This window comes from Ruegeria sp. O6 (assembly GCF_056535045.1).
The window spans coordinates 169570-283401 of the sequence record NZ_JBQERM010000004.1; the positions used below are offsets into that span (position 1 = coordinate 169570).

At 59.7% G+C, this 113832-nt stretch carries 108 protein-coding genes and 3 tRNA genes (2 of these 111 cut by a window edge); 47 read left to right on the plus strand and 64 right to left on the minus strand.

Annotated elements, in window-relative coordinates; all coding sequences use genetic code 11:
• Window positions 1–452, minus strand: the 5' portion of a protein-coding gene (locus tag ACR0DY_RS07630; RefSeq protein WP_480481812.1) for a TetR/AcrR family transcriptional regulator. Its footprint begins 127 nt before the window's first position; only the first 452 of its 579 coding nucleotides appear in the window; its start codon is at window positions 450–452; its stop codon lies off the left edge, out of view.
• A 98-nt stretch (window positions 453–550) separates the two neighbouring features.
• Here ACR0DY_RS07630 and ACR0DY_RS07635 point away from each other — a divergent pair, with 98 nt between their 5' ends.
• Together ACR0DY_RS07635 and ACR0DY_RS07640 are read left to right on the plus strand one after the other, a co-directional pair.
• Window positions 551–1015 (plus strand): (2Fe-2S)-binding protein, encoded by a 465-nt coding sequence (locus ACR0DY_RS07635; protein ID WP_480481813.1) that lies wholly within the window; start codon window positions 551–553, stop codon window positions 1013–1015.
• Between the two features lie 3 nt (window positions 1016–1018).
• The gene (locus tag ACR0DY_RS07640) at window positions 1019–3259 is read left to right on the plus strand and encodes a xanthine dehydrogenase family protein molybdopterin-binding subunit (RefSeq protein WP_480481815.1); all 2241 of its coding nucleotides are present in this window, start codon (window positions 1019–1021) and stop codon (window positions 3257–3259) included.
• 59 nt (window positions 3260–3318) lie between these two features.
• Here ACR0DY_RS07640 and ACR0DY_RS07645 read toward each other — a convergent pair whose 3' ends face one another.
• From ACR0DY_RS07645 to ACR0DY_RS07655, 3 genes are all read right to left on the minus strand, one after another.
• A complete protein-coding gene (locus ACR0DY_RS07645) occupies window positions 3319–4098 on the minus strand; it encodes a gamma-glutamyl-gamma-aminobutyrate hydrolase family protein (RefSeq protein WP_480476009.1) in 780 nt (259 codons plus the stop codon).
• 221 nt (window positions 4099–4319) lie between these two features.
• On the minus strand, window positions 4320–4745 hold the full coding sequence (locus tag ACR0DY_RS07650; protein ID WP_480481817.1) for a GlcG/HbpS family heme-binding protein: 426 nt from the start codon (window positions 4743–4745) through the stop codon (window positions 4320–4322).
• A gap of 57 nt (window positions 4746–4802) precedes the next feature.
• Complete coding sequence (locus ACR0DY_RS07655; RefSeq protein ID WP_480545735.1) at window positions 4803–6938, minus strand: malate synthase G; 2136 nt, start codon at window positions 6936–6938, stop codon at window positions 4803–4805.
• A gap of 207 nt (window positions 6939–7145) precedes the next feature.
• Between ACR0DY_RS07655 and pepN the strand changes: the two genes are divergently transcribed.
• The 7 genes from pepN to ACR0DY_RS07690 all read left to right on the plus strand — a co-directional run bounded on the left by pepN (window position 7146) and on the right by ACR0DY_RS07690 (window position 16259).
• Entirely contained in the window at window positions 7146–9698 is a 2553-nt protein-coding gene (gene pepN / locus ACR0DY_RS07660) for an aminopeptidase N (protein WP_480481821.1), read from the plus strand.
• The gene (locus tag ACR0DY_RS07665; protein ID WP_480545736.1) at window positions 9695–10123 is read left to right on the plus strand and encodes a hypothetical protein; all 429 of its coding nucleotides are present in this window, start codon (window positions 9695–9697) and stop codon (window positions 10121–10123) included. Before pepN ends, ACR0DY_RS07665 begins: the two co-directional genes overlap by 4 nt.
• A gap of 129 nt (window positions 10124–10252) precedes the next feature.
• On the plus strand, window positions 10253–11512 hold the full coding sequence (locus ACR0DY_RS07670) for a hypothetical protein (protein ID WP_480898038.1): 1260 nt from the start codon (window positions 10253–10255) through the stop codon (window positions 11510–11512).
• An 81-nt stretch (window positions 11513–11593) separates the two neighbouring features.
• On the plus strand, window positions 11594–13105 hold the full coding sequence (gene gatB, locus ACR0DY_RS07675; protein WP_480545737.1) for an Asp-tRNA(Asn)/Glu-tRNA(Gln) amidotransferase subunit GatB: 1512 nt from the start codon (window positions 11594–11596) through the stop codon (window positions 13103–13105).
• Between the two features lie 147 nt (window positions 13106–13252).
• Window positions 13253–14509 carry a peptidase T gene (gene pepT, locus ACR0DY_RS07680; RefSeq protein ID WP_480545738.1) on the plus strand — a complete coding sequence of 419 codons (1257 nt, stop codon included), beginning with the start codon at window positions 13253–13255 and terminating at the stop codon, window positions 14507–14509.
• Between the two features lie 80 nt (window positions 14510–14589).
• On the plus strand, window positions 14590–15021 hold the full coding sequence (locus ACR0DY_RS07685; protein ID WP_480898041.1) for a DUF4177 domain-containing protein: 432 nt from the start codon (window positions 14590–14592) through the stop codon (window positions 15019–15021).
• A 161-nt stretch (window positions 15022–15182) separates the two neighbouring features.
• The gene (locus ACR0DY_RS07690; RefSeq protein WP_480481827.1) at window positions 15183–16259 is read left to right on the plus strand and encodes a PLP-dependent cysteine synthase family protein; all 1077 of its coding nucleotides are present in this window, start codon (window positions 15183–15185) and stop codon (window positions 16257–16259) included.
• A 9-nt stretch (window positions 16260–16268) separates the two neighbouring features.
• Here ACR0DY_RS07690 and ACR0DY_RS07695 read toward each other — a convergent pair whose 3' ends face one another.
• The gene (locus tag ACR0DY_RS07695; RefSeq protein ID WP_209597754.1) at window positions 16269–16523 is read right to left on the minus strand and encodes a BolA family protein; all 255 of its coding nucleotides are present in this window, start codon (window positions 16521–16523) and stop codon (window positions 16269–16271) included.
• A gap of 106 nt (window positions 16524–16629) precedes the next feature.
• On the opposite strand from ACR0DY_RS07695, the gene ACR0DY_RS07700 reads away from it, so the two are divergent.
• From ACR0DY_RS07700 to ACR0DY_RS07710, 3 genes are all read left to right on the plus strand, one after another.
• Window positions 16630–17256, plus strand: coding sequence for a J domain-containing protein (locus ACR0DY_RS07700; RefSeq protein WP_480475989.1), 627 nt, complete (start codon window positions 16630–16632; stop codon window positions 17254–17256).
• 131 nt (window positions 17257–17387) lie between these two features.
• A complete protein-coding gene (locus tag ACR0DY_RS07705) occupies window positions 17388–17936 on the plus strand; it encodes an NYN domain-containing protein (RefSeq protein ID WP_480486270.1) in 549 nt (182 codons plus the stop codon).
• Window positions 17937–18037: 101 nt separating this feature from the next.
• Window positions 18038–18823, plus strand: coding sequence for a hypothetical protein (locus ACR0DY_RS07710; protein ID WP_480545740.1), 786 nt, complete (start codon window positions 18038–18040; stop codon window positions 18821–18823).
• A gap of 166 nt (window positions 18824–18989) precedes the next feature.
• Here the strand turns inward: ACR0DY_RS07710 and ACR0DY_RS07715 are convergent, their stop codons facing one another.
• Window positions 18990–19880, minus strand: a complete 891-nt coding sequence (locus ACR0DY_RS07715) for a Hint domain-containing protein (RefSeq protein ID WP_480545741.1) — start codon at window positions 19878–19880, stop codon at window positions 18990–18992.
• A 447-nt stretch (window positions 19881–20327) separates the two neighbouring features.
• Here ACR0DY_RS07715 and cobS point away from each other — a divergent pair, with 447 nt between their 5' ends.
• The 5 genes from cobS (at window position 20328) to ACR0DY_RS07740 (ending at window position 26149) form a co-directional block, all read left to right on the plus strand.
• Complete coding sequence (gene cobS / locus ACR0DY_RS07720; protein ID WP_209504507.1) at window positions 20328–21314, plus strand: cobaltochelatase subunit CobS; 987 nt, start codon at window positions 20328–20330, stop codon at window positions 21312–21314.
• 39 nt (window positions 21315–21353) lie between these two features.
• Window positions 21354–21836, plus strand: coding sequence for a hypothetical protein (locus ACR0DY_RS07725; protein WP_480826228.1), 483 nt, complete (start codon window positions 21354–21356; stop codon window positions 21834–21836).
• Between the two features lie 158 nt (window positions 21837–21994).
• A complete protein-coding gene (cobT, locus tag ACR0DY_RS07730) occupies window positions 21995–23872 on the plus strand; it encodes a cobaltochelatase subunit CobT (protein ID WP_480545744.1) in 1878 nt (625 codons plus the stop codon).
• Between the two features lie 81 nt (window positions 23873–23953).
• Complete coding sequence (locus ACR0DY_RS07735) at window positions 23954–25744, plus strand: aminopeptidase P family protein (protein ID WP_480898047.1); 1791 nt, start codon at window positions 23954–23956, stop codon at window positions 25742–25744.
• Window positions 25745–25807: 63 nt separating this feature from the next.
• Complete coding sequence (locus ACR0DY_RS07740; RefSeq protein ID WP_209504510.1) at window positions 25808–26149, plus strand: DUF427 domain-containing protein; 342 nt, start codon at window positions 25808–25810, stop codon at window positions 26147–26149.
• Window positions 26150–26208: 59 nt separating this feature from the next.
• Here the strand turns inward: ACR0DY_RS07740 and ACR0DY_RS07745 are convergent, their stop codons facing one another.
• From ACR0DY_RS07745 to ACR0DY_RS07835, 19 genes are all read right to left on the minus strand, one after another.
• Window positions 26209–27894, minus strand: coding sequence for a chloride channel protein (locus ACR0DY_RS07745; RefSeq protein WP_480898051.1), 1686 nt, complete (start codon window positions 27892–27894; stop codon window positions 26209–26211).
• Window positions 27895–27993: 99 nt separating this feature from the next.
• Window positions 27994–29643, minus strand: coding sequence for a DNA repair protein RecN (recN, locus tag ACR0DY_RS07750; protein ID WP_480898053.1), 1650 nt, complete (start codon window positions 29641–29643; stop codon window positions 27994–27996).
• Window positions 29644–29679: 36 nt separating this feature from the next.
• The gene (locus ACR0DY_RS07755; RefSeq protein ID WP_267363885.1) at window positions 29680–30543 is read right to left on the minus strand and encodes an outer membrane protein assembly factor BamD; all 864 of its coding nucleotides are present in this window, start codon (window positions 30541–30543) and stop codon (window positions 29680–29682) included.
• A 126-nt stretch (window positions 30544–30669) separates the two neighbouring features.
• Complete coding sequence (lpxC, locus tag ACR0DY_RS07760) at window positions 30670–31590, minus strand: UDP-3-O-acyl-N-acetylglucosamine deacetylase (RefSeq protein WP_267363883.1); 921 nt, start codon at window positions 31588–31590, stop codon at window positions 30670–30672.
• Between the two features lie 213 nt (window positions 31591–31803).
• Complete coding sequence (ftsZ, locus tag ACR0DY_RS07765; protein ID WP_480898056.1) at window positions 31804–33408, minus strand: cell division protein FtsZ; 1605 nt, start codon at window positions 33406–33408, stop codon at window positions 31804–31806.
• A 348-nt stretch (window positions 33409–33756) separates the two neighbouring features.
• Window positions 33757–34176 carry a hypothetical protein gene (locus ACR0DY_RS07770; RefSeq protein ID WP_209597776.1) on the minus strand — a complete coding sequence of 140 codons (420 nt, stop codon included), beginning with the start codon at window positions 34174–34176 and terminating at the stop codon, window positions 33757–33759.
• The gene (gene ftsA, locus ACR0DY_RS07775; protein WP_209504922.1) at window positions 34163–35497 is read right to left on the minus strand and encodes a cell division protein FtsA; all 1335 of its coding nucleotides are present in this window, start codon (window positions 35495–35497) and stop codon (window positions 34163–34165) included. Before ftsA ends, ACR0DY_RS07770 begins: the two co-directional genes overlap by 14 nt.
• A gap of 8 nt (window positions 35498–35505) precedes the next feature.
• Entirely contained in the window at window positions 35506–36513 is a 1008-nt protein-coding gene (locus tag ACR0DY_RS07780) for a cell division protein FtsQ/DivIB (protein WP_480898059.1), read from the minus strand.
• On the minus strand, window positions 36501–37418 hold the full coding sequence (locus tag ACR0DY_RS07785; RefSeq protein WP_245222549.1) for a D-alanine--D-alanine ligase: 918 nt from the start codon (window positions 37416–37418) through the stop codon (window positions 36501–36503). The genes ACR0DY_RS07780 and ACR0DY_RS07785 overlap by 13 nt, the downstream gene beginning before the upstream one ends.
• 108 nt (window positions 37419–37526) lie before the next feature.
• The gene (gene murB / locus ACR0DY_RS07790) at window positions 37527–38465 is read right to left on the minus strand and encodes a UDP-N-acetylmuramate dehydrogenase (protein WP_480481851.1); all 939 of its coding nucleotides are present in this window, start codon (window positions 38463–38465) and stop codon (window positions 37527–37529) included.
• The gene (locus ACR0DY_RS07795; protein ID WP_480481853.1) at window positions 38462–38755 is read right to left on the minus strand and encodes a hypothetical protein; all 294 of its coding nucleotides are present in this window, start codon (window positions 38753–38755) and stop codon (window positions 38462–38464) included. Before ACR0DY_RS07795 ends, murB begins: the two co-directional genes overlap by 4 nt.
• A gap of 24 nt (window positions 38756–38779) precedes the next feature.
• A complete protein-coding gene (locus ACR0DY_RS07800; protein ID WP_480481855.1) occupies window positions 38780–39046 on the minus strand; it encodes a DUF2484 family protein in 267 nt (88 codons plus the stop codon).
• Complete coding sequence (locus ACR0DY_RS07805) at window positions 39043–39291, minus strand: DUF2484 family protein (RefSeq protein WP_480545749.1); 249 nt, start codon at window positions 39289–39291, stop codon at window positions 39043–39045. The genes ACR0DY_RS07800 and ACR0DY_RS07805 overlap by 4 nt, the downstream gene beginning before the upstream one ends.
• Window positions 39292–39366: 75 nt before the next feature.
• Window positions 39367–40776, minus strand: a complete 1410-nt coding sequence (murC, locus tag ACR0DY_RS07810) for a UDP-N-acetylmuramate--L-alanine ligase (protein WP_480898062.1) — start codon at window positions 40774–40776, stop codon at window positions 39367–39369.
• Complete coding sequence (locus ACR0DY_RS07815; RefSeq protein ID WP_480545751.1) at window positions 40773–41870, minus strand: UDP-N-acetylglucosamine--N-acetylmuramyl-(pentapeptide) pyrophosphoryl-undecaprenol N-acetylglucosamine transferase; 1098 nt, start codon at window positions 41868–41870, stop codon at window positions 40773–40775. The genes murC and ACR0DY_RS07815 overlap by 4 nt, the downstream gene beginning before the upstream one ends.
• On the minus strand, window positions 41870–43033 hold the full coding sequence (gene ftsW, locus ACR0DY_RS07820; protein ID WP_209504524.1) for a putative lipid II flippase FtsW: 1164 nt from the start codon (window positions 43031–43033) through the stop codon (window positions 41870–41872). Before ftsW ends, ACR0DY_RS07815 begins: the two co-directional genes overlap by 1 nt.
• 189 nt (window positions 43034–43222) lie before the next feature.
• Entirely contained in the window at window positions 43223–44836 is a 1614-nt protein-coding gene (locus ACR0DY_RS07825; protein WP_480545752.1) for a S8 family serine peptidase, read from the minus strand.
• A 21-nt stretch (window positions 44837–44857) separates the two neighbouring features.
• Complete coding sequence (locus ACR0DY_RS07830; RefSeq protein WP_480545753.1) at window positions 44858–46015, minus strand: phosphatase PAP2 family protein; 1158 nt, start codon at window positions 46013–46015, stop codon at window positions 44858–44860.
• Window positions 46016–46043: 28 nt separating this feature from the next.
• Window positions 46044–47867 (minus strand): adenylate/guanylate cyclase domain-containing protein, encoded by a 1824-nt coding sequence (locus ACR0DY_RS07835; RefSeq protein WP_480537419.1) that lies wholly within the window; start codon window positions 47865–47867, stop codon window positions 46044–46046.
• 839 nt (window positions 47868–48706) lie between these two features.
• Between ACR0DY_RS07835 and ACR0DY_RS07840 the strand changes: the two genes are divergently transcribed.
• The gene (locus tag ACR0DY_RS07840; protein ID WP_480481869.1) at window positions 48707–49888 is read left to right on the plus strand and encodes a BaiN/RdsA family NAD(P)/FAD-dependent oxidoreductase; all 1182 of its coding nucleotides are present in this window, start codon (window positions 48707–48709) and stop codon (window positions 49886–49888) included.
• A gap of 24 nt (window positions 49889–49912) precedes the next feature.
• On the opposite strand, the gene ACR0DY_RS07845 is transcribed toward ACR0DY_RS07840, so the two are convergent.
• The 10 genes from ACR0DY_RS07845 to mraZ form a co-directional block, all read right to left on the minus strand.
• Window positions 49913–50287 carry a glycine zipper family protein gene (locus tag ACR0DY_RS07845; protein WP_480475937.1) on the minus strand — a complete coding sequence of 125 codons (375 nt, stop codon included), beginning with the start codon at window positions 50285–50287 and terminating at the stop codon, window positions 49913–49915.
• Window positions 50288–50396: 109 nt separating this feature from the next.
• Complete coding sequence (murD, locus tag ACR0DY_RS07850; RefSeq protein ID WP_480481871.1) at window positions 50397–51794, minus strand: UDP-N-acetylmuramoyl-L-alanine--D-glutamate ligase; 1398 nt, start codon at window positions 51792–51794, stop codon at window positions 50397–50399.
• Window positions 51791–52336, minus strand: a complete 546-nt coding sequence (locus tag ACR0DY_RS07855) for an AAA family ATPase (RefSeq protein WP_480481873.1) — start codon at window positions 52334–52336, stop codon at window positions 51791–51793. Before ACR0DY_RS07855 ends, murD begins: the two co-directional genes overlap by 4 nt.
• Entirely contained in the window at window positions 52333–53415 is a 1083-nt protein-coding gene (mraY, locus tag ACR0DY_RS07860) for a phospho-N-acetylmuramoyl-pentapeptide-transferase (RefSeq protein ID WP_267363338.1), read from the minus strand. Before mraY ends, ACR0DY_RS07855 begins: the two co-directional genes overlap by 4 nt.
• Window positions 53416–53451: 36 nt before the next feature.
• The gene (locus ACR0DY_RS07865) at window positions 53452–54846 is read right to left on the minus strand and encodes a UDP-N-acetylmuramoyl-tripeptide--D-alanyl-D-alanine ligase (RefSeq protein WP_480537416.1); all 1395 of its coding nucleotides are present in this window, start codon (window positions 54844–54846) and stop codon (window positions 53452–53454) included.
• The gene (locus ACR0DY_RS07870; RefSeq protein WP_480481877.1) at window positions 54843–56342 is read right to left on the minus strand and encodes a UDP-N-acetylmuramoyl-L-alanyl-D-glutamate--2,6-diaminopimelate ligase; all 1500 of its coding nucleotides are present in this window, start codon (window positions 56340–56342) and stop codon (window positions 54843–54845) included. The genes ACR0DY_RS07865 and ACR0DY_RS07870 overlap by 4 nt, the downstream gene beginning before the upstream one ends.
• 22 nt (window positions 56343–56364) lie before the next feature.
• Entirely contained in the window at window positions 56365–58152 is a 1788-nt protein-coding gene (locus ACR0DY_RS07875; protein WP_480486299.1) for a peptidoglycan D,D-transpeptidase FtsI family protein, read from the minus strand.
• Complete coding sequence (gene ftsL, locus ACR0DY_RS07880; protein WP_209504535.1) at window positions 58149–58517, minus strand: cell division protein FtsL; 369 nt, start codon at window positions 58515–58517, stop codon at window positions 58149–58151. The genes ACR0DY_RS07875 and ftsL overlap by 4 nt, the downstream gene beginning before the upstream one ends.
• The gene (rsmH, locus tag ACR0DY_RS07885) at window positions 58514–59506 is read right to left on the minus strand and encodes a 16S rRNA (cytosine(1402)-N(4))-methyltransferase RsmH (RefSeq protein WP_480486300.1); all 993 of its coding nucleotides are present in this window, start codon (window positions 59504–59506) and stop codon (window positions 58514–58516) included. Before rsmH ends, ftsL begins: the two co-directional genes overlap by 4 nt.
• Window positions 59507–59510: 4 nt before the next feature.
• Window positions 59511–60014 (minus strand): division/cell wall cluster transcriptional repressor MraZ, encoded by a 504-nt coding sequence (gene mraZ / locus ACR0DY_RS07890; protein ID WP_209504537.1) that lies wholly within the window; start codon window positions 60012–60014, stop codon window positions 59511–59513.
• Between the two features lie 889 nt (window positions 60015–60903).
• Here mraZ and ACR0DY_RS07895 point away from each other — a divergent pair.
• On the plus strand, window positions 60904–61128 hold the full coding sequence (locus ACR0DY_RS07895; RefSeq protein WP_480481881.1) for a DUF1127 domain-containing protein: 225 nt from the start codon (window positions 60904–60906) through the stop codon (window positions 61126–61128).
• Between the two features lie 441 nt (window positions 61129–61569).
• Window positions 61570–61788, plus strand: coding sequence for a DUF1330 domain-containing protein (locus tag ACR0DY_RS07900; RefSeq protein WP_480537411.1), 219 nt, complete (start codon window positions 61570–61572; stop codon window positions 61786–61788).
• A gap of 4 nt (window positions 61789–61792) precedes the next feature.
• Here the strand turns inward: ACR0DY_RS07900 and ACR0DY_RS07905 are convergent, their stop codons facing one another.
• Window positions 61793–64186, minus strand: a complete 2394-nt coding sequence (locus tag ACR0DY_RS07905) for an ATP-dependent helicase (RefSeq protein ID WP_480545754.1) — start codon at window positions 64184–64186, stop codon at window positions 61793–61795.
• A gap of 180 nt (window positions 64187–64366) precedes the next feature.
• Between ACR0DY_RS07905 and ACR0DY_RS07910 the strand changes: the two genes are divergently transcribed.
• The 4 genes from ACR0DY_RS07910 (at window position 64367) to ACR0DY_RS07925 (ending at window position 71363) form a co-directional block, all read left to right on the plus strand.
• On the plus strand, window positions 64367–66142 hold the full coding sequence (locus ACR0DY_RS07910) for a sensor domain-containing diguanylate cyclase (protein ID WP_480545755.1): 1776 nt from the start codon (window positions 64367–64369) through the stop codon (window positions 66140–66142).
• A gap of 39 nt (window positions 66143–66181) precedes the next feature.
• Entirely contained in the window at window positions 66182–67309 is a 1128-nt protein-coding gene (locus ACR0DY_RS07915; protein ID WP_480898069.1) for an alpha-hydroxy acid oxidase, read from the plus strand.
• Window positions 67310–67463: 154 nt separating this feature from the next.
• Window positions 67464–70901, plus strand: a complete 3438-nt coding sequence (locus ACR0DY_RS07920) for a pyruvate carboxylase (RefSeq protein WP_480898072.1) — start codon at window positions 67464–67466, stop codon at window positions 70899–70901.
• A 78-nt stretch (window positions 70902–70979) separates the two neighbouring features.
• Window positions 70980–71363: an MAPEG family protein gene (locus tag ACR0DY_RS07925; protein ID WP_480898075.1), complete on the plus strand. Its 384-nt coding sequence runs from the start codon at window positions 70980–70982 to the stop codon at window positions 71361–71363.
• Window positions 71364–71378: 15 nt separating this feature from the next.
• Here ACR0DY_RS07925 and ACR0DY_RS07930 read toward each other — a convergent pair whose 3' ends face one another.
• A complete protein-coding gene (locus ACR0DY_RS07930) occupies window positions 71379–71531 on the minus strand; it encodes a hypothetical protein (protein ID WP_267363306.1) in 153 nt (50 codons plus the stop codon).
• A gap of 150 nt (window positions 71532–71681) precedes the next feature.
• Here ACR0DY_RS07930 and ACR0DY_RS07935 point away from each other — a divergent pair.
• From ACR0DY_RS07935 to ACR0DY_RS07945, 3 genes are all read left to right on the plus strand, one after another.
• Window positions 71682–71756 (plus strand) — tRNA-Gly (locus tag ACR0DY_RS07935).
• Window positions 71757–71789: 33 nt separating this feature from the next.
• A tRNA-Gly gene (locus ACR0DY_RS07940) sits at window positions 71790–71864 on the plus strand.
• Window positions 71865–71945: 81 nt separating this feature from the next.
• Window positions 71946–72806: a GNAT family N-acetyltransferase gene (locus tag ACR0DY_RS07945; RefSeq protein ID WP_480506240.1), complete on the plus strand. Its 861-nt coding sequence runs from the start codon at window positions 71946–71948 to the stop codon at window positions 72804–72806.
• Here ACR0DY_RS07945 and ACR0DY_RS07950 read toward each other — a convergent pair.
• On the minus strand, window positions 72803–73042 hold the full coding sequence (locus ACR0DY_RS07950; RefSeq protein WP_209504547.1) for an Lrp/AsnC family transcriptional regulator: 240 nt from the start codon (window positions 73040–73042) through the stop codon (window positions 72803–72805). The genes ACR0DY_RS07945 and ACR0DY_RS07950 overlap by 4 nt on opposite strands.
• A 154-nt stretch (window positions 73043–73196) precedes the next feature.
• Here ACR0DY_RS07950 and hisB point away from each other — a divergent pair, with 154 nt between their 5' ends.
• Window positions 73197–73784 carry an imidazoleglycerol-phosphate dehydratase HisB gene (gene hisB, locus ACR0DY_RS07955; protein ID WP_480898079.1) on the plus strand — a complete coding sequence of 196 codons (588 nt, stop codon included), beginning with the start codon at window positions 73197–73199 and terminating at the stop codon, window positions 73782–73784.
• A complete protein-coding gene (hisH, locus tag ACR0DY_RS07960; protein WP_480537406.1) occupies window positions 73785–74423 on the plus strand; it encodes an imidazole glycerol phosphate synthase subunit HisH in 639 nt (212 codons plus the stop codon).
• Between the two features lie 3 nt (window positions 74424–74426).
• Here the strand turns inward: hisH and ACR0DY_RS07965 are convergent, their stop codons facing one another.
• Entirely contained in the window at window positions 74427–74828 is a 402-nt protein-coding gene (locus ACR0DY_RS07965; RefSeq protein ID WP_209504550.1) for a DUF2147 domain-containing protein, read from the minus strand.
• Window positions 74829–74962: 134 nt separating this feature from the next.
• Here ACR0DY_RS07965 and hisA point away from each other — a divergent pair, with 134 nt between their 5' ends.
• Window positions 74963–75682: a 1-(5-phosphoribosyl)-5-[(5-phosphoribosylamino)methylideneamino]imidazole-4-carboxamide isomerase gene (gene hisA / locus ACR0DY_RS07970; RefSeq protein ID WP_480898081.1), complete on the plus strand. Its 720-nt coding sequence runs from the start codon at window positions 74963–74965 to the stop codon at window positions 75680–75682.
• Window positions 75683–75686: 4 nt separating this feature from the next.
• On the opposite strand, the gene ACR0DY_RS07975 is transcribed toward hisA, so the two are convergent.
• Entirely contained in the window at window positions 75687–76133 is a 447-nt protein-coding gene (locus ACR0DY_RS07975) for a DUF302 domain-containing protein (protein ID WP_267363290.1), read from the minus strand.
• A 117-nt stretch (window positions 76134–76250) separates the two neighbouring features.
• On the opposite strand from ACR0DY_RS07975, the gene hisF reads away from it, so the two are divergent.
• The 3 genes from hisF (at window position 76251) to ACR0DY_RS07990 (ending at window position 77968) form a co-directional block, all read left to right on the plus strand.
• The gene (gene hisF, locus ACR0DY_RS07980) at window positions 76251–77012 is read left to right on the plus strand and encodes an imidazole glycerol phosphate synthase subunit HisF (protein ID WP_209504552.1); all 762 of its coding nucleotides are present in this window, start codon (window positions 76251–76253) and stop codon (window positions 77010–77012) included.
• Window positions 77009–77326, plus strand: a complete 318-nt coding sequence (locus ACR0DY_RS07985; RefSeq protein ID WP_480481906.1) for a phosphoribosyl-ATP diphosphatase — start codon at window positions 77009–77011, stop codon at window positions 77324–77326. The genes hisF and ACR0DY_RS07985 overlap by 4 nt, the downstream gene beginning before the upstream one ends.
• A 69-nt stretch (window positions 77327–77395) precedes the next feature.
• Window positions 77396–77968 carry a hypothetical protein gene (locus ACR0DY_RS07990; RefSeq protein ID WP_480481908.1) on the plus strand — a complete coding sequence of 191 codons (573 nt, stop codon included), beginning with the start codon at window positions 77396–77398 and terminating at the stop codon, window positions 77966–77968.
• Here the strand turns inward: ACR0DY_RS07990 and ACR0DY_RS07995 are convergent.
• The 4 genes from ACR0DY_RS07995 to rlmB all read right to left on the minus strand — a co-directional run bounded on the left by ACR0DY_RS07995 (window position 77965) and on the right by rlmB (window position 80256).
• Window positions 77965–78435, minus strand: coding sequence for a CoA-binding protein (locus ACR0DY_RS07995; RefSeq protein WP_480481910.1), 471 nt, complete (start codon window positions 78433–78435; stop codon window positions 77965–77967). The genes ACR0DY_RS07990 and ACR0DY_RS07995 overlap by 4 nt on opposite strands.
• Before the next feature lie 196 nt (window positions 78436–78631).
• A complete protein-coding gene (locus ACR0DY_RS08000) occupies window positions 78632–79063 on the minus strand; it encodes a YHS domain-containing (seleno)protein (RefSeq protein WP_480481912.1) in 432 nt (143 codons plus the stop codon).
• Between the two features lie 125 nt (window positions 79064–79188).
• On the minus strand, window positions 79189–79470 hold the full coding sequence (locus ACR0DY_RS08005) for a hypothetical protein (protein WP_480545817.1): 282 nt from the start codon (window positions 79468–79470) through the stop codon (window positions 79189–79191).
• Between the two features lie 15 nt (window positions 79471–79485).
• Window positions 79486–80256, minus strand: coding sequence for a 23S rRNA (guanosine(2251)-2'-O)-methyltransferase RlmB (rlmB, locus tag ACR0DY_RS08010; protein WP_480545759.1), 771 nt, complete (start codon window positions 80254–80256; stop codon window positions 79486–79488).
• A 116-nt stretch (window positions 80257–80372) separates the two neighbouring features.
• Here rlmB and ACR0DY_RS08015 point away from each other — a divergent pair.
• Window positions 80373–80456 (plus strand) — tRNA-Tyr (locus ACR0DY_RS08015).
• A 231-nt stretch (window positions 80457–80687) separates the two neighbouring features.
• On the opposite strand, the gene ACR0DY_RS08020 is transcribed toward ACR0DY_RS08015, so the two are convergent.
• The 5 genes from ACR0DY_RS08020 to ACR0DY_RS08040 form a co-directional block, all read right to left on the minus strand.
• Window positions 80688–81209 (minus strand): DUF2478 domain-containing protein, encoded by a 522-nt coding sequence (locus ACR0DY_RS08020; protein ID WP_480481916.1) that lies wholly within the window; start codon window positions 81207–81209, stop codon window positions 80688–80690.
• Window positions 81210–81279: 70 nt separating this feature from the next.
• A complete protein-coding gene (locus tag ACR0DY_RS08025) occupies window positions 81280–81945 on the minus strand; it encodes an NnrU family protein (protein ID WP_480481918.1) in 666 nt (221 codons plus the stop codon).
• Between the two features lie 105 nt (window positions 81946–82050).
• Entirely contained in the window at window positions 82051–84117 is a 2067-nt protein-coding gene (locus ACR0DY_RS08030) for an ABC transporter permease (protein ID WP_480545760.1), read from the minus strand.
• Window positions 84114–85148, minus strand: a complete 1035-nt coding sequence (locus ACR0DY_RS08035; RefSeq protein WP_480826212.1) for a quaternary amine ABC transporter ATP-binding protein — start codon at window positions 85146–85148, stop codon at window positions 84114–84116. Before ACR0DY_RS08035 ends, ACR0DY_RS08030 begins: the two co-directional genes overlap by 4 nt.
• A 25-nt stretch (window positions 85149–85173) precedes the next feature.
• On the minus strand, window positions 85174–86124 hold the full coding sequence (locus ACR0DY_RS08040; protein ID WP_209504562.1) for an ABC transporter substrate-binding protein: 951 nt from the start codon (window positions 86122–86124) through the stop codon (window positions 85174–85176).
• Between the two features lie 418 nt (window positions 86125–86542).
• Here ACR0DY_RS08040 and ACR0DY_RS08045 point away from each other — a divergent pair, with 418 nt between their 5' ends.
• The gene (locus tag ACR0DY_RS08045; RefSeq protein ID WP_480506232.1) at window positions 86543–87205 is read left to right on the plus strand and encodes a DNA-3-methyladenine glycosylase I; all 663 of its coding nucleotides are present in this window, start codon (window positions 86543–86545) and stop codon (window positions 87203–87205) included.
• 42 nt (window positions 87206–87247) lie between these two features.
• Window positions 87248–87934, plus strand: coding sequence for a hypothetical protein (locus tag ACR0DY_RS08050; protein WP_480486341.1), 687 nt, complete (start codon window positions 87248–87250; stop codon window positions 87932–87934).
• On the opposite strand, the gene ACR0DY_RS08055 is transcribed toward ACR0DY_RS08050, so the two are convergent.
• Window positions 87931–88344 carry a c-type cytochrome gene (locus ACR0DY_RS08055; RefSeq protein ID WP_480486343.1) on the minus strand — a complete coding sequence of 138 codons (414 nt, stop codon included), beginning with the start codon at window positions 88342–88344 and terminating at the stop codon, window positions 87931–87933. The two genes, ACR0DY_RS08050 and ACR0DY_RS08055, sit on opposite strands and share 4 nt — an antisense overlap.
• A gap of 97 nt (window positions 88345–88441) precedes the next feature.
• Between ACR0DY_RS08055 and ACR0DY_RS08060 the strand changes: the two genes are divergently transcribed.
• On the plus strand, window positions 88442–88879 hold the full coding sequence (locus tag ACR0DY_RS08060) for a DMT family transporter (RefSeq protein ID WP_480486344.1): 438 nt from the start codon (window positions 88442–88444) through the stop codon (window positions 88877–88879).
• On the opposite strand, the gene ACR0DY_RS08065 is transcribed toward ACR0DY_RS08060, so the two are convergent.
• On the minus strand, window positions 88863–89549 hold the full coding sequence (locus ACR0DY_RS08065; RefSeq protein WP_480486346.1) for an ABC transporter ATP-binding protein: 687 nt from the start codon (window positions 89547–89549) through the stop codon (window positions 88863–88865). The genes ACR0DY_RS08060 and ACR0DY_RS08065 overlap by 17 nt on opposite strands.
• On the minus strand, window positions 89542–90837 hold the full coding sequence (locus ACR0DY_RS08070; RefSeq protein ID WP_480545762.1) for a lipoprotein-releasing ABC transporter permease subunit: 1296 nt from the start codon (window positions 90835–90837) through the stop codon (window positions 89542–89544). The genes ACR0DY_RS08065 and ACR0DY_RS08070 overlap by 8 nt, the downstream gene beginning before the upstream one ends.
• A gap of 355 nt (window positions 90838–91192) precedes the next feature.
• Here ACR0DY_RS08070 and ACR0DY_RS08075 point away from each other — a divergent pair, with 355 nt between their 5' ends.
• A complete protein-coding gene (locus tag ACR0DY_RS08075; RefSeq protein WP_267366022.1) occupies window positions 91193–91552 on the plus strand; it encodes a hypothetical protein in 360 nt (119 codons plus the stop codon).
• A 128-nt stretch (window positions 91553–91680) separates the two neighbouring features.
• Here ACR0DY_RS08075 and proS read toward each other — a convergent pair whose 3' ends face one another.
• Window positions 91681–93021 (minus strand): proline--tRNA ligase, encoded by a 1341-nt coding sequence (proS, locus tag ACR0DY_RS08080; RefSeq protein ID WP_480545763.1) that lies wholly within the window; start codon window positions 93019–93021, stop codon window positions 91681–91683.
• A gap of 169 nt (window positions 93022–93190) precedes the next feature.
• Between proS and ACR0DY_RS08085 the strand changes: the two genes are divergently transcribed.
• The 5 genes from ACR0DY_RS08085 (at window position 93191) to ACR0DY_RS08105 (ending at window position 98976) form a co-directional block, all read left to right on the plus strand.
• Complete coding sequence (locus tag ACR0DY_RS08085; protein WP_480545764.1) at window positions 93191–94555, plus strand: FAD-dependent oxidoreductase; 1365 nt, start codon at window positions 93191–93193, stop codon at window positions 94553–94555.
• Window positions 94555–95529, plus strand: coding sequence for an isopenicillin N synthase family dioxygenase (locus ACR0DY_RS08090; protein WP_480481938.1), 975 nt, complete (start codon window positions 94555–94557; stop codon window positions 95527–95529). Before ACR0DY_RS08085 ends, ACR0DY_RS08090 begins: the two co-directional genes overlap by 1 nt.
• An 89-nt stretch (window positions 95530–95618) precedes the next feature.
• On the plus strand, window positions 95619–96692 hold the full coding sequence (locus ACR0DY_RS08095) for an AI-2E family transporter (RefSeq protein WP_480481940.1): 1074 nt from the start codon (window positions 95619–95621) through the stop codon (window positions 96690–96692).
• Entirely contained in the window at window positions 96693–97382 is a 690-nt protein-coding gene (locus ACR0DY_RS08100) for an HdaA/DnaA family protein (protein WP_480481942.1), read from the plus strand.
• Between the two features lie 49 nt (window positions 97383–97431).
• Window positions 97432–98976 (plus strand): Ppx/GppA family phosphatase, encoded by a 1545-nt coding sequence (locus ACR0DY_RS08105; RefSeq protein WP_480481944.1) that lies wholly within the window; start codon window positions 97432–97434, stop codon window positions 98974–98976.
• Window positions 98977–98988: 12 nt separating this feature from the next.
• On the opposite strand, the gene ACR0DY_RS08110 is transcribed toward ACR0DY_RS08105, so the two are convergent.
• The 6 genes from ACR0DY_RS08110 to scpA form a co-directional block, all read right to left on the minus strand.
• Window positions 98989–99363, minus strand: coding sequence for a hypothetical protein (locus ACR0DY_RS08110; protein WP_480481945.1), 375 nt, complete (start codon window positions 99361–99363; stop codon window positions 98989–98991).
• Between the two features lie 37 nt (window positions 99364–99400).
• The gene (locus tag ACR0DY_RS08115; protein WP_480545819.1) at window positions 99401–100402 is read right to left on the minus strand and encodes an endonuclease/exonuclease/phosphatase family protein; all 1002 of its coding nucleotides are present in this window, start codon (window positions 100400–100402) and stop codon (window positions 99401–99403) included.
• A 4-nt stretch (window positions 100403–100406) separates the two neighbouring features.
• Window positions 100407–101087, minus strand: a complete 681-nt coding sequence (locus ACR0DY_RS08120) for a molecular chaperone DjiA (RefSeq protein ID WP_267365678.1) — start codon at window positions 101085–101087, stop codon at window positions 100407–100409.
• A 45-nt stretch (window positions 101088–101132) separates the two neighbouring features.
• Entirely contained in the window at window positions 101133–101621 is a 489-nt protein-coding gene (locus tag ACR0DY_RS08125) for an N-acetyltransferase family protein (protein WP_480481948.1), read from the minus strand.
• Window positions 101618–102220, minus strand: coding sequence for a VOC family protein (locus ACR0DY_RS08130; protein WP_480481949.1), 603 nt, complete (start codon window positions 102218–102220; stop codon window positions 101618–101620). The genes ACR0DY_RS08125 and ACR0DY_RS08130 overlap by 4 nt, the downstream gene beginning before the upstream one ends.
• Window positions 102221–102323: 103 nt before the next feature.
• Complete coding sequence (gene scpA, locus ACR0DY_RS08135) at window positions 102324–104450, minus strand: methylmalonyl-CoA mutase (RefSeq protein WP_480545765.1); 2127 nt, start codon at window positions 104448–104450, stop codon at window positions 102324–102326.
• Between the two features lie 168 nt (window positions 104451–104618).
• On the opposite strand from scpA, the gene ACR0DY_RS08140 reads away from it, so the two are divergent.
• Complete coding sequence (locus ACR0DY_RS08140; protein ID WP_480475841.1) at window positions 104619–105065, plus strand: DUF4174 domain-containing protein; 447 nt, start codon at window positions 104619–104621, stop codon at window positions 105063–105065.
• Between the two features lie 76 nt (window positions 105066–105141).
• Here ACR0DY_RS08140 and ACR0DY_RS08145 read toward each other — a convergent pair whose 3' ends face one another.
• Complete coding sequence (locus ACR0DY_RS08145) at window positions 105142–107187, minus strand: ATP-binding protein (protein ID WP_480545766.1); 2046 nt, start codon at window positions 107185–107187, stop codon at window positions 105142–105144.
• A gap of 116 nt (window positions 107188–107303) precedes the next feature.
• Window positions 107304–107507 (minus strand): hypothetical protein, encoded by a 204-nt coding sequence (locus tag ACR0DY_RS08150; RefSeq protein WP_209504584.1) that lies wholly within the window; start codon window positions 107505–107507, stop codon window positions 107304–107306.
• Between the two features lie 650 nt (window positions 107508–108157).
• Here ACR0DY_RS08150 and ACR0DY_RS08155 point away from each other — a divergent pair.
• Complete coding sequence (locus tag ACR0DY_RS08155; protein WP_480545767.1) at window positions 108158–109309, plus strand: DcaP family trimeric outer membrane transporter; 1152 nt, start codon at window positions 108158–108160, stop codon at window positions 109307–109309.
• An 86-nt stretch (window positions 109310–109395) separates the two neighbouring features.
• Here the strand turns inward: ACR0DY_RS08155 and ACR0DY_RS08160 are convergent, their stop codons facing one another.
• The 3 genes from ACR0DY_RS08160 to ACR0DY_RS08170 all read right to left on the minus strand — a co-directional run bounded on the left by ACR0DY_RS08160 (window position 109396) and on the right by ACR0DY_RS08170 (window position 112014).
• Window positions 109396–109749 carry a hypothetical protein gene (locus tag ACR0DY_RS08160; protein ID WP_480545768.1) on the minus strand — a complete coding sequence of 118 codons (354 nt, stop codon included), beginning with the start codon at window positions 109747–109749 and terminating at the stop codon, window positions 109396–109398.
• A gap of 133 nt (window positions 109750–109882) precedes the next feature.
• The gene (locus ACR0DY_RS08165; protein WP_480506382.1) at window positions 109883–110215 is read right to left on the minus strand and encodes a DUF6497 family protein; all 333 of its coding nucleotides are present in this window, start codon (window positions 110213–110215) and stop codon (window positions 109883–109885) included.
• 266 nt (window positions 110216–110481) lie between these two features.
• Window positions 110482–112014 (minus strand): acyl-CoA carboxylase subunit beta, encoded by a 1533-nt coding sequence (locus ACR0DY_RS08170; RefSeq protein ID WP_209597857.1) that lies wholly within the window; start codon window positions 112012–112014, stop codon window positions 110482–110484.
• Between the two features lie 183 nt (window positions 112015–112197).
• Here ACR0DY_RS08170 and ACR0DY_RS08175 point away from each other — a divergent pair, with 183 nt between their 5' ends.
• Complete coding sequence (locus ACR0DY_RS08175; RefSeq protein WP_480481960.1) at window positions 112198–113403, plus strand: multidrug effflux MFS transporter; 1206 nt, start codon at window positions 112198–112200, stop codon at window positions 113401–113403.
• Between the two features lie 63 nt (window positions 113404–113466).
• A protein-coding gene (locus ACR0DY_RS08180) for a helix-turn-helix domain-containing protein (RefSeq protein WP_209504590.1) crosses the window boundary here: on the plus strand, window positions 113467–113832 show its start. It continues 1035 nt past the right edge of the window; 366 of the gene's 1401 nt are visible here — the first part of the coding sequence; its start codon is at window positions 113467–113469; its stop codon lies off the right edge, out of view.

Consider the following 113832-nt stretch of genomic DNA (forward strand, 5'->3'; position numbering starts at 1 on the left):
TCAGGCGTGTCGAACAGACGAACGCGGCCAGCACCCTGCTCTCGCCTCAGCCATTCGGCATAAAGCGCGGCAAGTTCCCCTTCGCCCCGTTCGACAATGTCGATGGCCATGGATTTGGTCGTGTCCAGCATCTCAAGCCCATGCGGCGACGCCAAAATCGCAGCCATGCCCTCGGTCTGGGCGTGGATCGCCTTTCTGGCAATGTCCGAAACCGAGCCTTCACCGTTCAGCGCCTCGGCCACCGCTGCGGTCTTTTCCTCGTAATGCCGTTCGGTCAGCTTGCGAACGATCGCTTCCTTGTTCCTGTAATACAGATAAACCGCTGGCCGTGACATCCCCGCACCGCGCGCAATGTCATCCATCGAGGTCTTGCGGAACCCGTATGCGGAAAAGGCCTGAAAAGCAGATGCTAGGATCGCTTTCTGCCGGGATTCGTCACTCGTATCTTTCATGCGCAAATCTCTGACATTTTTTGTTTAATTTGTCAATTGACAGACTGACACTTTGCAATCATTATGTCAGAACCTGCCACAGTTACAAAAGGTGCGCCATGGCGACGGCCCTGAAGATTAACGGAACCCCTCATCAGATCGACCTGCCGGATGATGTCCCCCTGCTTTGGGTTCTGAGGGATGAGGTTGGCCTGACCGGCACCAAGTTTGGCTGTGGCGTCGCCGCTTGCGGCGCCTGTACGGTTCATATCAATGGCGAGGCGGTACGTTCGTGCCAAGTGGCGCTGTCGGATGTCTGGGGTGACGTGACCACAATCGAAGGCGTTGGCACGCCAGAAGCACTGGCTACTATCCAGCAATCCTGGGCTGATCATCAGGTGGCGCAATGTGGCTATTGCCAGTCGGGCCAGATCATGCAGGCCGCTGCCCTGCTTGCGGAAAACCCTGCGCCCACGGACGCAGAGATCGATGAGGCGATGCAGGGAAACCTGTGCCGCTGTGGCACCTACCCCCGCATCCGGGCCGCGATCCACGACGCAGCATCGAAGTTGAAGGAGGCGTAAGAGATGGCTTCTGTTGGCAAAATTATCCGCCGCACGTTCCTGATCGGCTCGGCCGCGATCGTCGGTGGCGTCGCCTTTGGCGCGTATTATGTCACCCGCCCTGCCCCCAACCCGCTGAAACCGAAAGAAGGTGAAGCGGCCCTGAACCCCTTCGTGCTGATCGATCAGAATGGCATCACCCTGTTCGCGCCCCGTGCCGAGATGGGACAGGGCGTGAAAACCACGTGGGCCGCGCTGATCGCCGAAGAACTGGACGTCGATCTGGATCAGATCACCGTTCTGCACGGTCCAGCAGCCGCCGCCTATTACAACTCAGCCATGATGGGCGAGGGACTGCCAAACAAGGGCTACGACATCTCGGACTTCCAACACAACTTAGGTGAAGCTCTGGGGGTTCTTGGCAAGGCCCTTAGCCTGCAAGTCACAGGCGGCTCCACCTCGATGAAGGACGGGTTCGAGAGGATGCGGCAAGCCGGTGCTTCGGCCCGTGAAACGCTGAAACGCGCCGCCGCTGATCGGTTGGGTATCGACCCCTCGGATCTGAAAACAGCTTCAGGCCATGTCATCACGCCAAACGGTGACAAGATCGCTTATACCGATCTTGCAGTGGAAGCGGCCGGACTGGAACCCGTCGAGGTACCTTTGCGAGACCCGTCCGAATGGCGTTATCTGGGACGGACACAACCGCGACTGGACATGGTGGGCAAAGTGACAGGCACTGCCGAGTTTGGCATCGATGTTCGCCTGCCCGGTATGAAATTTGCTGCCGTGCGCATGAACCCCAAACTTGGCGGCGCGATGAACAGCTTTGACGACAGTGCTGCAATATCCATGCCCGGGGTCGAGAAGGTTGTTGATCTGGGCACAGGTGTTGCCGTGATCGCGAACAACACATGGCTGGCCAATCAGGCGGTTGAGGCTGTTGAGATCGACTGGGGCGATGCGCCATATCCACCTGATACCGATGGCATTTTCTCAAAGATTGCCGAGGCGTTTGACGAAGCGCCGAACTCGACCATGCGCGATGATGGCGATGTCAGCGTGACGCCGGATGGCGCAACCGAGGTCACTGCCGAATACCAAGTGCCCTATCTGGCGCACGCCACGATGGAGCCGATGAATGCCACCGCGCTCTATACCGGAAACGCTCTGGAACTGTGGTGCGGCAATCAGGCCCCGACGCTGATCCGTTTTCGCGCTGCGAATACCGCAAATCTGGACACTGAGGCTGTTCAGATTCACACCACCTATCTGGGGGGAGGGTTTGGCCGCCGGGGCGAACTGGATTTCGGAGAAATCGCCACCAAGGTCGCCATGGCCATGCCTGGCACACCGGTCCAAACAACCTGGAGCCGCGAAGAAGACATGCGTCACGACTACTTCCGCCCCGGCGCCATCGCCCGGATGCGCGGCGCTGTTCAGGACGGCAAGGCCGTTCTTATTGACGGCAAGGTTGCATCGCAGTCCTGCACGCAACAGGCGGTCGAGCGTTACACCGGCTTCCCCGGAGGCGGACCCGACAAAGTGCTGGTCGAAGGGTTCTTCAACCAGCCTTACGCCGTGCCAAACTACCGGATGAGCGGCCACGTCGCTGATCTGGCTGTCCCGGTGGGCTTCTGGCGTTCGGTCGGCAACAGCCACAACGGCTTTTTCCACGAGACCTTCATGGACGAATTGGCCCATGCCGCAGGGCGCGACCCGCTGGACTTCCGGCTAGAACTGATGAGAACCGAACATGCCCCATCTGCAGGATGTCTGGAGGCGGTCAGGGAAATGTCCAACTGGACCGGAAAAACACCTGACGGTGTAGGCCGTGGCGTGGCCTTCACCTACAGCTTCGGCACTCCGGTGGCTCAGGTTATCGAAGTGGTCGACGAAAACGGTGCCATCCGCATCCACAAGGCCTGGATCGCCTGCGACATGGGGCTGGCGCTGGACCCGGAAAACGTCAAGGCGCAGATGTTTGGCGGCATGATGTATGGCCTGTCAGCCGCGTGTTTCGGCGAGATTACCTTTGCCGACGGGGAAGTCGAGCAGTTCAATTTCCCCGACTATGACGCCCTTCGCATGCATTCCGCGCCACAAGTCGAGGTGCGCGTTCTGGAAACCAACCGCCATATGGGCGGCGCTGGTGAGCCCGGCACGCCCCCCTCGATGCCCGCACTGGGCAACGCCCTGTTTGATTTGACGGGAAACCGCGCGCGCAGCCTGCCGCTGGTCAATCAGTTCAACCTGCTGGTCTGATTGCCATTCACCTTCCCCTGCACCGGTCCGTCGCGCGCCCGCACGGTCCGGTGCCCAAGTCAGGCTGATTTCTGAACTGCCTGACAGGCAATCCCCGCCGCCCATCCCCGCACAGCCATGCCGAAGGCTTCGAACAAGGGGCGTGAAACCGGGTCGTTGATCGCATCCCATTCGGGATGCCATTGCACGGACAGCGTAAATCCGGGCGCGTCCTTGATGTAGATCGCCTCGGGCGTTCCGTCCGGCGCATGCCCATCGATCACCACACGCTGTCCGATGCACTTGATCCCCTGCCCGTGCAGCGTGTTTGTCATGACCTCCTGCGCACCAAACAAGTCGTGGAACACACCGTTTTCCGTCAGTTTCACCACGTGGCGCAGCGCAAATTTTTCCTCAAGTGTACCATCGGGCGGCATCCGGTGGTTCATCCGCCCCGGCAGATCACGAATTTCCGGATAGAGTGTTCCGCCCATGGCCACGTTGACCTCTTGAAATCCGCGGCAAATGCCCAGAAACGGCTGACCCCGTTCCACACAGGCCCGAACCAGCGGCAGGGTGATCGCGTCACGCGCGCGGTCAAACTCTCCATGCGCCTCGGTAGCCGGTTCACCATATTCTTCGGGATGCACATTGGGGCGACCGCCGGTCAGAAGAAAGCCGTCGCAAACCTCCAGCAACTCCTCAACCGACACATAACGGGGATCGGCGGGGATCAGCAGCGGCAAACATCCCGATACGTTCGCCACAGCGTCCGAATTCATCGTCCCCCCTGCATGGGTCGGGTATTGATCGTTCATGAGGTATGAGTTGCCGATAATACCAACAACGGGTCGAGACATTCCGCTTTCCTTGTTATACATCCCCTTGAAAAGGAAGCTAACCGCAGCTTCACAGTCGTGCAAGAATACACCTCCTGCGTGACAGCGCAGGGACGTGTTCAGGGGTGCACAAATACCCCCCGCGATCAGTCAAGTCACGGCTCGTTTTCCCCGCCTAAAACTTCAAGTCGGAAACATGCGCCAAGTCATTGCTTTGACGGAGCTGCTCTCAATGGTCGGACTTAAATCTCGCCGTCCAACCCGGCGGCCTCAATTCCCGCCATCGCAACGGCAGCATCGTTTTCTGACGTGTCGCCGGTTACCCCAACGGCACCGATCACGTCCCCTTTTCGACCCCGCAGCAAGACCCCGCCCGGAACTGGTACGACCTGCCCGCCATACACTCCGTTTACCGCCGCCATAAAGTAGGCTTGCGCCTCGGCCCGTTGCATCTGTGCCGTGCCCGCCATTCCCAGCATGACAGAGCCATATGCCTTGCCATGCGCAATCGCAAAGCGGCCCGGTGCTGCATCATCCTCACGCTCGAACGCGATGACGTGGCCGCCTGCGTCCAGAACAACCACCGAAAGTGGCTTAAGCTCCATCTCGCGGCCTTTCTCAAGCGCTTTGCGGATAATGGTGCGGGCTTTGCGAAGGGAAACTTCCATGTGCATTCCTGTGTCTGCATGTCGAAAGAAGAAAGGGGGCGGATCGCCCCCTTCGTTTTACGCTGTGGCCGCCTTCAATTCCAGACGGCGCGCGTGCAGGACCGGCTCGGTGTAGCCCGAGGGCTGCACACGACCTTTGAACACAAGGTCACAAGCCGCCTGAAAAGCGATTCCGTTAAAGCCCGGCGCCATCGGGACATAACCCGGATCACTTGCATTCTGGCGGTCCACAACAGCCGCCATTTTCTGCATCGCAGCCATCACCTGTGCTTCGTCGACAATGCCATGATGCAACCAGTTGGCCAGCGCCTGAGACGAAATCCGGCAGGTCGCACGGTCTTCCATCAACCCGATGTCGTTGATGTCGGGCACTTTGGAGCATCCCACGCCCTGATCGACCCAACGCACGACATAGCCCAGAATGCCTTGTGCATTATTCTCGACCTCGCGCGAGATTTCCTCGTCACCAAGGTTGCGGCCCCCCAGCAGGGGAATGGTCAGCAAATCGTCAAGCGTTCCTCGGGCACCCGCCGCTGCGATCTCGTCCTGACGGGCCAGTACGTTGACCTTGTGGTAATGCGTGGCGTGCAACGTCGCAGCAGTAGGCGACGGCACCCAGGCGCAGGTAGCACCGGCCAGCGGGTGACCGATTTTGGCCTCAAGCATATCGCCCATCCGGTCCGGCATCGCCCACATGCCTTTGCCGATCTGCGCCTTGCCCTTAAGGCCACAGGCCAAACCGATATCGACATTGCGGTCTTCATAAGACGCAATCCAGGGCGTATTCTTGATGTCGCCCTTGGGCAGCATCGGGCCAGCCTCCATTGAGGTATGAATCTCATCCCCCGTGCGATCCAGGAAACCGGTATTGATGAAGGCGACGCGCGATTTTGCGGCGCGGATACATTCTTTGAGGTTGACCGAGGTGCGGCGTTCCTCATCCATGATGCCCAGCTTCACGGTGTTGCGCGGCAGGTCAAGGATGTCTTCGACCATGTCGAAAATCTCAACCGCAAAGGCAACCTCTTCCGGCCCGTGCATCTTGGGCTTCACCACATAGACCGAGCCGGCGACCGAGTTGCCCCCATCCCGTTGCAGGTCATGCATTGCGATCAGAGTGGTGCAGAGCGCGTCCATCAGCCCCTCGCCAATCTCGCGCCCTTCGGCGTCCAGAACGGCCGGGTTCGTCATCAAGTGGCCGACATTTCGCACCAGCATCAGCGAACGGCCTTTCAGGGCCGCCTGCTCACCTGTCGGTGTGGTGAAGGTCAGATCTTCTGCCAGCTTGCGGGTAAACGTTGCGTCGCCCTTGGTGACGTCTTCAGTCAGATCACCCTTCATCAAGCCCAGCCAGTTGCCATAGGCCGCGACCTTATCTGCTGCATCAACACAAGCGACCGAGTCTTCGCAGTCCATAATCGTTGAAAGAGCGGATTCCAGCCGGACATCTGCGATACCTGCGCGATCAGTGGCACCGATAACGCCAGTCGGATCGATCATGATCTGAATATGCAGGCCATTGTTTTTCAGAAGCACAAAAGCCGGCTTGTCTGCCGCGCCACCGAAACCAACAAATTGATCGGGGTTTGCCAGTGCCGGGGAAAGAGCACCTTCTTCGACATGCAGTCCCGACACGTCGGCCCAAGACCCACCAGCCAGAGGTACAGCGTCATCCAGAAAGGCTTTCGCCCATGCAATCACCCGTGCACCGCGCGCCGCATCATACCCACCGCCTGTTGGCAGATCGCCTATCGCATCGGTGCCGTAAAGCGCATCATACAGGCTGCCCCATCGCGCATTCGCCGCGTTCAGCGCAAAGCGCGCGTTGGTGATCGGCACCACCAGCTGCGGACCCGGCGTCAGCGCAATCTCGGGGTCGACATGCGTCGTGTCGATCTGAAACCCGTCGCCTTCCTCGACCAGATAACCAATTTCCTTTAGAAAAGCCTGATAGTCAGTGGGATCATTGCTCTGACCCTTGCGCGCAATATGCCAGCCATCGATGCGCCCTTGTATCTCGGCCCGCTTGGCCAGAAGCGCGCGGTTTTTCGGCCCCAGTTCAGACACCAGTCGCGCCAGACCCGCCCAGAAATTCTGTGCCGACACACCCGTACCCGGCAATGCCTGCGTCTCGATAAACTCTGCCAGTATTGGATCGATCTGCAGCCCGCTCAGGGTTTGTCTGCCACTCATCTTCCTGCTCTCCTGCGATTGTGTGCCATTGTATGCGTAAGTGACTTAGGCCGAAAGTTTCCGATAGGCAACTTTCGACTTAGCGTTTGGGTTATTCGGATCGAACGGAAGCTGTTTCAAAAACATCAAGGGAATGGCGGGGGCCAGTTGCAGCTCTGGAACGATGCCCCTAACGTCGCGCCAGACACGAACCGATGCGAGGCCCCCATGCGCGACGCTGCCCCCACCACGATCTTCCTGAAAGACTACACTCCGTTTGGTTATCTGCTGGACAGCGTGCACCTGACCTTCGATCTGTCTGCACATGCCACACGGGTCACGTCGCGTATCGCGTTTCGTCCAAACCCCGACGCGACCGATCGCACCTTTTTTCTGCACGGCGAAGATCTGAACCTGATCCGCGCGTCCATCAACGGAACCGAAGTTTCGCCTGATGTCACGGACAAGGGCCTGACCGTCCATGTTCCCGACACCCCGTTCCTCTGGGAAGCCGAAGTTGAGATCGATCCGGGCAACAACACGGCGTTGGAGGGGCTTTATATGTCGAACGGCATGTATTGCACCCAGTGCGAGGCGGAAGGTTTCCGCAAGATCACATATTATCCGGATCGCCCCGATGTCATGTCCACCTTTACCGTGCGTATCAATGGCGACCTGCCGGTTCTTCTGTCGAACGGCAACCCCTCGGGCAAGGGCGAAGGATGGGCCGAATGGACCGACCCGTGGCCCAAGCCTGCCTATCTGTTTGCGCTTGTCGCTGGGGAACTTGTGGCCCATCCCGATCAGTTCACTACCAGATCAGGCCGGGATGTTGAGTTGAACCTGTGGGTGCGACCGGGGGATGAAGGCAAGTGCGCCTTCGGTATGGAGGCGCTGAAGAAGTCCATGAAATGGGACGAAGATGTCTATGGCCGGGAATACGATCTGGACGTCTTCAACATCGTCGCCGTCGATGACTTCAACATGGGCGCGATGGAAAACAAGGGGCTGAACATCTTTAACTCTTCGGCTGTTCTGGCCAGTCCTGAAACCTCGACCGATGCCAATTTCGAACGGATCGAGGCGATCATCGCGCATGAGTATTTCCACAACTGGACAGGCAACCGCATCACCTGCCGCGACTGGTTCCAGCTGTGTCTGAAAGAAGGTCTGACCGTCTTCCGCGATGCACAGTTCACATCCGACATGCGCTCGGGCCCTGTGAAACGCATACACGACGCCATCGACCTGCGCGCGCGGCAATTCCCCGAGGATAACGGCCCGCTCTCGCACCCGGTCCGGCCCGAAAGCTTTCAGGAGATCAACAATTTCTACACGGCCACGGTTTACGAAAAAGGTGCCGAAGTCATCGGCATGTTAAAGCGGCTGGTCGGGGATGAGGCCTATGCAAAGGCGCTGGACCTCTATTTTGACCGCCATGACGGGCAGGCCTGCACGATCGAGGATTGGCTGAAAGTGTTCGAAGACACTACAGGCCGCGACCTGACCCAGTTTAAACGCTGGTACAGCCAGTCGGGCACGCCGCGTTTGACCGTATTTGAAGATTGGGCCGACGGGACCTTTACCCTGACACTGAAACAGCGCACCGATCCCACACCGGGTCAGGCAGAGAAACTGCCGCAGGTGATCCCGGTCGCCGTTGGCCTGCTGGGACCAAACGGGGATGAGGTCCGCACGACCGAAGTGCTGGAACTGACAGAGGCCGAGCAGAGTTTTCAGTTCACGGGGCTTGCGACAAGGCCCACAGCTTCGATCCTGCGCGATTTTTCGGCACCGGTCATCCTGGAACACGATCATTCAAACGCCGAACGCGCGTTTCTGCTGGCGCATGACACAGATCCGTTCAACCGCTGGCAGGCTGGCAGATCGCTGGCGCAGGACACCTTGCTGCGGATGATCTTGGACGAAGCAACCCCGGACGCCGATTACCTTGACGGGCTGCTGGCCGTGCTGCGCGACGACACGCTGGACCCGGCCTATCGCGCCTTGATGCTTGGGCTGCCGACGCAATCCGAACTGGCTGCGGCGTTGCATGAACGCGGCCAGACGCCCGATCCGATGGCAATCTGGTCAGCGGTCGAAACGCTGCGGCAGTCCACGGCGCAGCATGTGCAGGATCTGCTGCCCCGCCTGCACAGCGAGGCGTTGGTTGATGGCCCCTACAGCCCGGATGCCGAGCAATCCGGCAAACGCGCCCTTGGCAGCGCGGCATTGGCGCTGACCTCTCGGCTGGACGGGGGGGCAATGGCGGCCAATGTGTATGCCAACGCGGATAACATGACCCTGCAACTGACAGCCCTGTCCTGCCTGCTGCGCGCCCGCAAGGGCGAAGCCCAGCTGACCGCCTTCTATGACCAATGGCAGCATGATCGGCTGGTCATGGACAAATGGTTTGGCTTGCAGGTGACCATGGCCGCACCCGAGGCGACACCGGAAACGGCAAAGGCATTGACCGGGCATCCCGATTTCAACTGGAAGAACCCGAACCGGTTCCGCGCTGTCATGGGGGCCTTGGCGATGAACCACGCAGGGTTCCACCAGCCGGATGGTGCCGGGTACAGCCTGCTGGCCGATTGGCTGATCCGCCTTGATCCTGTGAACCCGCAAACCACGGCACGGATGTGTTCAGCTTTTCAGACCTGGAAACGGTACGACACCGGGCGTCAGGGCCAGATGCGCACGCAGCTTTCTCGCATTGCAGAAACACCGAACCTGTCGCGCGACACGACGGAAATGGTATCCCGCATCCTCGGCGCATGACACCCTACAGCTTTACCCGCCGCAACCGGAACACACGAACACTGGTCATTCTGGCCAGTGTCTACGCGACCCTGCTGGCGCTGGTCATCCTGTTCGACGCGGCTTGGTGGGTTGTCGGCCTGCTGTCTCTTGCCACTCTCCCCGCAATCTGGGACGTGATCCAGAATACCAGCGCTGGCGTGCATCTGGACCGGGATGCGGTGCACTGGTTCACGGGCAATCGTAAGGGAGATATCCCGATGCGGGATATCGACCATTTCCGATTTGACACCCGGTGGGACTTTTCCGTTCGCGTATCCATCGTCCTGAAATCCGGGAAACGAATCCGGCTGCCAGATGAGTCTCTGCCGCCGCATCGGGATCTGGAAACCATTCTGAAACAGGCAGGTTTTCGCGTAAACCGTCATCATTTCACTGTTTTCTGAAACACTGCGTGATCTACGGGCTCATTGGACACAAAAAACAAAGTTTATTAAGCAAATTACTTGAATTGAACCCAAGACCTCGCCAGAATTCGGACTCAGTTAAGTGTTTTTACAGTTTTGAGTTTTACCATGTTTCGGTCGATAAGGGCGCTGTTTGCCCAGCCTTCATCCAATCCCACGGACGCCTCAGAAGATCTGTGCGCAACGAAATCTGCGCTGGCCGCTGCCCTGCCTGAACATGGGCAGCTCAACATTCCTGTTGCAACGTCGAATTGCGACAATCTGATTGGACATTCTACAATCGAACATGGGCGCTATCTGGCCAGACAGGATCGCTGGACCGAGTTGTCCGACGAAATGCGTGCAGCGGATCAGGATCGTGCTGCCGTGTCGGATGGTATGCCGATTGCCGATCTTTTGGCGTTCGGGGCCCGATCTGACGTGGTTCTGGCTGCGGAACATGCGCTGTCGGACGGCAAGGCCATATCTGACTACGATTTGCTGGGTGGTATTTCGGAACTGGAAGGCGAGTTGTCAGACAATCCCGGCGATCCGATGATCGCTGCTGTTGTGGCGCTGGCCCATATCGATCTGGCCTGGGCCTGGCGCGGGAACGCCACGGACACGGCCTTGCCGCCCTTGCACCGCTCGCGATGCGCCGCTCATTTCGACCGGGCCGCTGCGATCCTTCCCAAATGCAAGGCGGATGCACCGGACAGCCCTCTGATTGCGGCCGCCGGTTGTGCCCTGTTGGCCGGGCAGCGCAAGTCAAACGCCCGCGTTGCCGATGAGTACGAGCGCCTGATCATACTGGACCCGCGCAATCAGCGTCACATGCGCGCGATGGGCAGCCATCTTTTGCCCCGGTGGTTCGGCAGCTACGCAGAACTTGAATTGCAGGCCTTGCGCAATGCCGTCCGGACACAGGATATCTGGGGCGCTGGTGGATATACGTGGGTGCAATTCGATGCCATCGCTTTGGACGAAGAGGCCTGCGCACAGGTCGATGTCGAGTATTTCCTTGAAGGATTGCGCGATATCGTAGGTCTGCGCCCTGACCAGCAGATGATCAATATGTTGTCGGCCTATTGTGCAATCACCATTCAGAATGGTCACGGGCTGAACGAAAAGGCAGACAATGTCCGCGCTCAGATGCGCGACACCGCAAACTGGCTGATCCGCGATCACCTGACCGAGCTTCACCCCCTGATCTGGGCCCATGCCGCCAACGGGTTCAACAACTCGGTCCGCATCAACTCGCCCGAGCGGTTTGCTGCGCGCGGTCAGCGCGACGCGCTGCGCGCTATCTCGGATTTGTTCCGGGATGAACTGCGCAGCGGCAAGGATGTAACCTTTACATCGTCCGGTCTGCAGTTTTCCAAGAACTGAACGCGTCAGGATTCCCCCTTGCCCCTAGGCCCTGCCGGGCCTAATACGCAGGCTTAGACTTCTGCGGAAATGAGGCGCGCCATGCTCGACCTGACATACGATATGCCCAAACCCAAAACCATTGCCGGGGCCAAGCACGATTGGGAACTGGTAATCGGGATGGAGGTGCATGCGCAAGTCTCATCCAATGCCAAGCTGTTCTCGGGCGCGTCCACAAAATTCGGGGCCGAGCCGAACTCGAACGTGGCTTTCGTGGATGCGGCGATGCCGGGAATGCTGCCGGTGATCAACGAGTTCTGCGTGGAACAGGCAGTGCGCACCGGGCTGGGCCTGAAGGCGGATATCAATCTGAAATCGGCCTTTGACCGCAAGAACTATTTCTATCCTGACCTGCCGCAAGGTTACCAGATTTCCCAGCTTTATCATCCGATTGTGGGCGAAGGCGAGGTTCTGGTCGAGATGGGTGACGGCACTGCGCGCATGGTTCGCATTGAACGCATCCACATGGAGCAGGACGCCGGCAAATCGATCCACGACATGGACCCGCATATGTCCTTTGTCGACCTGAACCGGACCGGTGTTTGCCTGATGGAGATCGTCAGCCGCCCTGATATTCGCGGGCCGGAAGAGGCCGCTGCATACATTGCCAAGCTGCGCCAGATCATGCGCTATCTGGGCACCTGTGACGGCAACATGCAGAACGGCAACCTGCGGGCGGATGTCAACGTCTCGATCTGTTTGCCGGGCGCGTATGAGAAGTATGAGGAAACACAGGACTTTTCGCATCTAGGCACCCGTTGCGAGATCAAGAACATGAACTCGATGCGGTTCATCCAGCAGGCCATTGAGGTCGAAGCCCGCCGCCAGATCGCTATTGTCGAAGCCGGTGGCAAGGTCGAGCAGGAAACCCGCCTGTATGATCCGGACAAGGGCGAAACCCGGTCGATGCGGTCCAAGGAAGAAGCGCATGATTACCGCTATTTCCCCGATCCCGACCTGCTGCCGCTGGAGATCGAGCAGGCATGGGTGGACGATATCGCCGCCCATCTTCCAGAGCTGCCTGACGACAAAAAAGCGCGCTTTATCAGTGAGTTCGGCCTGACCGACTATGACGCCTCGGTACTGACTGCCGAAGTTGAATCGGCGGCCTATTTCGAAGAAGTCGCGCAGGGCCGCAATGGCAAACTGGCCGCGAACTGGGTGATCAACGAGCTGTTCGGACGTCTGAAAAAAGAAGACCACGACATCACGGATTCGCCGGTTTCTCCGGCGCAGCTGGGTGGGATTATCGACCTGATTTCCTCTGATGCCATCTCGGGCAAGATCGCCAAGGACTTGTTTGAAATCGTCTATACCGAAGGCGGTGACCCGGCGCAGATCGTCGAGGATCGCGGGATGAAACAAGTCACCGACACCGGCGCAATCGAGGCTGCACTGGACGAGATCATCGCGGCCAATCCGGCCCAGGTCGAAAAGGCCAAGGTAAACCCGAAACTGGCGGGGTGGTTCGTGGGTCAGGTGATGAAAGCGACCGGCGGCAAGGCCAACCCGAAGGCCGTTAACGATTTGGTCAGCAAGAAGCTGAGTTCCTGAACCTTACATTTTGTACAAGCCTGCCAGTGGCAATTGTCAGGTTTGTACAATCAGATTTCCACGATTTCTTAAGAAATGGGGTCAGCTCATCGGCTTGACTTCGCCCGTGATTGCACCCTTTCTTCCGCCCCAGAGAGGTGAGGTATCATGCAGAACAGATTTGATCAGGAACTCGAAGATCGGCTGGTGCGTTACGCGGCGATCGACAGTCAGAGCGACGAGACCTCGGCGACCACGCCGAGCACACAGATACAGTTCGACATGCTGAACCTGCTGAAGCAGGAACTGACCGAGATCGGCGCCAGCGATGTGACGCTGACAGGTGACAGCGTGGTCGTCGCGACCATCCCCGGCACCGCACCCGGCCCGACGGTAGGCTTTCTTGCGCATGTGGATACGGCCCCCCAGTTCAATGCAACGGGCGTCAAGCCGCGGGTGATCAAGGGGTATAACGGTGGCGACATTTCCTTTCCGGACGACCCGGATCTGGTGCTGTCTCCGGACGAGAACCCCTATCTGGCCGAAAAGATCGGACATGATCTGATCACGGCATCGGGCACCACCCTGCTGGGCGCGGATGACAAGGCCGGGGTGTCGATCCTAATGACTATGGCCCGGCATCTGATCGAAAACCCGGATATCCCGCACGGGCCTATCCGCATTGCCTTTACCCCGGATGAAGAAATCGGGCGCGGCGTTACCGAACAGCTGCCCAAGGATCTGGGGGCGGATTTCGCATATACTCTGGACGGTGCCGAAGTGGGCGAGATCGAATATGAAAGCTTCTCGGCCGACCGCGCCGTGATCCGGATCGAGGGGGTATCGATCCACCCCGGACTGGCCAAGGACAAGATGGTGAACGCGACCCATCTGGCGGCAAAGATCGTGCAGACCTTGCCGCAGGCCACCATGACACCCGAAACAACCGATGGCCGCGACGGGTTCATCCATGTCACCGACATGAGCGGCGGGTCGTCCGAGATGGAAATCAAGCTGATCCTGCGCGATTTCGAGATGGAGGGCCTTGAGGCGCAACGTGACATCGTACGGCAGGTCTGTGCCGCCGTGCAGGCCACGGAACCGCGCGCGACCATCACCTGCGACATCAGCCACCAATACCGGAACATGCGCTATTGGCTGGAAAACGACATGACGCCTGTTGAACTGGCGCGCGACGCCTGCCGCGAGCTGGGGATCAAGCCGCTGTCGGTGCCGATCCGCGGCGGCACCGACGGGTCGCGCCTGACCGAGTTCGGCACCCCCTGCCCCAACCTGTTCACCGGAATGCAGTGCATTCACGGGCCGCTTGAGTGGATATCGGTGCAGGACATGGCGGTGGCGACCGAGCTGTGCCTGTCGGTTGTGACCAAGGCGGCACAGGCTGGCGGCAATAATCAGGGCTGAAAACCGCCGGTCGGGCGGCGGCCCTTTCACCCGGGGGTCAGCGTGGTAAGTTGGCGTGAACAGGTATTTAGGAACACTTGATGCAGCTTTTTGAATACAAGGTCGTCCCCGCGCCGCAAAAGGGCGTGAAAGCCAAGGGCGTGAAAACGGCCGAGGGCCGCTTTGCGGTCTCGGTCGAACAGGTTCTGAACCAGATGGCGCAGGACGGCTGGGAATACCAGCGCGCCGAGCTGCTGCCCAGTGAGGAACGCTTGGGCCTGACCGGATCGACCACAAACTGGCGCAATGTGCTGGTGTTCCGGCGGGCCGTGGCCGAGGAAGTCGATGTGTCGGTGATCGGAGACGTACCCGAGTTTGACAACACCCCGTTGGCCCAACCGATCCCCGGCCCCGGTATGGTGGCCGCGCCGAAACCAATCTCGGAAGAAGCGCATGAGCCGCCTTTGTCGTTGAAAAGCCGGGACCAGGTTGGCCAGGACACTGACACCGAGGGCGACAAGAAAGACGCCTGAGACGGATCAGGGTTTGACGTGCGGTTACACCTGCAACACGGTGTGGACCGCAGGTTGAGCAGCCCGCCCGCGGGCGGGCTTGGCGCTGCGGGTGCGATATGTGCTTATCAACCCAGCGAAATCTGTGGCATGTTAACCGGACAACCGGGAGGGACTTTGAAATGGGTATTCGGCAGACGCAGGGGCGGGCACGCCTGTATGACAGCATCCTTGACACAGTCGGCGACACGCCCTGTATCCGGGTCAACCGGATCGCGCCGGAGCATGTGACCGTTTATGTCAAGTTCGAAGCGTTCAACCCGGCGGGGTCGGTCAAGGACAGGCTGGCGCTGAATATCATCGAGGCGGCAGAACGGGATGGGCGGCTGAAACCCGGTCAGACGGTTGTCGAGGCGACGTCCGGCAATACCGGGATCGGGCTTGCCATGGTCTGTGCGGCCAAGGGATATCCGCTGGTTGTGACGATGGCCGAAAGCTTTTCGGTCGAGCGGCGCAAGCTGATGCGCTTTCTGGGCGCGAAGGTTGTTCTGACCCCCAAGGCGCAGAAGGGGTTCGGCATGTATACCAAGGCCAAGGAACTGGCCGAGGAAAACGGATGGTTTCTGGCCAGCCAGTTCGAGACCGCAGCCAATGCCGATATTCACGAGAACACGACCGCGCGGGAAATCCTTGCGGATTTCGAAGGCAAGCAGCTGGATTACTGGGTGACGGGTTATGGCACCGGCGGCACGGTCGCCGGGGTGTCACGGGTGTTGCGCAAAGAGCGGCCCGATACGAAAATCATCCTGACCGAACCGGCAAATGCCGCCATCGTGTCGTCAGGCTATGTGAATACGCGCAACGACGATCACCAGCCCACCGAAAGCCACCCCAATTTCGAGCCGCACCCGATTCAGGGTTGGACACCGGATTTCATTCCATGGGTCCTTCAGGAAGCCATCGACAATTCCTATTACGACCAACTGGTCCCTATTCCAGGGCCGCAAGGGATTGAGTGGTCGCGCCGCCTTGCCTCGGAAGAGGGGATATTCACCGGGATCTCGGGCGGGTCGACCTTTGCGGTGGCGATGAAACTGGCCGAAACCGCAGCGCCGGGATCGGTCATGCTGGTGATGCTGCCGGATACGGGCGAGCGTTACCTGTCGACGCCTCTGTTCGAGGGGATCGAAGACGTCATGACGGATGAGGAATATGCGATCTCGGCCTCGACCCCATCCGCGCAGATGAGCGCAGAATAGGGCGCAGCGTCAGGTTCCGATATCCAGCGCCAGCGCGTGGATGCGGGGCACGATGTCGCCCAGCGCCTTGTGCACGGCCCGGTGGCGGGCGACGCGGGATTGACCCGCAAACGCGGCGGCGCGGATGCGGACGTTGAAATGGCTTTCGCCGCCTTCCCTGTGGCCTGCATGGCCGCGATGGCTTTCGCTGTCGTCGATCACGTCAAGTTCATGCGGGTCAAAGGCGGCTTGCAGGCGGGTTCGGATTTCGTCGGTCACGCTCATTTTTTTGCTCAGCGGCAAAATTTTTGCCGCCCCCCTCTTCTACTTTCGGCTGCTTAGACTAAACTGCTGCCTCCGAGTCGAAAAGATGCGTTCGTGAGGATAGAGCATGGCGAAATCAGACCCCTTCGGATTCGATATGTCCGTTTCCAGCGCCAAGAAAAAGAACCCGCGTGGGCGCCGGGGCATGTCGGGCGCGTCCGAGACCTCGGTCCGGATCTGCGATCACGACGGGTGTGACGAGCCGGGCAAGTTCCGCGCCCCCAAGGCACCGGATGTGCTGGATGACTATTTCTGGTTCTGCCAGCAGCACGTGCGCGAGTATAACCAGAAGTGGAATTTCTTCGACGGCACCACCGAGGCCGAGCTGAACGCGCAACGCTCGAAGGACAAGGTTTGGGAACGTGAGACCAAGCCGATGGGAGACCCGGAGGCGCGCGCCTGGGCCCGTCTGGGCATTGAGGACCCGCATCAGGTTCTGGGCGCCAACAGCACGCAGAACAAGGGGCGCACCTCGGGTGGTGGCGGACGTCGCCTGCCCCCCACTGAACGCCGTGCAATCGAGATTCTGGAAGCCCATGACAGCTGGTCCAAAACCGAAGTGCGCAAGGCGTACAAGAAGCTGATCAAGGTGCTGCATCCGGACATGAACGGCGGCGACCGGTCGCAGGAAGAGCAGTTGCAAGAGGTCGTCTGGGCCTGGGACCAGATCAAGGACAGCCGGAATTTCAAGTAGGGCCGCCGTCAGTCGCCAGCTGTTTACACAGTTTGAACGGATTGTGAGGATGCTGTCTGGAAACCTGTTTCAATTCCCGCAATAGTAGTGGGAATTGAAACAGTGCTTTTCCCGGAGCAACCGCTGTGCGTATGCCTTTCTTTTTGCTGCTTGCCTCACTTTGCGGGCTGGTCGTGGCGCAGTTCTATCCAACCGAGATGGACTGGCTGTTCCTTTTGGCCCTGCTTTGTGTGTTCGCCAGTACGATCCTTCTGATCCGGGCCTGGTTCGGCTGGCGCAGGGCCAACACATGGATCATCGTGGACGGGTCGAACGTGATGCACTGGAAAGACGGCGCACCGGATCTGGCAACGTTGCGGCAGGTTCTGGCCAGCCTGAAGCAAGCCGGGTTTAAACCGGGCGTCGTGTTCGATGCGAATGTCGGGTACAAGGTCGAAGGGGAATACATGAACGACCGGGCGCTGAGCCGCGCCCTGGGCTTGCGGGCCAAGCGAGTCATGGTGGCGCCCAAAGGCACGCCGGCAGATCCCCTGATCTTGCAGGCGGCGCGGGACAGCAAGGCGCGTATCGTGACAAATGACAGGTTCCGGGACTGGGAAGACGAGTTCCCGGATGTGTTGAAAACGGATCGTCTTGTGAAAGGTGGTTTTCGCAAGGATGAGCTTTGGTTTTCGCTTTGACCACGCGACCACAGCTTTACGCAACGATCCGGGTTTCGTAGCGTTCAGGGATGGCACTGACGGGGCCCTGCCCCGGCAGAACAGTTTTGGATGCAAGGACCGTGGCACGCAAAGAGCAGAACCCGCCAAAAGCCAAGATCCCGCCGGATCATCCGTTTTCAGACATCATCAGCGATGCGTACAGGGTTTTTGCCTATCCGAAGCCGAGCAGCATCGAAGTTTGCGAAGGCTGCTGCATGGACGCCGACATTGAGGCGGATTTCTTCACGCCGCCCATTGCCGAGCTGCCCCTGCATTACGTTCAGGACTGGTTCTTTGCCGCTTGTGATCCTGCGGGGATAGCCCGCAACACATGGGGATACCTGCTGCCCCGGATCCTTGAGATTCTGGCCGTGGACGAAGACCCCGCCAGCGTTGGGCTGGAGGTGAGCCTGAACCGGTATGAAACCGGCAACCCGAAGAACTGGTCGCCCGAGGAATGGCAGGTTCTAGACCGGTTCCAGCGCGCATATCTGAAACGCGAGATGGCACGGGAACGCGGCTGCCTGGACGATACGCTTTGCATGTTTGCCCTGGCAGGATGGCCGCTGGAGTCGCTGTTCGAACAGGTCGCCGCAAGCCCGGATACCGAATTGGTGCTGCGTCTGTGGCGCGATTGGTGCGCATATTGCGTTCCGGGGCGGGACTCGATCTGGATTACCGCATTCTGGAACAGCCCCGGCAATACGCGGGCCTTTGAGTTTTACACCTCGGAAGCGATGCACGACAGGATGACCCGCATCGCGTTCGCCGAGGACACTCCGGAGGATATCGCGGAAAAGGCACTTTCCGTGGCCAGTGTTATCGAGACCCATGCCGATTGGGCAATGGGTGGGTTGTCGACCTAAGGTCTGAGCCATGCGCGAATGATGTTGGGTTGATGTCCCGGAGGATGAAGGCGTCAAACCTTGTTCGGTTGATCCCCGATTGGCAACTACTGCACTAATGCTGTTAACAGCGCGGCGTGATCCGGGTGCGCACCAACAATGGCGCCACGATTTCCGCAACGTGGGCCTAACCTGCGAACATGCCTCGCAACGCGCGTGCCTCGCGCCCGGTCAGGCAGCTTAGGCGCGTTTGGGGGTGTGGTCCTGCGTCTGAACGCAACACCGGAAAGAGCGCGCGCAGTTCATCGACATCGTCGCGATGCAGTGATTTCAGCGCCATGTCACCCGGAAACAGGCTTTCGCTTTGCAGACCGTGCGATGTGAGGATCACATGTTCGGCGCAGGCGATGTGATAATATGTCACCGCCTCGCCCGTGGTCACTTGCCGGATGGTATCATCGTTGACCAGATGAATGGCCGCGCAGAACACGCTTGGTGCGCCAAAATAAAGCTCGGCCCGCCAGCCCCCCAGCACAACCCGGTGTTGCGGAGAGAGGTAAAGATCCCTGTCCGGCAGGCCCTTGCCCAACGCATCGCGCCGGATGCAGACCGGGTTGAATTGGGGCCAGACGCGCAGGATTTGCGCGCTGAGTGTTCGTTTGCCGATCCATTCGATGGGCAGCGGGGTCCCGCCGGCTACGCAAACCCGGTCGCCCACGGTCAGATCTTCGACCGGGCGCGGGCCGCGATCCGTTTCGATCAGGGTGCCCGAAACAAAACAGGGCGGATCGGTCGGGTTCAGATCACTCGGGGTGATTTTCCAGTTGCCAGTGGTCATCGGACCGGTTGGGTTATTGGCATCCCAGGCGTAGATTTGCCCGCCGACCTGAATGAATTCTCCGGTTTCCCCGGTTCCGCGGTAGTTTCCTTGCCCCAGATAGGTGTAAGGCTGGAAAGTCGCGCCCCCGTCAAACGACACCATCGATCCGCTGATGATCGCGGATTGTGTCGTGTTCTGGACGATGAGATCGTTCTGGCCCGTTGTCTTGGCCGTATGGAGAAGAACGCTAAATGCCACCTGGCGTCACCAAGGCCATGTTGGCAGATATCGACGCCTGCTGATCACTCGACCCAGAGCAACATTGCAGACGGAGCCGCACCCGGCATTCCCGTTTCACCAACACCCGATCACTTATAAAACGCCCCATAAGACCATTTTATATGTCTGATAAGGTCACTTTCCACAACATATAGTTTGCCGAATGCCCACCTGCATGCAGCATTTCGGACACATGGTTCGGCATCTGCATCCGATCAGGCCGCGCTGTCATTGAGGAACGCAGCGTGATCTGTGCCTTGTACCCGTCGCAGTTGAGGATCACCCGCGCGTCAATAGGGCCAGTTTGAAAGAAAAACCTGCTCACCTTTCCGAGCGGGCGGCTTTCCCTTGCCCTTGCCCGCAATATGTTGCACCACACACGGGTTCAAACCCGGCAATACGGGCCAAAGGATAAGGACAAGGCGAATGGCTGACGGATCGATCGATGTAAACGCAAAACCCACCGAAGATATCTCGGTCCGTGACGTATTTGGCATTGAGACGGATATGAAGGTCAAAGGGTTTGCCGAAGCCACTGACCGTGTGCCCGTCATCGACCCGACCTACAAGTTTGACCCCGAGACGACATTGGCGATCCTGGCGGGCTTTGCCCATAATCGCCGGGTGATGATTCAGGGCTATCACGGCACCGGCAAATCGACCCATATCGAGCAGGTCGCCGCCCGCCTGAACTGGCCCGCCGTGCGCGTGAACCTGGACAGCCACATCAGCCGGATCGACCTGATCGGCAAGGACGCGATCAAACTGCGCGACGGCAAGCAGGTGACCGAATTCCACGAGGGCATTCTGCCCTGGGCCCTGCGCAACCCCGTCGCCATCGTGTTCGACGAATATGACGCGGGCCGTGCCGACGTGATGTTCGTGATCCAGCGGGTGCTGGAACATGATGGCAAGCTGACCCTGCTGGACCAGAATGAGATCATCACGCCGAACCCGTGTTTCCGCCTGTTTGCCACCGCAAACACCGTGGGTCTGGGCGATACCACGGGTCTGTATCACGGCACCCAGCAGATCAACCAGGCGCAGATGGACCGCTGGTCGCTGGTCTCAACCCTGAACTATCTGAGCCATGACGCTGAGACGATGATCGTGCTGTCGAAGGCGCCGCATTACAACACTGCCGAGGGGCGCAAGACCGTCAGCCAGATGGTCACCGTGGCCGACCTGACCCGGACCGCCTTCATGAATGGCGATCTGTCGACGGTTATGAGCCCGCGAACCGTGATCAACTGGGCGCAGAATGCCGAGATCTTCCGCAACGTGGGCTATGCTTTCCGCCTGTCGTTCCTGAACAAATGCGACGAGTTGGAACGTCAGACCGTGGCCGAGTTCTATCAGCGCTGCTTTGACGAGGAACTGCCGGAGAGCGCCGCGAGCGCGAGCTTGGGCTAATTGGTGATACGACTAACGATAGGTGCAGCGTTAATTTCGTTGCCCACTCTGGCGCACGCCGAACTATCTTCAAGCGTTTTTCCGACCGGTGCTTCAGAAATCGAGAAGATCAAACACTGTGTGGCTGTGAACTATGCCAACGCACTAGCTGGACTAGTTGGTTCGGAGATAGCCAACTTGTCCTCCAAGCCACGCGAAATCTACTTTGGCGACACAGTTCAGACCAACCTACCCGCCGACTGGATACTTGAGGCCATAGGAGGAATGTCGGTTTTAGCAGATGCGCAAAAAGTAGCACTCGGCTGGGAAAAAAACTGGCGAAGCCAAGGCGAAACCTACTGGGCACCAATCAAACTTAACGATGGCGAACCTTACAATGTTCACGAAGGCAGACTTCTCGCTGCCCACACAATTGCATGTGCGGAATTCACGCACGCTATCACTATTAAGTATGGTCGCGATTTCTACTCGAAAAACACCCAGGAAGTTTCGCTACCTGAGTATCTCCCAACTGGTGAGTGATTAGCTGGGACTATAAGTTAAATGGGGCAAGTGCATCTGATTGCATAAGAACCTGCTGTACAGGTGTGCTGGTTCGATGGGAAAAGGGGGTTGGCCCTATGGTCAAGGCCCCTGAATAGCACTAGGTTGCCGGGACAGAACAAGACCGGACCTGCCTGATGAGCAAACCCAACGACAACCCCGCTGATCCGTTCAAGAAAGCGCTGGCCGAGGCCACCAAGGTCATGGCTGATGACCCTGAGCTGTCGGTAACTTATACCGTCGATCCATCGGGCCTGTCGGGTGAGTCGATGCGGCTGCCGCAGGTGTCTCGGCGTATGACGCGGGAAGAGGTTCTGCTGGCGCGCGGCACGGCGGATGCGCTGGCCTTGCAGCGCCGGTATCATGATGACGCAACCCATGCGCGCTATGCGCCTCCGGGGGATATGGCGCGGGACTTGTACGAGGCGATGGAAACGGCGCGTTGCGAGGCGATGGGCGCGCGGGACATGCCCGGCACTGCCAGCAATATCGACGTCAAGATCGGGCATGAGGCGATCCGGCGAGGCTATGACCAGTGCAAGCAGCCTGCCGATGCGCCCTTGTCGGTGGCGGCGGGATATCTGATCCGGCATCTGGCCACCGGGCGCGATCTGCCGCCTGCGGCCGAGAACATCATGAACCTGTGGCGCGGGTTCATCGAGGAACAGGCCGGTGGCGTGTTGGAGAACCTTGATGACGTGCTGTCGGATCAGGCGGAGTTTGCCAAATTCGCGCGCCAGATGATCAAGGATCTGGGCTATGGCGACCAGCTGGGTGATGACCCCGACGAGTTGGACGACGAGCAGGAGGATCAGGCCGAGGACGACGCCGAGGAACAACCCGATCCCGACAGCACCGGTCAGGATGATCAGGACGAGCAGGACGCGGATGCGACACCTGAGCAGACGCAGGAAGAGCAGCAGGATCAATCTCAGGCGCAGGTCTCGATGGATGAGATGGCCGAGGATGAGCTGGGTGACGAGGCCGAGATGCCTGATGGCGAAGCGCCGCTGGAGCCGCCTGCCCCGCCGCCCGCATCCGAGGCCGACCCGGATTACAAGGTCTATCTGAGCACGCATGATGAAGAGATTGCCGCTGAGGATTTGGCGGAACCGGCCGAGCTGGAACGTCTGCGGGCCTATTTGGATCAGCAGCTTGAACCGCTGAAAGGCGCGGTGAGCCGTTTGGCCAACAAGCTGCAACGTCGGTTGCAGGCGCAGCAGAACCGCAGCTGGGAGTTCGACCGCGAGGAAGGCATTCTGGACGCGGGCCGATTGGCACGAGTGGTCGCGAACCCCACCACTCCGCTGAGTTTCAAGGTCGAAAAAGACACCGAGTTCCGCGACACGGTGGTGACGCTGCTGCTGGACAATTCAGGGTCGATGCGGGGTCGTCCGATTTCGATCGCCGCCATCTGTGCCGATGTTCTGGCCCGGACGCTGGAGCGCTGCAATGTGAAGGTCGAGATTCTGGGCTTTACCACGCGGGCGTGGAAAGGCGGACAGGCGCGCGAGGCATGGCTGAACGATGGCCGCCCGCAGCAACCCGGCCGCCTGAACGACCTGCGCCATATCATCTATAAGGGCGCCGATGCCCCATGGCGGCGGGCGCGGCCCAATCTGGGTCTGATGATGAAAGAGGGCCTGCTGAAGGAAAACATCGACGGTGAGGCGCTGGAATGGGCGCATCGCCGGATGATCGCGCGGCGCGAGCAGCGCAAGATTCTGATGGTGATTTCGGATGGAGCTCCGGTTGATGATTCAACGCTGAGCGTGAACCCCGCCAACTATCTGGAGAAGCACCTGCGCGATGTGATTGCCATGGTGGAAAAGCGCAAGATGGTCGAGCTGCTGGCGATTGGCATCGGTCATGATGTGACCCGGTATTACGACCGTGCGGTGACGATCACCGATGTGGAACAGCTGGCTGGTGCGATGACGGAACAACTGGCGGCCCTGTTCGACAGTGATCCGCGCGCGCGGGCGCGGGTGATGGGGATGAAGAAGGTCAGCTAGGCTGGCCTTGCCTCCGGCGGGAGTATTTCCCAAAAGATGAAAAGGCGGCGATTTCGACCGCCCGGCTGAGGGAGGTGTAGTATGTTCCAGTCCTTTGAGGTGACCGCGCGGCCCGAGCAGGGGCCGCCGCGTCTGGCTGCGTTGCGCGCGGAGCTGGCGCGCGAAGGGTTGGACGGGTTTCTGATCCCGCGCGCGGATGCGCATCAGGGCGAGTATGTGGCCCCGCGGGATGAGCGTCTGGCCTGGTTGACCGGGTTTACGGGATCGGCCGGGTTCTGTGCTGCGCTGACCGACATGGCTGGTGTGTTCATCGACGGGCGGTATCGCACGCAGGTCAAGGCGCAGGTCGCGGATGTGTTCACGCCGGTGCCGTGGCCTGACGTGAGCCTGAGTACATGGCTGAAAGCGCAGTTGCCCGGTTGTGGTAAGGTGGGCTTTGATCCGTGGTTGCACGCGGCGGGGCAAATCTCGTCCACGCTTGGCGAGCTTGAGGGCACAGGTATCGAACTGGTGCGCTGCGGCAATCTGGTGGACCGCATTTGGGCGGATCAGCCTGAACCGCCGATGCAAGCGGTCAAGGCGCATCCGATCGAGTTTGCGGGCGAAACCGCTGACAGCAAGATTACCCGACTGGCCGCAGACCTGCGGCAGGCCGGGCGAAAGGCCGCAGTGATCACGTTGCCGGATTCGATCATGTGGCTGCTGAACATTCGGGGGTCGGATATCGCTTACAACCCCGTGGCCCACGGGTTTGCGACCCTGCATGACGACGGCCGGGTCGATCTGTTCATGGCAGCGGCAAAACTGTTGGAGGTGCAGGATCATCTGGACCCGAAGGTGACGGTGCACAACCCTGCGGAGTTTCTGGACGCGGTGGCAGCGCTGGACGGTGCGGTACAGGTGGACCTGAGCACGGTGCCGCAGATCGTGGCGGACGCGTTGGGCGATGCCATGGTGGATGGCGGCGACCCCTGTGCCCTGCCCAAGGCCTGCAAGAACCCGGCCGAAATCGCGGGCAGCGCCGAGGCGCATTTGCGCGATGCGGTGGCGGTGGTCGAGACCCTGTGCTGGCTGGACGCACAGCCCCCCGGCAGCCTGTCCGAGACGCAGGTGGTCACGCGGCTGGAAGAAAACCGCCGCAGGGACAATGTGTTGCAGGATATCTCGTTCGATACCATTGCCGGGACGGGTCCGAACGGCGCGATCATGCATTACCGCGTGACGGACGAGACCGACAGCCGGTTGCAGGACGGTCATCTGCTGGTGCTGGACAGTGGCGGACAATATCTGGATGGCACCACCGATATCACGCGGACGCTTGCCATCGGCTCTGTCGGGGCGGAGGAAAAGACCTGCTTCACCCGCGTGCTGAAGGGCATGATTGCCATGTCGATGCTGCGCTGGCCCGCAGGGCTGGCCGGGCGCGATATCGAATGCGTGGCCCGCACGCCGCTATGGGCGGCGGGGCAGGATTTCAACCATGGTGTCGGACACGGCGTCGGGGCCTATCTGAGCGTGCATGAGGGGCCTCAGCGCCTGTCGAAGGTCAGCCATGTCCCCTTGCTACCCGGCATGATCCTGTCGAATGAGCCGGGATATTACCGCGAAGGGGCCTTTGGCATCCGCATCGAAAACCTTGTGGTTGTGGAAGAAGCCCCGGCCCTGCCCGGTGGCGATGCGGAACGCGCGATGCTGTGCTGGCGCACCCTGACATTTGTGCCAATTGACCGCAGGCTGATCATGGTTGATATGTTGACGCCTGACGAACGCCGCTGGCTGAACGCCTATCATCGCGACGTCGCGGAAAAAATCCGCCCAAGGCTGGGACATGACGCGCAACTGTGGTTGGATGCCGCAACTGCGCCGATCTGACACCCGCCTGTTACATAGAACGGGCAGAGGAGAGGCCCCAATACGTCGACGGAAGGAATAGAAATGACTGAGATCACGATCCAAAAAGCGCCGGGCAAATGGACTGTCCGTTCGGGCGGCGCGATTCTGGGCGAAACGAGCAACGCGCTGGAACTGCACGAAGGCGACAAAGCTCCGGTGATTTACTTTCCGCGCGGCGATGTTGCCATGGCATTTCTGGACCAGACCGACAAGGTGACGCATTGCGCCCGCATGGGGGATGCGACGCATTTTTCCATCGTCAACAAATCCTCGGTGACCGAAAATGCGGTCTGGAGTTATGAAGACCCGGTTTCCGCCGTGGCCGAGATCAAGGGATACCTGGCGTTTTATCCGGTGGACTCGGTGAAGGTGGAACAGATTTAAGGGCACCGGACAGGGTTTCAACGGAGGCTTCGGGAGCGCTTGTCCCGGTCGCGGGAGCCTTATGAATGTTCCTCGGCAGCGGTGGCTGCGAGGGCCCGGTTGTACGCCTTGAGCGCGTCGACATGGTAGAGCGCGCCGACGGGTGTCTCGGACCCGTCCTGTTCCAGAACGATAACCGGAATGCAGGGTATGTCGTCACGGTCGAAATAGGGCATCGCGGCCTCGAGCGTGGCGCTGGCCTGAACGCACAGGCCCTGTTCGATCAGGGCGTGCGCCTCGTCCGCAGTGATTGAGCGGTCATCCCCGATAGGGCGCATCACCGCCCCGGCGCGCAGCATCGCCAGCAGATAAGCCTGCGGCCCGGCGGCCAGGTGGACATCGCGGCGTTCCAGCTGGGTCAGGAAGAACGACCGGTCCACAAGGCGCGACGCCAATGCGGTGGATATGGATACAGTCACCATCACGGCAAGGCCGATCTGCCAGTCTCCGGTCAGTTCAAAGACGATCAGAGTGGTCGAGATCGGGGCGCCCAGCACCGCAGCAGCCACGGCGCCCATTCCGGCAAAGGCGTAAAGCGTATGCGTGCCGGACACATCCGGCAGCAGCCCAGTGGCGATCAGTCCGAACGCCAGCCCGGTCAGCGCGCCGATCATCAGGGACGGTGAAAACACCCCGCCCCCCATGCGCCCGCCCATGGTGATCGCCACAGCCACTGTCTTGGTCACCGCAAACAGGATCGCGGTAGTCAGCACCAGATCACCGGTCAGGGCGCGGATCGTGGTCTGATAGCCGACACCGATGATATGCGGGAACCAGATCGCCATCAGCCCCAGCATCCCGCCGGACACGGCCGGGCGCAGCCAGCCCGGAATGGACAGGCGGTTCTGGATATGGCTGCCGATATCTTCAGCAAAGAAGATCGATCGCATCAGCAGCAGCGCGACAAAGCCGCAGATCAGGCCGAGGATCAGGAAGGCGGGAAGTTCGACATAGAATTGCAGCGATCCGGGCGTTTCCAGCGTGAACTCGGTAACGTCGCCATATTCCAACCGGTTGATCACCGTTCCGGCGACCGAGGCGATGACGATCGGGGCAAAGGCATGCACGGCGAAGTGGCGCAGCACGACCTCGAGCGCGAACAGGGCCCCGGCGATGGGGGCGTTGAAGCTGGCTGATACGGCGGCGGCGACAGCACAGCCCAGCAGGTCGCGGCCCGTAATCCCGTCGGCATGGATGCGGTTGCTGACCCAGGTGGAAATCACCCCGGCCATATGCACCACGGGGCCTTCGCGGCCCGTTGACCCACCCGAACTGAGCGTGATCAGCGAGGCAAAGAACGAGGCAATTCCGGCCTTGACCTCGACCCGCCCGTCGGTGATGGCGGATCCTTCGATCACATCAGCGACAGACCTGACGCGCCCGTCACTGGTGAACCGGTTCAGGATCACGCCCACGACCAGCCCACCGATGATCGGGATGATCAGGATCATGAACCACGGCAGTTTCTCGGCATGGCTGTGCAGCAGCAGAACGTCGTCGGTGTCATAGAGATAGGCCTGCAACGCGCGGATGGCCTTGCGGAACCCAAGCGCCATGAAACCGGCGGCGATACCGATGACCAGTGCGATGAACCAGAACTGGATCTGGCTTGGTCCCCGGCGCAGCATCACCCGCCACGCATCCCTGATCGCGGCCAGAGCCTGATTGAGCTGGTTGCGCAGAACGGTGCGGGTCGACTGGGTCATTGGCCCTCGGGGATCATCACGTAACCCTTAGTAAGCCACGGAGCACCCTAATAAAAGTGAGATAGCGACAGTGTGAGGCCATTTCGTGCCACGGGCGCATCAGGCCTGCAGCAGGGCCCGGGCGGCGGCGCGGGCCTCGTCCGTGATGGTGTCGCCCGCCACCATGCGCGCAATCTCGTCCACCCGGTCGGGTTGGGCCAGAGGGATGACGGTGGACAGGGTTTGCCCGTCCGTGACCTGTTTCTGCACCCGCCAGTGATGCGCCGCACGGGCGGCGACCTGCGGGGAATGGGTGACAACCAGCACCTGCCCGCCCTGCGCCAATGACGCGAGCCTGCGACCGACCGCATCGGCAGTGGCCCCGCCGACGCCGCGGTCAATCTCGTCAAAGATCATCGTGCGGGCGCTGTCATCGCCCGACAGGCACACTTTGAGCGCCAGCAGGAAGCGGCTGAGTTCACCCCCTGACGCGATCTTGTTCAGCGGCCCCGCAGGCGCGCCCGGGTTGGTGGCCACGGTAAAGGCCACCGCGTCGGTCCCTTCGGGGCCGGGTTCAGCCGGGGTGAGTTCGGTCCGGAACACCGCGCGTTCCATCTTGAGCGGGGCCAGTTCCGCCATGACGGCAGCGTCCAGCCGCCCTGCAGCAGCTGCGCGGGCCGCGCTGAGGTCGGTGGCGGCATTATCATAAGCCTTTTGTGCCGCCTCCACGGCGGCACGTCTGTCCGCCAGGTCGGCGTCGCCTGCTTCCAACTGGTTGAGGCGGGTGCGCAGAGTGGCGGCAAACGCGCCCAGATCATCCGGGGCCACGTCGTGTTTGCGAGCCAGTGCGCGGATGGCAAACAGGCGTTCCTCGGCCTGTTCCAGTTCCGAGGGGTTGAAGTCCAGCGCCTGAAGGCAGGCGTTCACGCCATCCTGCGCCTCGCCCAGTTCAATCATCGCGCGGCCCAGCGCGGCAATCGGCTCGTCCAGCTGACCGCCTGCGTTGCCGGACACACCTTCCAGCCAGCGGATAGCGTCGGACATCGCCCCTTCGGCACCGTCCCCGGACAGCAGGGCGTAGGCGCGGGCGACATCATCGCGAATACGCTCGGCCCCCTGCATCATGCGGCGGCGGGCATCAAGTTCGGCATCCTCACCAGGCTGAGGATCAAGCTGATCCAACTCGGCAACCGCGTGGCGCAGGAAATCTTCCTCACTTCGGACGGCAGCCAGAGCGGCCTCGGTCTCGGCCAGAGCCTTGCGGGCGCGTGACATGTCGGTCCAGGCCGCACGAACGGATGTCAGCCGGTCCGAGACCCCGGCAAAATCGTCCAGCATGGCCCGGTGGCCACGCGGGTTCAGCAACCCGCGGTCATCATGCTGGCCATGCAGTTCGATCAGGGTTTCCGACAGCGCCCGCAGCACATCGCCCGAGCAGCGGCGGTCATTGACCCAGGCGGTCTTGCGCCCCTCGGCGGTGTTGATCCGGCGCAGGATCAGCTCATCCCCGCCCGGCAAGCCCGCTTCGGCCAGTATCGCATGTGCGGGATGATCGGGGGAAAGTTCGAACTCGGCCACAACCTCGCCCTGCGCCGCACCCTGCCGCACCAGTTCGGCCCGCCCGCGCCAGCCCAGAACAAACCCCAGAGAATCCAGAAGGATCGATTTGCCCGCGCCGGTTTCGCCGGTCAACGCATTCAGGCCCGGCTGAAAACTGAGTTCCAGCCGGTCGATGATCAGCATGTCGCGGATATCAAGGGCGCGCAGCATCGGGTCTTCAGCGTCCCAAGCCTAATGCCATGGCGATTACAACCACTCACCCTTGATGGTCTGACGATAGATCGTGCTGAGCCAGTTGTTGCCACGGCTCTTGAGCTGGAGCCCGCGTGAGGTCAGCAGCTTGTAGGCATCGTCATACCATTCCGAGGATTGGTAGTTGTAGCCAAGGATGGCACCTGCGGTTTGCGCCTCATCCAGAAGGCCGAGGGACAGATAAGCCTCGACCAGACGATAGAGCGCTTCGGCGGTGTGGGATGTGGTCTGGAAATCCTCGACCACGACGCGGAAGCGGTTGATGGCGGCAACAAAGTGATCCTGACGCAGGTAGTAGCGCCCGATCTCCATCTCTTTGCCTGCCAGATGGTCAAAGGCCAGATCGAATTTCAACACTGCCGAGGTGGCATATTCGCTGTCGGGATAAACCTCGATCACGGTGCGCAGCGATTGCAGCGCCTGAAAGGTCAGCCCCTGATCGCGCCCGACCTCGTCAATCTGGTCATAATAGCTGAGCGCCAGCAAATACTGGGCATAGGCCGCATCTTCGTCCGTTGGATAGAAGTCGATATACCGCTGGGCCGCGGCCCGGCTTTCTTCGTAGTTCTTGTCGGAATGGAACGAGAACGCCTGCATGATCAGCGCACGCTTGGCCCAGTCTGAATAGGGATACAGACGCTCAACCTCGGAGAAATACCAAGCCGCGTCATCCGAGCGATTCTGCGACAGTTCGTATTCGCCACGGGTGTAGATCTGTTCCGGTGTGAACCCTTCCAGATTCTGATCCCGGTCCGCGCCCTTGTTGCCAAAAAGGCCGCCTGCGTTTCCACATGCCGTCAAAACTGCTGCCAGAAGAACCGCACCTGCGAATCTGACTGCCGCCTTGCTGCCAACCATACCGCCCATCCTTGTCGTCTTACTTAAGGGGGTTCGCCCCGAATTGAGCCATGGTCTAGCACAGAAAATTCCGGTGCAAAACGCCTTATGCAACATCTGGCGCAAATGTCGTCAGAGTTGATCTGATCAGGCGACTTCGGGAATTTCGTTTACGATCAGGCCCTGCCCCGGCAGGCGTGCGGCCTGTTCCGGCGTGCACAGAACCGGACGCACCGCGCCGGGTGTTTCAAACAGATTGCGCAGCAATGTGTTGGTCAGCGAATGACCCGACTTGTCGCCCGTGAAATGGCCCAGAATCGGCCCGCCTGCCAGATAGAGATCACCCAGAGCATCCAGCATCTTGTGGCGCACGGCTTCGTCGGCGCGGCGGAACCCACCGGGTGTCAGCACCTCACTGCCCTGCACGACCACGGCGTTATCCAGGGTACCGCCAAGGGCCAGCCCGTTTTCGCGCATGGCTTCGACATCAATGCGGCGGCAGAAGGTGCGGCAATCGCTGAGTTCGCGCGCGAACGACCCGTTGCGCATATCCAGCGTCTTGGTCTGGCTGCCGATTGCGCTGTCTTCGAAATCGATGTGAAAGTCGATGATCAGCCCATCCGCGGGCGCGATGCTTGCGCTGGCCCCTTCACGCGATGCGGTGACGGTCTTCAGCACCTCATAGGCCAGCACCGGGCTGGCCTGACGACGCACGCCTCGGGCCATGATACCGCGTACGAAATCGATCGAAGACCCGTCCATGATCGGAACTTCGGGGCCGTCGATTTCAATCAGCGCGTTGTGAACGCCGCACCCGGCCAAAGCAGCCATGATATGTTCGATGGTGGATACTGACACCCCGGCGTCATTCACCAGACGGGTGCAAAGCGGGGTTCGTTCGACCACGTGATAGATCGCCGGGATCATCGCATCGCCCAGATGGATATCCGTCCGTTTGAACCAGATGCCATGACCAGCTGCAGCCGGTTTCAGGATCATGGTCGCAGGCTTGCCGCTGTGCAGCCCGACGCCTTTAAACGTGACCGGAGATTTGAGCGTATGTTGCAAAATGGGCCTCGGCGAGTGGTGTCCAGCCTGCTGGGGCTGTGTTGGACACTCAGTTAAGGAAGCCCGCGTCAAGGCTCAACTCACTCTTTGTAACCGAATGAAACATGTATGTAACAGATCGGCAAAACCCTGCTTACCTATTCGTAAGCCACTGTTTTAAAACGAATTAGGGCCGCCAAATGGCGACCCCATGAGTGGATTTTGTTACCGCGATCAGTTGGCCTGACGGCGCAGGAAGGCCGGAATTTCGATACGATCCTGATCCGGGTCGGCCTCATCGTGAATCGGTGCCGTGGCCTCGGACTGGCGCAAAACGGGCTGCTGACGCGGCGGTTGGGCCGGTGTGTCAGAGGCGTGCCCGGTCATCCGGTCGATCAGCCGATTGAAGCCAAACCGCGAGCGTTCTTCGGGTTCGTGATGCGAAACCGCCGCTTGCGGGCGGGTCGCAGCGGCGCGCTGAGCTGCCGTGGGAACCTTCTGAACCGCTGCCTGCAAACGCTGGAGCGCTTCGGGCGACGGGGTGCCTGCGACAGGCGCGCGCGGGGCAACAAAAGCCTCGGGTGTCGGTTCGACGTGCTCGGGCTGCGGCTCGAATTCGGCGACGCGCGGCTGATAGGCCGGGGGCGGCAGATCGTCCTCATCCCGCTCGTCGAACGGCTGGAACTGCGGCTGGGCGGGCTCTTCCGCGGCTTCAAACAGCGAAGGTTCGCGGTTTTCTTCCATCTGCGGCGCGGGCTCTGCCATTTCGGCGGCTGCGGGCGCTTCTTCGCGACCGTATTCTTCGGCCGAAACGGTGCGGGTCAGCGGCTCGGACATCGAGCGGCGCGCGACCGGAATGTCAGCCGTTTTTTCGGTGGCGTCGATGCCGGTTGCAACAACCGACACGCGCATACCGCCTTCCATGGCGGTATCCAGCGTCGAGCCGACGATGATGTTCGCCTCGGGGTCCACTTCCTCGCGGATGCGGTTGGCGGCTTCGTCCAGCTCGAACAGGGTCAGGTCGTGCGAACCGGTGATGTTGATCAGAACACCTTTGGCGCCCTTGAGGCTGATTTCGTCCAGCAGCGGGTTTGCAATGGCTTTTTCCGCCGCCTGGATGGCACGGTCTTCGCCTGTTGCCTCGCCGGTGCCCATCATGGCTTTGCCCATCTCGTCCATTACGGCGCGCACATCCGCAAAGTCGAGGTTGATCAGGCCCGGACGCACCATCAGGTCGGTTACGCCTTTGACACCCTGATACAGGACATCGTCGGCCATCGAGAACGCCTCGGTAAAGGTGGTCTTTTCATTGGCGAGGCGGAACAGGTTCTGGTTCGGAATGATGATCAGCGTGTCGACGACCCTTTGCAGCGCCTCAACGCCGTCTTCGGCCTGACGCATCCGCTTGGCACCTTCAAACTGGAAGGGCTTGGTCACGACACCCACGGTCAGCACACCCAGCTCACGCGCGGCCTGCGCGATGATCGGAGCAGCGCCGGTGCCGGTGCCGCCGCCCATGCCTGCGGTGATAAAGCACATATGCGCGCCTGCCAGATGATCGACGATCTGTTCGATGCTTTCTTCGGCAGCTGCGGCACCCACGGCCGGACGGGCCCCTGCCCCCAGACCTTCGGTGACCTTCACACCCAGTTGAACCCGCGCCGAGGACTGGCTTTGCTGCAGCGCCTGCGCGTCGGTGTTGGCGACGACAAAATCGACGCCGTCCAGCTGTTTTTCAATCATGTTGTTGACAGCGTTACCGCCCGCACCGCCAACGCCAAATACTGTAATCCGAGGCTTCAGTTCGTCTTGCCCGGGCATCGAAAGATTCAATGTCATGCTCTGTCCGCCTGTATTTATGTTCCGCCAAAGCGGTGTTTTTCTTACCTATCCTTGCTCGATTCTAGCGGGCTGATGCGAAAAGGTCACGTCAAAAATCGCGATTCACCACAAAATATGGAGGAAATAAGGCAGAAACCGGCGGCATTTCGCAGGTACTGCCAGATATAGCGGAAACGCCGGCGACCATCACAAGGCAGACGACCCCGGCGCGAGGACTCAGCCGTTCGTCACGCTTTGGTCGACCATCATTTACACTGCGGAAAACTGCTCAGGTCCTGCCGCGAGGCCTCTGCCGGGCCTTGTGGATATCTTGAGGGATAAATCGACGCGCTGCAACCGGATTTTTCAACTGAGCGGTGCACTTGGACAGTTGAGGCTGGTTTCGGTGATGCTGCGCACCTCCTGGATTTCGCCATCTGCAAACGAGGCCAGACGCACCATCAGACGGCCTTCGTGCAGGAAGGGCCACCAGCAGACGGGAATACCATCCGGATCGTTGTCATAGAGAAAGCAGATCTGACCGTTTGGCGTGGTGATCTGCCCATAGACACAGCCCTGCCCCTCTTGCCGCCAGACCGAGATGTGACGGTTCAGAAATTGCTCGGTCCCGACCAGATCGTTGCTGCGAATCTCATGGAAGGTGAGCGTTTTGCCGACGGCGGCATCCAGAAATGCCTCGGGCGTGATGATGGTCTGGGCCGAAACCCATCCCGGCAACAGGGCCGCACACAAAGCGGCCCGGCACAGGGGGCTACCAATTGTCACGGAACCACCGGACGGCCCGCTTGAACGGGCGCGCGGCGTAGGTGTCGACCGGGATTTCGAAATCCCACCATTCGTCCTGTGGGTGCGCCGCAAACAGGCTGAGCCCCACGGAGGACGAGAACGCCGGACCTGTCGCCGATTGCGGCAGGCCATGCACCCGCAGCGGGCGACCCAGACGCACGCGTTGACCAAGGATGCGGGTCGCCAGACCGTCCAGCCCCATGATCTGACTGCCGCCACCGGTCAGAACGATCTGCTGGCTTGGCATGTGTTCAAACCCGGCCGCATCCAGACGCACGCGGACCTCTTCAAGGATTTCCTCGACGCGCGGGCGCATGATGCCGATCAACTCGGCCCGGCTGACGGTGCGGCGGTCGTGTTCCCAGTCACCGGTATCGCCGCCGATATCGATCATGTCACGGTCATCAGCGCCGGTCGCATGAACGCCGCCATTGAATGTCTTGATCCGTTCCGCCACTGCCGCGGGCACGCCCAGCCCCATCGAGATATCGGCGGTCACGTGATCGCCGCCCATACGCACGCAATCGGCATAGATCATGTGTTTCTTCATGAAGATCGAAACGCTGGTGGTGCCGCCGCCCATGTCGATACAGGCCGCGCCCAGTTCCTGCTCATCCTCGACCAGCGCGGAAATTCCCGAGACATAGGCCGAGTTTGCAATCCCGGCGAGTTCCAGATCGCAGCGTTTGATACAGCGCACGATGTTCTGGATCGCCATCGCATCGACGGTCAACATGTGCATATCGACCGCAAGGCTTTGGCCCATCTGCCCGCGCGGGTCGATCAGGCCCGAGCGGTTGTCGAGCGCAAAATTGACTGGCTGTGCGTGCAGCACTTCACGCCCGTCGCCGTAATCCGGCACGTCACAGGCGTTCAGAACACGGCCCACTTCGGCCTCGGACACCAGTTGGCCATCCAGATCGACCTGCGCGTCCAGCCCGTAAGAGCGCGGGTTGGCCCCCGAGAAACAGGCGATGACGTGATCGACGCGAATATCGGCCATCTTCTGCGCCGCTTGCAGGGCGGTGCGGATGGCGCGTTCGGTTTCCTGCATGGCGGTGACTTCGCCAAACTGTACGCCGCGCGAACGTGTCGTTGCGGCCCCGATCACCCGAAACCCCGTCTGCCCCGCCATTGAGCCGATGGTGTTATCTTCACTCAGCCGGCCCGATCCGTCGAAACGCAGAACGAGGCAGGCAATCTTGGAACTGCCCACATCCAGAATCGCGATCACACCGCGTTGCAATGCCTGGCGCCGCATCTGACGCATGGCGCGTTGGGACTGATAAAGATCGGTCATCATGCTCGTTACTGCCCGTTACTCATTGTCACTTTTGTATTCCACCAGTCTTCGCTGGCGGCTTTGGTCATTCGAATGGTGGGACGCTGGCCAAGGCGCATGTCGACCACGGCCACGTCGCGTTCCAGAAGGTCCTGCACCTCGTTCACCGCAAGCACGCGTTCCAGCGCGCGCACCGGGCGCTCGGTCGGCAGCATGATGCGCTGGCCACGGTCGAGGACCAGATCCCAGCGCCGTTCACCCACGCGCACCAGCCCGCGCACACGATTGCCCAGGCTGCGGGCGGTCTGAAAAATCTCGAGCGCCTGCGCCACATGGGCATCCGCGCCCGCGCCCGCGATCAAAGGCAGGTCGGCATGGTCCTTGCGAGAGGTGGTTTCCTTGACATGCGCGCCGGTCTCGTCGAGCAGTTCGAGCCCGTCATGCGTCCGCCAGACAATCACGGGCTGACGCTCGACCACGTTGACCTGAAGGATGCCGCCCGGACGGATGCGTACGGTTGCCGATTTCACCGGATCAAGCCCGGTGATCGTGTCGCGCATCTGTTCGACATCCAGATCCCAGGAACTGATCGGAAAATCCAGAGGCACGACCTCGCGGATATCATCGGACAGGCTGGTGCCTGCCCCGTCGATGGCCATCAGGTTAACCATGAACTCGGGGCGTTCCTGAATCGAGGTGCGAATATCGGCGATATACGTGCCAAGCGCTTCGCGCCGGTCCTGAGAGGCAAAATAGACACCAATTGCCGCAGCAATCGCACAGATCGGCAGGCCAAGCTTGACGCCCAGACGGATACCCGGTGTCAGCATCCAGCGCTGAAGACGATAGCTGAGGCGCGACGGGGCCGGATCGCTGCGGCGTGCGGTGCGGGAAAACACCTGCGCCCCGCGCAGACGCAGAATGGGCTGGGTGTCATGCGGCTCCGAATCTGCCGAGGCAAAATCGGCATCCGGCCCGGCAAGGGGTTTGGTGCGATGGATTTCCAGAGAGCGGCTGGCGATTAACGGTTGCATGAGGCGTCCTCAACCATCCAGGCGCAGAGCTGGCCAAATGTCATGCCCAGATGCGCGGCCTGTTCCGGGGCCAGTGAAGTGGGCGTCATGCCCGGCTGGGTATTGGTTTCCAACAGAAACAGCCCATCAGCACCCGCGCTGTCATCCCAGCGAAAATCGGTGCGGCTGACGCCCCTGCAGCCCAAAGCATCATGCGCGCGCAGGGCATAATCCATGCAGCGATCAAAGATGTCCTGTGGGATATCGGCAGGGACCACGTGCCATGATCCGCCGGGTTTGTACTTGGCGTCATAGTCGTACCAGCCGCCATCGGTCATGATCTCGGTCACGGTCAGGGCGCGGTCGCCCATCACGGTCACGGTCAGCTCGCGTCCGGCCACGTATTTCTCGACCATGATCTGGTCGGGCATGTCTTCGGACAGCTGCGGCGGGCCATTGGCGTTTTCGTGGACGATGTAGATACCGACGCTGGACCCTTCGTTATTGGGTTTGGCTACATAGGGCGGTTCCATCACGTGGGCGCGAGTCACCTCGGCACGCGGGACGATCACACTGGGGACAACGGGCAGACCTTCGGCCTGATAGACGTCCTTGCTGCGTTGCTTGTCCATCGCAAGGGCCGAGGCCAGAACACCCGAATGGGTATAGGGAATCCGCATCCATTCCAGCATCCCCTGCACGCAGCCATCCTCGCCCCAGCGGCCATGCAGGGCGTTGAAAACCACATCCGGCTGAATATCCAACAGGCGCGCATAGAGGTCGGGACCTGCGTCCAGTTCGACCACTTCAATACCTTCTCCCACAAGGGCGGCCGCGCATTCGCGCCCAGAGCTGAGAGACACCTCGCGTTCCGCCGAGGGGCCGCCCATCAATACCGCCACTTTGGGGTTTGTCCTGCTCGACATACCCAATGTGCGCCTCAATGTCCCCGGACCTTATGTGGTGGTCCGTACTGCGTTTATGCCTTTGATCCGTCGCCTGAATTTGCCTGTTTTGGTCTGACGGTCGGGGCTTTATTCTTTTAGCGGATCACCGACCCGCATGATTTCCCACTCTAGCGTGATGCCGCTTGTTTCGTAAACCTTTTTTCGCACCTCTTCGCCCAGACCTTCGAGGTCGTCAGCGGTGGCGGTGCCGGTATTGATCAGGAAGTTCGAGTGTTTCGGGCTCATCTGTGCCCCGCCGCGTGTCGCGCCGCGCATTCCGGCATCGTCGATCACTTTCCACGCCTTGAGGTCATGCACGTCATCAGCCTGCCCGGTCGAGGAAAAACCGGCCGGGTTGCGGAAGGTCGATCCGGCGCTGCGGTCCTTGGTGGGCTGGGTTTCGTCACGCTTCTTCAGTTGCGCTTCCATTCGGGCATGAAGGTCATAGGGATCGCCGGACGGGCCTTCGAACGTGGCCGAAATCAGAACGGCGCCTTCGGGCAGGTCGGACTGGCGATAGCGAAAGTTCAGATCCTCGGTCGTCAGGTCCCGCAGGTCGCCCTGCCGGGTGACAATGGTGGCCTTGCGCAGCACGTCCGCCGTGTAGCTGCCGTAACAGCCCGCATTCATCCGCACCGCGCCCCCGATCGAGCCGGGGATGGTACGCAGAAAGGTCAGGTCCACACCCGCATCCGCGGCCTTGCGCGCAACATGCGCGTCCAGTGCGGCAGCGCCCGCGATGACCGTATTGCCCTCAACCGAGATGGCGTTGAACCCGCGCCCCAGCCGGATCACCACGGCCCGCAAGCCACCATCGCGCACGATGAGGTTCGAGCCGACCCCCATCGGGAAGACCGGCACACCATCCGGCAGATCGCGCAGGAAGGCCTGCAAGTCTTCGATATCGGCAGGTTGAAACAGGTAATCCGCCGGCCCACCAACGCGGAGCCATGTGAGGTCAGACAGGTTGCGCGCTTTGGCCAGGCGGCCCCGGACATCGGGAAGAACAGGGGGAAGCGGAGTCATGTAGTCGCGCGCACCGCCAGGCTGCGCCCACCGACCCCGCCCATGATTGCGGCAAAAAGGAAGGGGAGTACACCGGCAGTCAACCAGACCAGCGGGCCGAACGCCTTGTCTTCTTCACCCGTTCCGACATCGGCCAGCACGACGATCAGCCCCAGACCAACCGCGGATGTCAGCCCGATCAGCCACAGAAGGCTGCGCAGGCCAAGCCAGCGGCCCGCTGTAAACCCGGCAGCGGCACCCAGAACGAAGGAAACAAGCGGCAGATAGGCAAATGTGGCGATTGTCGCCATGACAGATCTCCTGAAGTTGGCCGGTTATTCTTTGGCCGCCTTCATGCCCTGCATTTTCGACTTTGTCCAACGGGTCAGATAAATCACCGGCCAGCGCAGCACGGACATGCCCATTGCCAGCACCAGCATCCCGATCCAGGGGCCATTTTCATAGGTGACATAGCCGACGATGGGAATGCCCACGATGATCAGGATATAGGCGCGCGTCCAGTGGTTGTCGGTGCTGGGGATCAGCGCAAGAACGTTGGCAGCAAAGCCCCACAGGGCCGCCAGAGCGATAGACCATGTCATTCCGCGACCTCGCGCCCTGTCCATTTGCGCCAGTAATACCGGATGGGGTTGCGGAACATCGACACGAACCCGGCAAATGCCGCGACCGACCAGAACCAGCCGTGGACATATCCAAGCCATACGACCAGCAACGGTGCGCAGACCAACAGGACAAACCCCGGCGGGAATTGCAGCCGCATCGGCAACATTGCCACGATGGTGGCGCAGATCACCCAAAGCGCTGCAAAGATCATCGAATAGTCCATTCGCCCCTCCGAGGACACGCGACTGTTGCGGTCAGAGTATCACACTTTTTAGTTGTGCGACAAACAAATGACGCGTCAAACTGCTTGTTTTCTTTGCAATCTCTCGGGCAGGCCATTGGCCCAGGCGCTGATCGTACCGGCCCCGAGGCAGACGACCATGTCGCCCGGACGGGCCTGTTCGCGCACGAGGCGTTCGAGATCGTCTTCATTCAGCAGCGCGCGGGCGTGGCGGTGGCCGTGACGGATCAGGCCCTGCACCAGATCGTCGCGCGAAGCACCTTCGATCGGGTCTTCGCCAGCGGCAAAAACCTCGGCAATCGCCACAACATCGGCGTCGTTGAAGCAGGTGCAGAAATCATCAAACAGGTTGGACAGTCGGGAATAGCGGTGCGGCTGATGCACGGCGATCACGCGGCCTTCGGTCGCCTGACGGGCAGCCTTGAGAACGGCGGCGATTTCGACCGGGTGGTGGCCGTAATCGTCGATGATGGTGACACCGTCGATTTCTCCGACCTTTGTAAAGCGACGGTTGACGCCGCCGAAATTGGCCAGCGCATCGCGGATTTCCGCAGCTTTCATGCCCAGATGGCGGGCGACAGCCACAGCGGACAGCGCGTTTGAGACGTTGTGATCGCCGGGCATTGGCAGGGTGCAGCCTTCGATCATCTTGTCTTCGTATTGCAGGTGGATGTCGAAATGCGCCACGCCGCCCTTATAGGTCAGGTTCACAGCCCGCACATCCGCCTGCGCGTTGAACCCATAGGTGCGCACGCGGCGGTCGGTGATGCGGCCGACAAGGGCCTGAACCTCGGCATGATCGGTGCAGCAGACGGCCAGACCGTAGAACGGCAGGTTCGAGACGAATTCGTAAAAGCCGTCGCGCAGCCTGTCGAAATCACCCCAATGTTCCATATGCTCGGGGTCGATATTGGTGACAATGGCAATGGTTGCGGGCAGGCGGTTGAACGAGCCATCGCTCTCGTCGGCTTCGACCACCATCCATTCGCCCTGCCCCATCCGCGCGTTCGATCCATAGGCGTGGATGATGCCACCATTGATCACGGTCGGATCGAAATCGCCGGCCACCATCAGTTCGGCCATCATGGTCGTCGTGGTGGTCTTGCCGTGTGTTCCGGCAATGGCAATGTTCGAGCGCAGACGCATGAGTTCGGCCAGCATGTCGGCGCGGCGGACAACCGGCAGACCTTGGGCGCGGGCTTGGTCAAGCTCCGGGTTGCCCGGTTTGATCGCGGTCGAGACAACCACAACGGCCGCGTTTTCAAGGTTTTCGGCGCGCTGGCCGACGAAAATCTCGGCCCCCAAACTGGCCAGCCGGTCGGTGATCTTCGAGGCCTTCAGGTCCGAGCCCTGCACCTGATACCCCAGATTGAGCAGCACCTCGGCGATACCCGACATGCCAATCCCGCCGATGCCCACGAAGTGGATCGGCCCTACGTCCTGCGGCAGTTTGGTTGCTGGGTTCATGTGGTCTCCTTCTGCGCCAGCTGCTCGACCAGAGCGACCAGACGCTGGGTGGCATCGGGCGCCCCGACCGACAGAGCGCCATGGGCCATTTTCTGTGCGGCTTCGGGGTTCGTAAGAACCGTGGTGATTTGCTGTGTCAGCGTGGGAACGTCAAGCGCATTTTCCGGGATCATGATGGCCCCGCCGGCCTGCACCAGCCCGCGCGCGTTGGCGGTCTGATGATCCCCGGCGGCAGCAGCAAACGGGATCAGGATCGAAGGACGACCGATGACCGAGATATCGGCCACGCTGGACGCGCCCGAGCGCGAGATCACCAGCTGCGCATCCGACATGCGGCGGGGAATGTCATCGAAGAAGGGCTGAACGTCGGCGCGGATACCATGGTCTTGGTAAAATGCGCTGACCCGTTCGCCATCTTCATCCCGCGCCTGATGCGAGACACGGATATGCGCGCGGAGGTCTTCGGGCAGCGCGGCAATCGCTCCGGGCACCATATCGCTGAGGATGCGCGCACCCTGCGAGCCGCCCATCACCAGAACCGACATCGGGTAATCACCCGGCGGGATATACCCGGCGGCGGCGCGGTCCAGAACCGCGGCACGCACCGGGTTGCCGGTGTGGATGCCATGCGCGCCTTCGGGCAGATCCGTCGGCCAGACGCCGCAGGCCACCTGCGCAACGCGGGTTGCAAACAGCTGGTTCACGCGGCCCAGTACCCCGTTCTGTTCATGGATCATCCGCGGTATTTTCAGCAGGGTCGCGGCGCCCAGCGCCGGGATCGACGGATAACCGCCAAAGCCCACGACAACATCGGGTTTGTCGCGCATCATCTGGAAGATCATGCTGGTGACACCACCAGCGATAATCGGGCCAACCATTGCCTTTGCCGCCAGACCGCCACGGGCGAAGGTGGCCGAGGACGCCTCGACAATCTCGGTCGAATGGGGAAAGCCACCGGTATAGCGCGCACCGCGCGGGTCGGTGGACAGGCGCACACGCCAGCCCTTGTGCAGCATCGCCTCGGCCAGCGCCTGAGCGGGGAACATATGGCCCCCGGTGCCGCCAGCCGCAATCAACAGGTAAGGGTTCCCCATTATCCTCGTCCGCGCAGAATATCGCCTAGTTCGCCCTGTGGGCGGTTTCGGGTGAAGGCCAGCAGCATGCCAACGGCAATACCGCCAGCAATCAGGGACGAGCCACCATAGCTGACGAACGGCAAAGTCATGCCCTTGGCGGGCAGCAGACGCACCGCAACACCCATGTTGATCATCGCCTGAACGCCGAACATGCAGGCCAGACCGGTACCGGCCAGACGAATGAACATGTCGCGTTCGCGCATCAGCCGCAGCAGCGAGCGCACGACGATCAGCGCATAAAGCGCAATGATGATCATGACGAGGATCAGGCCGTATTCCTCGGCCGCGACGGCGATGATGAAGTCGGTATGGGCATCGGGCAGCGACCATTTCACCTGCCCCTCCCCTACGCCGACGCCGAACAACCCGCCTTCGCGGATGGCGTTGGTTGCATAGCCAAGCTGGGTGGTCGGATCGACCTCTTGATTCAGAAAGCCGTCGATGCGGCGGGCAAAGTGTTCGGAATTCGAATAGGCCAACATCCCGCCCAGAACGACAACACCGGCCATGCCCAGCAACAGCAGCATCGGGGCCCCGGCCACGAAATACATGACGCCCCAGCCGAACAGGATCAGGCAGGCCTGACCGAAATCGGGTTGCATCACCAACATGGCCACGATGGCCATGCAGAGCGCAAAGGACCACAACCGCCCCGGAGGGCCATTGATTTCCTGTGAGGCGGCCAGCAGCCAAGCGGCCACGACGACAAAGCCGGGTTTCAGAAACTCGGACGGTTGCAGCGAGGCAAAGCCCAGCGAGTACCAGCGCACTGCGCCCTTGCCGAAATCCGTACCGAACACCGGCAAGAAGACCAGAGCGACGAAGGCCCCCAGAAAACCAAGAACGGCCAGACGCCGCACCAAGGTTGGAGACATCATCGAGGTCAGCAGCATCGCGATCAGCGCCAATCCGCCGAACAAGGCCTGACGCTCGACATAATGGAAGGGATCGAACCCGTTGCGACCGGCCAGTGGCGGTGAAGAGGCCAGCCCCAGCAACAACCCGATGGTAAACAGGATCAGAACGCAGGACATCGTCCAGCGATCGATAGTACGCCACCATTTCGGTAGAATCGGTTCTCCGCGCTGGTCCTGGACCGCGCCATACACCATCTCAGTCATGAGATACCGCCACTCTCTGCCTCGTTAACGCCCCGTTTTCGGGGTCTGGCTACGAGTCTACATGCAATTTGGCGATCAGGCCAGCCTGTTCGCGGGCAAATCGGGATTTCCCGCGCAAGACCCGCGCCGCAGACCCAGACCGCCTGTCAACCGTGTTGCGACGGCCATCGGGCGGGAGGCGGCGGGCTGTCAGACTTTGGTCAGCAGCAGCGGCACATCCAGCAGCCCCGCCACACCGAACAGTTCGGCCCTGGGGGGAGGCGTGTAACCGTTGATCGCATCAGCTTGCAGGGTTCCTGCGGCCGAGGACCAATACCAGTGGGCATTATTGAAACGCGTTGCAGATGTTTCGAGGTTCTTGAAGATGGCTTTGATCTGCACCCCATTGAGAACATTGGGCGACTTTCGTTGCATCATCGCGATTGCCCCGGCAACAAGGGCCGAAGCCCCCGAAGTGCCGCCGAATTCGGTATACAGACCAGCAGGATCGTCCACGGCCTTTTTTCGGGTTTCGACAGCCGCGGCAAGGCTGCCTTCGACATAACCCCGGGGGCCCGGCACGTCCAACGTCACCAACCGTTGAGGTGCGAAATCGACAATCGGGATCGCGTCACCACTGCCATCGCGTTTGAGGTGATGTTTGGGAAGAGCGGCCCGATCCTCCAGATGGAAGTCAGTCGCCGAGGCCGCGTCACGGTCCAGACGTATTTGATAGCGGTTGTATATCTCACCGTCATCTGAGGGGGCGGACACGGTCAGATCAGCAGAATAGTTCGAATACCCGGACCGGTAGCCATTATAGTTGACGGCCCCCACGGAAATGATCCCGTTGGCTGGATCACCGGACAGGCTGGCGGGGTAAATCAATTCACTTCGACCGTCATTGCCAGCCGCGCAGACCACCGGAATTTTCGTGCTGACCCATTCGACGACCTTGTGGAGCGTCGACCACGCCACTGAAATATCGCGCGCGTCACCGTCGGGTTCATCGCGCATCGTCTCGTGCAGGCGCGTCTTTTCGTGCCTGTCCAGACCCGGATAGAACGGTTCGGTAACAGTGGCAGGACGGTCATCATACCCGGGCCAATGGTCCGGGTTCGCTATGTCGCGCGGAAACAGGATGACATGAACATCCTTTTCATGAGCATAAAGAAACGCCGCAATCAACTCTTCCGGGCTGGGTGAGATCGACGTCGTGATCGGAATAATCCTGCTTTTGGGATCAACCCCGTAATACGCCGCGATATTGCCGGTATTGCCGAATTGGTCCGCCGCAAAGCTGGTTCCGCAAGCCAGCCCGGCACAGCTGGTGCCGTGCCCGGCATAGCGATCATCATAAGCATCGATGTAACGCTTAACACCAAACCCCGATCTCAGCCCGGCAATCACCCGCTGTTCCTGCGATGTCAGGCCCGGAATGCCCAAGGGGTTCTGAATGCCCGACAGATGTTGCACATGTTCTTCGATATGTTCTGCCCCTGCCCCAACGGCCGACCGGTCGATGTATTTGACACCGAACGGGTGGCTGGCCAGATCAAGGGCTTCGTCCCGAATGACCCTGTCCGCCGGAACCGGTCCGGTGTCCGGCGCTTTCAGGTTTGGGTGATGCGGGGCCACGCCCATGTCGATCAGGGCGATCTTCGCCTCGGCCAGAGCAGGGCCTGTGAAATCCCAGATCGCGCTGTCGATTTCCGGGCAGGTCTCTCCGTCAGCGGGCGGGGGCGCCTTGACGGTCAAGGCTTTGATCGCGACCAGATGCCAGAGATAGTAATATCGTGCGTAGTCTTCGTTTCCTGCGGTCATTTCGTCACCTCGCGTTGATCCTTAACCCAGCCATTCGTCTTGTGCTTCGTCCATCAGTTCGTCCAGAACCTCGGTCAGGTAAGCCACGGTTTTTCTGGCCAGACTTCGTCCGGCGGCTGTGTCGCTTGGGTAGTGCAGACCAGCCCATTCGCGGTTTTCAGCAATCCGCTGGGCGCGGTGGAACAAAGCGACAGTGCCCGGATGTTCAGGGATCAGCCGCGAGAACAGTTCGGCAATCGCGAAGGATTGGTAGGAGTGGTTCGAGGGGTAAGCCGCATGAAAAGGCACCGGGATAAAGGGCCGGATCAGCGGCTGGATGATATTGGGTCTGGGTCGGCTGAAGCGGTTCTTGTAGGTCAGGCCGATTTCATTCGTCAGTTCCAGCAGGATCGTCATCAGCGCACGTGTCGCATCAAAGCCACCCTGCTCGTCAATGCCCAGCGGGCTGAGATAGTCATCAATACCAAAGCCAGCCTGCGCCACGATTTCTTCGCGCCGTGTCGCCTGATTTGACCACTTTAGCCGCCCTTGCAGGATCAGCAGGTATTCGGTTTCCTTCATGCTTTCGTCAGGGCCCGGTGGCGGCAGAAGATCGATGTTTTCCCAGATTTTGCCCAGCAGTCCGGATGCGGGCAGCATACCGATCCGGCACAGATCGCGCATCTCGCGCCAGCCGAAGGAAGCATCGCTGCCGCCGACGTCAAAATCGCTGCGGTTCCGGTTACGATTGCGATTTCTGTTTCGGTTTCGGTTTCTGTTCCGATTGCGGTTTCTGTTGCGGTTTCGGTTCAGTGCGAATGCCGAAGATGCGCTCATCGTGACAGACGCCGCGCCGAGGGCAGAGCGTTTCCCGATCTCTTCGTCTTTCGCACCTTTTACACGGCTGTCAGACCTGAAGGGGTCGATGAATTCTTCGTTCTGCATGAACTCGGTAAGCTCGCGCAGTTTTTCAATATCCAGCAACTCGGGATCCAGATCATGAATGGCATTGAGGTAATCGATGAAGCTTTCCCTCTGCGCGTCGTAAATGAAATTGTCCAACGCCTTTCGATTGTCCCCCGGTGAGGCACCGAGACCACCGGTTCCGGCAAGGTTCATCAATTTCACCACCTTGCAAGAAATCAGCTCTCCACGTCGGGCCATCATGCCAAAATCATTGAGCGTGGACACGTAAGACATAAGTAAACCCCCTACTTTTTCCCCTACTTCAAGCGTGTTGCGGCAATCCGATCCGGGACAGGCCGCTTTCCATCAGTTGCGCGCTGAACCGTGTTGGCACCGGGAACCGGTCCTGCTGGATGCAGGCCAGCGACATGTCCGGTTCCAGATTGGTCAGCCGCTGCAAGGCGAACTCGCCTCGCTGCCGGTCACCTGCGTGCCCGTAAGCCGCAGCCAGATAGCGCATGACGGTTTTGAACTGCGGCTGAACCTCCATCACGGATTCGCCGAACCTGATGGATTTCTCGAACTCGCCATTGACCAGCGCGGCGACACATCCTGCCCCGTCAAACAGGTGCCGGTACGGGCTGTGCCGTCCGATAAGCCGTGCCTTCTGCGCGGCTTCCACCGCCAGCGCGGGGCGATCCGTGTAGCAATAGAGCATGGCTGCTGAATCCCAACTCATCGCCCGATAAGGGCTGAGCTCGAGCGCGCGGTCGACAAGATCCTGCGCCACCGAAAACTCTCGGAACACGTAGGAATGCACGTGGGCGACAAGGCCCAGAACAGTGCCGTTGTCCGGGTCAGCCGCGACCGCGCGGCGGGCCAGATCTCGCGCCTGCGCTTCAAGTGTAGCATCCCAGGTTCCGTACCGTTCGCCGACCTTGAAGGTCGTGACATAGGCCAGCCACGCAAGGTAGACCGGCTTGGGATCAAGCTCGTAAGCCGCCAGAATATCCGCCTCGAGCTGGTCCAGCCCCGGCCCGGTCATGGTCAGCAGGTGATGCACGGCGGCAACGGCGGTTTTCGCCGCGTGATGGGAGGCCGGATCGCGCATGTGACGCCCGTTCAGCAAAGCCGTCAGCAAAGCGTCGGTGGCATAGCTGATGAACGATGTCAGTCCCGAGCAGTTTTGCCCCAGAAAGTCACCCTGATCCGCCACCACATTCTGGCTCCAGATCACTTTTCTGTCTTCCGACCGCATTGCGGTGGCGGACACTTGTAACATGCTGCCACAGGTCGAAGCGCGACACTGAAGGAAAAGATCAGGTCCAGCCGACAGTGGTTCCTTTGGAAGCGCGACTTGCGGCACCCGGTAATCCTGAACCTCGAGCGCTTCGGTTTCGGTAAGGGATTTGGACAGCTGTTCCGCGACGATGTTGGACACGAATGTCGCGGTTTCGGAACTGCCACCGACATCCGGAGACAACAGACCTATCACGAAATTCGGGCGCGGTACGGAGAACGACATCTGCTCGGACCGGAAGGCTGTTGGATTGGTGGGAACGGGAACCGGCTGTGCTTTTCCGTCCTTCTCATAGGGGACGTCGATGGTTGCGCGGGCCACTTTGAACAGTTCGAGCGTGGCACCGATATTCTTGAGATTGGGCCGCCCGATCGAGTTGAACAGGAAATCCTGTCGTCCGCGCAGCGCATTGCGCACAACACTTGAGACCAGAACCTCGCCGGATGAGCCGACGCTTTCGATCCGGGCTGCCGTATTCACGGCGTCACCGATGATCTGTTGGTCAACCTCGAACGTGTCGCCAAGATGTATCCCAATTCGATACCCCTTGGCGTACCGGTCGGGGGCATGGGTCAGGACATCCTGCATCCCCAGCGCAGTTTCGACGGCGGCACGCGCACTTGGAAAGACGGCGCACAGCCCGTCACCGGTCAGGCCGGTCACCCGGCCCCGAAAGCTGTTAACCAGATCGCTGACGCAGTTCAGATCGCGGCGGATTCTGGCCAGCGTTTCCAGCTCGTCCTCGCGGACGGCGGCAGAGTAATCACATGCATCAAGGAACAGGATCGCCCTGAGCCGCGCCTTGGGAAGGTCGCCTGGATTGTTCAAATTCAGATTAATACCCATGATCGTGTCTCGGAACTCTTTAACTTGTTGAAATGTGCCACCCCGAAAACAGGCAGGCTGGCACGCATCAAAGGCGTGTTGCGATTGCAAATGCAGCCGACGGGTGTGAATGGCGCTGCATTGCGCGGGACGGGCCACGGGCCTGAATGGAAATCACGAGGCATTAATCGGCCCGCTGATGAGATTTGGTTTCTAAAATGCGTTTAGTTCAAAATAATAAGGGTTATTGTATTGTTTTAGTGAACTTCCGTCGACATATTTTTATTTTTGCACATATTTTTCGGTGCAATTTGGCCAAATTACCCGGCATCTGTGGCGCTTTGTGCTTGGCGGGAAAGACGGGCTGACGCGGCAAGACTTCCCGTTAGGAGTGCGCGAGGGCTGATCCCGGTCAAGCACTTGGTATTGAACCGGCCCGATACTTTCGAACCAAGCGGGTGGCCCGACACAGTTGCGGCTAACTGGTTCCGAAAATCGATTCTCCAAAAAGTATCCGAAAGTTGTAATGCCTTCACCGTTTCTGCCAGACATGCCTGCCACCACCCTGTTCGGTGGCCCCACTTGTGGTGGGATCAAGTGCCTTGCACAACCTGAACGGTGCCGCAATTTGACCGGACTAGGGAGTGGTTTTCTGCGATCTGCACCCTTCCAATCCCGCCCCGAGACGCGCGCGCAAAATCCTGACAACCAGCCCAAACCGGCCCCCGTGCAAGGGTGTCACCGCCCGCAGGCCCCGATTTTCCGGGAATCATTCACCTGACAACTAAATCTTTTGCCTCAGGCACGATGCGCCGGGTTTCACCCTTGTCATCGCCGAAAATCCACGCCAAGGGCGGTGCATGAGGTTCGATACGATCATATTGGGTGCCGGAGCAGCAGGCATGATGTGCGCGGCCCGTTGCGGTGGGCGGGTGCTGGTGATCGACCACGCCAAGGCGCCGGGCGAGAAAATCCGCATCTCGGGCGGAGGGCGGTGCAATTTTACCAACATGTATGCGGGGCCGGGCAACTTCCTGTCGCAAAACCCGCATTTCTGCAAATCCGCGCTGGCCCGGTTTACGCAGTGGGATTTTGTCGACCTGGTGAACCGGCACGGCATCAAATGGCATGAGAAAACGCTGGGGCAGTTGTTCTGCGGCGGCTCCTCGAAGCAGATCATCCAGATGTTGCTGGACGAGATGAGCCGCGCCGGCGCCGAGCTTTGGGTGCAGACCGCGCTGCGTGATCTGCGCAAGGATGGCACCGGATTCGCGCTGGAGGTCGAGCGTGAGGGGCAGCGCCTGCATCTGACCTGCGCCAATCTGGTACTGGCCACGGGGGGCAAATCCATCCCCAAGATGGGCGCGACCGGGCTGGCCTATGACATTGCCCGGCAGTTTGGCCTGCGGGTGACCGACACCCGCGCGGCGCTGGTGCCGTTCACCTTTTCGGATGGCCGGTTCAAGGACCTGTCCGGTGTTTCCCTGCCCGTGCGGCTGTCGAATGACCGCACAAGTTTTGACGAAGCGCTGCTGTTCACGCATCGCGGCCTCAGCGGGCCGTCCGTTTTACAGCTGTCCTCCTATTGGCGCGAAGGCGAGGAGATCGGCGTGAACCTGATCCCCGAACTGCCCCTGTTCGATCTGCTGCGCGCGCAACGGCAAAATGCAGGGCGCAAGGCGCTGACAACGGAACTGGCGCGGCATCTGCCGTCCCGGCTGGTCGAGTATTTAAGCCAAATCATCCCGATGTCCGGCAATCTGGCCGATCAGTCGGACGCGAAACTGTCTGATCTGGTCGCGGCCCTGTCTGACTGGCGGCTGGGACCATCGGGAACCGAAGGGTATCGCACCGCCGAGGTGACGTTGGGCGGAATAGATACCGATGATCTGTCATCGAAAACGATGGAGGCCAAGGATGTCCCTGGCCTCTATGCGATTGGTGAAGCGGTGGATGTCACCGGGTGGCTTGGCGGCTACAACTTTCAATGGGCATGGTCATCGGGCCATGCCGCAGGTGTCGCCATTGCCGCCAAGAATTAACCTACACTTCCGTTTTGCGCGGCATTAGCCGACGACGTTATACCCGCGACCGCGCATGCAGTTGCGCACGATCACTTCCTGGTTCTGGGTGTTGCTGATCGCGCTGGCACCCACACCGACCAGAGCACCAGCGGCCGCCGCACGGCCCAGATCGCTGGCGCTGTTGTCGATAATCGCTGTGGTCGCCGCCGCACCAGCCGCGCCGATGGCGGCAGCGCCCGCGGTGTTGCTGTCCAGCGTCGGGCGAGACCGGGCCAGCGCCTGACAATTGGCCAGATCGGACTGGTAGTTCGGACCCACAGGCCCGTCGATGATAGGAACATAATTCGCCCCGCTATTGGCACAGGCCCCGGCCAGCGCAACGACGGGAAGGATGGAGAGAATTTTGCGTGCAGACATTTCCGCTTCCTCTTTATTGAACTTAAGGTGACGCAACCTCAATTCCAACAAAGTGTCAATCTGACTGAAAAATGTCCACATCTACCGGCAGGCTGTTGCAGGTGCGGTGTTAGCCCAGCCGTTTTTGCACCTGCGCTGTGAAATCGTCGCCACGCTGTTCGAAATTGTCATATTGATCGAAACTTGCTGCTGCCGGGGCCAGCAGAACGGTCTCGCCCGCCTGTGCATCCGCCATGGCCTGCGCCACTGCCGCCTCCATCGTGGTACAAACCTGTGCGTCGGACGTCAGTTGCATCGCAAAGCCCGCCGCCTCACGACCGATAACATAGGCTTTGATCACCTGATCCGCTGCTGCGTTCAGGGCTGCGACACCGCCTTCCTTTTCAAGGCCGCCACAGATCCATCGGATCTTTTTGAACGCCATAAGCGCTTTCAGGGCGCTGTCGACATTGGTCGCCTTGGAGTCGTTGACATAGGTAACCCCGTCGGCCTCGGCGATGATCTGGCTGCGGTGGGGCAGGCCCGGGAACGAGTGCAGCGCGTCTTCGATCACGCGTGGCGCAAGGCCCAGCGACCGGCAGGCCGCATAAGCCGCGCAGGCGTTCTGGTGGTTATGGGCACCGGGAAGGCCCTTGATCGCGCGCAGGTCGATGGACCCGGCCTGCCGCCCCTTGCGGTATTCCGACAAAAACCCCTTGCGCGCAAAGACCTGCCATCCCGGCCCCGTCAGCTTTCGCGTTACCGAGATACGGATCACCCGATCATCCGCCGGCCCTTCGGCCAGCTGGCCAGCCAGAAAGGCGCCTTCGGTTTCATCGATGCCAACGATCGCGCGGTCCGGGCCGCCTTCGGCAAACAACCTTCGTTTGGCCGCGAAGTATCCGCCCATGCCACCGTGGCGATCCAGGTGATCTGGCGAAAGGTTGGTGAACACCGCCACATCCGGGGTCAGCGCACGGGCCAGTTCCGTCTGATAGCTGGAAAGTTCCAGCACCACGACCGAGCCATCGCCACCCGGATCGATATCCAAAACACCGCGCCCTATATTTCCGGCCAACTGCGCCTCGCGCCCGGCCTCGGTCAGGATGTGATGGATCAGCGCCGCGGTGGTGGATTTCCCGTTCGAGCCGGTGACCGCGATGACCCGTGGCGGAGTGTCATAGTTGCTCCATTCCGGCCCCGCAAAAGAGCGGAAGAACAGGCCGATATCATTGTCGACCGGCACGCCTGCATCCAAAGCTGCGGCAACCACGGGGTTGGGTTCGGGATAAAGATGCGGAATGCCCGGTGAAACGATGAGCGTGGCAATGGTGTCAAACGCCCCCTGTTTGCGCAGGTCGGCACAGGAGAACCCTTCGCCCTCGGCGTTGGCGCGGGCTGTGGGGTTGTCATCCCAGCAGACCGGTTCCGCCCCGCCTGCGCGCAAGGCGCGTGCGGTTGCAAGACCGGACCGGCCCAATCCCAGAACCGCAACTTTCTGCCCTGAAAAGCCTTTGACCGGGATCATTTCATGTGTCCTTTGCCTAGCTGCGCTTCAAGCCAGTCTGCCCGCTCGACCACGGGCCGTTTCGGGACAAGGACTGTCTGGAAACCAAGTTTCGGTAAGCGGTCGCACAAAGCTTCATATTCCGCAAGAGCGTCAGACAGATCATGCTGTCGCTCGCTGTCCTGAACATAGATTTCAGGCCATGGTGGAAACAGGAACACCCGGCAATCATAGTCAAGCCGCAGAATCTTATCACGCAGTGCATTTTCAAGATTTGTGCCCGTGCGCTCGAACCAGATCAGAGCATCCAGCGCCGACCTGTCAAACAGAACCAGACCAGCTGGAGCATGGGCCATGTCGTCAAAAGCCGTGCCGATCACCTTTCTGCAAAACGCCTCGGGGTCATTCCACGGTAACGCGTTCCCACCGCTATCCTGCTCGGCCCTGACCACACGTCGACCAGGTTCAGGAACCGTTGCGTAGCCACGTTTCGCCATTTCCTGCAGCAGGGTTGACTTACCTCCGCTGGAACATCCTGACAAAACAATTCGGCGGTTGGTCACCGCACCTTCAGCGTTGCAAGACCGATCATCGCCAGGATCAGCGAGATGATCCAGAAGCGGATGACGATGGTCGGCTCGGCCCAGCCTTTTTTCTCATAATGGTGATGGATCGGGGCCATCAGGAAGACCCGTTTGCCGGTGCGTTTGAAGTAGAGGACCTGAATGATCACGCTCAGCGCCTCGACCACGAACAGCCCGCCGACGACGGCCAGAACCAGCTCGTGCTTGGTGGCAACGGCAATGGCGCCCAGCGCGCCGCCCAGCGCCAGCGATCCGGTGTCGCCCATGAAGACCGCCGCCGGGGGGGCGTTGTACCAAAGGAACCCCAGACCCGCACCAAAGAGCGCTGAGGTAAAGATAAAGATCTCACCGGTGCCCGGCACGTAATGCACGTCGAGATATTCGGTAAAGTCGACGCGGCCCACCGCATAGGCAATCACGCCCAGCGTCGAGGCGGCGATCATCGCTGGCATGATGGCCAGCCCGTCCAGACCGTCGGTCAGGTTTACTGCGTTGGCAGCCCCTACGATCACGACAATCGCAAACGGAATATAGAAGATGCCCAGATTGACCAGCGTGTCCTTGAACACCGGCACGGCCAGCTGGTTCTGCAACGCTTCGGGGTGGTGCAACGTCGCCCAAAGCGAAGCCAGCACGGCAATAATCACGCCCAATGCGAGGCGCATCCGCCCCGGTACGCCCTTGGTGTTCTGTTTCGACACCTTGGCATAGTCATCCGCGAATCCGATGGCCGCATAAGACAGGGTCACGAAAAGCACCATCCAGACATAAGGGTTATCCAGACGCGCCCAGACAAGGGTCGAGGTCACAAGAGCCCCGACAATCAGCAAACCGCCCATTGTTGGCGTGCCTGCCTTGGAAAAATGCCCCTCGGGGCCATCATTGCGGATCGGCTGGCCCTTGCCCTGCTTTCTGCGCAGTACGTTGATCAGCGGTTTTCCGAAGATGAACCCAAAGATCAGTGCCGTCATGAAGGCACCGCCTGCGCGGAAGGTGATATACCGGAAGAGGTTCCAGAAATCCCCGCCATCCGACAGGGCGGTCAACCAGTACAGCATGACAATACCTTTCTCACACGAGGCGCATGGGCGTGATCACCCATCAAGCGCGCCCCCTTGCCCCATTTTGCGCAGACCGTCAACAATCGAGGCCAATCCCATGCTGAGAGAGCCCTTGGCCAGCACAGTATCGCCGTCCCTGACCAGCGAAGGCAACCGTTCGGCCATCTCGGTGCTGGTTTCAGACCAGAGGCCGCGTTTCGCCGGAGGCAGCGCGTGGTGCAGTGCCCGCATCAACGGGCCGATACAATGCACCTGATCGACATGCGCCATCGCATTGGCATCGGCCATGGCGGCGTGCATCGCCTCTTCCTGCGTGCCGAGCTCTTTCATATCGCCCAGAAAGGCGATGCGGCGTTTGCCTTGTGAGGCGGCGAGCACGTCCAGCGCGGCCTCCATCGAGGTCGGGTTGGCGTTATAGCTGTCATCCAGCAGTTCGATCTGCCCGCCGCCGGGCAGAAGAATGCTTTCCCGTACACCGCGCCCCTTGACCGGGGACCATGCACGCAGCCCCGCGATAGCGTCATCCAGATCGACACCCAGTTCCACGCAGGCAGCCAAGGCCCCCAGCGCGTTCATGGCGAAATGCGTACCGGCAGAGTTCACCGCAAAGCGGAGTACCTGATCACCAACGGCAGCTTCGGCAGTCACGGTGTTCGCCCCCTGCTGAACGTCGGTCAGCCGGTAATCCGTTGCGCCTTGGCCGAAATCCACGATCCCGGCCCCCTGCCCAAGCGCCGTTTGGCGCAGGATGTCCGCGTGCTCGATATCCGCGTTGACGATTGCCGCGCCTCCGGGTTCGAGCCCTTCAAAGATCGCTGCTTTTTCATGGGCGATGCCAGCGACTGACTCGAAGGCTTCCAGATGCACCGCCGCCACGGTTGTAACCAGCGCCACATGCGGGCGGGCCTGTCGGGCCAGCGGGGCAATCTCGCCCGGATGGTTCATGCCAATCTCGATCACCGCGAATTCAGTGTCGCGCGGCATCCGTGCAAGGGTCAGCGGAACGCCCCAGTGGTTGTTGTAACTGGCCACGCTGGCATGGGTTTTGCCTTGCGTTTCAAGGATCACGGCCAGCATTTCCTTGGTCGACGTCTTACCGACACTGCCGGTCACCCCTACCACACGTGCATTCGTTCTGGCGCGTGCTGCCTGCCCCAAAGCCTCGAGCGCCGCCTGCACATCATCAACGATCAGCAGTGGTGCGTCTGGCGATACGTTGTCGGGAATATGCGAGACCAAAGCCGCGCCCGCGCCTTTCTCAAGCGCTTGGGCCACGAACTCATGCCCGTCCCGCGCCGCTTTCAGCGCAACAAACAGATCACCGGGTTGAAGGGTGCGCGTGTCGATGGAGACACCATCAGCGGTCCAGTCCGTTGTGACCCGTCCACCCGTTGCCTGAGCAGCCTCGGATGCTGTCCAGAGCGTCATGCGACCCTCCCGTCCAGCGCGGCGACGGAAATGCTGGCCTGTTCGGCATCATCGAAGGGCAGCACCTGATCGCCGACGACCTGCCCGGTTTCGTGGCCCTTGCCCGCAATCAGCAGTGCGTCGCCGGGTTGCAGGGCATCGATGCCGCGCAGAATGGCTTCGGCGCGGTCGCCGACCTCGGTCACGCTGACGTCGCCCGCTGCCTCGAGCGCACCTGCCATGACAGCGGCGCGTATGGCGGCGGGGTCTTCGCTGCGTGGGTTGTCGTCGGTGACGAAAACCATATCTGCGTGGTTGGCAGCTGCCTTTCCCATCAGCGGGCGTTTCGTGGCATCGCGGTCGCCGCCCGCGCCGACAATGGCGATCAAACGACCCATCACATGCGGACGCAGCGCCTTGAGAGCGGTGGCCACGGCGTCGGGGGTGTGCGCGTAATCCACAAAAACCGTCGCGCCGTTTTCGCGGGTTGCGGCCAGCTGCATACGCCCGCGCACGGTGGTCAGATGCGGCAGCGTTTCAAAAACCCGTTCGGGGCTGTCGCCCGCGGCAATCACCAGCCCGCAAGCCAGCAGGATGTTTTCGGCCTGGAACCCTCCGATCAGGTTCAGGCGTGTCTGGAAGGTCCGGCCCTGCCACGCAAATCGCAGATCCTGCCCGGTGGCATCGAACCGCTGGTTGATCAGGCACAGATCGGCGTCGCCCAACCCGACGGTCAGCACCGATTGACCGCGCGCCTGGGCGATCCGGCGGACCCGAGACCCCTTGGGATCGCTCAGATTGATGACCGCGGTGCCATCCTGCGGCAGAACCCGGTCGAACAACCCAGCCTTGGCTGCGAAATACGCTTCAAAAGTCTCGTGGTAATCCAGATGGTCCTGCGTGAAGTTCGAAAACCCGGCAGCGGTCAGGTGCACGCCATCCAGGCGGCGCTGTTCGAGGCCGTGGGACGAGGCCTCCATCGCGGCGTGGGTCACACCGTTTTCGGCGGCTTCCGCCAGACAGCGATGCAGGGTGATTGGCTCGGGCGTGGTATGGGCCAGCGGTGCGGTCCATGCCCCTTCGACACCGGTTGTCCCAAGGTTGACGGCGGCATGGCCCAGTTCGGTCCAGATCTGGCGCACAAAGGTGGCAACTGAGGTTTTTCCGTTGGTTCCCGTGACCGCGACAATCGTCTGCGGCATCGCACCGAACCATAGGGCGGCGGCCCCGGCCAGTGCCTGACGCGGGTCTTCGACAACCACCAGCGCCGCGTCCGACGCCGCAAGATCAGCTGCTGCGATTTTCGCCCCTTCGGCATCTGTCAGGATGGCGGCGGCCCCCATGCGCAGGGCGTATTGAATGAACGTGCCGCCATGAACCCGCGTGCCGGGAAGGGCTGCAAACAGGAAACCGTCTTTCACCTCGCGGCTGTCAACGGCCAGACCGGTGATCTCGGGGTTAACCCCGCCTCGCGCGGTCAGGGCCAGCTGGCTGAGTTTCTTTGTCCTTGTGCCCATGACCCACCTCTTGCCGGACAGCCTAGTTTGAGGTCAGCGTTATAGCAGCGCCCGCCTCAGGCTCAAGCCGGGGACGCAAGCCCAGCAGAGGTGCCACGCGACCGATAAGTTCGGCAGCTACTGGCACCGCGGTCCAGCCTGCGGTGCGGCGTTTTTCGCCGTATGCCACGATTGAGGGTTCATCCAGCGTGACGATCAGCACATATTTCGGATCGTAGGCCGGGAAGATCGTTGCGAAAGTGGCGATGACCTTGTCTTCGTAATACCCGCCGCGTGGCTTGGGCTTGTCTGCCGTGCCGGTCTTGCCAGCCACGTCATACCCTTTCACCTCGCCAAAGCTGGCGGTGCCATCCGTCACCACCTTGCGCAGCATTTTCTGCGCCTGACGCGCGGTTCCCTGCGACATCACGCGGGGGCCATATTGTGGACCGTTCTGGCGCAGGATGGTCGGGCTGACATAGTGCCCACCATTGGCGATCGCCGCATATCCCGCTGCAAGGTGCATCGGGCTGGTTGACAGGCCGTGGCCGTAGGAAATGGTCACAGTGCTCAGCTCGCCCCATTTCTTTGGCTTCAGCGGCACACCGCCCGTGGCCTCGACAATCTCGAACGGGGTCGGGTCGAACATGCCAAGCGCATTCAGAAAATCCTGCTGCCGCTGCGCGCCGATCTGCAACGCCAGACGCCCGGTGCCACGGTTCGAACTGTGGACGATCACATCCGCCACGCTGATCTTGCCGTAATTCTTGCCGTTGAACTCTCCGATCGGGAAGCGCCCGATCTTCATCGGGCCGGATGTATCGATGATGGTGTTCGAGTTTACCAGCCCAAGTTCAACCGCCTGCGCGGCGGTGAAAATCTTGAAGACCGATCCCAGCTCGTACACACCCTGCACATAGCGGTTGAACAGCGGGCTGTCCGAGGGATCAAACCCCGAGGTCGGCGGGCGCGGACGATCATTGGGATCGAATGAGGGCAGCGAGGCGGCGGATAAAACCTCGCCCGTATGCGCATTCATCAGAACCGCGGATGCGCCCTTGGCGTTCATGATCTTCATACCGCCATAGAGCACCTGTTCGACCGCGGCCTGAATGGTCAGGTCCAGCGACAGTTGCAGCGGCTTGTTGCCATTGGCCGGGTCGCGCAGATAGTCGTCAAACTGCTTTTCCACCCCGGCCACACCGATCACCTCGGCGGCGCTGACGCCCTCGCGGCCAAAACCGGAGCCGCCCAGGATGTGCGCGGCCAACTTGCCGTTGGGATAGAGGCGCATCTCGCGCGGGCCAAACAGGATGCCGGGATCACCGATGTCGTGCACGGCCTGTTTCTGTTCGGGCGAAATGCGTTTCTTGATCCACAGGAACTTGCGCTTGCCAGTGAAATCCTTGACCAGACGCTCTTTATCCAGATCGGGGAAGATCGCGACCAGCTGATCTGCTGCCGCAATCGGATCGATCATCAGTGGCGGCTGCGCGTAGACGGAATAGGTATCCAGATTGGTGGCCAGAATGCGCCCTTCGCGGTCGACGATATTGGCGCGCTGCATAGCAATCGCGGCCCCCGGCGCATTGGCCAGTGGCTCCTGCACCTCGGACGTTGCCAACATGCCCATGCGGACGCCAACCACCGAGAATGCGCAGAAGAAGAACAGCCCCAGCACCAGCAGACGCCCTTCGGCGCGGGCGCGGGCGCGGTCTTTCATGTCTTCGTGGCGCTTGCGGATGTTTTCACGTTCGATCGCCTTTGGGTTTTCGCCACGGGCGCGGGCGTCAAGGATACGGGCCAGTGGACGAAGGGGCGTGCGTGTCATGGGATCTGCACCTCGCCCAATGCCTGAATGTCGGTGATGGCCTGCAATTCAATCGGGTCAACGATGGGCAGGTCCGGGTCTTCGGCAAAGGCAATCTGATCGGCGCGCCCGAACTGTTCGGCCCGCAGAGGCAGCAGACCAAGGCGTTCAAAATTCAGGTCCGCCAGCTCTCGCAGCCGGTCGGGGCGGTTCAAATAAGCCCATTCGGCGTTCAGGACCGCCAGCCGCACCTGCGCCATGCCGATCTCGCGTTGCAGGGATTGCGTTTCCTTCACCACCTGTTGGGTGCGATAATTCTCCTGATAGGCCCAAAGCGCCAATCCGAACACGGACAGAGCAGTCAACACATACAAAACACTCTTCATCTTGCCCTTCCCCCAAGTTGAGGCATTCCAATGGCGCGGGCCTCAATTTCCCCCGCCGGAGCATCGGTGCGGATCACGACACGCAGCTTGGCCGAGCGCGCGCGCGGGTTTTCCTGCAATTCCTGTTCGTCGGGTCCTACGGCCTTGCGGGTCTTCAGCGTGAATTGCGGCTGGTCCTGTTCCATCTCGGGCGCATAGCGGTTCGCACGCCCTGTTTTGCCCGCGCGCGACTGAAAGAACCGTTTGACCATCCGGTCTTCGATGGAATGGAAGGTGACAACGGCCAGCTGCCCACCGGGTTTCAGCGTACGTTCGGCGGCCATAAGGCCCTGAAACAGCTCTTCATATTCGGCATTCACCGCGATCCGCAGACCCTGAAAACTGCGCGTTGCGGGATGCGATTGCCCCGGTTTCGGGCGCGGCAGACAGGATTCGACAATCTCGGCCAGACGCAGGGTGGTTGTGATCGGCGCCTCGGTTCGCGCCCGGACAATCGCCTTGGCAATCCGGCGGCTGGCGCGTTCTTCGCCATAGTGGAACAGGATATCGGCCAGTTGCGCCTCGGTCGCTGTGTTTACCAGATCGGCGGCGCTTTCGCCTTGCTGGCTCATCCGCATATCCAGCGGACCGTCCTTCATGAAGGAAAACCCGCGCTCGGCCTGATCCAGCTGCATCGAGGACACGCCAAGATCCAGCACAACGCCATCCAGATCCTGCGCGTATTCGTCCATGCGCGAGAATACGCCGGGCTGCATCACCAGCCGGTCGCCGTAATCCTGCGCCCAATCTGCCGCCATTTCAAAGGCCAGCGGGTCACGGTCTACACCGATTACCTTGTCTGCCCCGGCCTCCAACAGCCCGCGCGTATAGCCGCCCGCGCCAAACGTGCCGTCCAGCCAGATGCCCGTGACCGGCGCAACCGCAGCCAGCAAGGGGCGCAGCAGAACGGGGATATGTGGTTTTTCAGATGAGGACGCAGCGCCGGCCATGCCGTTACGCATCCCCGGTGCCGTCTAGGAACTGCATCGGATCAAAATCGTCCGGCAGATCATCCATCCATTCTTCGGTCTTGGCCAGTTCCTCGACCTCGTAGGTCTCGGGCTTCCAGATCTGAAAGGTGTCGCCTGCGGCGATAAAGAACGCCTCGCCTTCCAGACCGATCTTGCTGCGCAGCTTGGCGGGCAGCACAAGGCGCCCGGTTTCGTCCACGTTGGTCGGGAAGGACTGACCATGGAACATGCGCTGCAACATCCGCCGCTGCATCGAGCCGCGCGGCAGGGCATCGATCTTGGCGTCAACCTCGTCAATCGCCTGCATGGTATAACATTCAAGGAACTTGCGGCGGTGGTCACCATAGACAATCACCAGTTCGGGGTTGTCACCGGGCTGCCAGTTGGGATCGGACGATTCAAGCACACGGCGAAACGAGGCCGGGATCGACACCCTGCCCTTCGTATCCACCTTATGGTGGCTTTCACCTCTAAACCTGCGCGCCAAGACGACTGTCCCTTTCGCTTGCGCCCCACCTTGAATTCACGTTCCCCCCGGATGAAAAACGGCGGGTTGATCTGCTGCCACTGATCAACCCGCCGCATTGACCCGCTTTGCGGGATGTCCAGCTGCGCGCGCCACCTGGGGGGATGTCTGCTCGCCCGCGCGCCGGATCTCTTGGTTGATGAAAGCGAGATGCCTGTATGAAACCTGAATATTTTTGGTCGGGGTCGTTTGGTGCCCCTGCTGCCTCGTCCTCATCGGATGTATTAGGGATGACATGGGATTTCATGGAAATCAATAGGAATTTTGCGCAGCGTGTCATGCGGAACACGGCCAGAGCGGAATATAATTGAAGGACTCGAGGCCCGTGACACCAGTTTTAGCGGATGATGAAAAAGCAACCCCTATATATAGGAGAATTTTTCAGCTTAAATTTTTCCCGCAATTTCCCAAGAATTTTGCCGGATTTTCTTTTGGACTGGAAATATTGGCCTCAAATGCACAATCAGCCCTTCGAATCGTTCAGAATTTCGGGTCGTTTTCCAGCAATCTCCCCCACGCGACCACATCGCCCCATGATTTCCCACGCGCGATTCACCCAAGCCTTGTCAACATCGGAACGGACATGTTTTGCCCAATTTTCCGCAGAGTGCGCTCAATTCAAAGGCAGGCCATCGGGAAGGGCCAGATGCCGCCGACAAAGCTAACCTAGGGTCGACCCCATATTTTCAAGGCGCATCGCGGCAAGAAGAAAAAACTGAGCCAATCTATGCATTTGCTGCATAGCAGCATTGATGTCGTGACCTATTGTGCAATTGCAGCATTTGCCTATCTTCAATCTCAAGCAAGGGCCGGACGATACCGGCAAGACAAAAAGATACGGATGATGAGCATGGCAGTCGCAAGCACGCATACAGCAGTAAAGAACGCACCGGCGTTCGGTTTTGGCGCAGTTCTGGAAAACGCAAAGACCCGGTTCGTACGCTATCGTCTGTACCGCCAGACCGTCAATGAATTGTCCGCTCTGTCGAACCGCGAGCTGGCCGATCTTGGCCTGCACCGCTCGATGATCCGCCGCGTTGCCATGCAGGCGGCAAACGAACAAACCGCGCGATAAGCGCAACACGCATACTGAGATCAGGCCCTTCCTCCTCCCTTAGGGTCTGTAATCAGCGGCAACGTCTTCCTCCTCCCTGACGTTGCCGCACCTTATACCGGCCTCAACCCGCCGGACACGGATACATCGGGGCGTCCTCCTCCCTGCCTTGATGTTGAAAGCGCGCGGCGATGTCTTCCTCCTCCCTGACATCGCCGCGTCTTCCTCATACCGGGTTCAAACCCGGGCTCGCATACATCAGGGCTCTCCTCCTCCCTGCTCTGATGTTGACAAGACGGCGGTTCCCTCTCCTCCTCCCTGGGAACCGCCGTTTTTTGTTTTTCGGACACTGGTGTAGGATGGCGTCCTGACATCTGATGCGGAGGACGCCATGGCCGCCTATTTCATTGCGCAGATCAACATTCACGACCCGGACGGATATCAGGGCATCTGGCAGGTTTCATGCCGATCTTCGACCGCCACGGCGGTCGCCTGCTGACGGTCTCATCCAAACCGGTCGAACGGATTGAAGGCGATTGGCCCGAAGGCGGGATTGTGTTGATGGAGTTTCCGGATCTTGCAGCAGCGAAATCCTGGAAGGACGACCCGGATTACATCGAACTGGCGAAGATCCGAAAGGCCACCGCAACCACCAATCTGGTTCTGGTCGACGGGATATGACGCCTCAGAACGGGACGTCATCCTTGTTGGTCAGAAAACGCGAGACCACTTTCTTGATGCCCGCCTTGTCGAAATCGACCTCGACCTTGTCACCTTCTATCCCGATCACCGCGCCGTAGCCGAATTTCTGGTGAAACACCCGTTCGCCCAGCGTGAAACTGGCCAGTGCGGTGGCGTCGATCACCGTGTTGCGGCTTTCGCGGGGTTGCGACATGCCATATTGGCCCTGCCGCGCCTGCAACCGTCTCCAACCCGGCGAGTTATAGACGTTGGCTTCGGCCGCGCGGGTTTCTATGCCTGCCGTCTGATGCCCACCGCCATAAAGGCCCGGAGGTGTCAGCACCTCGACATGGTCCTCGGGCAACTCGTCAATGAACCGTGACGGCATCGAGTTCTGCCATTGCCCGAATACCCGCCGGTTGGCGGCGAAGGAAATCGTACAAACCTCTTCGGCGCGGGTGATACCGACATAGGCCAGACGGCGTTCTTCCTCGAGCCCCTTGAGGCCGGTTTCGTCCATCGACCGTTGCGAGGGGAACAGCCCGTCTTCCCACCCCGGCAGGAAGACGACGGGAAACTCCAGCCCCTTGGCCGCGTGCAGGGTCATGATCGAGACCTTGGCCCCGTCACCGTCCTGTTCATTATCCATGACCAGGCTGACATGTTCCAGAAACCCTTGCAGGTTTTCGAAATTGTCCAGTTGGTTGACCAGTTCCTTGAGGTTTTCCAGACGCCCCGGCGCTTCGGGGGTCTTGTCGTTCTGCCAATGGGCCGTGTAGCCGGATTCGTCGAGGATGATCTGCGCAAGTTCGATATGCGTATGCTCGGGTGCGCCGAACCGCATGGGCGAACCGTCATCGATCACCGAATCGTCGTCCACCTCGATCCGCGGCCCACGCGTCATCGCATTCCACCGGACCAACCCGTCGATCAATTCGCGCAGCGCTTTGCCGCCCTTGCCCTTGATCAGCCCGTTGTCGACTGCGATCCGCGCACCTTCGACCAGAGGCACACCATTCTCACGCGCCACAATCTGAATGGTCTGCTGCGCCTTATCGCCCAATCCGCGTTTTGGCGTATTCACGATCCGCTCGAACGCCAGATCATCTTCGGGGCTGACCACCAGCCGGAAATAGGCCATGGCATCGCGGATCTCCATCCGCTCGTAGAAACGCGGGCCGCCGATCACCTTGTAGGGCAGACCGATGGTCAGGAACCGGTCCTCGAAGGCGCGCATCTGGTGCGAGGCGCGGACGAGAATCGCCATCTCATCAAGGTTCATCGGACGGATACCGCGCGTTCCGCCCTGCATCGCGTCGATTTCCTCGCCGATCCAGCGGGCCTCTTCCTCGCCATCCCAATGACCGATCAGGTTGACCTTGTGGCCGTCCTTGGCATCGGTCCAAAGCTCTTTACCCAAACGGCTTTCGTTGCCCCGAATGACGTTCGATGCAGCCGCCAGAATATGCGGGGTCGAGCGGTAGTTCTGCTCCAGCCGCACGACGTAGGCGCCGGGAAAGTCCTTTTCGAACCGCAGGATGTTGCCGACCTCGGCCCCGCGCCAGCCATAGATTGATTGGTCGTCATCGCCGACTACACAAATGTTTCTTTCGTCATTGATGAGAAGGCGCAGCCATAAATACTGTGCAACATTTGTATCCTGATACTCGTCGACCACAATATACTTAAACCAGCGCTGATATCGCTTTTGCAGGTCCTCATGATTTCGGAATATAGTAATCATGTGCAACAGCAGATCGCCAAAATCCACTGCATTCAGTTCGCGCAGGCGGTTCTGGTATTGGGCATAGAGTTCAATGCCCTTGCTATTATAGGCCCCTGCATCCGATGCAGGAACTTTATCAGGTGTCAGCGCACGGTTTTTCCAATCGTCAATGACTCCCGCTAGATTGCGCGGTGGCCATCGCTTCTCGTCAATATTGTTGACTTTGAGCAATTGCTTGAGAAGACGCAGCTGGTCATCTGCGTCCAAAATTGTAAAATTTGCTTCTAAATCGACCAACTCCGCATGGCGTCTCAACAATTGCGCACAAATCGAATGAAAAGTACCCATCCAAGGTATCGGGTGCTTCACTTGATATGGCAGTTCCGACAGGCGTAACTTCATGTCTCGGGCAGCTTTGTTGGTGAACGTAACCGCCAGTATCTCATTCGGCCGAGCCAATCCGTTCCGGACCAAAAACGCAACTCGCGACATCAGTGTTCTGGTTTTCCCAGTACCCGCCCCTGCTAGGATCAGAACTGGCCCTTTCAGGCGTTCGGCAGCTTCACGTTGCGCTGGATTAAGAAAATCCAATTCAAGCTTGTCGCGAACGGCCATAGCCCGCGCCGACAGGGATGCGCCTTCGAAGGCGTCCATTTCGTCAAAACTGCTCATGACCCCAAACTACGCCGGATGGAGGCCGAGGGAAAGAGTTTGTTCACGGCTTGTTCGCGGAGTTTTTTCACGTCTTTTTGCATTCAATTCTAAACAAAGATGCCGCTGCCCTGTGGGGTTGTTAACCCTCTGTCAAGTCCTGCCCCGGATGCTGGTTCCATTGCTGTGGGAGTGGAACAGATGGAAGCGAAGGAACTGACGGGCGGGTCGTCACGGCTGAAACTTGTGGGCGTTACCCTGATTCTGATCGCGCTGACAGCGGCAGCAGGATGGGGCATCTATGCGGCCCCTGCCCCGGTTGTGGACCGCATGTTGGAATCGGATTTGCGAAAAGACGCCATGCAGCTAAGCCGTCAGGTCGAAAGCCATCTGGACGATCTGGATGCAACGTTTCGGTACCATGAGCTGCACGAGCATGACGCGGAATTCCTGATGCTGCTGCCCGAAACCTCGGACATCTACCGGTTCAAACTGTTTGATGCGTCCGGTCGGGTGTTCTGGTCGACCCGGGCCAGTGATGTCGGGGCCGTGAACACAAAACATTACTTCCATTCAGTCGTCGCCGCCGGAAGGGTTTTTTACAACCACGAGGAAAAACCCGCGGCAGAGGTTGAGTCGATTGACAATGACCCCGCCGGACATGCGGGCCCAATCACCCGACATGTGGCCGAAGTTTATACACCGATCATCAAAGACGGCGTTTTCCTTGGCGCTATCGAGTTTTATTCGGACATCACCAATCTCAGAACCCTGTTCATCACGCGCGTGCGTCTGTCGCTGGCGTTGCTGAGCAGCGTCGCGTTGCTGGCGCTGGCCACGGTCATCCTGATTGTCCACCGCACCAACCGCCGTCAGATGCGTGATCTACACAAGCGCACCGTGAAAGAACGCGAACTGATGGGAGAGCAGCTTCGCCTGGCGCGTGAGGTACGCCTGCTGGGCGAGTTGAACGAGTGGCTGCAATCAAGCCGCTCACTGGATGAGCTTTTCGACATGGTCGCGCGCTTTATGACCCATATCCTGCCCGAGGCCGAGGGGAGCGTGTACGTCTATTCCAACTCGCGCGATGTGCTGGACGGGTGTGCCAGCTGGAACGGGGGAACGCATAAATCTCATATCCATCCGGAAGGATGCTGGGGTTTGAGGCGCGGCCGGACTTATGAGTTCGGTGCCTCTGAGATCGATTTTGTCTGCGAACATGCCGAACCGCATGACGGGCGGCCCTATTTCTGTTTTCCCATTCTGGCCCACGGGGAAACCGTTGGTCTGTTGCATCTCCGCGCGGCTGAGGGGCGAGAGGCCTGTTTCCATAAAAGCCGCAAGCTGGCGCAGCTGTGCGCCGAACAGATCAGCATGGCAATCGCCAATGTCCGTATGCGCGATCAGCTGCATGACCAATCGGTGCGCGACCCGCTGACCGGGCTGTTCAACCGCCGCCACATGACTGAGACATTGCGCAAGGCCATCAGCCGCAGCCAGCAGACCGGCGCCGCGCTGAGCCTGATTGCCGTGGACGTCGATCACTTCAAGAAATTCAACGACACGCATGGTCATGACGCCGGAGACATGGTGTTGCGCGCGGTCGGCGCGGCGCTGGAACAGGGCTGCGACCGGGACGAGATCGCCTGCCGCATCGGCGGTGAGGAATTCATGCTGATCCTGCCCGACAACAGCCCCGAAGATGCCATGACCCGGGCCGAGCAGTTGCGCCAGTCGGTCGAGGCGGTCATTGTCCGCTATGGCGAAAAGGCCCTGCCCCGTATCACAATCTCGGTCGGGGTCGCGCATTACCCCGCCCACGGCACCATGCCGCAGGATCTGATGCGAGCCGCGGATGATGCGCTGTATGTCGCCAAGGACAAGGGGCGCAATCAGGTTCACGTCGCCGCCGGGGCGCTGGAGCAGGCCAGGCGCGTTCCCGCAACGGGTAAACGCCCATCGCCGGAAGCCGCTTGAAAACCTTGCCGAATCGCCCCGCAGGCCGGATCAATCCTTATGGACCTGCACAGTACCTATCCCGGTATTCCCGATCTGAAACGCCGCGCACGCCGTCGGCTGCCGCACTTCGTGTGGGAATATATCGACAGTGGCACCGGGATTGAAACGACGCGGCATCGCAATCGCAAGGCACTGGATGATGTCCGTCTGAGCCCCTCGATCCTGCATGGGGACCTTGAATTCGATACGTCGGTGAAAATCCTGGGCGGCACCTGTCCTTTGCCCTTCGGTATTGCGCCGATCGGGATGTCCGGGCTTGTCTGGCCTGATGCAGAGCGACTGCTGGCGCAGGCCGCCGCCAAGGCAGGCATTCCTTATTCGCTATCGACGGTGGCCAGTCAGAGCCCCGAAGACCTGGCCCCCTATCTGGGCGAGACCGCGTGGTTCCAGCTGTATCCGCCAAGGGACCCAGAAATTCGCATGGACATGCTGAACCGGGCGCGCGGGGCGGGATTTCGAACTCTGGTTCTGACCGCTGACGTCCCGGTGGCATCGCGCAGGGAGCGGCAGACGCGCTCGGGCCTGCGGCAGCCACCGAAACTGACACCGCGCCTGCTGGTACAGATCGCTCAAAGACCCGCCTGGGCTTTGGGTATGCTGCGCAGCGGTGTTCCGCACATGCGCACTCTGGACAAATATATCGATGACCCTGGCGATCTGCCGCCGACGGCCCATGTCGGATACCTGCTGCGGACTTCGCCGGATCTGGATTACGTCAAATGGCTGCGCGATCATTGGGATGGGTCGTTTGTCGTGAAAGGCATCCTGCGCCCCGAGGATGCGGACAGGCTGGAACAGGTGGGTGTGGACGCCCTGTGGGTGTCGAATCACGGGGGCCGACAGTTCGATGCAGCCCCGGCCAGCATCGAGGTTCTTCCCGCGATCCGGAACGCGACCCGCCTGCCACTGATATTCGACAGCGGTGTCGAAGGCGGGCTGGATATTTTGCGTGCGCTGTCGCTGGGCGCGGACTTTGTCATGCTGGGGCGTGCTTTTTTGTACGGTCTTGCGGCACTTGGCGCCAAAGGCCCGGCGCATGTGATCGAAATCCTGAGGCAGGATCTGCACGCGAATATGGGTCAGATGGGACTGGCCGATTTATGTCAGTTTGAGACGAAACGCTAAAATATTGATGCTGCAACGCGGCATCCCTATAAGTGTGCCGAGGCCAAAGGGCGTTTGCGAGCGATAACATGCCGGTTCTACCCAGAAGAACGGATGTACCTGTGCGTATTCTCCGCCCAATAAGACGCCCAAACACCAAAGACCGGGACCTGATATGACAGACTTCAACAAGATCCTGATCGCCAATCGCGGCGAGATTGCCATCCGCGTCATGCGCGCAGCAAACGAGATGGGCAAACGCACCGTCGCTGTTTACGCTGAAGAAGACAAACTGGGCCTGCACAGGTTCAAGGCGGACGAGGCCTATCAGATTGGCGAGGGCATGGGTCCGGTCGCGGCGTATCTGTCGATTGACGAGATCATCCGCGTGGCCAAGCATTGCGGCGCGGATGCGATCCATCCGGGCTATGGCCTGCTGTCTGAAAACCCGGACTTCGTGGATGCCTGTGTCAAGAACGGCATCACCTTCATCGGCCCCCGGGCCGAGACCATGCGCGCATTGGGCGACAAGGCCAGCGCGCGGCGCGTGGCCATCGCGGCCGGTGTGCCTGTCATTCCAGCCACCGAAGTTCTGGGTGATGACATGGACGCGATCCGCAAGGAGGCCGCCGAGATCGGATACCCGCTGATGCTCAAGGCGTCCTGGGGTGGCGGCGGGCGCGGGATGCGCCCGATCCAGTCGGAGGATGAGCTGGAAGAAAAGATTCTGGAAGGCCGCCGCGAGGCTGAGGCCGCCTTTGGCAATGGCGAAGGCTATCTGGAAAAGATGATCACCCGTGCCCGCCATGTCGAGGTTCAGATTCTGGGTGACAAGCATGGTGAGATTTATCACCTTTATGAACGCGACTGTTCGGTCCAGCGCCGGAACCAGAAGGTCGTCGAACGTGCCCCTGCCCCTTACCTGAGCGAAGAACAGCGCGCTGAGATTTGCGAATTGGGCCGCAAGATCTGCGCCCATGTGAACTATGAATGCGCGGGCACTGTCGAGTTTCTGATGGATATGGAGACGGGCAAGTTCTACTTCATCGAGGTGAACCCCCGCGTGCAGGTCGAACACACGGTCACCGAAGAGGTCACCGGCATCGACATCGTTCAGGCGCAGATCCTGATCGCCGAGGGCAAAACGTTGGCCGAAGCCACCGGCGCCGCCAGCCAGGCCGATGTGCATCTGAACGGTCACGCGCTGCAAACACGGATCACCACAGAAGACCCGCAGAACAACTTCATCCCCGATTATGGCCGGATCACCGCTTATCGCTCGGCCACGGGCATGGGCATTCGTCTGGATGGCGGCACGGCCTATGCGGGCGGTGTCATTACGCGGTACTACGACTCGCTGCTGACAAAGGTCACCGCCTGGGCGCCGACGCCCGAGAAGGCGATCAGCCGGATGGACCGCGCCCTGCGCGAGTTCCGTATTCGCGGCGTCAGCACCAATATCGATTTCGTTATCAACCTGCTGAAGCACCCAACCTTCCTGTCGAATGAATACACCACCAAATTCATCGACACGACGCCGGATCTGTTTGCCTTCAAGCGCCGCCGCGACCGGGGCACCAAGGTTCTGACCTATATCGCCGATATCACGGTGAATGGTCATCCCGAAACCAAGGACCGCCCCGAGCCGCGCGCCGACCTGAAAGTCGCCAAGCCCCCCGCGCAGAAGGCCGAGCCGCGGATGGGCACGCGCAACCTGCTGGAGCAGAAAGGCCCGCAGGCCGTGGCGGACTGGATGAAAGCGCAGCGGCAGCTGCTGATCACCGACACCACCATGCGCGACGGGCACCAGTCGTTGTTGGCGACCCGGATGCGGTCGATCGACATGATCAAGGTGGCGCCGACCTATGCCGCGAACCTGCCGCAGCTGTTCTCGGTCGAGTGCTGGGGCGGTGCGACGTTTGACGTGGCCTACCGGTTCCTGCAGGAATGCCCCTGGCAGCGTCTGCGCGATCTGCGCGAGGCGATGCCGAACCTGATGACGCAGATGCTGCTGCGGGGCGCAAACGGGGTTGGGTACACCAATTATCCCGACAACGTGGTGCAGGAGTTCGTGCGCCAGGCATCGAAAAACATCGACGTCTTCCGCGTCTTCGACTCGCTGAACTGGGTCGAGAACATGCGCGTTGCGATGGATGCTGTAATCGACAGCGGCAAGATCTGCGAGGGTACCGTTTGTTATACCGGCGATATTCTGGACCCTGACCGCGCCAAGTATAACCTGAAATACTATGTCGGAATGGCCAAGGAGTTGCGCGACGCAGGCGCGCATGTTCTGGGTCTGAAGGATATGGCGGGCCTGCTGAAACCGGCCTCGGCCAAGATTCTGATCCGGGCGCTGAAGGAAGAGGTTGGACTACCGATTCACTTCCACACCCATGACACGGCCGGTATCGCCAGCGCGACCATCCTTGCCGCCTCTGAGGCGGGAGTGGACGCGGTGGATTGCGCGATGGACAGCTTCAGTGGCAACACGTCCCAGGCAACGCTGGGCACTGTGGTCGAGGCGCTGCGCCATACTGACCGTGACACCGGGCTGGACATCAAGGCGATCCGCGAGATCAGCGATTACTTCGAGGCCGTGCGCGGACAGTATGCGGCCTTCGAATCAAGCCTTCAGGCCCCGGCGTCCGAGGTGTATCTGCACGAGATGCCAGGTGGTCAGTTCACCAACCTCAAGGCGCAGGCGCGCAGTCTGGGTCTGGAAGAGCGCTGGCACGAGGTCGCGCAGATGTACGCCGATGTGAACCAGATGTTCGGTGATATCGTAAAGGTAACGCCCTCGTCGAAGGTTGTTGGCGACATGGCGCTGATGATGGTCAGTCAGGGCCTGACCCGCGAGCAGGTCGAGGATCCGGCGACAGATGTGGCCTTCCCCGACTCGGTCGTCGACATGATGCGCGGCAATCTGGGTCAGCCTCCGGGCGGCTTCCCGAACACCATCATCAAGAAGGTGCTGAAGGACGAGGCCCCCAACACGCAGCGCCCCGGCAAGGACGTGCCTGCCGTCGATCTTGAGGCCACCCGCGCCGAGCTGTCCAAGCAGCTTGAAGGCAAAGAGGTCGATGACGAGGATCTGAACGGGTACCTGATGTATCCCAAGGTGTTTCTGGATTACATGGGCCGTCACCGGATTTACGGCCCGGTCCGCACCCTGCCCACGCGCACCTTCTTTTACGGTATGGAGCCCGGCGAAGAGATCACGGCCGAAATCGACCCCGGCAAGACGCTGGAAATCCGGTGTCAGGCCATCGGCGAGACGGACGAAAAAGGCGAGGTCAAAGTGTTCTTCGAACTCAACGGCCAGCCGCGTGTGATCCGGGTGCCGAACCGGATGGTCACATCAACCACTCAGGCGCGCCCCAAGGCCGAGGTCGGCAACCCCGATCATGTCGGTGCGCCGATGCCCGGTGTTGTGGCCACAGTCACTGTGACCGCGGGCCAGCAGGTCAAGGAAGGCGACATGCTGCTGACCATCGAGGCAATGAAGATGGAAACCGGTATCCATGCCGAGCGTGATGCGACGGTCAAAGCGGTGCATATCCAGCCCGGCGGCCAGATTGACGCAAAGGACCTGCTGATCGAACTGGAATAAGCCATAAAACAATCTAGTGTTCATCAGGCCGTGTGGGAGACCGCACGGCCTTTTTCTATGATTGAGCGGAGACCCATTATGCTTGCAATCACCCCGATCTATGCGGCCCTGGTCGCACTTCTCTACGTCACACTCAGCATCAAAGTGATCCTGCAACGGCGCAGCGACAGAATCTCGGTCGGGGATGGTGGCAGCAAGCTGATGATCAAGGCGATACGGACACACTCGAACTGCGCCGAATACGCCCCGATTTCCCTGCTGCTGATTGCTATGGTCGAGTTGCAGGGCGCGGCCGGGGTTTTGGTCCATCTGCTGGGGCTGATGTTGCTGGCGGGGCGTCTTTTGCATGCGTACGGATTTGGACGGACGCCACAGATCGTCATCCTGCGGCAGGCCGGCATGAGCCTGACCTTCCTCGCCATTCTGGGCGCGGCCTTGGCAAACCTGATTCTGGCGCTTTAGGCCGTCTGGCGGGTGTTACCCTGCCAGAACGGTTGTTTCGATCTGCGGTGCACCCAGCAGAACCGGTATGAACCGGTCATGTTCATGCCGGTCCGGTTTCAGGATGGTAGCGCCGATCAGAATCATCGCGGCAAGCATCACGATCTTCAGGTCTGCAACGGATATCATGACGGCACCTCCTGCCTGTGTTTTGTTGATTTGAGTTACGGGTTGAACGGGTCACGGGCCGGATTCCGTCGAAAAGATTTTTCCCGCTTTTTGTGTTTTTCCGCTTGCAGCCCCGCGTGGGAATTTATACATCCCTCCTCACTCAACGGCGCGGGCGTAGCTCAGGGGTAGAGCATAACCTTGCCAAGGTTAGGGTCGGGCGTTCGAATCGCCTCGCCCGCTCCATTGAGAGGTCTTCGGACCACATATGTATCTGATGCGGGCGTAGCTCAGGGGTAGAGCATAACCTTGCCAAGGTTAGGGTCGGGCGTTCGAATCGCCTCGCCCGCTCCAGATACCAAACCTTCCGAACATGCTGGTTCTTCTGCCCCCGTTGCGGCATTCTGAATGCAATTTGCAACACGGGATGTTCGCATGTCTGATTATGTTATCCGCCCCTTGACCGCTGATGAGTTGCAGGAGGCTGTGGATTGGGCCGGGCGTGAGGGGTGGAATCCGGGCCACCACGATGCCTTGTGTTTTCGCAGTACTGACCCTTACGGGTTCCTGGGCGGTTTTCTGGATGGCGAAATGATCGCGTCTGTCTCGGCGGTGAATTATGACGATGATTTTGCCTTTTTGGGTTTCTACATCGTCAAGCCGGAATACAGACACCATGGCCACGGGCTTGAGATTGCGCAGCATGCGCTGGCCCATTGCACCGGGCGCAACATGGGTCTGGATGGCGTGGTCGAGCAGCAGGACAACTACCGGAAATCCGGATTCGCCTTTGCCTATAACAACTACCGCTTTTCAGGGCGGGTTGCCGATATCTTGCGCGCGCTGGCACCGACCGCTGGTGTTGCCGTGCTGAGCACGGTTTCTGATGCGTTAAGGGACTATGACCGTCAGCTTTTCCCAGCCCCGCGCGATGCGTTCCTGCATGGTTGGCTGAGCGCAAGCGGCCATGTGTCCCGCGTGTTTTCCGAAGACGGGCAGATCAAAGGCTATGCCACGCTGCGCCCCTGTCAGACCGGATACAAAGTCGGGCCGTTATTTGCGGACCGCGCCGACATTGCCGAAGCGCTGCTTGCAAGCGTGTTAAAGGCTCTGCCCGAAGATCAAAGTGGGCAAGAGGTGTTCATCGACATGCCACAGCCCAACAACGCCGCCTTTGCATTGGCCGACAGGCTGGGGCTTGTGAAAGTGTTCGAAACGGCCCGGATGTATTCCGGCGATCAGCCGGATATCGACCTGAGCCGCATCTATGGCGTGACAACGTTTGAGTTGGGTTAGAACGCCTTGAACGTCATCGTCGTCAGCGAGCGTTCGATATCGGGAATCACCAGCAGGTGTTCGTTGATGAAATGGCCCACATCCTCGGTTTCGGGGATGTAGAGCTTGAGCATCAGATCAAACTCACCGCTGGTGGAGTAAAGCTCTGAATGTATTTCGCGCAGGGCGATTTCCTCGGCGACCTTGTAGGTGGTGCCGGGTTTGCAGCGGATCTGGATGAATACGCAGGTGGACATGGCTTGGCCCTGTTGGTTCATGTTGTCTGCAAGCTGACATGGTGCCGGGCCGGGTGCAATCCCTTGCAACAGTTTGCAGCGATTGCAACGCATGGTCTGGATCAACCCGCCCCACCCCGTCTATAAGCGCGCCTGTAGCAAAAGGATTTCGCCCATGCGCACCGCTTCGATCAGCCGCAAGACCGCCGAAACCGATATTTCGGTCAAGGTCAATCTGGATGGCACCGGTACATATGACAATCAGACCGGCGTCGGGTTCTTTGACCATATGCTGGACCAGCTGGCGCGCCACTCGCTGATCAATATGACAATCCGCGCCAAGGGCGACTATCACATCGACGATCACCACACGGTCGAGGATACCGGCATCGCGCTGGGTCAGGCTTTGACACAGGCCCTGGGCGACAAGAAGGGTATCCGGCGCTATGGCGAATGCCATCTGCCGATGGATGACGCGCAAGTGCGCTGTGCGCTGGACCTGTCGGGCCGCCCGTTCCTGATCTGGAATGTCGATCTGCCGACGCAAAAGATCGGTACGTTCGACACAGAACTGGTGCGCGAGTTTTTTCAGGCGCTCAGCACCCATGGCGGCATCACCCTGCATATCGACCAGTTGCACGGCTTCAACAGTCACCACATCGCCGAGGCCGCGTTCAAGGCCGTTGCACGCGCGTTGAGGGATGCGGTTGAGACCGATCCGCGCAAAGCGGATGCGATTCCGTCGACCAAGGGCGCGTTGTAAATGCTCACAGCCATAATTGATTACGAAAGCGGCAATCTGCATTCAGCGGAAAAGGCGTTTCAGCGCATGGCGCAAGAGGTCGGCGCAGGTGACGTTGTTGTCACCTCGGACGCGGATGTAGTTGCGCGTGCGGACCGACTGGTTCTGCCCGGTGATGGTGCCTTCCCGGCCTGTGCTGCCGAGCTGCGCGGCCACAAGGGTATTTATGACGCGATGGTCGAAGCGGTCGAACAGAAGGGCCGCCCTTTTCTGGGCATCTGCGTTGGCATGCAACTGATGGCAACCAAAGGCCATGAATACACCGAGACCGATGGTCTGGGCTGGGTGGCAGGCGATGTTGTTCGAATCGAACCGTCAGATGCCGCTTTGAAAGTGCCGCATATGGGCTGGAACGATCTGGTTCTGGAAAGCGATCACCCGATCTTTGCCGGGGTGAAATCAGGCGATCACACCTATTTCGTCCATTCCTACCATTTTCGCGTGTCCGACCCGGCGCAGCGATTGGCTTATGTGGAATACGGGCAGGACGTCACGGCCGTGATTGGCCGCGACACGATGGTTGGGATGCAGTTTCACCCCGAGAAAAGCCAGGATGTTGGCCTGCGTATGCTGGGCAACTTCCTGACCTGGAAGCCCTGAGGCTTACTGAACCCGCGTCCAGGTTTGACCGCGGCAGATCAGGCCGCCCGCCACGCAGCCCTTGACGGTCAGCTTGTTCTGGCCGTCCAGAGACATTTTCGAGTTGTAGGTTTTGTCGCGGTCGGGGGCCCAGATCTTACCGCTGTCATAGCTGCCGCCCCCTTCGGGGACCATGTCCCAGATGATCTTTTTGCCAAGGTTCTCATATTCCAGCTGCTGGTTGCCATCGGCGTCGAACGCGCTGTCGATGGTGCCGCAGATCGCACTGCCGCATTCGGAAATCGTCACATGCAGATAGCCACCCGTGTCGCCCGGCGCGGTTTTCCACAGGCCGTCAACCGGATCGTCTGCAAAAGCAGCTGTAGCAAGCAGCATCAGGCCCGCTGAAAGAGTAAAAGTCTTCATGATTTTCTCCCTGTTTTGTGGGCAGTCTGACCCGCTAATGGGCGGCGGGCAAGAATGACCCAGCGTCGCGTTGCATCCCCTGCCCTGCTTGTGCGATATCCCGCGCGTGTAACAGTGATATAGGGCCGCCCGACATGATCCTCTACCCCGCCATCGACCTCAAAGACGGCAATGCCGTACGCCTGCTGCGTGGTGAAATGGACAAGGCCACCGTGTTCAACGAAGACCCGGCCGCTCAGGCCCGTGCCTTTGTCGAGGCGGGGTGCGAATGGCTGCATCTGGTCGACCTGAACGGTGCATTCGCAGGCGAGCCGGTCAACGCAGCACCGGTTGAGGCAATTCTGAAAGCGTGCAAGGTGCCCGCGCAACTGGGCGGTGGCATCCGCGACATGGCCACAATCGAAACATGGATCGAGAAGGGGCTGGCGCGGGTCATTTTGGGCACTGTCGCTGTCGAAAACCCCGATCTGGTGCGCGAAGCAGCCAAAGCCTTTCCCGGCAAGGTCGCTGTTGGCATCGACGCACGCAATGGCATGGTAGCCACCAAGGGTTGGGCCGAAGAGACCAATGTTCAGGTCACCGATCTGGCCCGTAGTTTCGAAGACGCGGGCGTTGCGGCAATCATCTACACCGATATCAATCGCGACGGTGCCATGCAGGGCCCGAACATCGAAGCGACCGCTGCCCTGGCACAAGCCGTTTCCATCCCGGTGATCGCCTCGGGCGGTGTCAGTTCGCTGGACGACCTGATCGCCCTGCGCGATTGCGGCGTTGCGCTGAACGGCGCGATTTCAGGCCGGGCGCTTTATGATGGCGCGATAGACCTGGCCGAGGCCATCCGCGCCCTGTCGTGATCGGTTATTGCGCGGCTGCGGCGGTCAGCTTGGCCAGTGCACCGCGCATCTTTTCGATGACCGGTGATTTGTCGACATCGTTCAGGTCGTCCAATGTCTCTTTCGGGTCTTCATAGATCAGCCAGACCTGGCCATTGGAGTCTTCGTACGCCTGCACCTTGAGAGGCAGAAACAGCCCGGCGCGCGGGTCGATCTGCATGGCTGGCGTACCCAGCGCCGGGTTGCCGAAGATCAGCACCTGATTGGCAGGAATGGACGTACCGATCTTTTCCGCCCCGGCCGCGTGGTCGATGCGGGCAAACACGGTTGCACCTGCATTTCCGACGGCGGCTTCCAGCGCGTCCAGCGCCTCGGCCACGGATTTGTCGGTTTGAACCTTGATCAGATCATCTGCCATTGCGGTCAGCGCGCCTCCGATTGAAAAAACACAAGCCAGTATCAGTCTACGCATATCGATATTCCTTCTGTGAAATTCACCCCAGTTTTCACAGAATTGAGACCTCTCACAATCACAAGTCTGGCATCGGCAGGGCTTTGCCGCTAGAGGTGCGCCCATAAAGGATATCCTATGCTGAAAACCCGGATCATTCCCTGCCTTGATGTTGCCGATGGCCGAGTGGTCAAAGGCGTAAATTTCGTGGGCCTGCGCGATGCGGGCGACCCGGTGGAATCGGCCAAGGCCTATGATGCTGCCGGAGCGGACGAGATCTGCTTTCTCGACATTCACGCGACCCATGAGAATCGCGGCACCATGTTCGATGTGGTGCAGCGTACGGCGGAACAGTGTTTCGTGCCACTGACCGTGGGCGGTGGGGTGCGAACAAAAGACGATGTGCGCGCCTTGCTGCTGGCGGGGGCGGACAAGGTCAGCTTCAACTCGGCCGCGGTTGCCAATCCGGATGTGATTGCCGAAGCGGCAGATCAGTTCGGCAGTCAGTGCATTGTCTGCGCCATCGACGCCAAGACCGTCAGCCCCGGCAAGTGGGAGATCTTTACCCATGGTGGGCGCAAACCCACCGGCATTGACGCGGTTGCCTTTGCAAGAACCGTGGTCTCCAAGGGGGCCGGTGAAATCCTGCTGACCTCGATGGACCGCGACGGCACCAAATCCGGGTTCAACCTGCCGCTGACCCGCGCCATTTCCGACGCGGTGGATGTGCCCGTGATCGCCTCGGGCGGTGTTGGTACTTTGGACCATCTGGTCGAGGGCGTCACCAAGGGCGGTGCAAGCGCCGTGTTGGCGGCATCGATTTTCCATTTCGGCGAATACACCATCCGCGAGGCCAAGGAACATATGGCCGCAGCTGGCATCCCCATGAGGCTAACATGAGCATCTTGCACGATCTGGCCGCCACGATCGAGGCACGCAAGGGGGCTGATCCCGAAAGCAGCTGGACGGCCAAGCTGCTTGCGAAAGGCCCTGAGAAATGCGCCGAGAAATTCGGTGAAGAGGCCATAGAGGCCATCATCGAAGCCGTAAAAGGGGATCAGGTTAAGCTGACCTCGGAAGCGGCGGACGTGTTGTATCACCTTCTGGTCATGCTGGCCGCGCGGGACGTGGCGCTGGATGATGTTCTGGCCGAGCTGGACCGCCGTCAGGGCACCAGCGGTATCGCCGAAAAAGCTGCCCGCCCCAAAGGGTAACGTCCGGGTTCCGCACTGGCTCCTGGGCCGTTATACTCGGATGCCAGACTGTCAGGGCGAAGGCGCGTTATGATCCGAATTTTGATGCTTGTGGCAACCCTTGCCATCGTCGCTGGCTGCGCCGCGCCGCCGCGCTCGACCGGGGATGAGGTGCAGCGGCTCGCCACGGAGATTCAGGGCCTTGGCCCGGATATCGACCCTGAGGAGGCCCGACGCGCAGCGGGAATTGCTTACGCCTATACCGCTCAGCTGGTCGAGGAATACCAGATCACAGACCCGCCCCTGATCCATAACATGAAGGTCAACAAGGGGCTGCGCCCGCGTGGGCTGTGCTGGCATTGGGCCGAGGATATCGAGCGGCGGCTGAAACAGGAAAACTTCCGGACACTGGAGCTGCACCGTGCCATTGCAAACGCGGACAACCCGACGCGGATCGACCACAGCACCGCAATCATCAGCGGTAAAGGTGCGACGCTGTATGACGGTGTCGTATTGGACCCGTGGCGTTATGGCGGCGTGTTGTTCTGGTCTCCGCTGGTCGAGGATACCCGGTATGACTGGGTTCCGCGCGACGTGGTGCTGGAAAAGCGGCGGAAGGAACAGGTCGCCCGTCTGAAACCTTACGTCCCCGCCAAACCCTAAAGCTTGGACGAGATGATCCCCGTCGAAAATCCGCCCATGCGCAATTCGCCAAACAGGCGCTGATATTCGATCTTTGGGCAACGGTTCATCACCACATCCACGCCACGGGCCTGAGCCTTTACCGCCGCTTCAGGGTGTTCCACGCCAATCTGCATCCAGATCGTACCGAGCGACGGGAAAGCCTCCAGCGCCTCATCTACAATGGGTGGCACGGCCTCGGACCGCCGGAAAATGTCCACCATGTCTACAGGCTCGGAGATCTCTGACAGGCTGCCGCGAACCGTCTGACCAAACAGGTCTTTGCCCGCGTGGCCCGGATTGACGGGAATCACCTTGAACCCTTTCAGCGACAAATAGCGCGCCACGTAATAGCTGGGTCGCACAGGGTTCATGGAAACGCCGACAACGGCCACCGTCTTGGTGCGTTGCAAAATAGCCTTAAGGTACTGATCGGAATAGTCTGGCATGCCCTATCCTTAACAGGGTTCCAAAAAGAAAAAAGCGCCCAAGAAAGCTTGGGCGCCAGTTGTTGGAACGAGGGACAGTGAAATGACCCGCGGCAGTTCCGTTCCGCGGTCACTGTGACATTTAAGCATGGATCCGTTAAAAAAAAGAGGGGTGGCGCATTTTTGTGATGACTTTTCACAATTAGCTGAACCCTGCCTACTCCCCATAGAGAATTGCGGGCCAGTTTTCTTCTGCCATCGCAATGTATCCTGTTTGATTCTGCTGCCAGATTTCCTCGACCGCGGGTGAATGCGTCAGGTAAAGACGCCCATCGACCACCTGCCACGTATTCGGATCCGTGCTTTTCAACACACCCATCGCCATCCCGTACGAGCAATAACCACCGAACTGCGGCGCAAAGGCGCGCGGGTTGCCTTCAAAGAGCTCGCGATTTGCCTGCGATTTGAAATGCCACCGGGCGCCCTTCCACATGACCGCGTTTTCGGGTGCCCCTTTTGAAGGCGCGTCGCTGTCAAAATAGGACACGGGATCATACCCCGCCAACGCCACACCGTCAGTGGCGTAATACACGGGATTGTCCTGCGCAAACACGGCAGGAGCCAGCAATACAGTGCTCAGCGAGCTCATAAAAGTACGTCGGTTCAGCATCGTCATATGGGAATCTGCACATTCAAGACCATCAAGATGCAACTTTTCGCGTTTTTCGGAACCCCTGTTGACGCGGATGTGAACGAGTGTTCGCCAGTTGAAACTTAGTCAAAGATGTCTTCGATCACGTCCCATGCTTCGTCGAACACGCGCGCAAGCATGGTCTTCTTCCTCTTTTTGCGCTTTGCTTTCCGAGGGGCAGCATGAGACACAGCTACGCGCAGCGGTTCGGGTTTGTGTACTTTCCGCGCGGGCAGCATCTTCAGTTTGTGCAGCGGCGCTCCACAGCTGGAGCAGCTAAGCTCGTGCCGTTCCTTGCCTTTCAGGATCAGGGCAGCCCGGGTGCCGCAATAGCAGCAGGTCGCGATTTTGGCAGGGCCGGGAATGACGCTCTCCTTTTTTCAGGGTCGCGATGCATATAAGGCGATTGCCGCGGCATTTGAGACGTTCAGCGAACCAAATCCCCCGGCTGCGTCAATTTTAACCAACTGATCCACGGTTTCCTTTGTCTTCTGCCGCAAGCCCGGACCCTCCGCGCCCAGCACAAGCGCGACAGGGCGGTCACGGCCATCGCTTAGCGCACCTTCGATTGTCATGTCGGCTTCTCCGTCCAGCCCAAGGACCAGAAAGCCCATGCCCTGAAGCTCGACAATCGCGTCTGCAAGGTTGCGCACCCGCAGATAAGGCTGCCGCTCAAGCGCACCGCTGGCGGTTTTTGCCAGTGCCCCGGTCTCGGGCGCGGAATGGTGGCGTGTGCCGATCACAGCACTGGCCCCCAGAACTTCGGCCGAGCGCAGAATCGCCCCGACATTGTGCGGGTCGGTGACCCGGTCCAGCAGAATGACGCGAGGGTTTTCGCGACCGATGCAGTTATCTGCCAGACTGCCCCATTCCAACGGCTTGACCTCCAGCGCTGCGCCCTGATGCACGGATCCAGCATCGATGGGCGCAGAAAACTTGCGCGGGTCGACTATCTCGGCCTCGATCCCAGCAAATTCAATAGCTTCCGCCAGTTTATCGCATGCATTCCGCGTCACCATCAGGTGTAGTTTTTGCCGTTTTGGGTTCATCAGCGCATCGCGAACCGCGTGCAGGCCAAACAGCCAGACGGTTTCTGCAGCGGCAGCTTTGCGCGCCTGTTCCTTTTCGACGACCCATTTGGGTTTCTTCATTTCAAGGGCCTCCGGGCCGGGAATTCGGTTTCCTGCGCCAAAGGGAAATTTTCCTGTTGACGCTCCTTTGGTGCGCTAGTAATCACGCCTCCACGTCAGGTGCAACGCCTGACAGTGGGCGACAGGCCGCAAGGTGTGGCAGGGGACTGTAACTCCCTCGCGGAGACGCACGCCTGGTTCGATTCCAGGGTCGCCCACCATCTTTCCAGCGTATTCCGAAGATGGTCAGGACTCGTGTCCCGCACTGCGTTATTGTCTGGCAGCTATGTTATTGCTGTTGGTCTGCCCCCATTCTCAGATGCGACAGACCTGATCCGTTTTACACATCTTAAACCGGCGCTAACGCGACCGGATTGTGAACGAAGGGTGCCGCGTGGCCTTCGCCACCACATGTCATGACGTTCAGATCAATGCGCCGGTCGATTGCGCACCTATTCCGCAGCCGGGCGCATCTGCGCTATGCGGTTGAACCAGCCTATGATGTCGTCCAAATCCGCAGGCAGCTCTTCGGCCGCACCTTCGGCGAAAGCGTTGAATTTTTCCGCGTTCAACCCGTTCACGCCGACCAGCACCGGAATATCCAGCGCCAGCGCTTCGCCGATCACCGGGCGGAACCCCCGCCCATCAGACTCATGTTTACCGAATTTGTTGATAATCAGCAGGTCCGGTGCGTTCGCAAGCGAGGCAGTCACATACCCAACCGCCTGTTCCAGCGCTGCGGGGTCCAGACGGCAGCCGCGCGACTGCGAGCCCAGCGATTGCGAGATACGGATGGTATCCCCATCCGGCAACACGCGGACATCCATGTCGCATTTGCTGCTGTCGGTACATTCCGTATTCGTCTGGACGACACCGGCCAGTTTCGCGCCGGATGCCAGCAGACGCTCAGCAACAGCGCTCAGCAAGCGATCCGTCGCGCCGCGGTCGGTGGTAGTGACATAGGCCAGATGCATCTTGGACCTCTTGTAATTCGATTGTGACGTTTCAAATAGCACGCAAGGCGCAGCCCGACCACTCCCCCAGTCAAGGAAGCGGCGACAGACCAATCACAGGTGTGTGCAGGTGAAGAAGAACCGCATAAGCGGCCAGTGCGGTCAGCCAGACCCAAGGGCGTGGCCAGGGTCGCGGTGAGCGCAGTGAGAACCGCGCCGTATTTCGGGACAACCGAACCCATTCAAAGCCCATCTCACGCGATTTACGCCTGTCGATCAGGATCGTGCCCATAACAGAAAATCCGGCAAACAGGCCAAACAGGATCACATGTGACAGGCTTCCATTGGCCAGAAGATGCGCCAAGGACCACAACAGCAGCGCGGCTAGGATCGGGTGGCGGGTGGTGCGCAGAATACCGGGGTGTTCGGGGTCAAAAGGCCTTTTGCCCATCCCACCGAAAGAAAACGGGTTCTGGATCGCAAGCCCGGCCACAGCCAGCCAGCACACCACGGGCATGATCAGTATTGGCACCCAGCGCAAGACTGCGAACGGCGGAATGACCTCGACATAGGGGGCGTTTGCAGCGGCGACAATCAGCCAGGCCAGCACGGCCAGCGACAGAAGTGAATAGGCCGCGAAATACCCCCGGCGCCCGAGCGTGCCGATCAGCCAGCCCCGCACGGTGGGCCGTACAGGAATTGCATGGCTGAGCAGGAAAACGATGAGTGCTGCAAGAAATAGGCCCCAACCGGTCATGATATTCTCCAACGTGTTGGGGTCGGTCTAGAGTGAGAGGGCAGCGACTTCCTTGCCCGAAATCAAGTTGGGTCACAGGGGCGAATACACCGCCCCTGCCCTGTATTACAGCCCAAGCGCCGCGCGGCGTTCTTCGGCAAAGCCCTGCACGATGCGGTCGGCGATCAGTGCCAGAATCGCCATCGCGGCCCCGGCAGATATGCCCAATCCTACATCCGCCTGACCCAGCGCCAGATATATCGACTGGCCCAGACCGGTGGTCCCGATCAGTGCCGCGATGACCAGCATGGCAAAGGCATAAAGGATGGTCTGGTTCAGCCCAAGCAGGATGGTCGGGGCCGCATAAGGCGCCCTCACATCGCGCATGATCTGCCACTCGGTCGCGCCGCTTGAAATTGCGGCCTCCATCATCTCATCCGGTGTATTGACCAGCCCGTGCCGCGTGTAGCGGATCATCGGGACAATCGCATAGGCACAGATGGCCAGAAAGGCCGAGAACTCGCCAATCTGGAACACCATCAGCACCGGGATCAGGAACACGAAAAGGGGGATCGTCTGCAACATGTCACAGATCGGGCGAACCACGTTCCACACAGGCTGCCATACCGCGCTGGCAAGGCCGATCAGCCCACCCGCCAAAGCGCAGGTAAACACCGCTGCACCGCTGAGATAAAGCGACAGCAGCGCCCTTTCCCACAGGCCCGAGACGAGGATGGTGCAGAGCAGCCCCACGCAGAGCGCGGCCAGACGCCAGCCCCCGGCAACCCAGCCCAGCGCGGCAGCGCCAGTCAGGACAAAGGGCCACGGCAGGTTCGCGATACCGGTTTCCAGCATTCCAATCAGAATCAGAACGACCAGCCCACCAGTCAGCCGTCCGCGCCACACCATCAAAAGCGCAATCCCGGCACCGGCCGCAAACAGGCCAAAGCTCATGCTCGACGTCCACTGGAAACCCCATGTGAAGGGCAGCACCGCCTGATCCAGCCCGATCCGCAGCGGCAGCAGTACATAGAACAGCGAGTTGTTTTTGAGGGCGTCCAGCCACTGGCCATTGGCCTGCGTGAATGCGGTCAGGCCGCTGTCCACGGCTTCGGCCATCGGGTCCAGCAGGGTCAGCTCCGCAGGGTTTGGCAACCACGCCCAGAAGGCCGCCGTGAAGACAACAGCAAAACCCAGCATCGCCCAGACAACACGGCTGTCATAGCGTTTACGCTCGGTCGCCAAAGTGCCGCTCATCCGGTCGATCACCACGGCAAAGACCACGATAACCAGACCCGCCATCAGCGACTCGCCGAACTGCGCCTTGCGCATGGTCAGCAGAACCTCCCAGCCGATATCGTTGAACCCGCCGATGACGGCGGCGATGATAACCATCGACAGAGCAGCCATCAGACATTGGTTCACACCGACCATGATCTGAGTGGTGGCGGCAGGGATTTCGACCTGGAACAGCTGCTGGAACCGAGTGCCGCCAGACATGATGGCCGCCTCTTTGATTTCGGGCTCTACCCGTTCCAATCCCAGCATCACATTGCGCGCCATTGGCGGTGCGGCATAGATGGCCGAAGCAATCAGACCAACAACAGGACCAAATCCAAACAGCAGCAGCAGCGGTGTCAGATAGGCAAAGGTTGGCACCGTCTGCATGATGTCCAGCACGGCCTGCACAAAGGATTTCACCTTTGGCACTTCGTTGGCGAGGATGCCGATGGCGCCCCCAATGACCAGCGCCACAGGGACAGACACGGCGACAAGCGCCAGCGTATTCATGCTTTCGGCCCAATAGCCCGAGGCCAAAACAAAGCTGAGGCCCAGAAAGCCAAGTGCGGCCATGGACAAGCCGCCCAGATACCAGCCCAACGCGGTCACGATCCCGATCAGAATGGGCCATGGCGTTTTGCCCAGCACGAAATTCGCCCAGTTCATTGGGTGGGTCATCAGGTCCGAAAACAGCCGCATTGCCGGTTTGATCAGGTTCAGAAACCAGTCCAGAAACGCGCCAACCCATTGGGTTGCAGGCAGTTCCCACGCGGCGGGCCACTTGAACAGCCACGGGGCGATACCCTCGAGCGCGAGGCAAACTGCACCGACGATAACAGTTATCAGGGCGGCCTTCGCACCTGCCGTCAACTGCGCACTGCGCCGTGTCGGGAGGTCGGTTATGGCGGTCATGTCTCGTCCACCTGAAGAGCTGCGGCCAGATCGGACGGATGCACCGTGCCAACGACATTGCCCGCCTCATCCCGCACGGGCACGGGTTCATACAGCTCCATGCAATGCGCAAGGGCTGCGTCCAGCGTCATCGAGGTGGTGAGGCCGGGATCATCGGGGCCACATTCCGCCTCGCTCCGCATGACCGAGGCGACCTTGGCGTGTTGACCTTTGGCGACATCCTTCGAGAATTCGCGCACGTAATCATCCACCGGGCGCAACACGATATCAGTGGGCGTTCCGATCTGAACAATCTTGCCGTCGCGCATGATGGCGATGCGGTCGGCCAGCTTCAGCGCCTCTTGAATGTCATGGGTGATGAAGACGATGGATTTCTTCAGCGTCGCCTGAATGCGCAGGAATTCATCCTGCAACTGGCGACGGATCAGTGGATCAAGCGCCGAGAACGGTTCGTCCAGAAACCAGATGTCAGGGTTTACGGCAAGACTGCGGGCGATACCCACCCGCTGCCGCTGCCCGCCGGAAAGCTGTCGCGGGAAGCTGTCTTCGCGCCCTTCCAGACCGACCAGGGAGATCACCTCCTGCGCGCGCGCCAGCCGTTCCTTCTTGCCCACACCCTGCACGCGCAGCGGATAGGCCACGTTTTCAGAAACGGTCATATGCGGGAACAGGCCGAAATGCTGGAACACCATGCCCAGTTTTTTGCGGCGCAACTCGGTCAGGGCCTTCTTCGAGGCTCCGATGACATTTTCGCCGTCCACCCGAATCTCACCACCCGTGCCGGGCAGCAGCTGCGAAATGCAGCGGATCAGCGTGGATTTGCCCGAGCCTGACAGGCCCATGATGACGAAAAGCTCGCCCTCCTGAACTTCGAAATTGGCATCCTGAACGGCAGGGATCAGCCCCTGTTCCCGAAGGGCGGCGGCAGCCTTGTCTGCGTCATTCCCTGACCGAGACAGCGCGTCGGTCAGGGCTTTGTCAGCGCCGGGGCCAAACACCTGCCAGAGATTCCGGCAGGCGATGGCTGGCATGGTCGTGTCCGTCACTTACGCGGGCTCACTGGGTTGCCGCGTCAACAACCGGACGCCACTTGCCTTCGTTTTCGGCCATCCATGCGGCGACAACTTCTTCGACCTTTCCACCGTCAACGTCGATCGCGCCCATCATCGGCTGCTGGTCTTCAACCGCCAGCTGATAATTGGTCAGGATTTCAAAGGCTGCTGGCCATTTCTCTTCCATACCGCTCCAGCCAGCTTTGAAGATGCGCGAGGGCGAGAAGTCGCAGTCATTGACAGCGTTCGGGTTCGGGCCCCAGGCCGGATCACTAAAGCACGCCTCTTCACCGGCGGGCAGTTCAACGAATTGAACGTCATAGGCCGACATCGCCCAATGCGGCTGCCAGAAAGTGATCAGCAGCGGCGATTTGCGTTCGGTCGAGGCGCGCAATTCCGCGATCAGCGCCCCTTCGGACCCTGCTGGTACGGCTTTGAACGGCAATTCCAAACCGGTCATGCGATCCGCGCCCGGAGTACCCCAATCGGCCGGGTAGTCGACCAGACGACCACCGGGCAGAGTTTCCGCCGTCGCAAAGACCTGCGCGCAATCTTTCAGCGCTTCCCATGCGGGCAGGCCCGGGCACAGATCGGCCACATGCGCCGGGTATGCGATGCCTTCCTTGGCATCCAGACCCAGATCACCGATTTCGACCACAGTACCTTCACCGATTTTCTTGGCGTATTCATCGGAAACGTTGGAAGACCAGATTTCCAGTGTCGCGTCGATGTCGCCATCGGCCAGCGCCTGGAACTGGTTCATCATACCCGCGGTCACATATTCGACGTTGTACCCGGCTGCCTTGAGCATCTCACCCGCCACATGCGTGGTCACGTGCTGGCCGGTCCATTCGTTGATCGCCAGTTTGATCGGTTCATCCACGGCACCCATATCCGCCGCCTGCGCTGCGCCTGCAACGCTCAGAGCCATTAGGCTTACACTTAGTTTTTTCATGGACTTAACTCCCTGTCATATTTGTTTTGCCCATCCCGGCAAGGTTTTCCCCGCCGGTCTTTCTGTCTGATGACAATGCCATGCCGCAGCATGCACAAATTTGGCTGGAAAAGAACAGTGATCCGTTTCCAAATTGTGGAAAAGATCTTGCTGCCAGTTTGTTTCCCCCTCCCGGCTCTCTTTATGCATCCAACCCGGCTTGCCCTTGTTCCATTTCGCTAAGACGGGACGTTGACTGACGAGTCAATCAGAAAACATTTTGCCACCTTTTGTCGAGAACTTCTTTCAAAAATCCGCATTTTTCTGCGAATCCTATTATTCGGGGGACTGCATCAAATCTGGGAGAGGTCAGATTTTTCGTTGCCAAACAAGAACAAAAGATAAACATTCAATGTCGGGCAACATCAAGGTTAGACAGATGCGAACGTTTGACGAAATCTTTGAAATCGCAGCCGCGCGCCACGGCGGTCCAGAAGCACTGGACGCAAAACTGAGCAAACCGAAAACCCCCGCGGAACTGGCAGCGATGCCTGAGGACCGCTGGCTGTCGGTCATCACGAAATGCATCTTTCAGGCCGGTTTCAACTGGAAAGTCATCGAAAACAAATGGGACGGGTTCGAAACAGCCTTTGACAGGTTCGACGTGGGGCGATGCGCGTTCATGGATGATGAGAAGTTTGACACCCTGTTGCAGGATACGCGCATCGTCAGGAATGGAACCAAGATCGCGGCTGTACGGGATAACGCTGCGTTCCTGCTTGAGCTGCGCGAGGAAGGCGGCGTGGGTAAAGTGCTGGGCGGCTGGCCATCTGATGACTACGTCAATCTTCTGGCCATGTTGGCCAAACGCGGGGCCCGACTGGGCGGCGCTTCGGCACAGTACGCGATGCGGTTTGCCGGGCGGGACAGCTTCATTCTGTCCCAGGATGTCACCGCCCGCCTGATTGCCGAAGGTGTGATCGACAAGCCTGCCACCTCGAAGAAAGCGATGGAGGCGGTTCAGAACGCCTTTAATACATGGATGGGTCAGTCCGGGCGATCACTTACGGAAATCAGCCGGGTTCTGGCCATGAGTCTGTGAAAACGGTTTGCGGAATACCCGGAGCGGAATAAGATTCAACTTATGGTTCTGCGTGTATTCTTTGCTTCTCTTTTGTTGCTGGCCGCCTGCGGTCGTGAGTTGACCGAGCAGGAGCGCGATTTTGCGGAGACCATTCAGGGGGGAACCCTGAATCTGGATCACATCCGTCTGGTCGAAGGTGCCCCGGTTACCAACGTGACGTATTTCCGCGAAGAACGCCCGCGACTGGCCTGCCGCGAGCGCATTCTGCCCCCGGTGGACCCCGGGCCGGTGACGGGCAAACCCGCCGCAGTCGCCCTGTTCAACAAAGTCTACTTTGCCCGCGACTGGTATCTGGAGGACTATATGTCCGACTTTCCGGATCAGATGAACCTGCTGGCCGCGATGCTTTTGGCCCATGAGTTGACGCATGTCTGGCAATGGCAGAATCGCCGGACCACGGGTTACCACCCCCTGCGCGCTGCGGCGGAACATGGGGGCCGAAGGGATCCGTATCTGTTCGACCTCGAAACTTCTCCGGATTTTCTGACCTACGGGTTCGAACAGCAGGGCGCGATCGTCGAGGAATACGTGTGCTGTCGCGCGCTGGCCCCTCAGGCCAAGCGCACCAAAAGACTACACGACATGCTGGGTGCCCATTTTGATCTGTCGCCCCTGCCGGAACAGGGGCGCGAGCGCCCGGTCCTGATCCCGTGGAGCGAAGCCAGGATCGAAGGGATTTGCAGTTAGTTCCGGGCGCGCTGCAGGGTTTCCAGATACGCCACCAGATCAACGATCGGCTGGCTGGTCAGGATCGGCTGACCTTCCGGTGTTTTCATGGATGTGTCCTGCCCGTCAAAATAAGGGCCATAGACCGGCATCGGGCTGCCATGGCTGACCAGCGGATCCCTGCCGTCGATGCGGGCGACAACGCGGGCGGTCGGGAACACCCCGCTTTCGCCGGACAATGCGGTCAGATCGGACGGCTGAACAACCAGCACGCTGGCCATCGGCCCCTGCCCGGTTGCGTCAATCCCGTGACAGGTCGCGCAGTAATGCAAATAGAGTTCCTCTCCGGTCACGGCATCCTGCGCCCAAGCAGCCTGTGCGGCAGCAGCCGAAACCCCGAGAACCAGCATACCGATCGTTGCCTTGAACATCGTATCCTCCTGTCACAATTGACATTTGCAGGGTTGCCCGACAGGCATATGGGCGCAATGATCCAGATCAACGAAACAGGTGCAGAGGGTTCGGGCAATGACACAATACGCAGCCATCATGCTGGCCGCCGGATTTGGAATTCCGATACTGGCCGCTCTTAACGCGGCCCTTGGCAAGGTCATCGGATCACCGACAACGGCAGCTGTGGTGCTGTTTGCAATTGCCCTGGCCGCCTCGGTGCTGACCATGCTGTTGTTTCCCGGTTTTGCAGCCTTGTCCAAGGTTGCGCAGGCCCCGAAACACCTGTTGTTCGCTGGCATCCTGATTGCATTCTATGTGTTGTCGATCACCCATGTCGCCCCGCATTTCGGTGTGGGAAACGCCGTGTTCTTTGTCCTGTTGGGGCAATTGATCAGTGCCGCGGCAATCGATCACTTCGGCCTGTTCGGCGCACAGGTGGCGCCACTCACCCTGATGCGGGCGAGTGGTATCGCGGTCATGGCCATCGGTGTTGCAATCACTCAACTGGCCTGAGCACGCCGCCCTCAAGCCGGACCATTCGGTCCATGCGCGCCGCCAGTTCGAGGTTGTGGGTCGCGATCAACGCCGACAATCCCTCGTCCCGCACCAGTGTCATCAGCGCATCGAACACCTGATCCGAAGTTTCAGGGTCCAGATTGCCTGTCGGTTCGTCAGCCAGCAAAACACGCGGCGCGTTGGCAAGCGCCCGGCAAAAAGCCACGCGTTGTTGTTCACCGCCCGACAGCGCCGCAGGGCGGTGGCTGGCGCGCGGGGCGACGCCCACACGGTCCAGCAAGTCCAATGCCCGTGCCTGAGCAGCTTTTTCGGACGCGCCATTGGCCAGTTGCGGCAATGTGATGTTTTCCAGCGCCGTAAACTCGGGCAGCAGGTGATGGAACTGATATACGAACCCGATATCCTGCCGACGCAACGCCGTTCTGGTTCGGTCGCCCTTGCCGTTCACATTCTGCCCCCCGATTTCCACGGTTCCGTTGTCAGGCCTATCCAGCAGACCGGCGATGTGCAGAAGCGTCGATTTACCCGCCCCTGACGGCGCAACCATGGCCACAGCCTCACCCGCGCGCAGTTCGAGGTCGACCCCGCGCAGAACCTGCACCTCGCCCGGTGTGCCTTTGAGGTAGGTCTTGGTCAGACCGTTCAGTCGCAAGGTGACATCATTCATAGCGCAGCGCCTCGACCGGGTTCAGCCGCGCCGCGCGGCGGGCGGGGAAATAGGTGACGATGAAAGACAGGCCAAGCGACAGGCCCGTCGCCTTGAGCACATCGCTCAGATGCAGTTCGGCCGGCAGGGCGTAGATGCCACGGATCGACGGATCCCACACGCCACCGCCCATCACGTAGTTTACGAATGAGAAAATCGGATCAATGTAGATTGCAAAGAGGCATCCCAGGATAACCCCCATTGCAGTGCCGATCAGGCCGGTGAACGCACCGCAGATGAAAAAGACACGCAGAACCGATCCTTCGCTCAGGCCAATCGTGCGCAGGATACCGATATCGCGCCCTTTGTTCTTGACCAGCATGATCAGGCCCGAAACGATGTTCATCGCAGCAATCAGAACGAGGATCGACAGGATGATGAACATCACATTATCCTCAACCTCGAGCGCGCGCAGAAAGCCGCCGGATGCGTCCTGCCATGTCCAGATCTGGCTGCGCTCGCCCGACGCCTCAAGAATGGGAATCAGGATCGGGCCAAGATCTTCGGGCTTGTCCACCATCACTTCTATCTCATCCGCCACACCTTCACGGTTGAAAAAGCCCTGCGCCTGCGAAAACGGCATGTAGACGCGGGTGCGGTCGATGTCATAGCGACCGGCCGAAAACACATAGACAACGCGATAGGCATTCACGCGCGGCGACGTGCCAAAGGCGGTTTTGACCCCGTTGGGCGAGGTCAGTTTGACCACATCCCCGACAGTGACCCCGATGCTGCGGGCCACACCCGATCCAATGGCGATGACATCCTCACCCGTCTGGAAGTCCGACAGGTCCCCCGCCGCCTGTTCCGCCTGCGCGATACCCGGCAAGTCGAGCAGATCGTCGGGTCGGATGCCAAACACCTCGACCCCGCTGCTGCTGTCGCGGTTGGTGATCAGCACCTGCCCCTTCACCAGCGGTGCGGCACGCTCAACTCCGGGCACCTGCGCTATGCGGTCGGTGCGTTCCTTGTAGTCGGCAATTGTTCGATCCACCCGGCCCTGCGCGTCAAATTCACCCGAGGAATAGACCGTCACATGCGCATTGGCACCCAGAATGGTGCCGACGAATTCAGAGCGAAAACCTGAACGGACAGCCAGCGTTGCAATCAGCGCAAACACGGCAAGCGTGATCCCGATCAAAGAGATCCATGTCATCACGCTGACACCGCCTTCGGCCCTGCGCGCGCGCAGATATCGCCAGGCGATTTTCCATTCAAAAGGGGCAAAGGGCGGGGGTGTCTTGGCCATGCCTGCTCCGGGTTTTCTTGTTTGCGGCGACCCTTTCGGCATTTCGCCCAATGGTCAAGCCGGTTGTCACTCTGAACTGGCTCCTCAGCCTGAATGAGCCGAATCGTTGCTGGACATGACCAAAATACACGTGCAAAACAGGTGTCTTCTAATTCGGGCGCTACACCATGAGTTGTGAAGCGCATCACAGACAGAAGGTGATTGTTTCAGGTATGACGTTAATCATCGCACATCGTGAGCCACTGAATCGTAAAGGCAACAATAAGTGCGAAATTTTATTACTCTTTTTGATTATTTTCAGAAACTTTGCCACCCTAACCATGGGGGAACACATTTAAAGAGCGGGGGTCGCTCAATGAATTTACGAATTTCAACCAATGGCGCGGGTGCAATTTCGACCCGTCAGGCTTCAACAGAATTGGATTGTGAGACCGCAGCCTTGCTGCGCGCGGCCATCCGGCCGATCTTTGTCACCGCAGCAAGCTGGGGCAATCTGGCAGACATCCTGAAAGACAAAGGATATCGTCTGGTGTTCCGGCAGGGCCGTTTGTGTATCACGGATCGGGCAACCGATGCGCGGATTTGCGGATTGCGCTTTCTGGATATCGAGTTTCGCGAACTGATCAGCCGCCTTGGCCGCCCGATTGTTGTGGCCACAGGTGACGGAGCCAACGGAGACGTCCTGGCCGAGCGCCCGACGTCGGATCAAAACTGAGAACCGACCGACTGACGCGGTCGGCCTTCAGGTAGCCTGGGAAGGGCCGCCAGGTCTGAGCCTTCGGCACCCCTTCCGGATCACGGGGCGTGTTTCAACGCCCGCTTCATGCAGCAACTGATGGTCGCTCAGGCGATCTGCTGGTAAATCTCAGCAACTTTGGTAACGGCCGCCTCGGGGCTCAGTTCCTCGCTTTCGCCGGTACGGCGGCAGGTCAGTTCAACCACACCATTCTTCAGACCACGCGGGCCAACCGTGATGCGCCAGGGCAGACCGATCAGGTCCATCGTGGCGAATTTGCCGCCTGCGCGTTCGTTGCGGTCGTCATAGAGCGGCTCCAGACCCAAAGCTGTCAGCGCCGTGTAGATCTTGTCACAGGCTGAATCTGCTTCTTCATCGCCCTGCTTGAGGTTGACGATACCGCAATGGAATGGGGTCACGCCCTCGGGCCAGATGATGCCCTTGTCGTCATGGCTGGCCTCGATGATTGCTCCTACAAGGCGGCTGACACCGATACCATGGCTGCCCATGTGAACCGGAACCGGTTTGCCATCCGGGCCTTGGACAGTCGCGCCCAAGGGATCGGAGTATTTGGTGCCAAAGTAAAAGATTTGACCCACCTCGATGCCACGCGCCACGCGGCGACGTTCTTCGGGGATCTGATTGAACAGCGCCTCGTCATGGGTTTCATCAGTGCGGGCGTATTTCGAAGTGAACTCTTCCAGAATGGCCTGACACTGTTCGCGGTTGTCATAATCGATGTCACGGTCGCCAAAGGTCAGGTCAGTGACAGCACTGTCATAGAAAACTTCGGATTCGCCGGTATCGGCCAGAACCAGGAACTCATGCGTGTCATCGCCACCGATGGGGCCGGAATCGGCGCGCATCGGAATCGCCTGAAGTCCCATCCGTTCATAAGTGCGCAGATAGCTGACCAGATGGCGGTTATAGGCGTGCAGCGCATCTTCCTTGGTCAGGTCGAAATTGTATCCGTCCTTCATGTAGAATTCACGGCCCCGCATCACGCCGAAACGCGGGCGGATTTCATCGCGAAACTTCCACTGGATCTGGTAGAGCGTCAGCGGCAGATCCTTGTAGCTGCTGACGTGGCCGCGGAAGATATCTGTAACCAATTCCTCGGCCGTCGGCGTGAACAGCATGTCCCGGTCATGCCGGTCCTTCATCCGCAGCATCTCCTGACCGTAATCGTCATAGCGCCCGGATTCACGCCACAGATCCGCCGACTGGATGATGGGCATCTGGATCGCGATGTGACCGGCCCGCGCCTGTTCCTCGTGGACGATGTTTTCCAGCTTGCGCAGCACTTTGAAGCCCAGCGGCAACCAGGAATAAATCCCGGCAGAGGCCTGCTTGATCATCCCTGCACGCAGCATCAGCCGGTGGCTGACGATCTGAGCCTCGGACGGGGTTTCCTTGAGAACGGGCAGAAAGTAACGGCTCAGGCGCATGGACGGACCTTCAAAGGTAAGAATTCGACTGGACAGGTGATTATGCCAAAGCCCCGCCGGGGGCAATCGCGCATTGGTGTTTTTCCGACCTTGCGGCAGTCGGTTTTTTGATTGACCCGCCAATCGGGAATCCCAATGGTAGCGGAAACGCAAATTCCATGAGGCGCCAATGCAGACCATTCAGGAACCCGCACGCCAAATCCCCGTCATTCATCAAACCGATGTTCTGGTCGTCGGTTCCGGCCCCGCCGGGTTGGCCGCAGCGCTTGCAGCGGCACGTGCGGGGGCCGAGGTATCTTTGATTGATCGGTTCGGCTGCATGGGTGGCAACATCACGGCGGTCGGCGTCGAAGGATTTGCCTGGTACCGGCACGAGCAAACCGTCGAGGCAGGCGGCATCGGGATGGAGTTCGAAACCCGCGCCAAGGAGATGGGGGCCGCCGTTCCGGAAAGCCAGTCGCTAAGTTATGAGTTGGACAGCGAAGGCTTCAAACTGGTCGCCGACAAGCTGGTCGAAGAGGCGGGCGTGCACCCGATGCTGCACCGACAATTCGTCGCGCCGATCCTGGATGGAGACCGGATCACCGGCGTCATCACAGAATCCAAGGCCGGGCGCGAGGCGATTTTGGCCAAGGTCGTCATTGATGCCACCGGCGACGCGGATGTAGCCCATCGTTCGGGCGCGCCGACCCACAAAACTCCGCGCGAGGACATGATGGCGGCCTCGGTCATGTTTCACCTGGCGGGCGTTGACAAGCGGGCCTTTATGGAAGGTGTGAAAGCTGACCCGCAGACCTACAAGGACTGGGGCGGCGGCGGAGAGTGGAACATTGAGACCTCGGGGAAAGAGGACGACATGTTCTCACCCTTCGTGCACAAACCGTTCCAGCAAGCGATTGATGAGGGGCTGATCCCGCCGCACCTGAATACCATCGCCGGAACCTGGGGCGCGATGCATGACACGGGCGAGCTGACCTACATGAACCTCATCCATCTGGCCGAGATCGATGGCACCGACCCGGACAGCCTGACGCGCGGCGAGATTGAAGGTCGCCGCCAGACCATGCTGGCCATCGAGGCGCTGCGCCGGTTCATGCCCGGTTGCGAAAACGCACGTTTGCGGAATTTCGGTATGACCATCGGCATCCGCGACACCCGCAAGATCGACGCGGTCTACAACATGACCGAAAACGATGCCCGCCATCAGGGCCGGTTCGAGGATACGATCGGCATCTATCCCGAGTTCATCGACGGCTATGGCATCCTGATCCTGCCAACTACGGGGCGGTACATGCAAATCCCTTATCGCTCGATGCTGCCCAAGGGCATCAAAGGCCTGCTGGTTGCAGGACGGTCGCATGGCGCGGACCGGGTGGCACATGCCGCAACCCGAAACATGGCTTGTTGCGCGGTCTTAGGTCAGGGCGCGGGCATCGCCGCTGCGGTCTCACTGAAAAGCAATCAGGAGCTGGACCAGCTGAATCTGGCACCGGTTCGCGCTGAATTGCAACGCCAGGGGGTGAGGATTCACTGATGGACAGTATCCCAACGATTGATATCGCGCCTTTGACTGCCCCGGGAACCGCAGCCTATGACGCGACGGTCCGTTACATCCTTGCGGCCTGTCAGGGGATCGGCTTTTTGTCGATCACCGGGACAGGCGTATCCCGGCAGACCGTGGATCAGGTACGCCAGATCACCCGACAGATTTTTGCCGTCGATGACGCGCAAAAATGGGATCAGGCCATCACCCGCGCCAACTATCGCGGCTATATACCCATGGGGTTTTTCACACCCAATGATGGCTCGGGTAAAGCCGACAAATACGAGGGGTACAAACTGCATCACGAGGTCGCAGCAGACGACCCGGTGCGTGAGGATTGCGCGTTATACGGGCCAAACCTCTGGCCCGACGGTGTACCCGGTGCGAAAGAGGTCATTCTGGGTTACTGGCGGCAACTGGATCGCGTCACCGATCTGTTGCTGGGCGCGTTAGAGGCGGGACTGGATCTGAAAGCCGACGCGCTGCGCAGTGCATTCCGGGTCCCGATGACCAACATGACCCTGCTGCATTACCCGCCACAGGCCGAGGATGAGGCAGGCTATGGTATCCATCCGCACAAGGATACCGACGCCTTGACCATCATTGCCCCCGATCCGGTGGGCGGGCTTGAGGTGCAGACCCGCAGCGGTGGCTGGATCTCGCCCGATTGCCCGCCCAGTGGTTTCGTGGTGAATATCGGTGACATGCTGGAGCTGTGGTCGGGCGGGCGGTTGAAATCCACGCCCCATCGGGTTGTGAACCGGTCGGGGCGGGAACGGTACTCTTTTCCCTATTTCGCGGTGCCCCGTCACGACGTCGTCGTCGCGCCTTTGCTGCCGCCCCTGCCCGGCTTTGACCGTCCGGCGGTTCATTGCGGTCACTGGTCGGCCGAGATTTGGCGCACCAACTGGCCCGACGAAACCGCCACCGAAGACACCCCGGAATTGGGGACGTTGCGCGGCTGACCCCTGTAAACGCAAGCGCCATGAACCGCTTGCATCATGGGCTTTGATGCGCCAAGAACACCTGCAAGGGCCTGAACAAGGGGATCGCCATGGCTTTGCCGGTTAAGGATCAGCTGAGATACTGGAGCATCGCCGCTGCGGTTTTCGCGTTGATCCTGTGGGCCCTTGGCGATGTCTTGTTGCCTTTTGTCATCGGTGGGGCCATTGCCTATTTTCTGGATCCGGTCGCTGACCGGCTGGAGCGGCTGGGCCTGTCGCGTATGGCCGCTACGGCGGTCATCACGGTCGTCGGTGTTCTGGGGTTTGTACTGGCAATTCTGATGGTGGTCCCTGCGCTGATCACCCAGTTGTTGGATCTTGTCGATGTACTGCCTGATCTGTTCAAACAGTTGCGCAGTTTCATAGAAAAACAGTTCCCGTCCTTGCTTGACCGGGAATCGAGCACGCACGCGATGCTGGTGTCCTTTGGCGAAACGCTGAAATCCAAGACCGGGGACGTTATGCAGACGGTGCTGTCCTCGCTGGGTTCCGCGATCAACATCGTTGTTCTGTTGGTCATTGTGCCGGTTGTGGCCGTCTACTTGCTGTTGGACTGGGATCGCATGACCGCCCGCATCGGAGAGCTGCTGCCACGTGACCACGCCCCCATCATCAGGCGGCTGGCGGGTGAGATCGACGCGGTTCTGGCCTCGTTCGTGCGCGGCATGGGAACGGTCTGCTTGATCCTTGGCACCTATTACGCGGTTGCACTAATGCTTGCTGGTCTGCAATTCGGTCTGATTGTGGGCTTTATCGCGGGCTTGGTCACGTTCATACCCTATCTGGGCGCCCTTATCGGAGGCTCGCTGGCCATTGGGCTTGCGCTGTTTCAGTTCTGGGGCGACTGGGCTCATATCGGGCTTATCGCGGGTATCTTTGCCATTGGGCAGGTCACCGAGGGCAATTTCCTGACACCCAAGCTGGTCGGCAGCTCTGTCGGGCTGCACCCGGTTTGGCTCCTGCTGGCCCTGTCGGTCTTTGGCGCGCTGTTCGGCTTCGTCGGCATGCTAATCGCTGTCCCGGTCGCCGCAGCATTGGGCGTGCTGGCCCGCTTTGCCACATCGCTATACCTCGACAGCAGATTGTACACTGGTCTTGAAGGTCTGGATCAGGAAACCGAGTAAATGGCCCGACAACTCAGCTTTGATCTGCCCGCCAAAACTGCGCTCGGGCGAGAGGATTTCTTTGTGTCACCGGCAAATGCGCTGGCGGTGGCAATGATCTCGGCCACGTCCTGGCCTGGCAACAAACTGGTGCTGAGCGGACCTGCCGGTGCGGGCAAAACCCATCTGGCCCATGTCTGGGCCGCTGAAACCGGCGGGCGTATCCTTCAGGCCAGCGACCTGCGATATGACGATGTGCCAGACCTGGCGCGTATGCCGATTGCGGTCGAAGACGTGCCTTTGATTGCCGGTGATCTCGAGCAGCAAAAAACGCTGTTCCACCTGCATAATCTAGTACTGGCCGAAGGGCACCCCCTGCTGATGACCGGCCGTCTTGCGCCCAAATTCTGGGCGTTGCCGCTGGCCGATCTGCAAAGCCGGGTCGAAGGCGCGCATCACGTCGCTCTGGACCCGCCCGACGACGCATTGCTGGGCGCGGTTCTTGCCAAGTTGTTTGTTGACAGGCAGCTCAACCCCGGCCCCGATGTCATCGCCTATCTTGTCAAGCATATGGACCGGCGGTTTGAAAGCGCAGCCGACGTAGTATCCCAACTGGACCAATTGGCCCTGGCGGAAAAACGCGACATCACACGCGCTCTGGCCATTCGCGTACTGAACACGGCCCCGGATGAGGTCGAGACCAATGATTGACCCGCTGACGTCAATTTCGCATCCTCAAAAAGAACAATCTGGAAGGCACATGGATCAGACCGTCGAAACCGATATCCCGGACTGGGGAACAATCGGAAAGCCTCTGTTTGACAAACCGGACGCACGGGCGCTGTCGCGCGTCGGGGTTGTCGATGTCGGGTCGAACTCGGTCCGGATGGTTATTTTCGACGGGGCGGCCCGATCACCGGCTTATTTCTACAATGAAAAGGTCATGTGCGAACTGGGGGCGGGCCTGTCCGAAACCGGACGGCTGAACCCGCGTGGCCGCGAACGCGCCCTGGCGGCATTGCGGCGCTTCCAGCACCTGGCAATGGATCTGGACTTGCCCGGTTTGCATGTTGTGGCCACCGCCGCTGTGCGAGAAGCCTCGGATGGGCCCGAGTTCTGCGATCAGGTGCAGGCTGAAACCGGTTTGCAGGTGGCCATCATTGACGGTGACGAAGAAGCCCGCCTGTCGGCACAGGGTGTCCTGTTGGGATGGCCCGGAGCTTATGGGCTGATCTGCGATATCGGCGGGTCGTCGATGGAATTGGCCGAAATCGGCGGTGGTCAGGTCGGCCGCCGAGTGACCTCGCCACTTGGGCCGCTGAAACTGCGCGACATCAAAGGCGGGCGGCGCGCGCGAAAAGCGCATATCAAGGAAACGATGGAGGATCTGCGCAATCAGATGGGCCAGCAGCGAGACCGTTTGTTTCTGGTCGGCGGCAGCTGGCGCGCCTTTGCGCGGCTGGACATGCTGCGGCGGGGCTATCCGCTGAACGTTCTGCATGAATACCGCATGACCACCAAACAGGTGCGCGAGACGATCAAATACATCGAAAAACACGATGGTGAAAAGCTGCGTGCTCAGGCGGGCGTGTCGAGCTCGCGCATGGCGCTTATCCCGTATGCGATGGACGTTCTGGCGCGGCTGATCCGCACGTTCAAACCCAAAGATATCGCCATCTCAAGCTATGGGATTCGCGAGGGGTTGCTATATGAGCAGATGCCGCAGGAAGTGCGCGATCGCGACCCGCTGATCGAAGCCAGCCGGTTCTCGGAAGCCAAGGACGCGCGCCTGCCCGGATTTGGCAGCAATCTCTATGATTTTGTCATCCCGCTGTTCAGATCGGCACCGCCCAGCAGAGTGCGCCTGATCAAGGCGGCCTGCCTGCTGCACGATGTAAGCTGGCGCGCGCATCCCGACTATCGGGCCGAGGTGTGTTTCGACAACGTCACGCGCGCCAATCTGGGTGGTTTGAAGCATTCCGAGCGTGTCTTCATCGGATTGGCACTGCAACACCGCTATCGCAACAAACGGGAAGGCAATCGGTTCTCTCGGCTTTACGAATTGCTGGATGAAAAAAGCCAGAAACAGGCCGAGATTTTGGGCAAGGCCATGCGGTTTGGCGCGATGCTGTGGATGCACAACGATGCCAATATGGGGCAGCTCAAGTTTTTCCCCAAAAAGCGAGAGCTGGAACTGTATCTGCCCGAGGCCGCAGCCCCCCTGTTCAGCGAAGTGGCAGAAGCCCGGTTAAGCGCCTTGGCAGCAGCGCTGAAATCTCAGACTCGCGTGATTGTCAAAGGCTGACTCTTGAGCGGGTCAGATATCTGTAGGTCCTTCGGGCACCTCGATATCCCGCTTTTCAGGCTCAGATGGCTCTTGGGTCGGTTTTCTGCGGATAATGATATCGCCATTGGGCAGGATCTCGGGTGGTTCATAAACGCTCCAGTCCTTGACCTCAGCCGCCAGTTCAGCAAGCGCCGGGCCCATCTGCTGCAAGAATGACTGCATCGCCGGGCCAAACTCTTCTGCCAGACCCAGCAAGTTTTCCAATGCCGGTTCCATTTCCTTGCGCAGACCTTCGAAAAACAGTTCGGCCCCCTGTTCCATCAGGGATTTTTCATTGTCTTCCTGTGCCATTGCAGGCGCGGCAAGGAACACTGAGATCGTACTGATCAGCAAGATGCGTTTCATACCTGACATATAAGGCCCGTGTGGCAGGCTGGAAAGGTCACAGTTCAATATCAAGCGTGACCGGAAAATGATCGGAGGCCGTCAAAAGCGCCTGCCGCAATTCCGGTTCAGCCCAACAGGCGGCATCCTGAAACGGGTGCCAGATACGCCAGGACGGGCGATATGCTTGCAGGTCCGTGGTAATCATTATGTAATCCAGTAATGCGTCCAGAAATTTACCTTCTTCCGGGCGGGCAAAGCGCGCAGTAGCAGGCACCGGCCCGGGCCGAAACCTGTAGGCTGTGACGGCGTTCGGGTCGAACAATCCGGCTTGCAGCAACACCTCGACCGACGAGCGGCCAAAGAGGTGCTCAAACTCATCCAGCCCGGGGCCATCGTTCAGATCGCCCAGCAAAATGACGGGCTGTTTTTGCGCAACATGCCATTCGACGCGCCGTGCAAGCCAGATCGCTTGCGCCAGCTGTTTGCGGCGATTGGCAATCGAAATCCGGATCGCCTCGTCCCGCGATTCGGCACCGTGCGGTGCCTTGGATTTCAGATGTGCCCCGATCAGGCGGATGTTGTGCCCCGCTTGCGTCGTCACCGCCAGTTCCATCGGCGGTTTGGAGAACCGCACGACATCCTCGGTCGCATCAATGTCGAGGTCGATTTTGAATACACCATCGAACCGGGGGGCTGTGGTATCTGCAATATCTCCCTTGGGATCGTGGCGAACACTCAGCACCGTTCTGTCATAGAGCAATGCCAGTTCCTGATGCGTGTCGTTTGCATAGCCCATCACCGCATCAGACGTGCGCAAGTCGAACGCTTCGGCAAAGGCTTGCAGGGCCCGAACCGTGTTCTGGCGTCTGCCCGTGTTGGGCGCCTCGACGATTACAATCGCATCAGCGTCAATGGCAGTCAGAACCTTGGCAATCGCTTCGATCTGCTGCGCTTTGGTGACGTCGTGCCTGCCGGACCAGCTGTCATCGACGATCAGCCTGTCTTTCTGGTCAAACAGATTGGCGAACCATTCGATATTATAGGTCGCCAGCCGCATCTGATCAGGCCCGCGCGCCGTTGATTTCATCCCAGGCGCGATTGATGTCGATCATCTTTTTCTCGGCCAGCCGGATCGCCTCTTCGGGGACACCCCGGGCCATCATGGCGTCGGGGTGCGTTTCCCGAACCAGCTGCCGCCAGACATTGCGAATGTCGGGCAGCGGCATGTCATGTGGAACGCCCAGAACCGTGTAAGGATCGTTTGGCGCATCCGGAACAAAGCGCGCCCGCAGTGCTTTGAACTGCGCGTCGGTTTGCCCGAAAATCTGGCTGACATCTTCGAGAAACGCGTTTTCGTTCGGATGATAGAAACCATCCGCCATCGCGATGTGAAAAAGACCTTCCATCAGGTCACACAGGGTTGTGCTGTCTTCGGAAAACATGCGGGCAATTTTGCGGGCGTAGTCCTGATATCCCGCCACGTCCGTACGGGCCATGTTGAAGACGCGGGCTGCACCTTCCTCATCTTCGCGCGCGATCTGAAACACGTCGCGAAAGGCGGTGACCTCATCACGGGTCACCTGACCGTCTGCCTTGGCCATTTTGGCACCCAGTGCGATGACCGCAATCGTAAAGGCCACGGACCGTTCCGGTGGCGAGCGTAGTTTTTCAAAAACTGCGGTCAGGCTTTCGCCCTGGGCAAGCGCGCTGAGCGCATCGGATATGCGAGTCCAGATCGACATGACCGCACCCTAGCGTCACAATTCGGGACTGTCAGGTGCAACAGGTCATTCAGCACCAAGAATTTTCTGCATCAGCACAAGGTCCAGCCGCTGGCCGAACTTAAAGCCGACTTCGGGCATCACCCCGACTTTCGAATAGCCAAGTGCGGCATGAAACGCCTCAGCCCCCGGATTGGCCGAGGATATGCCCGCGACCAGAACATGAACGCCTTGGGCTTGCGCGACTTCCTCCAGCTCTGACATCAACGCACGTCCCAGCCCTTTGCCCCACGCATCCGGTGACAGCTGGATCGTATGTTCGCAGGTTTGCGCATAACCGGGCCCGGTGCGGAAAGGGCCATATGTGGCAAAGCCGATAACGTGGCTGTCGTGCTCGGCAACCAGAAAACCGGGCGAGCGTGCCTTGATATCTTCGGCAATCTGGGCGGCGCTGCGTTCGTCCGTCGTGAAAGTGACCAAAGTGTCCCGGATGATCGCATTGGTGATCCGGGCAATGGCTGGAGCATCTGACGCTGTGGCCGGGCGAATGTTCATTCCAGCACCCGCAGCCCATGAGGTGTCTCAATTTCTGCCTGCAAAGCCGCGGGGCCGGTATCGAACACAACAAGATCCAGCTCACCCAGTCGACGGGCCAGTGTCAGGGCATCGGGGTGATAGACAACCAGACGCCGCAACCGGCACGCGCTGTCCTGCAACATGTTTGCCGGGTGCAGGTCGCCCTGCCATTCGATAAGGGCGGGAAACAGATTGTCGAACGGCAAACGCCCCGTTGGCGGAACCGCCATGCGCCATTGCAACGCGCCGCGGGTCAGGTCGATGGGCTCTCCGGTGCCATCGGGAAAGATCGACAGTGTGGCCTCGATATCCTCGACCCGGCATATCCAGTTCGTCAAACGCGGGCCGCCCTGAAAATTGTCCAGATCGAACCATCGCGGCCTGCCCGGAGGCTGCGCCTGCGGATCGATGGCAATCGCTTCCAGATAGAGCCCGTCTCTGAGCCCCAGCAGCCTGTTATGTGTCCCGAATTTTTCGTGTTTCCCACCGGGTTGCAGTGCAACACCAAGCGCCTGTTCGATATGCGCAGACGCTTCTTCAAGCGTTTCGCCCGCGACGGCCAGATGATCGAGTAACATGTGCACCCTCCTGCGAAAACGACCGGACCCAAAGGGATCCGGTCGCATGTTTTCGCCATTGGCGCAGGATCACAAGAGCTTTCGTTGAAAGTCTTGCCTTATGTCAGGGCCGCGCTTCGCGGATCAGGCGCAGAATGTCCTGAGCGGCCTCGGGAATGTTGGTGCCCGGACCAAAGATGGCCTTAACCCCGTGGTCATACAGGAACTGGTAATCCTGCTGCGGGATCACCCCGCCACAGATCACAATGATATCGTCGGCCCCTGCTTTCTTCAGCTCTTCCACCAGCTGCGGTGCCAGCGTTTTATGCCCCGCCGCCTGCGAGGAAATGCCGACCACATGCACGTCATTGTCCACCGCGTCCTGCGCGGCCTCGGCAGGTGTCTGGAACAGCGGGCCAACGTCCACGTCGAACCCGATATCTGCAAAGGCCGTGGCGATAACCTTGGCACCGCGATCATGCCCGTCCTGCCCCATCTTGACCACCAGCAGACGGGGGCGACGGCCTTCGGCCTCGGCGAATTCCTCGATGGATTTCTGGATCGCGGCAAAGCCTTCGTCACCCTCATAGGCCGCGCCATAAACGCCGGCCAGGGTTTTCACTTCGGCGCGGTGGCGGCCGAATTCCTTTTCCATTGCCATGCTGATCTCTCCTACGGATGCGCGGGCACGAGCGGCCTCGACGGCGGCGGCCAGAAGGTTTCCGCCCTCTCGGGCAGTATTGGTTAGGGCCTCCAGTGCCTGTTGGCACGCAGCTTCATCGCGGGTGGCCCGGATACGTTCCAACCGCGCGACCTGAGCTTCGCGTACGGCGACGTTGTCGACATCCAGAATGTCGATCGGGTCTTCCTGTTCCTTGCGGTATTTGTTGACACCGACGATCACCTCATCGCCCCGGTCGATCATAGCCTGACGGCGGGCAGCGCTTTCTTCGATCCGCAGCTTGGGCATGCCAGAGGCAACGGCTTTGGTCATGCCACCCATCTCCTCGACCTCTTCCATCAGGGCCCAGGCCTTTTCGACCAGCTCATTGGTCAGGCTTTCGACATAGTAGGAGCCCGCCAGCGGATCGACCACATCGGTCACGCCGGTTTCTTCCTGCAGCACCAGCTGGGTGTTCCGCGCAATACGGGCCGAGAAGTCGGTCGGCAGCGCGATGGCTTCATCCAAAGCGTTGGTGTGCAGCGATTGCGTACCGCCCAGAACCGCGCTCATCGCCTCATACGCCGTGCGGATCACGTTGTTATAAGGGTCCTGCTCCTGCAGCGACACGCCCGAAGTCTGGCAGTGGGTGCGCAGCATTTTCGACCGTTCGGATTTAGCACCAAACTCGGTCATCACCCGATGCCAGAGCGTACGCGCGGCGCGTAGTTTCGCGATCTCCATGAAGAAGTTCATGCCGATGGCAAAGAAGAACGACAGTCGGCCCGCGAATTTATCCACATCCATCCCGGCATCGGTCGCGGCCCGGACGTATTCACGCCCATCGGCCAGCGTATAGGCCAGCTCCTGTACCAGGTTCGCCCCGGCCTCTTGCATGTGATAGCCCGAGATCGAGATCGAGTTGAACTTGGGCATCTCGTTCGACGTGTATTCGATGATGTCCGAGATGATCTTCATCGACGGTTCAGGCGGGTAGATATAGGTGTTGCGCACCATGAATTCTTTCAGAATGTCGTTCTGAATGGTGCCGGACAGGACAGATCTGTCGTGACCCTGTTCTTCACCCGCAACAATGAAACTGGCCAGGATCGGAACAACCGCGCCGTTCATGGTCATCGAGACCGAGACCTTGTCGAGCGGGATGCCATCGAACAGTATTTTCATATCTTCGACACTGTCGATGGCAACACCTGCCTTACCGACATCGCCCACAACGCGCGGGTGATCACTGTCATAGCCGCGATGTGTCGCCAGATCGAAGGCAACCGAAACGCCCTGCTGGCCTGCTGCCAGATTGCGTCGGTAGAACGCGTTCGATTCCTCGGCGGTCGAAAAGCCCGCATACTGGCGGATCGTCCATGGACGCCCGGCATACATAGTGGCCTTGACACCGCGGGTAAACGGGCCAAACCCCGGCAAAGACCCCATATGCGGCAGATCGGCGGTGTCTTCCTGGGTGTAAAGCGGTTTGACCGCGATACCTTCCAGCGTTTCCTTGGTCAGGTCGCCCAACGGACGTCCGCGCAGCTCTTTCTCGGCAAGCGCTTTCCAGTCCTTTGTGTCGGTCATTTCGATTTCCTCTCGTCAATACGGATGGCGGTCGCTGAAAGCGTCCGCGCCAAGGTCCTGCACTTGGCCTGTTCTTTCAGGCACAAGCGCGAAAATGTGGTCACCCGGCACAAATCGCCGGTCGCAATCGCGGGCACAGGGGCTATATTCGAAAGAACAGGAGGCCACATGACACGCACGCTTGCCTTTGTTTTCTCGGCACTAATCCCTCTGGCCGCCTTGGCGGCAGACGGAACCGCGCCGTCTGATGACAGTTTTGTCCGCCCGGTGGGTGAAAGTGAACTCAGCGAATTTTTGTGGGTCAAACGCCCCATTGTGGTTTTCGCTGACACGCCTGCCGATCCGCGGTTCCAGCAGCAGATCGATATGCTTGTCGCAGAAGAAGCAGCCATGCGCGACCGTGATGTCATCGTGCTGACAGACACGGACCCGTCTGCCCGGTCTCCGATCCGGACCAAGCTGCGGCCGCGTGGTTTCCAGATGGTGTTCGTCGACAAGGACGGTGTGGTCAAATTGCGCAAACCCAGCCCGTGGAGCGTGCGTGAGATTGGCAGGTCTATCGACAAGACCCCCCTGCGCGAACGCGAGATCCGCGACCGGCGCGAAGGGGGCTGAACGCTTTCGCCACACCTAATGGCCCCGGCGCGATGCGCCGGGAACGTTGGAATGTATATCGAAAGCGCCAACATGGTCACTCGAACTCGATGATCACGTCGTCCACAGCAAGGCTGTCACCGGGACCTGCATTGACCTTGGCGACCACGCCCCTCTTTTCAGCGCGCAGGATGTTTTCCATCTTCATCGCCTCAATCGTGCAAAGCGCCTGACCTTCCTGCACTTCCTGCCCCACTTCGACATCGACCTTCACGACTAGGCCCGGCATTGGGCAGAGCAGCAATTTCGAGGTATCTGGTGGCAGTTTTTCCGGCATCAGCTTGGCCAGTTCCGCCTGCCGTGGGCGGCGCACATGCACTTTCAAGTCCGCGCCGCGGTTGCGAACGCGGAAACCGCCCGAGACCTTGCCGATTTTCAGAACCAGCGGGCTTCCATCCACGTCCAGAACCGCCAGTTGATCGCCCGGTGTCCAGTCCGAGGCGACACGCAAGGACGGTCCGTCCTCAAACTTGACCGTTGACCCCTCTTTGTCGGCATTGACCTGCACGGCGAAATCCTGCCCCTGCAATGTCACAACCCAGCGCTTGCCTACTTTGCGTTCGTGATTGTCCATCCGGCCCGACACACGGGTGCGCCGAATTTCGGCGACGCGGTGCATGGCCGCGCAGGACGCAGCAATCCGGCGCAGATCAGCTTCGGGCAACGTGACGCCCTCGAACCCGTCTGGGTATTCTTCAGCGATAAAGGCCGTTGTCATGTCACCGCTGATAAATTTTGGGTGATCCATCACTGCCGACAGGAACGGCAGGTTGTGACCGATGCCTTCCACTTCGAAACTGTCCAGCGCCACGCGCATCGCCTCGATTGCTTTTTCGCGGGTCGGCGCCCAAGTGCAGAGCTTGGCGATCATCGGGTCGTAATACATGCTGATCTCGCCGCCCTCGTAGACGCCGGTATCGTTGCGCACGGCGGTTTCACCATCGGGTGCTTCACCCTGCCATTTGCCGTTGACCAGCAACGGACCAGCCGAAGTTTCCTGCGGCGGGCGATACCGGGTCAGCCGACCGATCGACGGCAGGAAGTTGCGATACGGGTCTTCCGCATACAGACGGTTTTCAATCGCCCAGCCGGTCAGGGTCACGTCATCCTGCGTTATCGATAGCTTTTCACCCGCTGCGACACGGATCATCTGCTCGACCAGATCGACGCCGGTGATCAATTCCGTAACAGGATGTTCCACTTGCAGGCGCGTATTCATTTCGAGGAAGTAGAAGTTCTTGTTTCCGTCCACGATGAACTCGACCGTACCTGCACTTGCGTAGTTCACGGCCTTGGCCAGAGCGACAGCCTGTTCACCCATCGCCTTGCGGGTTTCAGGATCAAGGAAGGGTGACGGTGCCTCTTCCACCACTTTCTGGTTCCGGCGCTGGATCGAGCATTCACGCTCGCCCAGGTAGATGCCATTTCCGTGACTGTCGCACAGAACCTGAATTTCGATATGGCGCGGTTGGGTTACGAATTTTTCGATGAAGATCCGGTCATCTCCGAACGAGTTTGCGGCTTCGTTCTTGGACGACTGAAAGCCTTCGCGCGCCTCTTCATCGCTCCACGCGATGCGCATACCCTTGCCACCACCACCGGCGCTGGCCTTGATCATGACCGGATAACCGATGTCGTTCGAGATCTTGACCGCCTCGTCCGCGTCCTCGATCAGCCCCATGTAACCCGGAACGGTCGAAACTCCGGCCTCCTGTGCGATCTTCTTCGAAGTAATCTTGTCGCCCATGCTTTCGATTGCACCGACAGGGGGCCCAACAAAGGCAACACCTTCGGCCTCGAGCGCTTCGGCGAACTTCGAGTTCTCCGACAGGAAGCCATAGCCGGGATGAACCGCCTGCGCACCGCTTTGACGGATGGCATCCATGACCTTGTCGATCACAATGTAGGACTGGTTCGCCGGGGGCGGACCGATATGCACGGCTTGGTCGGCCATCGACACATGCAGCGCGTTCTTGTCCGCGTCCGAATAAATGGCAACGGTGCCGATACCCATCTTGCGGGCGGTCTTGATGACCCGGCAGGCGATCTCGCCCCGGTTGGCGATCAGGATCTTATTGAACATGAAACGTCCTTTGGCTTGGTGTTCCGGAAACGCAAAACGCCGCCGCAGGGTACGATCCCCACGACGGCGTGATGCGCAATGATGGCTGAGGCGCCAGGCGCCCCGAAGGATATGCGTTAGTTACAGTTGTTCTGTGTCTTGCAGTACAGCACGTTGCCCGCTGCGCCGACGGCCGCGCCAAACAGCGGGTCGGCATTGAGGACCGCGGCCCCCACAGCCCCGGCACCACCGCCGAGGAGTGCCTGTTCGCCCGTGGTGTCACCGCACGCGGCCAGACCCGCACAGGTCGCCGCAACAAGGATGAGTTTCGAGAATCGCATTGTGTCTGCCCTTTTAGGTTTCTTGGTTCGTTTGGGATCAGATGCGCGAAATGGGGCCTGTTATTCAATATCAATGCAATTGCAGGCAGGTTTTGTGCAGGTTTTCGCTTCTCTTTGGCCGTGGAAGCCAAAAAGAAAAACGCGGACAGGTCTATGTGGGGAACACAAGCCTGCCCGCGCAAGGAAGGGGTACGGAATAGTAGGTGCATGTGCGGCGCAGGCAAAGTAGAGCCGCACGGCCCATTCAGTTTGCACGGCACAATCTGTTGAGCAAACACAGTATTGTTTCCCTGGGACAACTCGGCTGGTTTCTGCCCAAGCCACAACATGGCGCGCAACATCGTGCCGACAGCATTCAAGTGAATTACCAGCACGAAAGCCCCGTTCACCGTCACAGTTTCGTTACAAAATGGGTCGCTTCCGATGCTTTCTGCGGTTGCAGCATCACGAATCGCCGCCACTCCACCGGCGAAGGAATTACGGCGCAACAGCGCGTTAGATGACAGGTTCAAGACGCTGTGATTCAAGAAGTCGAAAAAGGCACATTTTATTGAGAAATCAGATGGTTCTATTCTCTTTCTCGTGATTTCCAAAGATTTCTGCTGCGTGAAACGGTCCTTGGGCACACTCGCACTCAAAGGAACACCCACATGACTATGACTAGAAAAAAGGCACTCCTGCTCGCTGCCTCTGCGCTCAGTGTGACCGGCACGTTTGCTGCTGCCCAGGACGCCCAGACCCAGGCCGAACTCGACGCTTTGCGCGCCCGGGTCGAGGCGCTGGAAGCCGACAAAAGCGGCCCCGCCAACGGAGATTTCCGCATCGGCAACACCGTTTTGGACGTTTACGGATACGTGAAGGCCGATTTCTTCTATGACTTCGACTACGATCAGGGGGATACGGCGTTCGTGAATGTTATCGGTGAACCCTCGGCCGCAACCGACGGCACCTTCGGGGCAACCGTTCGCCAATCTCGGATCGGATTGCGTACCACCACCCCAAGCGGGATCGGTGACATTGGCGGACAGCTTGAGCTTGACCTGTTCGGTTCCGGCGGCACGGCTGAATTGCGCATTCGCCATGCCAACATCACCATCGGCGATCAGTTCCTGATTGGTCAGTACTGGACCAACTTCCAACCATTGGACACCTACCCGACCACTGTCGAATTCAACGGCCCCGTGGGTATCGCATTCGCTCGTGTCCCACAGCTGAGATACACCGGACAGCTTGGCAGCAATGCACAGTTTGCGGTCTCGATCGAAGAGAACGTCAGCGGGTCGAATTCCGATGATCCCGTCCTGACGGCCTCGGCGGAATATAACGACGGTACGTACATTGCCCGTGGTGCCGTTTTGTACGGTAAAGCCAATTCCGGCAATGTCGAAGTGGATCAAACCGGCTTTACGCTTTCCGGCGGCATTCGCCCCTGGCAAGGCGGGTTGTTCCAAGTCAACTACGTCACAGGTGAGGCACTTGGCCCGTACCTGATCGGTCTCGGCGATGCCATTGTCGGTGGGCAGGCCAACGATGTGGATGGCTACACCGTGGAATTCAGGCAGGATATCGGTGCAAAGTGGAATGTCGGCATTGCCTACGGGCGCGAAGATTATGATCTGCCGACCTCGACCGGCACGCTGTCCTTCACCGAGCTGGAAACGATCCATGTCAACGCGTTCTACAAGGCGACAGACAGTCTGACGCTCAGCGCCGAATACATCTATGGCGAGCGGAACGACGCGCCCACCGGCAGAACCTTTGATGGTAGCCGCGTTCAGCTTGCGGCCCAGTTGAACTTCTGAGACCACACATAAATCCTGCCCGGTTTCGGGCAGGATTTTCCCGAAACCGGCCATGATTGGTTTATGTGCGGCTGCGAATGTCACAATCAGTCCATCCCGTCGATGATGTCCGGGAAGGATATGCGCGCAGCGTTTACATCGATGACAAGCAAAGCATCATAGCTGGCCGGATCAAAGGGGTCTTCTGCCGGAATGACTTCGCGCCCGAACAGCCAGCTCAGACGCCCCGCATCCAGATTACCCCGTTCGAACGGCTGGTCGCCGAAATGGGCCCAAAGGGCCTCCATGAAAGCGATGTCAGCGCGCCTGTCCGCAGGTTTACGATCCCGAAACCGCTCGCGCTGCGTTAACGGTGTAACGCCCTTTGGGTTGGCGCGACGGATGGTGAACTGAAAGTCGGTGCCTGAAAGGCGACCGGGAAAACCACGATGCTTCAGCATGAATGGCCCCCCTGTGTCATACTTGCAGACAAAAGCAATTCGAGCCCGAAAAAGGATGGGGTCATGATGCGCACCTCCAAAGCCGCACAGTTGGTCTGAGACGCTTTGCACTCATGGATTCCTGCGGTCATGGTCAAAGCCCCTCCCAGATACACTGGGACTGCTCCAGCCGGTAGGCCTCAAAAAACTGGGTCGCATCAGGGGCGGCATCACCAAACTCTACCGGGCGATCGGACAAAGAGATCACGACCCGCGCCGGATGCAATTCATGCTGCGCGACATATGGAACGGCCAGAATCTGGCACAGGTGCTCCATATCCTTCGACGCCACATCATATCCGATCCGTCCCACTGACGCGCCTATTCTGGGCGCGATAAAGCGAAAGCGCAGCCAAAGCTCGCCGGGATTGTTGTCCAGCAGGACATCGCTCAGTTGCACTGGCTGGCCCGACGGAACCGGCAGCAAAGTATCGGAGTCTGCAAAAGCAGGATGGCTGAAGGCGAGAGCAACCAGACAAATGGCGCGACCCCGGACCCACCAGCGGCGAGCTCCTCCTTCCGGGGTCGCGCGCGCAGTACGATTGGTCTGCGCGGTTCTATGTCTGACGGGTCGGATCATTCAACTATTTGCCGGTTTTTGTCAATTCCGCCTCAATTTGAGGGGGTTTCAGCCTCGGAACCGCTGTGACGGTCAAAGATTGAGCGGGGCGGGCCATCCCGCCCCTAGATGGATCACAGCGGGATATTGTCGTGCTTTTTCCACGGGTTCTTCAGCTGTTTGCCGCGCAAGCTGGCAAATGCCCGGGATACACGACGGCGGGTCGAATGCGGCATGATCACCTCATCGATGAAGCCGCGCTCGGCTGCCACGAAGGGATTTGCAAATCGGTCTTCGTAATCCTTGGTATGCGATGCGATCTTGTCGGCATCCCCCAGATCGGCGCGATGAATGATCTCGGTCGCCCCTTTGGCCCCCATGACCGCAATTTCGGCTGTGGGCCAGGCATAGTTGAAATCACCGCGCAAATGCTTGGAGGCCATAACGTCGTAAGCACCGCCATAAGCCTTTCGGGTAATCACCGTCACCTTCGGCACGGTTGCCTCACCATAGGCAAAGAGCAACTTGGCCCCATGCTTGATGACACCACCATATTCCTGGCTTGTTCCCGGCAGGAAGCCAGGAACGTCGACCAATGTCAGGATCGGGATTTCGAAGCAGTCACAGAAGCGCACAAAGCGTGCAGCCTTGCGCGACGAGTCGATATCCAGACACCCGGCCAACACCATCGGCTGGTTTGCGACGACGCCTACGGTCTGACCTTCCAGCCGGATGAACCCGGTAATGATGTTCTTGGCAAAATCTTCCTGAATTTCATAGAAATCGCCCTCGTCCGCCACTTTGGCGATGAGTTCCTTCATGTCGTAGGGCGTGTTCGGATTCTCTGGCACAAGAGTGTCCAGCGAAGCCTCGATCCGGCCGGGTTCGTCAAAGAACGGGCGCACGGGCGGCTTTTCGCGGTTGTTGAGGGGCAGGAAGTCCACCAGGCGCCGCACCTCGGCCAAAGCTTCGACGTCGTTTTCGAACGCGCCATCAGCGACTGAGGATTTCTTGGTATGGGTCGAGGCCCCCCCCAGTTCCTCGGCAGTCACCACTTCGTTGGTTACGGTCTTCACCACATCCGGGCCGGTCACGAACATGTAAGAGGTGTCTTTGACCATGAAGATAAAGTCGGTCATCGCCGGGCTGTACACCGCACCACCCGCGCAGGGCCCCATGATTACGCTGATCTGCGGCACCACACCCGATGCCATGATGTTGCGCTGGAACACTTCGGCATAACCCGCCAGCGAAGCCACACCTTCCTGGATGCGCGCGCCGCCCGAATCGTTGATTCCGATCACCGGGGCACCGTTCTGGACCGCCATGTCCATAATCTTGCAGATCTTCTGAGCATGGGTTTCCGACAGCGATCCGCCAAAGACGGTAAAATCCTGGCTGAACACATAAACCATGCGCCCGTTGATCGTGCCCCAACCGGTGACAACACCGTCACCCGCAGGCTTTTGTTTTTCCATCCCGAAATCGGTGCAGCGGTGGCTGACAAACATGTCAAACTCTTCAAAGCTGCCCTCGTCCAACAGCAGTTCGATCCGTTCACGCGCGGTCAGTTTGCCGCGTGCGTGCTGGGCATCGATCCGTTTCTGCCCACCGCCCAGACGCGCGTTATCGCGGCGGCCTTCCAGTTCGGAAAGAATGTCTTTCATGACGACTATCCCCTTATAAATTTGACGGGACCCTACCTGTTTGGGCCGCTCATCCAAAGCTATTTTCGGCAAATTTGCAAAATTTCAGCAACAGTAATTTGGATAATTGCAAAACTGCGAATTCTCGCAGGCAATTTTGCGAATGGCTGGCATTCCGTAAATCCACGGCTATACATGTGAACCATGCAGTTCAGCTCTGACGCGGTCCACCGCACACCACCCACATTGGCGACGCTTGTTTTACTCTCGGGCCTGTCCGCCCTGAGCATGAACCTGTTTCTGCCCAGCCTGCCAAACATGGCCGAGTATTTCGAAACCGATTACAAGGTCATGCAGCTGTCGATTGCGCTTTATCTGCTGATCAATGCCATTCTGCAAATTCTTATAGGTCCAATTGCGGATCAGGCAGGACGCAGACCAGTTTTACTGTGGGGCCTTGGCCTGTTCCTGATGGCGACCCTTGGGTGCATCTTCGCCCCCAATGCCACGGTTTTTCTGGCGTTCAGGATGTGTCAGGCGGTAGTGGTCGTCGGTATGGTTCTCAGCCGCGCAGCGGTGCGGGATATGTACGATCAGGACCAAGCTGCCTCAATGATCGGTTATGTAACGATGGGCATGGCCGTGGTTCCGATGATTGGCCCTGCCATCGGCGGCTTACTGGAAGTGAGCTTTGGTTGGAAAGCGAATTTCTGGCTGCCCTTTGCCGTAGGTCTGCTGACTATGGCACTGACCTATTCGGACTTTGGGGAAACATCGGCAAAAAGTGGCAAAACGCTTGTCCAGCAATTCAAGGAATACCCCGAACTTCTGACCTCGCCACGGTTCTGGGGATATTCACTGGCTTGTGCCTTCTCATCGGGTTCGTTTTTCGCCTATCTCGGCGGCGCACCTTTCATCGGCACCGAATTGTTCGGGTTGAGCGCGGCACAGGTTGGCATTTATTTTGGCGCACCTGCGGTTGGGTATTTTGTTGGCAATTTCATGAGCGGGCGTTTTTCAGTGCGGTTCGGTGTGAACCGCATGGTGCTATGGGGAAGCCTGCTCAATGCGTTTGGCGTCGCTGTGTCGGCATTGCTGTTTCTGGCCGACCGTGGAACCGCACTCAGTTTCTTTGGGTTCATGACATTTGTGGGCGTCGGCAATGGCATGGTCATCCCCAACGCAACCTCGGGCGCGCTATCAGTGCGCCCTCGACTGGCTGCAACCGCCTCGGGCCTGAGTGGCGCCATTATGTTAGGTGGCGGCGCCGGGCTGAGCGCGCTGGCAGGTGCCCTGCTGACACGTGAAACCGGCGCGATGCCGCTGCTTTGGCTGATGCTGGCAACAGGCGTTCTGGCAATCGTCGCAATTTCAACTGTCGTACGAAGAGAACGGCAATTGGGGCTGTAATCGCTTGCCCCAATGACTTTGCAAAGTTAACCTCGGAAATTGGAAAACTTGCAAAGGCACCCAATGGCCACCCAAAAGCTCTATGCCGGCGCGAAACTGCGCGAAATGCGAACGCGCCTGACCCTGACGCAGCGTGAATTTGCCGCCAAACTGGGCGTTTCACTGCCCTATCTGAACCAGATGGAAAACAACAACCGGCCGATCTCGACCACGGTTGTGCTGGCTCTGGCGCAGGAGTTCGGAATGGATGTTACCGAACTCAGCACCGGCGACAGCGAACGTCTTGTTTCAGACATGCGCGAGGCGCTGGCCGATCCAGTTTTTGCCGACATACAGCCCCCTCTGGCCGATCTGCGCCTGACCGCATCCAACGCCCCCGCCCTGGCGCGCGCGTTTATCGAATTGCACAAAACCTACCGGCAGACACAT

Coding starts and splice junctions, on each gene's coding strand:
- ACR0DY_RS07805 (WP_480545749.1), bottom strand. CDS start 39,291: ATGGACTATTCGATGATCTTTGCAGCGCTTTGGGTGATCTGCGCCACC.
- ACR0DY_RS07695 (WP_209597754.1), bottom strand. CDS start 16,523: ATGAGCGTGACCGACGAAATCCGAACCCGCCTGCAAGCCGCCTTTGAC.
- murD (WP_480481871.1), bottom strand. CDS start 51,794: ATGATCCCGGTCAAAGGCTTTTCAGGGCAGAAAGTTGCGGTTCTGGGA.
- ACR0DY_RS07685 (WP_480898041.1), top strand. CDS start 14,590: ATGCAGCTTTTTGAATACAAGGTCGTCCCCGCGCCGCAAAAGGGCGTG.
- pepN (WP_480481821.1), top strand. CDS start 7,146: ATGCGCGACGCTGCCCCCACCACGATCTTCCTGAAAGACTACACTCCG.
- ACR0DY_RS08120 (WP_267365678.1), bottom strand. CDS start 101,087: ATGTCGATCTGGACTCGCATATCCGATGCGCTCAGCGCGCTTGCCCAG.
- ACR0DY_RS07670 (WP_480898038.1), top strand. CDS start 10,253: ATGTTTCGGTCGATAAGGGCGCTGTTTGCCCAGCCTTCATCCAATCCC.
- ACR0DY_RS07755 (WP_267363885.1), bottom strand. CDS start 30,543: ATGGTTGGCAGCAAGGCGGCAGTCAGATTCGCAGGTGCGGTTCTTCTG.
- ACR0DY_RS08170 (WP_209597857.1), bottom strand. CDS start 112,014: ATGAAAGACATTCTTTCCGAACTGGAAGGCCGCCGCGATAACGCGCGT.
- ACR0DY_RS08000 (WP_480481912.1), bottom strand. CDS start 79,063: ATGAGCTCGCTGAGCACTGTATTGCTGGCTCCTGCCGTGTTTGCGCAG.
- ACR0DY_RS07635 (WP_480481813.1), top strand. CDS start 551: ATGGCGACGGCCCTGAAGATTAACGGAACCCCTCATCAGATCGACCTG.
- ACR0DY_RS08175 (WP_480481960.1), top strand. CDS start 112,198: ATGCAGTTCAGCTCTGACGCGGTCCACCGCACACCACCCACATTGGCG.
- ACR0DY_RS07650 (WP_480481817.1), bottom strand. CDS start 4,745: ATGGAAGTTTCCCTTCGCAAAGCCCGCACCATTATCCGCAAAGCGCTT.
- ftsW (WP_209504524.1), bottom strand. CDS start 43,033: ATGACTGAGATGGTGTATGGCGCGGTCCAGGACCAGCGCGGAGAACCG.
- ACR0DY_RS07735 (WP_480898047.1), top strand. CDS start 23,954: ATGTTCCAGTCCTTTGAGGTGACCGCGCGGCCCGAGCAGGGGCCGCCG.
- ACR0DY_RS07975 (WP_267363290.1), bottom strand. CDS start 76,133: ATGCGTAGACTGATACTGGCTTGTGTTTTTTCAATCGGAGGCGCGCTG.
- mraY (WP_267363338.1), bottom strand. CDS start 53,415: ATGCTGTACTGGTTGACCGCCCTGTCGGATGGCGGGGATTTCTGGAAC.
- ACR0DY_RS08050 (WP_480486341.1), top strand. CDS start 87,248: ATGGTTCTGCGTGTATTCTTTGCTTCTCTTTTGTTGCTGGCCGCCTGC.
- ACR0DY_RS08035 (WP_480826212.1), bottom strand. CDS start 85,148: ATGCCAGCCATCGCCTGCCGGAATCTCTGGCAGGTGTTTGGCCCCGGC.
- ACR0DY_RS07905 (WP_480545754.1), bottom strand. CDS start 64,186: ATGAGCAGTTTTGACGAAATGGACGCCTTCGAAGGCGCATCCCTGTCG.
- ACR0DY_RS07995 (WP_480481910.1), bottom strand. CDS start 78,435: ATGCCAGACTATTCCGATCAGTACCTTAAGGCTATTTTGCAACGCACC.
- ACR0DY_RS07835 (WP_480537419.1), bottom strand. CDS start 47,867: ATGGGTATTAATCTGAATTTGAACAATCCAGGCGACCTTCCCAAGGCG.
- scpA (WP_480545765.1), bottom strand. CDS start 104,450: ATGACCGACACAAAGGACTGGAAAGCGCTTGCCGAGAAAGAGCTGCGC.
- rsmH (WP_480486300.1), bottom strand. CDS start 59,506: ATGGCCGGCGCTGCGTCCTCATCTGAAAAACCACATATCCCCGTTCTG.
- ACR0DY_RS08105 (WP_480481944.1), top strand. CDS start 97,432: ATGGATCAGACCGTCGAAACCGATATCCCGGACTGGGGAACAATCGGA.
- ACR0DY_RS08070 (WP_480545762.1), bottom strand. CDS start 90,837: ATGGCCAAGACACCCCCGCCCTTTGCCCCTTTTGAATGGAAAATCGCC.
- ACR0DY_RS07700 (WP_480475989.1), top strand. CDS start 16,630: ATGGCGAAATCAGACCCCTTCGGATTCGATATGTCCGTTTCCAGCGCC.
- hisA (WP_480898081.1), top strand. CDS start 74,963: ATGATCCTCTACCCCGCCATCGACCTCAAAGACGGCAATGCCGTACGC.
- ACR0DY_RS08140 (WP_480475841.1), top strand. CDS start 104,619: ATGACACGCACGCTTGCCTTTGTTTTCTCGGCACTAATCCCTCTGGCC.
- ACR0DY_RS08155 (WP_480545767.1), top strand. CDS start 108,158: ATGACTATGACTAGAAAAAAGGCACTCCTGCTCGCTGCCTCTGCGCTC.
- ACR0DY_RS07745 (WP_480898051.1), bottom strand. CDS start 27,894: ATGACCCAGTCGACCCGCACCGTTCTGCGCAACCAGCTCAATCAGGCT.
- ACR0DY_RS07800 (WP_480481855.1), bottom strand. CDS start 39,046: ATGACATGGTCTATCGCTCTGGCGGCCCTGTGGGGCTTTGCTGCCAAC.
- murB (WP_480481851.1), bottom strand. CDS start 38,465: ATGACTCCGCTTCCCCCTGTTCTTCCCGATGTCCGGGGCCGCCTGGCC.
- ACR0DY_RS08040 (WP_209504562.1), bottom strand. CDS start 86,124: ATGAAAAAACTAAGTGTAAGCCTAATGGCTCTGAGCGTTGCAGGCGCA.
- ACR0DY_RS08025 (WP_480481918.1), bottom strand. CDS start 81,945: ATGACCGGTTGGGGCCTATTTCTTGCAGCACTCATCGTTTTCCTGCTC.
- ACR0DY_RS08045 (WP_480506232.1), top strand. CDS start 86,543: ATGCGAACGTTTGACGAAATCTTTGAAATCGCAGCCGCGCGCCACGGC.
- ACR0DY_RS08030 (WP_480545760.1), bottom strand. CDS start 84,117: ATGACCGCCATAACCGACCTCCCGACACGGCGCAGTGCGCAGTTGACG.
- ACR0DY_RS07815 (WP_480545751.1), bottom strand. CDS start 41,870: ATGGGGAACCCTTACCTGTTGATTGCGGCTGGCGGCACCGGGGGCCAT.
- ACR0DY_RS07645 (WP_480476009.1), bottom strand. CDS start 4,098: ATGTCTCGACCCGTTGTTGGTATTATCGGCAACTCATACCTCATGAAC.
- pepT (WP_480545738.1), top strand. CDS start 13,253: ATGCAGAACAGATTTGATCAGGAACTCGAAGATCGGCTGGTGCGTTAC.
- rlmB (WP_480545759.1), bottom strand. CDS start 80,256: ATGAAGAAACCCAAATGGGTCGTCGAAAAGGAACAGGCGCGCAAAGCT.
- ACR0DY_RS07825 (WP_480545752.1), bottom strand. CDS start 44,836: ATGACCGCAGGAAACGAAGACTACGCACGATATTACTATCTCTGGCAT.
- ACR0DY_RS08055 (WP_480486343.1), bottom strand. CDS start 88,344: ATGTTCAAGGCAACGATCGGTATGCTGGTTCTCGGGGTTTCGGCTGCT.
- ACR0DY_RS07870 (WP_480481877.1), bottom strand. CDS start 56,342: ATGGGCACAAGGACAAAGAAACTCAGCCAGCTGGCCCTGACCGCGCGA.
- ACR0DY_RS07915 (WP_480898069.1), top strand. CDS start 66,182: ATGGACCTGCACAGTACCTATCCCGGTATTCCCGATCTGAAACGCCGC.
- ACR0DY_RS07780 (WP_480898059.1), bottom strand. CDS start 36,513: ATGCAACCGTTAATCGCCAGCCGCTCTCTGGAAATCCATCGCACCAAA.
- ACR0DY_RS07785 (WP_245222549.1), bottom strand. CDS start 37,418: ATGTCGAGCAGGACAAACCCCAAAGTGGCGGTATTGATGGGCGGCCCC.
- ACR0DY_RS07830 (WP_480545753.1), bottom strand. CDS start 46,015: ATGTCTTACGTGTCCACGCTCAATGATTTTGGCATGATGGCCCGACGT.
- ACR0DY_RS07690 (WP_480481827.1), top strand. CDS start 15,183: ATGGGTATTCGGCAGACGCAGGGGCGGGCACGCCTGTATGACAGCATC.
- ACR0DY_RS07920 (WP_480898072.1), top strand. CDS start 67,464: ATGACAGACTTCAACAAGATCCTGATCGCCAATCGCGGCGAGATTGCC.
- cobS (WP_209504507.1), top strand. CDS start 20,328: ATGGCTGACGGATCGATCGATGTAAACGCAAAACCCACCGAAGATATC.
- ACR0DY_RS07655 (WP_480545735.1), bottom strand. CDS start 6,938: ATGAGTGGCAGACAAACCCTGAGCGGGCTGCAGATCGATCCAATACTG.
- ACR0DY_RS07840 (WP_480481869.1), top strand. CDS start 48,707: ATGAGGTTCGATACGATCATATTGGGTGCCGGAGCAGCAGGCATGATG.
- ACR0DY_RS07965 (WP_209504550.1), bottom strand. CDS start 74,828: ATGAAGACTTTTACTCTTTCAGCGGGCCTGATGCTGCTTGCTACAGCT.
- ACR0DY_RS08100 (WP_480481942.1), top strand. CDS start 96,693: ATGGCCCGACAACTCAGCTTTGATCTGCCCGCCAAAACTGCGCTCGGG.
- hisF (WP_209504552.1), top strand. CDS start 76,251: ATGCTGAAAACCCGGATCATTCCCTGCCTTGATGTTGCCGATGGCCGA.
- ACR0DY_RS08115 (WP_480545819.1), bottom strand. CDS start 100,402: ATGCGGCTGGCGACCTATAATATCGAATGGTTCGCCAATCTGTTTGAC.
- ACR0DY_RS07950 (WP_209504547.1), bottom strand. CDS start 73,042: ATGTCCACCTGCGTATTCATCCAGATCCGCTGCAAACCCGGCACCACC.
- ACR0DY_RS08075 (WP_267366022.1), top strand. CDS start 91,193: ATGAATTTACGAATTTCAACCAATGGCGCGGGTGCAATTTCGACCCGT.
- ACR0DY_RS08160 (WP_480545768.1), bottom strand. CDS start 109,749: ATGCTGAAGCATCGTGGTTTTCCCGGTCGCCTTTCAGGCACCGACTTT.
- ACR0DY_RS08150 (WP_209504584.1), bottom strand. CDS start 107,507: ATGCGATTCTCGAAACTCATCCTTGTTGCGGCGACCTGTGCGGGTCTG.
- hisH (WP_480537406.1), top strand. CDS start 73,785: ATGCTCACAGCCATAATTGATTACGAAAGCGGCAATCTGCATTCAGCG.
- ACR0DY_RS07930 (WP_267363306.1), bottom strand. CDS start 71,531: ATGATATCCGTTGCAGACCTGAAGATCGTGATGCTTGCCGCGATGATT.
- ACR0DY_RS07795 (WP_480481853.1), bottom strand. CDS start 38,755: ATGGCGACAATCGCCACATTTGCCTATCTGCCGCTTGTTTCCTTCGTT.
- hisB (WP_480898079.1), top strand. CDS start 73,197: ATGCGCACCGCTTCGATCAGCCGCAAGACCGCCGAAACCGATATTTCG.
- ACR0DY_RS07705 (WP_480486270.1), top strand. CDS start 17,388: ATGCCTTTCTTTTTGCTGCTTGCCTCACTTTGCGGGCTGGTCGTGGCG.
- ACR0DY_RS07900 (WP_480537411.1), top strand. CDS start 61,570: ATGCCGATCTTCGACCGCCACGGCGGTCGCCTGCTGACGGTCTCATCC.
- recN (WP_480898053.1), bottom strand. CDS start 29,643: ATGCTGCGCGCCCTTGATATCCGCGACATGCTGATCATCGACCGGCTG.
- ACR0DY_RS08085 (WP_480545764.1), top strand. CDS start 93,191: ATGCAGACCATTCAGGAACCCGCACGCCAAATCCCCGTCATTCATCAA.
- ACR0DY_RS07895 (WP_480481881.1), top strand. CDS start 60,904: ATGGCAGTCGCAAGCACGCATACAGCAGTAAAGAACGCACCGGCGTTC.
- proS (WP_480545763.1), bottom strand. CDS start 93,021: ATGCGCCTGAGCCGTTACTTTCTGCCCGTTCTCAAGGAAACCCCGTCC.
- ACR0DY_RS07640 (WP_480481815.1), top strand. CDS start 1,019: ATGGCTTCTGTTGGCAAAATTATCCGCCGCACGTTCCTGATCGGCTCG.
- ACR0DY_RS08090 (WP_480481938.1), top strand. CDS start 94,555: ATGGACAGTATCCCAACGATTGATATCGCGCCTTTGACTGCCCCGGGA.
- ACR0DY_RS08110 (WP_480481945.1), bottom strand. CDS start 99,363: ATGAAACGCATCTTGCTGATCAGTACGATCTCAGTGTTCCTTGCCGCG.
- ACR0DY_RS07875 (WP_480486299.1), bottom strand. CDS start 58,152: ATGACACGCACGCCCCTTCGTCCACTGGCCCGTATCCTTGACGCCCGC.
- ACR0DY_RS07740 (WP_209504510.1), top strand. CDS start 25,808: ATGACTGAGATCACGATCCAAAAAGCGCCGGGCAAATGGACTGTCCGT.
- ACR0DY_RS07925 (WP_480898075.1), top strand. CDS start 70,980: ATGCTTGCAATCACCCCGATCTATGCGGCCCTGGTCGCACTTCTCTAC.
- ACR0DY_RS08130 (WP_480481949.1), bottom strand. CDS start 102,220: ATGTTACTCGATCATCTGGCCGTCGCGGGCGAAACGCTTGAAGAAGCG.
- ACR0DY_RS08095 (WP_480481940.1), top strand. CDS start 95,619: ATGGCTTTGCCGGTTAAGGATCAGCTGAGATACTGGAGCATCGCCGCT.
- ACR0DY_RS07845 (WP_480475937.1), bottom strand. CDS start 50,287: ATGTCTGCACGCAAAATTCTCTCCATCCTTCCCGTCGTTGCGCTGGCC.
- ACR0DY_RS08145 (WP_480545766.1), bottom strand. CDS start 107,187: ATGTTCAATAAGATCCTGATCGCCAACCGGGGCGAGATCGCCTGCCGG.
- ACR0DY_RS08065 (WP_480486346.1), bottom strand. CDS start 89,549: ATGAATGATGTCACCTTGCGACTGAACGGTCTGACCAAGACCTACCTC.
- ftsZ (WP_480898056.1), bottom strand. CDS start 33,408: ATGACATTGAATCTTTCGATGCCCGGGCAAGACGAACTGAAGCCTCGG.
- ftsL (WP_209504535.1), bottom strand. CDS start 58,517: ATGAAGAGTGTTTTGTATGTGTTGACTGCTCTGTCCGTGTTCGGATTG.
- ACR0DY_RS08060 (WP_480486344.1), top strand. CDS start 88,442: ATGACACAATACGCAGCCATCATGCTGGCCGCCGGATTTGGAATTCCG.
- murC (WP_480898062.1), bottom strand. CDS start 40,776: ATGAACCCAGCAACCAAACTGCCGCAGGACGTAGGGCCGATCCACTTC.
- ftsA (WP_209504922.1), bottom strand. CDS start 35,497: ATGACCGATCTTTATCAGTCCCAACGCGCCATGCGTCAGATGCGGCGC.
- ACR0DY_RS08020 (WP_480481916.1), bottom strand. CDS start 81,209: ATGCATCTGGCCTATGTCACTACCACCGACCGCGGCGCGACGGATCGC.
- ACR0DY_RS07985 (WP_480481906.1), top strand. CDS start 77,009: ATGAGCATCTTGCACGATCTGGCCGCCACGATCGAGGCACGCAAGGGG.
- ACR0DY_RS07945 (WP_480506240.1), top strand. CDS start 71,946: ATGTCTGATTATGTTATCCGCCCCTTGACCGCTGATGAGTTGCAGGAG.
- ACR0DY_RS08125 (WP_480481948.1), bottom strand. CDS start 101,621: ATGAACATTCGCCCGGCCACAGCGTCAGATGCTCCAGCCATTGCCCGG.
- ACR0DY_RS07865 (WP_480537416.1), bottom strand. CDS start 54,846: ATGACGCTCTGGACAGCATCCGAGGCTGCTCAGGCAACGGGTGGACGG.
- ACR0DY_RS07910 (WP_480545755.1), top strand. CDS start 64,367: ATGGAAGCGAAGGAACTGACGGGCGGGTCGTCACGGCTGAAACTTGTG.
- cobT (WP_480545744.1), top strand. CDS start 21,995: ATGAGCAAACCCAACGACAACCCCGCTGATCCGTTCAAGAAAGCGCTG.
- ACR0DY_RS07990 (WP_480481908.1), top strand. CDS start 77,396: ATGATCCGAATTTTGATGCTTGTGGCAACCCTTGCCATCGTCGCTGGC.
- gatB (WP_480545737.1), top strand. CDS start 11,594: ATGCTCGACCTGACATACGATATGCCCAAACCCAAAACCATTGCCGGG.
- ACR0DY_RS07665 (WP_480545736.1), top strand. CDS start 9,695: ATGACACCCTACAGCTTTACCCGCCGCAACCGGAACACACGAACACTG.